The 82,227-nt window shown below is 72.4% G+C and carries 73 protein-coding genes and 2 pseudogenes (1 of these 75 only partly in view); 26 read left to right on the top strand and 49 right to left on the bottom strand.

What is annotated here, in order from left to right; genetic code table 11:
• Positions 1-250, top strand: a pseudogene (locus tag V1633_RS21740) (hypothetical protein); the annotation flags it as partial.
• Positions 251-525: 275 nt separating this feature from the next.
• Here V1633_RS21740 and V1633_RS21735 read toward each other — a convergent pair.
• On the bottom strand, positions 526-1,167 hold the full coding sequence (locus V1633_RS21735; protein ID WP_331216200.1) for a nitroreductase family protein: 642 nt from the start codon (positions 1,165-1,167) through the stop codon (positions 526-528).
• Positions 1,168-1,302: 135 nt separating this feature from the next.
• Positions 1,303-1,998, bottom strand: coding sequence for a suppressor of fused domain protein (locus tag V1633_RS21730; RefSeq protein WP_331216199.1), 696 nt, complete (start codon positions 1,996-1,998; stop codon positions 1,303-1,305).
• 242 nt (positions 1,999-2,240) lie between these two features.
• On the opposite strand from V1633_RS21730, the gene V1633_RS21725 reads away from it, so the two are divergent.
• From V1633_RS21725 to V1633_RS21710, 4 genes are all read left to right on the top strand, one after another.
• The gene (locus V1633_RS21725) at positions 2,241-2,711 is read left to right on the top strand and encodes a hypothetical protein (RefSeq protein ID WP_331216198.1); all 471 of its coding nucleotides are present in this window, start codon (positions 2,241-2,243) and stop codon (positions 2,709-2,711) included.
• A 59-nt stretch (positions 2,712-2,770) separates the two neighbouring features.
• On the top strand, positions 2,771-3,376 hold the full coding sequence (locus tag V1633_RS21720) for a PadR family transcriptional regulator (protein ID WP_331216197.1): 606 nt from the start codon (positions 2,771-2,773) through the stop codon (positions 3,374-3,376).
• A gap of 19 nt (positions 3,377-3,395) precedes the next feature.
• Positions 3,396-4,628: an FAD-dependent oxidoreductase gene (locus V1633_RS21715; RefSeq protein ID WP_331216196.1), complete on the top strand. Its 1,233-nt coding sequence runs from the start codon at positions 3,396-3,398 to the stop codon at positions 4,626-4,628.
• Positions 4,629-4,700: 72 nt separating this feature from the next.
• A complete protein-coding gene (locus V1633_RS21710) occupies positions 4,701-5,663 on the top strand; it encodes a siderophore-interacting protein (protein ID WP_331216195.1) in 963 nt (320 codons plus the stop codon).
• A gap of 51 nt (positions 5,664-5,714) precedes the next feature.
• Here the strand turns inward: V1633_RS21710 and V1633_RS21705 are convergent, their stop codons facing one another.
• Positions 5,715-6,653, bottom strand: coding sequence for an LLM class F420-dependent oxidoreductase (locus V1633_RS21705; protein ID WP_331216194.1), 939 nt, complete (start codon positions 6,651-6,653; stop codon positions 5,715-5,717).
• Between the two features lie 38 nt (positions 6,654-6,691).
• Between V1633_RS21705 and V1633_RS21700 the strand changes: the two genes are divergently transcribed.
• The 5 genes from V1633_RS21700 to V1633_RS21680 all read left to right on the top strand — a co-directional run bounded on the left by V1633_RS21700 (position 6,692) and on the right by V1633_RS21680 (position 13,351).
• Positions 6,692-7,213 carry a GNAT family N-acetyltransferase gene (locus tag V1633_RS21700; protein ID WP_331216193.1) on the top strand — a complete coding sequence of 174 codons (522 nt, stop codon included), beginning with the start codon at positions 6,692-6,694 and terminating at the stop codon, positions 7,211-7,213.
• 8 nt (positions 7,214-7,221) lie between these two features.
• Positions 7,222-7,998, top strand: a complete 777-nt coding sequence (locus V1633_RS21695; protein ID WP_331216192.1) for an SAM hydrolase/SAM-dependent halogenase family protein — start codon at positions 7,222-7,224, stop codon at positions 7,996-7,998.
• A gap of 81 nt (positions 7,999-8,079) precedes the next feature.
• Positions 8,080-8,325, top strand: a complete 246-nt coding sequence (locus V1633_RS21690) for a CPCC family cysteine-rich protein (protein ID WP_331216191.1) — start codon at positions 8,080-8,082, stop codon at positions 8,323-8,325.
• A gap of 131 nt (positions 8,326-8,456) precedes the next feature.
• Complete coding sequence (locus V1633_RS21685; RefSeq protein ID WP_331216190.1) at positions 8,457-9,389, top strand: zinc finger domain-containing protein; 933 nt, start codon at positions 8,457-8,459, stop codon at positions 9,387-9,389.
• 290 nt (positions 9,390-9,679) lie between these two features.
• A complete protein-coding gene (locus tag V1633_RS21680) occupies positions 9,680-13,351 on the top strand; it encodes a fibronectin type III domain-containing protein (RefSeq protein ID WP_331216189.1) in 3,672 nt (1,223 codons plus the stop codon).
• A 33-nt stretch (positions 13,352-13,384) separates the two neighbouring features.
• On the opposite strand, the gene pspM is transcribed toward V1633_RS21680, so the two are convergent.
• The 8 genes from pspM to V1633_RS21640 form a co-directional block, all read right to left on the bottom strand.
• Positions 13,385-14,158: a phage shock envelope stress response protein PspM gene (pspM, locus tag V1633_RS21675; protein WP_331216188.1), complete on the bottom strand. Its 774-nt coding sequence runs from the start codon at positions 14,156-14,158 to the stop codon at positions 13,385-13,387.
• A 30-nt stretch (positions 14,159-14,188) separates the two neighbouring features.
• Positions 14,189-15,052, bottom strand: coding sequence for a PspA/IM30 family protein (locus tag V1633_RS21670; protein ID WP_331216187.1), 864 nt, complete (start codon positions 15,050-15,052; stop codon positions 14,189-14,191).
• A gap of 253 nt (positions 15,053-15,305) precedes the next feature.
• Positions 15,306-15,971, bottom strand: coding sequence for a helix-turn-helix domain-containing protein (locus V1633_RS37160; protein WP_456238642.1), 666 nt, complete (start codon positions 15,969-15,971; stop codon positions 15,306-15,308).
• A gap of 263 nt (positions 15,972-16,234) precedes the next feature.
• Positions 16,235-16,756 carry a CinA family protein gene (locus V1633_RS21660; RefSeq protein WP_331216186.1) on the bottom strand — a complete coding sequence of 174 codons (522 nt, stop codon included), beginning with the start codon at positions 16,754-16,756 and terminating at the stop codon, positions 16,235-16,237.
• A gap of 57 nt (positions 16,757-16,813) precedes the next feature.
• A complete protein-coding gene (gene pgsA, locus V1633_RS21655; RefSeq protein ID WP_331216223.1) occupies positions 16,814-17,386 on the bottom strand; it encodes a CDP-diacylglycerol--glycerol-3-phosphate 3-phosphatidyltransferase in 573 nt (190 codons plus the stop codon).
• Positions 17,387-17,599: 213 nt separating this feature from the next.
• Positions 17,600-19,120, bottom strand: a complete 1,521-nt coding sequence (gene rimO / locus V1633_RS21650; protein WP_331216185.1) for a 30S ribosomal protein S12 methylthiotransferase RimO — start codon at positions 19,118-19,120, stop codon at positions 17,600-17,602.
• Positions 19,121-19,219: 99 nt separating this feature from the next.
• On the bottom strand, positions 19,220-20,125 hold the full coding sequence (locus tag V1633_RS21645; RefSeq protein ID WP_331216184.1) for an ornithine cyclodeaminase family protein: 906 nt from the start codon (positions 20,123-20,125) through the stop codon (positions 19,220-19,222).
• Positions 20,126-20,267: 142 nt separating this feature from the next.
• Positions 20,268-22,553 (bottom strand): DNA translocase FtsK 4TM domain-containing protein, encoded by a 2,286-nt coding sequence (locus V1633_RS21640; protein WP_407952076.1) that lies wholly within the window; start codon positions 22,551-22,553, stop codon positions 20,268-20,270.
• 438 nt (positions 22,554-22,991) lie between these two features.
• Here V1633_RS21640 and V1633_RS21635 point away from each other — a divergent pair, with 438 nt between their 5' ends.
• Positions 22,992-23,459, top strand: coding sequence for a YbjN domain-containing protein (locus tag V1633_RS21635; protein ID WP_331216222.1), 468 nt, complete (start codon positions 22,992-22,994; stop codon positions 23,457-23,459).
• 77 nt (positions 23,460-23,536) lie between these two features.
• Positions 23,537-25,111 (top strand): YbjN domain-containing protein, encoded by a 1,575-nt coding sequence (locus V1633_RS21630; RefSeq protein WP_331216182.1) that lies wholly within the window; start codon positions 23,537-23,539, stop codon positions 25,109-25,111.
• On the opposite strand, the gene V1633_RS21625 is transcribed toward V1633_RS21630, so the two are convergent.
• The 4 genes from V1633_RS21625 to thyX all read right to left on the bottom strand — a co-directional run bounded on the left by V1633_RS21625 (position 25,053) and on the right by thyX (position 29,105).
• Positions 25,053-25,538, bottom strand: coding sequence for a DUF2784 domain-containing protein (locus tag V1633_RS21625; RefSeq protein ID WP_331216181.1), 486 nt, complete (start codon positions 25,536-25,538; stop codon positions 25,053-25,055). The two genes, V1633_RS21630 and V1633_RS21625, sit on opposite strands and share 59 nt — an antisense overlap.
• A 76-nt stretch (positions 25,539-25,614) precedes the next feature.
• Positions 25,615-27,303 carry a ribonuclease J gene (locus V1633_RS21620; protein WP_331216180.1) on the bottom strand — a complete coding sequence of 563 codons (1,689 nt, stop codon included), beginning with the start codon at positions 27,301-27,303 and terminating at the stop codon, positions 25,615-25,617.
• A gap of 85 nt (positions 27,304-27,388) precedes the next feature.
• Positions 27,389-28,315: a 4-hydroxy-tetrahydrodipicolinate synthase gene (gene dapA, locus V1633_RS21615; protein ID WP_331216179.1), complete on the bottom strand. Its 927-nt coding sequence runs from the start codon at positions 28,313-28,315 to the stop codon at positions 27,389-27,391.
• Between the two features lie 46 nt (positions 28,316-28,361).
• Complete coding sequence (thyX, locus tag V1633_RS21610) at positions 28,362-29,105, bottom strand: FAD-dependent thymidylate synthase (RefSeq protein ID WP_331216221.1); 744 nt, start codon at positions 29,103-29,105, stop codon at positions 28,362-28,364.
• Positions 29,106-29,279: 174 nt separating this feature from the next.
• Between thyX and V1633_RS21605 the strand changes: the two genes are divergently transcribed.
• Positions 29,280-32,630 (top strand): S8 family serine peptidase, encoded by a 3,351-nt coding sequence (locus V1633_RS21605; RefSeq protein ID WP_331216178.1) that lies wholly within the window; start codon positions 29,280-29,282, stop codon positions 32,628-32,630.
• Between the two features lie 15 nt (positions 32,631-32,645).
• Here the strand turns inward: V1633_RS21605 and V1633_RS21600 are convergent, their stop codons facing one another.
• From V1633_RS21600 to V1633_RS21590, 3 genes are all read right to left on the bottom strand, one after another.
• Positions 32,646-33,332: a DUF2752 domain-containing protein gene (locus V1633_RS21600; RefSeq protein ID WP_407952072.1), complete on the bottom strand. Its 687-nt coding sequence runs from the start codon at positions 33,330-33,332 to the stop codon at positions 32,646-32,648.
• Between the two features lie 94 nt (positions 33,333-33,426).
• Positions 33,427-34,656 (bottom strand): winged helix-turn-helix domain-containing protein, encoded by a 1,230-nt coding sequence (locus V1633_RS21595; protein WP_331216177.1) that lies wholly within the window; start codon positions 34,654-34,656, stop codon positions 33,427-33,429.
• Positions 34,657-34,761: 105 nt separating this feature from the next.
• On the bottom strand, positions 34,762-36,051 hold the full coding sequence (locus V1633_RS21590) for a glycosyltransferase 87 family protein (RefSeq protein WP_331216219.1): 1,290 nt from the start codon (positions 36,049-36,051) through the stop codon (positions 34,762-34,764).
• A 35-nt stretch (positions 36,052-36,086) separates the two neighbouring features.
• Between V1633_RS21590 and V1633_RS21585 the strand changes: the two genes are divergently transcribed.
• Positions 36,087-36,650 (top strand): GNAT family N-acetyltransferase, encoded by a 564-nt coding sequence (locus tag V1633_RS21585; RefSeq protein ID WP_331216176.1) that lies wholly within the window; start codon positions 36,087-36,089, stop codon positions 36,648-36,650.
• Positions 36,651-36,858: 208 nt separating this feature from the next.
• Here the strand turns inward: V1633_RS21585 and dapB are convergent, their stop codons facing one another.
• From dapB to truB, 6 genes are all read right to left on the bottom strand, one after another.
• Complete coding sequence (dapB, locus tag V1633_RS21580; RefSeq protein WP_331216218.1) at positions 36,859-37,584, bottom strand: 4-hydroxy-tetrahydrodipicolinate reductase; 726 nt, start codon at positions 37,582-37,584, stop codon at positions 36,859-36,861.
• 307 nt (positions 37,585-37,891) lie between these two features.
• Positions 37,892-39,274, bottom strand: coding sequence for a M16 family metallopeptidase (locus tag V1633_RS21575; protein WP_407952071.1), 1,383 nt, complete (start codon positions 39,272-39,274; stop codon positions 37,892-37,894).
• A 115-nt stretch (positions 39,275-39,389) separates the two neighbouring features.
• Entirely contained in the window at positions 39,390-41,780 is a 2,391-nt protein-coding gene (locus V1633_RS21570; protein WP_331216174.1) for a polyribonucleotide nucleotidyltransferase, read from the bottom strand.
• A gap of 289 nt (positions 41,781-42,069) precedes the next feature.
• Positions 42,070-42,339, bottom strand: a complete 270-nt coding sequence (rpsO, locus tag V1633_RS21565) for a 30S ribosomal protein S15 (protein ID WP_331216173.1) — start codon at positions 42,337-42,339, stop codon at positions 42,070-42,072.
• Between the two features lie 248 nt (positions 42,340-42,587).
• Positions 42,588-43,535, bottom strand: a complete 948-nt coding sequence (locus tag V1633_RS21560; protein WP_331216172.1) for a bifunctional riboflavin kinase/FAD synthetase — start codon at positions 43,533-43,535, stop codon at positions 42,588-42,590.
• Between the two features lie 62 nt (positions 43,536-43,597).
• The gene (gene truB, locus V1633_RS21555; protein WP_407952070.1) at positions 43,598-44,509 is read right to left on the bottom strand and encodes a tRNA pseudouridine(55) synthase TruB; all 912 of its coding nucleotides are present in this window, start codon (positions 44,507-44,509) and stop codon (positions 43,598-43,600) included.
• 795 nt (positions 44,510-45,304) lie between these two features.
• Between truB and V1633_RS21550 the strand changes: the two genes are divergently transcribed.
• On the top strand, positions 45,305-45,766 hold the full coding sequence (locus tag V1633_RS21550; RefSeq protein WP_331216170.1) for a hypothetical protein: 462 nt from the start codon (positions 45,305-45,307) through the stop codon (positions 45,764-45,766).
• A gap of 81 nt (positions 45,767-45,847) precedes the next feature.
• Here V1633_RS21550 and V1633_RS21545 read toward each other — a convergent pair whose 3' ends face one another.
• The 4 genes from V1633_RS21545 to V1633_RS21530 all read right to left on the bottom strand — a co-directional run bounded on the left by V1633_RS21545 (position 45,848) and on the right by V1633_RS21530 (position 49,344).
• Positions 45,848-46,804, bottom strand: a complete 957-nt coding sequence (locus V1633_RS21545; RefSeq protein ID WP_331216169.1) for a hypothetical protein — start codon at positions 46,802-46,804, stop codon at positions 45,848-45,850.
• Positions 46,801-47,157 (bottom strand): PadR family transcriptional regulator, encoded by a 357-nt coding sequence (locus tag V1633_RS21540; protein WP_331216168.1) that lies wholly within the window; start codon positions 47,155-47,157, stop codon positions 46,801-46,803. The genes V1633_RS21545 and V1633_RS21540 overlap by 4 nt, the downstream gene beginning before the upstream one ends.
• Before the next feature lie 208 nt (positions 47,158-47,365).
• On the bottom strand, positions 47,366-48,520 hold the full coding sequence (locus tag V1633_RS21535) for a right-handed parallel beta-helix repeat-containing protein (protein ID WP_331216167.1): 1,155 nt from the start codon (positions 48,518-48,520) through the stop codon (positions 47,366-47,368).
• Positions 48,521-48,660: 140 nt separating this feature from the next.
• The gene (locus tag V1633_RS21530; RefSeq protein WP_331216166.1) at positions 48,661-49,344 is read right to left on the bottom strand and encodes a maleylpyruvate isomerase family mycothiol-dependent enzyme; all 684 of its coding nucleotides are present in this window, start codon (positions 49,342-49,344) and stop codon (positions 48,661-48,663) included.
• Between the two features lie 134 nt (positions 49,345-49,478).
• Between V1633_RS21530 and V1633_RS21525 the strand changes: the two are divergent.
• The 3 genes and pseudogenes from V1633_RS21525 to V1633_RS21515 form a co-directional block, all read left to right on the top strand.
• A pseudogene (locus V1633_RS21525) lies at positions 49,479-50,009 on the top strand (sigma-70 family RNA polymerase sigma factor); the annotation flags it as partial.
• Between the two features lie 82 nt (positions 50,010-50,091).
• On the top strand, positions 50,092-50,847 hold the full coding sequence (locus tag V1633_RS21520; RefSeq protein WP_331216165.1) for a formylglycine-generating enzyme family protein: 756 nt from the start codon (positions 50,092-50,094) through the stop codon (positions 50,845-50,847).
• Positions 50,848-51,019: 172 nt separating this feature from the next.
• Positions 51,020-52,033 carry a DUF5954 family protein gene (locus V1633_RS21515; protein WP_331216164.1) on the top strand — a complete coding sequence of 338 codons (1,014 nt, stop codon included), beginning with the start codon at positions 51,020-51,022 and terminating at the stop codon, positions 52,031-52,033.
• Between the two features lie 91 nt (positions 52,034-52,124).
• Here the strand turns inward: V1633_RS21515 and V1633_RS21510 are convergent, their stop codons facing one another.
• From V1633_RS21510 to V1633_RS21495, 4 genes are all read right to left on the bottom strand, one after another.
• Entirely contained in the window at positions 52,125-53,468 is a 1,344-nt protein-coding gene (locus V1633_RS21510; protein WP_331216163.1) for an MATE family efflux transporter, read from the bottom strand.
• Positions 53,469-53,741: 273 nt separating this feature from the next.
• Complete coding sequence (locus V1633_RS21505; protein WP_331216162.1) at positions 53,742-54,413, bottom strand: S1 family peptidase; 672 nt, start codon at positions 54,411-54,413, stop codon at positions 53,742-53,744.
• A 297-nt stretch (positions 54,414-54,710) separates the two neighbouring features.
• Entirely contained in the window at positions 54,711-56,162 is a 1,452-nt protein-coding gene (gene argG, locus V1633_RS21500; protein ID WP_331216161.1) for an argininosuccinate synthase, read from the bottom strand.
• 171 nt (positions 56,163-56,333) lie between these two features.
• Positions 56,334-56,861 (bottom strand): hypothetical protein, encoded by a 528-nt coding sequence (locus V1633_RS21495; protein WP_331216160.1) that lies wholly within the window; start codon positions 56,859-56,861, stop codon positions 56,334-56,336.
• Positions 56,862-57,832: 971 nt separating this feature from the next.
• Between V1633_RS21495 and V1633_RS21490 the strand changes: the two genes are divergently transcribed.
• The gene (locus V1633_RS21490; RefSeq protein WP_331216159.1) at positions 57,833-58,780 is read left to right on the top strand and encodes a hypothetical protein; all 948 of its coding nucleotides are present in this window, start codon (positions 57,833-57,835) and stop codon (positions 58,778-58,780) included.
• Positions 58,781-58,941: 161 nt separating this feature from the next.
• Here the strand turns inward: V1633_RS21490 and V1633_RS21485 are convergent, their stop codons facing one another.
• The 9 genes from V1633_RS21485 to rimP all read right to left on the bottom strand — a co-directional run bounded on the left by V1633_RS21485 (position 58,942) and on the right by rimP (position 66,996).
• Positions 58,942-59,151: a DUF6186 family protein gene (locus tag V1633_RS21485; protein WP_331216158.1), complete on the bottom strand. Its 210-nt coding sequence runs from the start codon at positions 59,149-59,151 to the stop codon at positions 58,942-58,944.
• Positions 59,148-59,555, bottom strand: a complete 408-nt coding sequence (locus V1633_RS21480) for a hypothetical protein (protein ID WP_331216157.1) — start codon at positions 59,553-59,555, stop codon at positions 59,148-59,150. The genes V1633_RS21485 and V1633_RS21480 overlap by 4 nt, the downstream gene beginning before the upstream one ends.
• Positions 59,556-59,610: 55 nt before the next feature.
• On the bottom strand, positions 59,611-60,696 hold the full coding sequence (locus tag V1633_RS21475) for a DHH family phosphoesterase (RefSeq protein WP_331216156.1): 1,086 nt from the start codon (positions 60,694-60,696) through the stop codon (positions 59,611-59,613).
• Positions 60,693-61,205, bottom strand: a complete 513-nt coding sequence (rbfA, locus tag V1633_RS21470; RefSeq protein ID WP_331216155.1) for a 30S ribosome-binding factor RbfA — start codon at positions 61,203-61,205, stop codon at positions 60,693-60,695. The genes V1633_RS21475 and rbfA overlap by 4 nt, the downstream gene beginning before the upstream one ends.
• A gap of 162 nt (positions 61,206-61,367) precedes the next feature.
• Positions 61,368-61,661: a DUF503 domain-containing protein gene (locus V1633_RS21465; RefSeq protein WP_331216154.1), complete on the bottom strand. Its 294-nt coding sequence runs from the start codon at positions 61,659-61,661 to the stop codon at positions 61,368-61,370.
• A 133-nt stretch (positions 61,662-61,794) separates the two neighbouring features.
• The gene (gene infB, locus V1633_RS37035) at positions 61,795-64,809 is read right to left on the bottom strand and encodes a translation initiation factor IF-2 (RefSeq protein ID WP_407952069.1); all 3,015 of its coding nucleotides are present in this window, start codon (positions 64,807-64,809) and stop codon (positions 61,795-61,797) included.
• Positions 64,810-64,891: 82 nt separating this feature from the next.
• Positions 64,892-65,215, bottom strand: coding sequence for a YlxR family protein (locus V1633_RS21450; RefSeq protein WP_407952075.1), 324 nt, complete (start codon positions 65,213-65,215; stop codon positions 64,892-64,894).
• Between the two features lie 48 nt (positions 65,216-65,263).
• Positions 65,264-66,319 carry a transcription termination factor NusA gene (gene nusA, locus V1633_RS21445; RefSeq protein ID WP_331216153.1) on the bottom strand — a complete coding sequence of 352 codons (1,056 nt, stop codon included), beginning with the start codon at positions 66,317-66,319 and terminating at the stop codon, positions 65,264-65,266.
• Complete coding sequence (gene rimP / locus V1633_RS21440; RefSeq protein WP_331216152.1) at positions 66,316-66,996, bottom strand: ribosome maturation factor RimP; 681 nt, start codon at positions 66,994-66,996, stop codon at positions 66,316-66,318. The genes nusA and rimP overlap by 4 nt, the downstream gene beginning before the upstream one ends.
• Before the next feature lie 300 nt (positions 66,997-67,296).
• Between rimP and V1633_RS21435 the strand changes: the two genes are divergently transcribed.
• From V1633_RS21435 to V1633_RS21425, 3 genes are all read left to right on the top strand, one after another.
• On the top strand, positions 67,297-67,782 hold the full coding sequence (locus V1633_RS21435) for a hypothetical protein (protein WP_331216151.1): 486 nt from the start codon (positions 67,297-67,299) through the stop codon (positions 67,780-67,782).
• A 34-nt stretch (positions 67,783-67,816) separates the two neighbouring features.
• Complete coding sequence (locus tag V1633_RS21430; protein ID WP_331216150.1) at positions 67,817-68,239, top strand: ferritin-like domain-containing protein; 423 nt, start codon at positions 67,817-67,819, stop codon at positions 68,237-68,239.
• Between the two features lie 154 nt (positions 68,240-68,393).
• Positions 68,394-68,897, top strand: coding sequence for a nitroreductase family deazaflavin-dependent oxidoreductase (locus V1633_RS21425; protein ID WP_331216149.1), 504 nt, complete (start codon positions 68,394-68,396; stop codon positions 68,895-68,897).
• A gap of 167 nt (positions 68,898-69,064) precedes the next feature.
• Here the strand turns inward: V1633_RS21425 and V1633_RS21420 are convergent, their stop codons facing one another.
• The 4 genes from V1633_RS21420 to V1633_RS21405 all read right to left on the bottom strand — a co-directional run bounded on the left by V1633_RS21420 (position 69,065) and on the right by V1633_RS21405 (position 72,756).
• Positions 69,065-69,775, bottom strand: a complete 711-nt coding sequence (locus V1633_RS21420; RefSeq protein WP_331216148.1) for a VIT1/CCC1 transporter family protein — start codon at positions 69,773-69,775, stop codon at positions 69,065-69,067.
• The gene (gene map, locus V1633_RS21415) at positions 69,772-70,629 is read right to left on the bottom strand and encodes a type I methionyl aminopeptidase (protein WP_331216147.1); all 858 of its coding nucleotides are present in this window, start codon (positions 70,627-70,629) and stop codon (positions 69,772-69,774) included. Before map ends, V1633_RS21420 begins: the two co-directional genes overlap by 4 nt.
• Positions 70,630-70,721: 92 nt before the next feature.
• Entirely contained in the window at positions 70,722-71,489 is a 768-nt protein-coding gene (locus V1633_RS21410; protein ID WP_331216216.1) for an SDR family oxidoreductase, read from the bottom strand.
• 526 nt (positions 71,490-72,015) lie between these two features.
• Complete coding sequence (locus V1633_RS21405) at positions 72,016-72,756, bottom strand: MBL fold metallo-hydrolase (RefSeq protein ID WP_331216146.1); 741 nt, start codon at positions 72,754-72,756, stop codon at positions 72,016-72,018.
• A 124-nt stretch (positions 72,757-72,880) separates the two neighbouring features.
• On the opposite strand from V1633_RS21405, the gene V1633_RS21400 reads away from it, so the two are divergent.
• Positions 72,881-74,155: a DEAD/DEAH box helicase family protein gene (locus V1633_RS21400; RefSeq protein ID WP_331216145.1), complete on the top strand. Its 1,275-nt coding sequence runs from the start codon at positions 72,881-72,883 to the stop codon at positions 74,153-74,155.
• 40 nt (positions 74,156-74,195) lie between these two features.
• Here the strand turns inward: V1633_RS21400 and V1633_RS21395 are convergent, their stop codons facing one another.
• From V1633_RS21395 to V1633_RS21385, 3 genes are read right to left on the bottom strand one after another with little or no spacing between them, the layout of a single operon-like run.
• Positions 74,196-74,693, bottom strand: a complete 498-nt coding sequence (locus V1633_RS21395; protein ID WP_331216144.1) for a DUF456 domain-containing protein — start codon at positions 74,691-74,693, stop codon at positions 74,196-74,198.
• 21 nt (positions 74,694-74,714) lie between these two features.
• Entirely contained in the window at positions 74,715-77,015 is a 2,301-nt protein-coding gene (locus V1633_RS21390; RefSeq protein WP_331216143.1) for a putative bifunctional diguanylate cyclase/phosphodiesterase, read from the bottom strand.
• 2 nt (positions 77,016-77,017) lie between these two features.
• A complete protein-coding gene (locus V1633_RS21385) occupies positions 77,018-77,836 on the bottom strand; it encodes an SAM-dependent methyltransferase (RefSeq protein WP_331216142.1) in 819 nt (272 codons plus the stop codon).
• A gap of 167 nt (positions 77,837-78,003) precedes the next feature.
• On the opposite strand from V1633_RS21385, the gene V1633_RS21380 reads away from it, so the two are divergent.
• The 3 genes from V1633_RS21380 (at position 78,004) to V1633_RS21370 (ending at position 81,676) form a co-directional block, all read left to right on the top strand.
• Positions 78,004-78,717, top strand: coding sequence for a DUF998 domain-containing protein (locus tag V1633_RS21380; protein WP_331216141.1), 714 nt, complete (start codon positions 78,004-78,006; stop codon positions 78,715-78,717).
• 484 nt (positions 78,718-79,201) lie between these two features.
• Positions 79,202-80,512, top strand: a complete 1,311-nt coding sequence (locus tag V1633_RS21375; protein ID WP_331216140.1) for a dicarboxylate/amino acid:cation symporter — start codon at positions 79,202-79,204, stop codon at positions 80,510-80,512.
• A gap of 96 nt (positions 80,513-80,608) precedes the next feature.
• Complete coding sequence (locus V1633_RS21370) at positions 80,609-81,676, top strand: NADH:flavin oxidoreductase/NADH oxidase (RefSeq protein WP_331216139.1); 1,068 nt, start codon at positions 80,609-80,611, stop codon at positions 81,674-81,676.
• 87 nt (positions 81,677-81,763) lie between these two features.
• On the opposite strand, the gene V1633_RS21365 is transcribed toward V1633_RS21370, so the two are convergent.
• Positions 81,764-82,227, bottom strand: the 3' portion of a protein-coding gene (locus tag V1633_RS21365; protein WP_331216138.1) for a GNAT family N-acetyltransferase. Its footprint extends 376 nt past the window's final position; only the last 464 of its 840 coding nucleotides appear in the window; the start codon falls outside the window, past its right edge — the gene reads right to left on this strand; it ends in the stop codon at positions 81,764-81,766.

Here is an 82,227-nt window from a genome sequence, read left to right as displayed (position 1 = left end):
CACCTTCACCGGCAGCTACAAAATCCCCGCCAACGCCTGGAAATGGAACTCCTTCCGCACCGTCACCGGCGACCACAACGGCGACGGACGCCACGACCTCGCCGCCATGTACTACCAGTCCGACGGCACCATCACCATGCACACCGCCCTAGCCAACACCAACAACGACGGCGGATTCGCCCCCTTCACCGGCAGCCTCACCATCCCCGCCAACGCCGCCTGGAAATGGGACTCCATCCGCCTCCTCTGACCAGCACCTGCCCGGATGACGGTCGCGACGGAGACCGTTGACGCCGGGATGTCCCCTCCCCGGAATCGTCAGGGGAGGGGACATCCGGGTTGTCCGGGTCCCGGGTCCGTCCGCCGCTGGAGGGTGACCGGCGTCGCCGGAGGCACTGCCAGGTCACGTCCCTGCCGGCGGCGGTCACGGCAATACGAGGGACCGGGCCGGGCGGTGCACCGTCGTGCTCGCCGGGCCCACTGTCCATCGTGGTACGACGCAGACCGGGCCGGCTCGTCCCGCCGTCAGGCCCGACCACCCCACTGTCCACGGTGGATGACAGTGTCGACGCCACGGCGGCGTCCGGCGACCGAGGGGTTCTGCGGAGGCAGGTCGTCCGCCCGGTAGCCGATGCAGATGCCGCCGATCGGCGCGTACTCGTCGGGGATCCCGAACTCGGCCTTGAACGCGGCCGTGTGTGCGGGCACCTCCACCCCCGGGTCGAAGTCCTCGCCCGCCATCGGCATGATGCCGAAGAAGCAGGCGCCCAGCCCCTCGTCAACGGCGGTCAGCAGCATCATCAGGGTGGCCATGCCGGTGTCGATGTACCAGTACGGCGCCGGCCACCGGGCCTCGGACCGGTCGGTCCAGCCCTTGTCGGCCTCGGCGTACCGGGCGAGGTACGCGGCCTTGTGCGCCAGCGGCACCACCACGAGCGGTGCGTCCTGCATGGTCGGCGTCTGTGTGACCCGGGTCGGGACGAACGGCCAGAACCTGGCCCGATCGGCCGGGTCGGTGAGCGCGAGGAAGGCCCAGCCCTGGGAGAAGCCGGCCGACGGTGCCCGCAGCGCGCTGGTCAGGATCCTCTCGACGACATCCGGACTCAGCGGCCGGTCGGAATAGTGCCGCACCATCCGACGGCGACGGATCACCTCAGCGAACTCCATGCCGCACATCCTGCCACCGCCGGACGGCCCGCAGGTCGCGACAACCGCCAAGATCGATCGCGCGCGGCCGGGCGGAAGGTGGTGCGCGCGAGCCGCGCGCCGGGCCACCCCGGGGTCGCAGGAGCCGTCCCGGGATCAGACGAGTGACGGCCGGGTCGGGTCCAGCAGTTCGCTGACGCCGCCCCGGTCGAGTGCCGCGATGAGCGCGTTCGTGCCCTGCGACACCTTGAGCCTGACCTCGGCCGGATGCAACGGGATCAGGGCTAGCAGGTTGATCTCCGTACCGTCCGGCACGGTTATCGTCCGGGCCTCCGGCGACACGGTCAGCATCGGCGTGACGACCACGCCGGCGAACGGCGTACCCTCCACGTACGGCTCCGCCGGGTCCCCGTTCGGTACCGAGTGCCACTCGCCGATCCAGGTCCCGTACTCGTGGGGCAGCCGGGCCACCTGCTTCAACACCTGCACCGGCCACCCGGTCCGGTCGTCACGCAGCGCCTCCTGGGTCAGCGGCCAGTCCGCCGGCAGGCACAGCATCAGTTCCGCGTACGGGCTGATCCCGCTCCCCTCGGGCACCGTCATCGGCCGTTCGCTCATCCCGGACGTGACGAGCGTCCGGTACGGCCGCTCCGGGGTCGGCCCGACCACGTGCACGTGCACCCCGACCAGGTGCGAGGCGAGCTCGTGCAGAACGTACTCGCTCGGTCCGAAGTGCTCGGTGAGGTGCTGGTCGATGGCGTCGGCCACCTCCGGGCGCTGCCCGGCGGCCGCCACGAAACCGTCGTACCGCGGCTGGTGCCGCACGATGCCCGTACCCGACACGTCGTCCATGACCGGGCAGCCTAGAACAGGCGACGGTCGCGGGTGGCGGTGCGGGTGCGATCGGTTGCCGCCACGTCCGCCGGTGGCGGTGCGGAACGGCCCTGGTGGTCCACGGGCGGCCCACCGTCCCCCTGGCCGGGCGGCGGGTGGGCCACCGGCGTTCGCGGCGATTAGTTGACACTGACTATTCGGCCCTGAATAGTTATCCCCAGCAGAGCGCCATACTCGCCGAGGCGGAGGAGGCAGCACCCATGACCACCCCATCGACCAGCGCCGACGGCATCGTCCGGATACCCGCGAGACAGACCGTGGTCAAGAAACTCGGCCACTGGACCACCGCCCGGGCATTCGAGATACGTGCGCACCGCGGCGTCGTCGTACTGGATCTGCGCTCGCCGCGGATCCCGGCCGGCGACGTACGGGTCGCCGTCGACGCCGACCACGCGAGGCTCACCCTGCTCGTTCCCGACGACGCCACGATCGACGACTGGGACCTGCACCGGAGCGGGCGGAGCCGGGTGGGGGACCCGGAACGACCGGAGGTCACCGCAGGCCGGCGAATCGTGCTCAGCGGTGCGCTCCGACACGCCGAGATCCGGATCCGTCGCGGCGGCCTCGCCGTACTGACCGCGATGTTCTCCCGGGAATACTGGGGCGACCTGCGGCGGGCACACCGCGAGGGCCGGCCGCCCAGCGTGGCCGACCCGGCGCACTCCGACTGACCGCCGCGCAGCCCGACGTGGGCCGGACCACCGACCCGCGTCCTGACGCGGAGACGTAGATGACCACGAAGCGGAAGGTCGGCAACCTGCTCGGGCTGGCCGTGCTCTCCTACCTGAGCCAGCGCCCCATGCATCCGTACGAGCTGAGCCGGACGCTGCGCGACAACGGCGACGACCGCAGCATCAAGTTCAACCACGGCTCGCTCTACATGGTGGTCCAGCAGTTGACCAGGGCCGGTTTCGTCGCCGAGCAGGACACCCACCGCGCGGGTCAGCGTCCGGAGCGGACCGTGTACGCGCTGACCGACGCCGGCCGGGTCGAGCTGCGCGACTGGCTCCGTGAGCTGGTCGAAGAACCGCACCACGAGTACCCGTGGTTCGTGGCCGCGCTCTCGCTGATCGCGGCGCTGCCACCCGCCGAGGCCATCTCGCTGCTGCGCCGCCGGCTGGACCGGCTCACCGACGTACGGACCGAGATCCGCACCCTGGTCGACGACGCCCTGGCCCGGGGCGTGCCGGGCCTCTTCCTGGTCGAGGAGGAGTACCGGCTCGCCCTGCTGGACGCCGAACTGTCGTTCGTCGAGCGGCTCATCGGTCAGATCACCGATCCCCAACTCGGCTGGGGTCGCCAGTGGGCCGACTTCCACGGCGAGCCAGCTCCCTGACATCCCGGAGAGCGAGACCATGACCGACACCAGAACCGCCCTGATCATCGGCGGCGGCATCGCCGGCCCCGTGGCCGCGCTGGCACTGCGCCGGGCCGGCATCGACGCCACGGTGTACGAGGCACACGCCGGCACCGCCGACGGGGTCGGCGGTGCCCTGAGCATCGCCCCGAACGGCCGGAACGCCCTCGCCGTCGTCGACGCCGACGAGGCGGTACGCCGGATCGGTGTACCGATGACCGCGATGGTCCTGCAGAGCGGAACCGGCCGGCACCTCGCCGAACTCGGCAGCCCGCCCGACCTGCCGGAGATGCTGCTCGTCTGGCGGACCGACCTGTACCGCGCGCTCTACACCGAGGCGGTCGACCGGGGCATCCGGATCGAACACGGCCGGCGGCTGGTCGGAGTCACCGACACCGACACCGGCGTGACGGCGCACTTCGCCGACGGTACGACCGCCGAGGCTGACATCCTGGTCGGCGCCGACGGTCTCCGGTCCACGGTTCGTACGCTGATCGATCCCGCGGCGCCACAGCCGCGTCACAGCGGGCTGATCAGCTTCGGCGCCCGTCTGGCCGACAGCGGACTGCCGTCGACCGGAGGACGGATGTTCATGGTCTTCGGCCGTCGCGCGTTCCTCGGATACCAGGTCCTCGACGACGGCAGCGGCGGCTGGTTCGTCAACCTGCCGCACCGGGAGCCGATGACCGCCGGGCAGGCCCGGCAGACCTCCGCCGTACGGTGGCTCGAGGTGCTGCGGGAGACGTTCGCCGACGACGACCGTACGCCGGCGTTGACGCTGCTGCGCCGGACCGACCCGGCCGAGCTGCTGGTCGTGGGGCCGATGGAGGACCTGCCGACGGTGCCGACCTGGCACCGGGGTCGGGTGGTGCTGGTCGGCGACGCGGCACACGCCCCGTCCAGCAGTTCCGGCCAGGGCGCGTCGCTGGCGATCGAGAGCGCCGTGGAACTCGCCCGCTGCCTGCGGGACCTGCCGCACCGGGAGGCGTTCGCCGGTTACGAACGGCTGCGGCGTCCCCGGGTGGAGAAGATCGTCGCGGCCGGTGCCCGGACCAACCGGAACAAGGCCGCCGGACCGGTCGGCCGGGTGCTGCGCGACCTACTGATGCCGCTGTTCATGCGGTTCGCCACGCCGGAGCGGATGAGCTGGCAGTTCGGGTACCGGATCGACTGGGAGGCCCGGGTGACGACGGCCCACGGGTTGCCAACCTCAGAGGTTAGGCTAACCTAACGACGCGCCGTGGTGCCGGAGCGCCGGCGGTGTCGGTACGAGTCGTTCCGCCCGAAAGGCAGGCTGAGCCTGATGACCGAGGTCTCCACCGTCACGCCGCCGGTCGCCGCGTGGCGGCTGTTCCCCGCCGAGGTCGCCCGGCTGCACCGGATGAGCCCGTCCTTCCTCCGGGTGACCCTGACCGGGGCGGACCTGGACAGCTTCGCCGACCCCGGCTACGACCAGCGGATCAAGCTCGTGTTCCCGATCCCGGTGCACGGCTTCCGGTACCTGCCCGACAGCCCGGACTGGTACGCGCGCTGGCGGGCGCTCCCCACCGAACTGCGTAACCCGTTCCGGACCTACACCACCCGCGCGGTCCGGCGGCACCTGCGCGAGGTGGACGTGGACATCGTGCTGCACGACGACGGCGGCGCGTACGGCCCGCACGGGCCGGCGGCCCGCTGGGCCCTCGCCGCCCGCCCCGGCGACCAGCTCGTCGTCATGGGTCCGGACCACGGCTACCCCGGTGACCACGGCGGCCGCGAGTTCCAGCCGGCCCTGGCCGGCCGCACCCTGCTGCTCGCCGGGGACGAGACGGCGGTACCGGCGATCGCCGCGATCCTGGAACGGCTACCGGCCGGCAGCCGGGGCGAGGCGGTGCTGGAGGTGCCGCACCCGGAGGACCTCCTCGACCTGCCGGCCCCGCCCGGGGTGACCGTCACCTGGCTGCCCCGCTCCGGCGCGCCGCACGGCAGTCGGCTGATCCCGGCGGTCCGCGCGGCGGCCGAGCGGCTGATCCCGACCTCGCCGGTGGCCGGGGCACCGGCCGTCGGTGCCGCCGCGCTCGACGAGAGCGGCGGCACCGATCCGGACGAGGAACTGTGGGAGGTCCCGATGGGGCTCTCCGGCGGTGGGCACTACGCCTGGCTGGCCGGCGAGTCCGGCGTGATCCGGACCCTGCGCCGGCACCTGGTGACCGAACGCGGCCTGGACCGCGAGTCGGTGGCCTTCATGGGCTACTGGCGCCTCGGCCGGGCCGACGACGGCGCCTGAGCCGCGCCACGCCACCGGCGCCGGGCGAGGCCATCGCCGGGCGCCGTCGGATCAGAGCCGGGGCGCCACCTCGGCGGCGATCAGGTCGAGGTGGTCCAGGTCGGCCAGGTCCAGCACCTGCAGGAAGACGCGTTCCGTGCCGTGCCGGGCGTACTCCCGGAGTTGCTCGACCACCTCGTCCGGCGTACCGGCCACACCCGGACCGGCGCGCAGCTCGTCCGGGTCCCGGCCGATCGTCTCGGCGCGGCGGCGTACCTCGGTGTCGGAACGACCACAGACCACGGTGAGCGCGGCGGAGAGCACCAGCGGTGCCCGGCCGGACGCCGCCCGGCCGACCTGCTCGCTCGCCCGGGCCACCGCCGCGTAGCTGCGGCCCACGCTCTCCGCCGGCTCGAACGGCACGTTGAACTCGTCGGCGAACCGGGCGGCCAGCATCGGGGTACGGCGTGGCCCCTTGCCTCCGACGATCACCGGCGGCGCCGGCGACTGCACCGGCTTCGGCAGCGCGGGCGAGTCGGCGAGCTGGTAGTACTTGCCCTGGTAGTCGAAGGTGCCGCCCAGCGGGGTACGCCACAGCCCGGTGACCACCTCGAGCTGCTCGGTCAACCGGTCGAACCGTTCCCCGAACGACGGGAACGGAATGCCGTACGCCTGGTGCTCCGGCTCGTGCCAGCCGGTGCCGAGACCGAGTTCGACCCGGCCGCCACTCATCGCGTCGACCTGGGCCACACTGATCGCCAGCAGGGCCGGGAGCCGGAACGTCGCCGAGGTGACCAGGGTGCCGAGCCGGATCCGGGAGGTCTGCACCGCCAACGCGGCCAGGGTCAGCCACGCGTCGGTCGGCCCGGGCAGCCCGTCCCCGCCCATGGTCAGGTAGTGGTCGGAGCGGAAGAACCCGTCGAAGCCGCACTCCTCGGTGTGGCGGGCGATCCGGAGCAGGTCGTCGTACGACGCCCCTTGCTGGGGTTCGGTGAAGATACAGAGCCGCATACTGCTACCTAATCAGGCGACTCGGAGGGAGCGGACGGGTGTCGGAGATCGTCGTACGGGCGATGGAGCCAGCGGACCGGGACGCGGTCGACGCGCTGCACGAGCGCGAGTGGGGTGGGCCGTACGTGATCGCCCACGACGTCCGCTACGACCTGCGCGAGCTGCCCGCCCTGGTCGCCGTCGACGCTGCCGGGGCGATCCTCGGCGCGCTCGTCTGGCGCCTCGACGAACGCGGACTGGAGGTGGTCAGCGTGGTGGCCGACAAACCCGGCGGCGGCGTCGGTACGACCCTGCTCGCCGCCGCGGCCGAGACGGCCGTTCAGCACGACGCGGACCGGCTGTGGCTGATCACCTCCAACGACAACCTGCGGGCGCTGCGCTTCTACCAGCGGCGTGGGCTGCGCATCGTGGCCGTCGACCCGGGCGCGGTGGACCGGGCCCGACTGGTCAAGCCGACCATCCCGACGGTGGGTGAGGACGGCATCCCGCTGCACGACGAACTCCTGCTCGAACAGCGCCTGGCCGGCCCGGCGGGGCCTGCGCGCCCACGGCGAGGGTGAGGCCCCCGGTGCCCGGGTACCCGTGGATCAGCCTGACCACCGACTACGGCCGCTCCGACGGTTTCGTGGCGGCCTGCCACGGGGTCATCGCCCGCTCCGCGCCGGCGGTACGGGTGATCGACGTGACCCACCTGATTCCGGCCGGGGATGTCGTCCGGGGCGCCGCCGTGCTGGCCCAGACCGTCGGGTACCTGCCGCCGGCGGTGCACGTGGCGGTGGTCGACCCCGGGGTGGGCACGGCCCGGCGCGGGATCGCCCTGCGTACTCCCGGCGGTCTGCTGGTCGGCCCGGACAACGGGCTGCTGACCTGGGCCGCGACCGCGCTCGGCGGGGTGACCGAGGCGGTGGAACTGACCAGCTCCGACTGGTTCCCGGAGGTGTCCCGCACCTTCCACGGCCGGGACGTCTTCGCTCCGGCCGCCGCCCGGTTCGCCCTCGGCGCGGCGCTGACCGAGGCCGGACCGGTGATCGATCCGGCCGGCCTGGTCCGGTTGCCGGAGCCGGTCGTCGAACGGGGCGACGGCTGGCTCGCGGCCGAGGTGCTGACCGTCGACCACTTCGGCAACGTGCAACTGGCGGCTCCGGGGAGCGCCTGGGAGCGGCTCGGCCCGGCGGTCCGGGTCGCCGGCCGGACCGCCGTCCGGGGCGGCACCTTCGGCGACGCGCCCCCCGGTCACCTCGTGGTGTACGTCGACTCCGCCGACCGGCTGGCGGTCGCGGTGAACGGTGGCCGGGCGGCCGACGTACTGGGGGTCGGTCCGGGGGACGTACTGCGCCTGGAGTGACCTCGGGAGGCGGTGCCGACTGCCGGGAAAACCGAAACCGTCTACTGTGCCCCCGGATAGGGCTGTGAAATGCTTGGCGCCGTGGGGAAACACTCGATCGATGTCGCCTTCTGCCCGTGCTGCGCACACCGGACGGGGAGCGGCACCTGTCCAGTCTGTTTCTGGACCGACGACGGATCCACCGACGAGAACGCCGAGGTCGCCCGGGGCGGCCCGAACGGTGACCTGAGTCTGGCGCACGCCCGGCTCAACTACGCCATCTACGGCGCCAGCCACCCGCGCTACCAGGACGCGGTCCGCCAGCCCCGCCCGGACGAACTGCCCTGAACCGGACGGGCGGGTCGTCCGGCGCCCTCGTCGCCCGAGACCTTCCGGGCCACCGGCACGCACACCGCCGCATCGAAGCTCGGTGACCCTCCTGCGGCCCGGCCGGTCCGCCGTTGGAGGAGGATGGACGGGTGCCCGAAGGCGACACCGTCTGGAACACCGCTCGCGCGCTGCGCCGTGCGCTGGCCGGTGGCCGGCTGACCGCCACCGACTTCCGGGTGCCGCAACTGGCCACCGCCGACCTGACCGGGGCGACCGTGCTGGAGTCCGTCGCCCGGGGCAAGCACCTGCTGCTGCGGCTGCGGATGCCGGACGGCGGGGCGGCCCCGGACAGCGTCGCGGCCGGCGCCGACGACGGGCACACCACGCACGGTGACACCGGTCGCGGGGACACCGACGGCACCGGTCACCGCGGCGACGGCAGCCCGGACGGGAGCCAGCCGGACCGGGACGGCGACCGGCTGCTGACCCTCCACTCCCACCTGCGGATGGACGGCGCCTGGCGGGCGTACGCCCCGGGTGAGCGCTGGGCGGCCCGGCCGGCGCACACCGTCCGGGCGGTGCTGCGTACCGCGGACGCCGTGGCGGTCGGCTACCACCTGCACGATCTCGCCCTGGTCCGCACCGCCGACGAGGGCACCCTGGTCGGGCACCTGGGACCGGACCTGCTCGGCCCGGACTGGGACCCGGCCGAGGCGGTACGCCGACTCGCCGCCCAGCCGACCCGGAGCATCGCCGAGGCGCTGCTCGACCAGCGCGCCCTGGCCGGCATCGGCAACCTGTACAAGTCGGAGCTGCTCTTCCTGCGCGGTGTCTCACCGTGGACGCCGGTACGGGAGGTACCGGACCTGCCCGGCCTGGTCGCGCTCGCGCACCGGTTGCTGACAGCGAACCGGGGGCGCTGGACGCAGAGCACCACCGGCTCATTGAGCCGGGGTCGGACCACCTACGTCTACGGCCGCCGCGCGGAACCGTGCCGCCGTTGCGGGACCGCCATCCACAAGCGTGACCAGGGCGAACGGGTCACCTACTGGTGCCCGGTCTGCCAGCCCGGCAAGAGTTGACCACGACCCGCCGGCCGGCCTGGCGGGTCGTCGCGCCACCGCCCCAGCCGGTGGGCCGAGCGCCCCTGCACCGCCCCGCCCATCGGGTGAGCCGGGCGAAGGAGGCATGACCGACGATTCGGCCGTATCCATTTCTGGCGCTGCGCGGTTGACTGCTTACGGATCGTCAGCAGATCCTCGGGGGTGGGACCGGCCGGGGGTTCGCCCCTCGACCCTGGGCACCCCTCGACCCCGGACCCGCGCTGACGGACGGTGCCGCAGGCGGGCCGATCTGGCGGGAGGGCGTGGCCATGTTCAAGAGATTCGCCGCACACCGGGCGGCCCGCGCCGAGCAGGCCAGGAACCAGCGTGCGGCCGGGCGGTCCACCGGGGCGGCGGTCCCGGCGGCCCGGGTGGGCACGGACCCGGCGACCGCCGCGACACCCGACCCGACCGCCCCGCCCGACTACTTCGGATCCGTACCGAACTTCGCGTACAGCCCACTGCCGGTGCGGGACGCGGGCGGTCGGGTGGTGCCGGGCACCGGGATCCGGAAGTTCGTCGCCTCGCTGCCCCTGGTCGGGCGCGAGCCGAACGAGTTGGGCGTGCTGATCCCGGTGGCGGTTCCGGACACGGCGTCATACCCGGGATGCGACTACTACGAGATCGGGGTGCAGGAGTACACCCAACGCCTGCACCCGGACCTGCCGCCGACCCGGCTGCGGGGGTACCGGCAGCTGAACAACGGCACCGACCCGGCCGGGCACAACACGGTGGCGCCGCCCGGCCGGCCGTACCATCTCGGGCCGCTGATCGTGGCGCACCGGGACCGCCCGGTCCGGGTGAAGTACGTCAACCAGCTCCCCACCGGCTCCACCGGTGACCTCTTCCTGCCGGTGGATCCGACGATCAGGGGCGCCGGTACCGGTCCCCGGGGCGGCCTGGAGCGGTACCCGCAGAACCGCTGCACGGTGCACCTGCACGGCGGCGACGCGCCGTGGATCAGTGACGGCGGTCCGCACCAGTGGTTCATTCCGGCCGGTGAGTCGACCCACTACCCGCGCGGGGCCGGCTACGCCGCGGTGCCGGACATGCCGGAGCCCGGAGCCGGTGCGGCGACCGCCTACTACCCGAACCAGCGCAGCGCCCGGCTGCTCTGGTACCACGACCAGAGCGAGGGGATCGCCCGACTGACCGTCCACTCCGGGCAGGTCGGCCTCTACCGGCTGGACGATCCGGTGGAACGGGGACTCGTCCACGACGGGGTGGTACCCGCCCAGGAGATCGTCCTGGTGCTGGAGGACAAGACCTTCGTGCCGGACCAGCCCCAGCTCGCGGCCCAGGATCCGACCTGGGACGTGGCCAACTGGGGCGGCCGGGGTGCCCTGTGGTTCCCGCACGTCTACATGCCCCGGCAGAACCCGTACAACGAGTCGGGGACGAATCCGATGGGCCGGTGGGACTACGGTCCCTGGTTCTGGCCGCCGAACGCCGGGCCCGCCCACGGGCCAGCACCCAACCCGCACCACGACCCCGGCAGCCGGCCCTGGCAGCCGCCGGTCCAGCCCGGCACCCCCACCCCGTCCGCGGTACCGGACGCCTTCCTGGACACCCCGCTGGTCAACGGGGTCGCCTACCCGTACCTGCGGGTGCGGCCGGCGGCGTACCGGTTCCGGATCCTGAACGCCTGCACCGACCGCAGCCTCAACCTGCAGCTCTACCACGCGGCGTCCAGTGCTCCGATGTGGCATCCGGACGGCAACCTCGCCGAGGGCGGTGCCGGTGAGGTACCGATGGTGCCGGCCCACCCCAACCCCGATTTCCCACCAACCTGGCCCACCGACGGCCGGGACGGCGGCGTACCCGACCCGGCCGCCGCCGGACCCGACTGGATCCAGATCGGCTCCGAGGGCGGACTGCTGCCGGCGGTCGCCGTGCTGCCCAGCCAGCCGATCAACTACCAGTACGTCCGCCGGGACGTGACGGTGCTGAACGTGACCGACCACGCCCTGCTGCTGGCCCCCGGCGAGCGCGCCGACGTGGTCGTCGACTTCTCCGCCGTACCGCCCGGTTCGCACCTGATCCTCTACAACGACTGTCCGGCGCCGATGCCCGGCTTCGACCCGCGTAACGACCACTACACCGGCAACCCGGACCAGACCGGTTCCGGCGGGGCGCCGCGCACCCTGCCCGGCTACGGCCCGAACACCCGGACGCTGCTGCAGATCCAGGTGGTCGGTACGCCGGCTCCGCCGTTCGACCTGGACCGTCTCCGGGACCGGCTCCCCGAGGCGTACGCCCGCAGCCAGCCACCGCCACTCGTGCCGCAGAAGGCGTACGCGGCCGCGTTCGGCGCCGGCACACCGAGGAACACGTACGCGCCGATCGGGGACACCTCGCTCACCTTCACCCCGTACGGCGGCACCGGGCCGGTGACCCTGCCGCTGCGTCCGAAGGCGATCGTGACCGAGTTCGACCCCGAGTACGGCCGGCTGAACTTCCTGCTCGGCACCGAGTTGCCGGAGACCGGCACGCTGGTGCGGACCACCGTCCCGCTGACCCGGGTCGACCCGCCGACCGAGGTGCTGCTGCCGTCCGATCCGACGGTGCCGGTCGGTAACCCCGGCGACCACACCCAGCTCTGGAAGATCACCCACCACGGCACGGACACCCACGCCCTGCACTTCCGCCACGTCAACGTCCAGTTGGTGAACCGGGTTGGCCGGGACGGGGTGATCAAGCCCCCGGAACCGAACGAGCTCGGCTGGAAGGAGACGGTCCGGATGAACCCGTTCGAGGACACCGTCGTGGCGGTACGGCCGACGCTGCCCGGACCGTTCCCGTTCACGGTCGGCGACAGCGTACGACCGCACGACCCGACCCGGCCGGCCGGGACCACCGACGGCCACACCCAGGTCGATCCGCGTACCGGCGAACCGGCGACGGTGACGAACCGGACGCACAACTTCGGCTGGGAGTTCGCCTGGCACTGCCAGCAGCTCGGCCCCGCCGACCAGCAGATGACCCGGCCGTTGGTGCTGCGGTTCTCGCCCGCCGCGCCCACCGGGCTCGCCGTCCGGCCGGCACCCGGTTCGGCGACCGTGCTGCCGGCCATCATGGTCGCCTGGACCAACAACGCGACCCCGACGACGGCGCGGGGACCGGCGGACACGTCCGCGGCGGCGGGACCGGCCGGGCCGGGCGCCACCCGTAACCTGCTCCAGCGGGCCGCCGACGCGGGCTTCCTCCGGGAGGTGACCAGCTTTGTCGTACCGGCCACCGTCAGCGGCTACACCGACTCGACGGTCACCCCCGGGGTGACGTACTACTACCGGGTCCGGGCCGAGAACGGCGTCGCGCACTCGGCGTACTCCAACGGCGCCGGTTGCGCGGTCCACCTGCCGCCCCCCACCGGACTGGTCGCGACCGTCGCCACGGGTGCGCCGCTACGGGTCAACCGGGGCTGGGTGAACCGCTCCTTCGCCACCACCGTGGACCTGCAGCGTGCCACCAACCCGACGTTCACCAGCGGGCTGGTCACCACCACGGTCCCGGTCACCAGCAGCTGCCCGGACGTCCCGGTCGCCGCCGACACCACCTACTACTACCGGGTCCGGACCAGCTACCTCGGTGCCTCGTCGCCCTGGTCGAACCTGGCCACCGTGGTCACCCCCGCCGTACCGGCGACGCCGACCGAACTGGTCGCGGCGCCGTACACCGGGGTGGTGACGGGGTCGGGAGCGGCGGTCCGGCTCGGCTGGTCCGTCCCGGTGACCAGCACGGTCAGCGGCTTCACCGTGCACCGGGCGACCAGCCCGGACTTCGGCGCCGGGCTGCGCACGTTCACCGTCCCCGGTGCCGCCCGCTCGTACGTCGACACGAACCTGGCCCGGGACACCGTCTACCACTACCGGATCCAGGCCACCAACCCGGCGGGCTCGTCCCCGGTCAGCGTCCCGGTCTCGGTCCGCACCCCGGTCTGATCCCGGGCACCACCCGGCGCGGGGCCGGGGTGCTCAGCCCTCGGCCTGCGGGGTACGGCGACGCAGCTCCGCCAGACCCGACGCGACACCCCGGAGCAGGTCGGTGGCCTCGGTGAGCCGGGACGCGGCACTGTGGCCGTGGTCCTCCCAGCCGTCCTCGGCCACGTAGCCGGCGGCCGCCGCGACCAGTCGCTCGTACGCCGACACACCGTGGTCGAGCTGCCCGAGCAGGTTCCGGTGTGCGTCCTCCAACCCGTCCCGGGTGTCGGCGGGGGCGAGCCGGAGTGCCCGTTCCACACTGGCCACCCGGTCGGCGAGGTCCCGAAGGGAGCGTTCCGCCACCGCCGCCTCGAGCGCGGCCGACGCGGCCGGACCGCTGAGTCGACCGGTGAGGCCGCCCATGGTGACCGCCGCCCGGTCCAGTCGGGCCCACGCCTCGGCTGCCGCGGTGCCGCGCAGCGCGATGCGGACACGCTGCCGGCGTACCTCCGCCAGGGCCTGGCGCCCGGCGGGCAGCCGCTCGACGGCGGAGACCAGCCGGGCACGGGCCTGTTCGGCGGTGACCGGCTCGGGCGGCGGCGGCACCGGTTGCGCGGCCAGCGCACGCAGGTCGGACCAGCGCCAGGTGGTCAGCATCACGGACCCACCCGCGGCGGCGGCCCAGACAGCGTCCGGCAGACCGAGCCCCTGGTACGGGGTGAGGATGGCGGCCGCCCCGGTCAGCCCGCCGGCGAGCACGCTCCATCGACGGACCGCCCTGCGCAGGCCACGCAGCCGGCGCAGGTGTCGGGTACGCGGGTCAGCCATCTCGCCCTCTCCCCCGATCGGTTTCCCGGCTCAGCCGGCTGCGGTGTTGCCGCCGGTCTGCTTGTCCCGGGCCAGGCTGGCCCGGATCTCGTCGAGGCGGGCCACGCCGGCCGGGTCCGCCGCCGGGGCGGCCGGCTCGACGGCGGGAGCGGCCGAGCCGCCGGCCAGTTTCTCCCCGGCCATGCTGGACCGGATCTGCTCCAGCCGGGACGCGCCGGCCAGGTCGAGCGTCGACTTCTGCAGCTCCAGCATCCGGCCCTCGACCGAGTTGCCGGCCAGTTCGGCCCGGCCCATCGCGGTGGCGTACCGCTGCTCGATCCGGTCCCGCACCTCGTCGAGCGACGGGGTGCCGCCCGGGGCGGTGAGCGCGGACATCGACTCCAGCGAACGGGCGACGCTCTCCTGCATCTTCGCCTGTTCGAGCTGGCTGAGCAGCTTGGTCCGCTCGGCGAGCTTCTGCTCCAGGATCATCTTGTTGTTCTCGACCGCCCGGCGGGCCTGCGCGGCGGCGTTGATCGCCTGGTCGTGCAGGGTCTTCAGGTCCTCGGTCGACTGCTCGGCCGCGACCAACTGGGTGGCGACGGTCTGGGCGGCCTGCTCGTACTTGACGGCTTCGGCCTCGTCGCCGCCGGCCCGGGCCCGGTCGGCGAGGACCAGTGCCTGTCGGGCCATCCCCTGCAGGCGCTCGACCTCGGACATCTGCCGGGAGAGCCGCATCTCCAGTTGGCGCTGGTTGCCGATGACCGCGGCAGCCTGCTGGACCAGCGCCTGGTGCTGACGCTGTGCCTCCTCGACCGCCTGCTGGATCTGCACCTTGGGATCGGCGTACTCATCGATCTTGGCGCCGAAGAGCGCCATCAGGTAACGCCAGCCCTTAGCGAACGGGTTCGCCATGTTCCCCGATATCCCCTCAGTGTTGATCGCTCCGCCTGACCGTGCCGGCCGGCCCACCGGGGAACCCGCGCGACACGATCTCCATCGTTCCAGTCCCGCGCCACCCCGGCGTACGACCTGAGAGGGATATCCACCGGATATGCCGCTAGGGGCCCACCGTAACGCGCCGCCGCCGTAGCGAGCCACACCTTCCGGCCCGGCGTCGGACCGGCGGTCGGGCAATCCGGGACGATCCGGCTCAGGGCGGACCGCCCTAGCCCACGCAGACGACGTCGCGATCCTGGTTGGTGTTCGGGTGGATCCGGCGGGTGGCACGCAGGGTCGCCTTGAGCGGAGACTCCTGCCGAACCGTCACCGACACCGTGCCGTCGGTGGTGATCTGGCGCACGCTGTCGGCCGGCAACTGCCGGACACCGCTGTCGGCACGGCCACGCCCCGGCGCCCCGGTCCCCGCCGGACGGGCGGCGAGCCCGTCCGCTCGGGCCGACTGCCGCACCGGCTCACCCCGGGCCGGCTGGGCGGCCGGGTCGCCGTCCGACCGCGGACGGGCCGGCTCGGCCCGGTACGTCGAGGAGCCGTTGGTCGGCCGGCCCGTCCCCGCGCCCCGCGCCGGGGTGGCGGAGGCCGGAACCGGCTCGCGTCCCGGACGCTCCCCCTGGACCGGTACGAGCACGTCGGGCACCCGCTCGGCGACCTCGACCGTCTCGCTGACGTCCCGGAGCAGCTCGGAGAGGCGGGCACCGAGGGCGTCACAGATGGCGGCGAGCAGCTCGCTCGACGCCTCCTTCTGGCCGCGCTCGATCTCGGAGAGGTAGCCCAGACTCACGTTCGCGGCGGAGGACACCTCGCGCAGGGTCCGGTGCTGCCCCTGCCGACGCGCCCGTAGCGCATCACCGATCACCCGGCGTAGCAGGACCATCGCACCTCCCGTGTCGCGGGACCAGACTCCCCGGACGTCGGACCGGCGCCGTCGGCCCACCGCGTCAACCTCACCGTGGGCCCACCGGCGCGCGGTGGGGGCCCACGACGCGGCGATGGTGACTTCCGACGTCGGCTTTCCGAGCCTTCCCGCAACCGTACCCGTTACCGGCGTCCGCGACATCCCGGCCCGCCACTCCAATCCGCCGCCACACCCCACCCGATCGGTCAGGATGTCGGGCGTACGCCGCACGACCCGGCAGGTCAGTCGTCGACCCGGACCGCCGGCGCCTCAGCGTGCAGCCGGTCGGCGAGCAGGGTCAGCGCCGCCTCCACCGTGCCGGCGCGGATCCGCAACCGGTTGCCGTCGATCTCCAGCCGCTGGACCTCGGTGCCGGACGGTCCCGCCGCCGCCACGAAGACCAACCCGACCGGCTTGCCGTCCTGCGGCTCCGGTCCGGCCACCCCGGTGGTCGCCAGGCACCAGTCGGCGCCGCACCGGTCCCGCCCCCCCTCGGCGAGCGCGACCGCCACGTCCGGGTCCACCGCACCCCGCTCGGCGAGCAGTCCGGCCGGCACCCCGACCAGGGACGCCTTCAGTTCGGTCGCGTACGCCACCACACCGCCCCGGAACACGCTGCTCACCCCGGCGATGTCGACGATCGCGGCGGCCAGCAGGCCACCGGTGAGTGATTCCACCACGGCGAGGGTGTCACCCCGGTCGGCCAGCGCGTGCACCACCGCCGCGGCCGCACTGCCGGCGGCCCGCCGCTCACCGTTCTCCATGTCACTCTCCCTCCCGCTCGGCCCCCGCCGGACGGTCGCCCGCCCCGGCCGTCCGGTTCACCGGACCGGACGGCGCAGTCGCAGTGCCCGTACCACGTAGTCGAGCCCGGTCGCCACGGTCACCACGAGGGCGACGCCGAGGATCCACGGGCCGACGAACTCGACGCTGTCCGGGACGGGCCACAGGTACCAGACGATCGCCAGGATCTGCACCGCCGTCTTGACCTTGCCGCCCCGGCTGGCCGCGATCACGCCGTACCGGATCACCCAGAACCTGATCAGGGTGACCCCGAACTCGCGGACCAGGATCAACACCGTTACCCACCAGGGAATCCGGTCATACCAGGAGAGCAGCACCAGCGCGGTGCCGGTCAGCGCCTTGTCCGCGATCGGGTCGGCCACCTTGCCGAACGAGGTCACCAGGGCGTAGCGGCGGGCGATCCAGCCGTCGACCAGGTCGGTCATCGACGCGAATCCGAAGGTCAGACAGGCGACCACCCGCCAGCCGGGATGGAGCATCTCGGAGGTGAGCACCAGGCCGGCGAAGACCGGTACCAGGGCGAGCCGCAGCGCGGTCAGCCCGTTGGCCGCGTTGACCACCGGGACCGGACCGACCCGGCCGGTCGACACAGGGTTGTCCGCGACGCCGGCCCGGACCGGACCGACCGGACCGGTCGCCGGCCCGCCGTTGCCCACCGGACCTCCGGTGCCGCCCGCCGGAGCGTCCGCACCGGTGGACACCGGCTCCGCCGCCTCGGTCACGACGTCATCCGACCGCACTCGACAACACCTCACCGGCGGTACACCCGGCGCCGGGGGCACCCCGGTCCACCGACGTCGACGTCACCCGACCCTCCGGGGAGCCGCCGAGATCATCCCGTCCGGTACGGCGATCAGATCCACGCCCTCGGTCCCGGTCACCGTCGCCCGCACGAGATCACCGGGGCGCAGCGCCGTCAGGTCGACCGTGCCGTCCTCCGGGGCCACCAGCGTGGTGGAGCCGTCCACCTCGGGCGCCTGGTGGGCGGCGCGCCCCTCCACCACCCCGCCGTCCACCGAGTCGACCAGCACCTCCACCGTGGCACCGATCCGTTCCTCGGCCCGCTGGGAACAGAGCTCGTCGGCCAGCGCGGCGAGCCGGTCGTAGCGGCGCTTGACCGTCGCGGCCGAGACCTTGCCGGGCAGGCCGGCGGCCTCGGTGCCGTCCTCGTCGCTGTAGTCGAAGACGCCGATGGCGTCCAGCCGGGCGGCGCTGAGGAACCGGACCAGCTCCTCGACGTCGGCCCGGGTCTCACCGGGGAACCCGACGATGAAGTTGCTCCGCGCCCCGGCGTCCGGCGCCAGCTCCCGGGCCGTGGCGAGCAGGTCGAGGAACCGGTCGGTCGACCCGAACCGTCGCATCCGGCGCAGCACCGGCTCGCTGGAGTGCTGGAAGGAGAGATCGAAGTAGGCGGCCACACCGGGGGTGGTGGCGATCGCCTCCACCAGCCCCGGCCGGGTCTCCGCCGGCTGCAGGTAGCTGGCGCGTACCCGGACGATGCCGTCGACCGCCGCGAGTTGCGGGAGCAGCTTCTCCAGCAGCCGCGGGTCGCCGAGGTCCTTGCCGTACGAGGTGGAGTTCTCGCTGACCAGCACCAGCTCCCGGACACCCGACTTGGCCAGCCACTCCGCCTCGGCGAGCAGCTCGTCCGGGGTGCGGGAGACGAAGGCGCCGCGGAACGCGGGAATGGCGCAGAACGCACACCGCCGGTCGCAGCCGCTGGCCAGCTTGAGCGAGGCGACCGGACCGGAGTCGAGCCGGCGGCGGAGCACCGGACGCAGGTGGGCCGGGGTGTGCTCGTCGGCGAGCAGAGCGCTGTCGGCGGGCCGGCCGGTCTCGGCGGCTCCGCCGTGGCCGGGCACCACCACGCCGCTGCGCTGCCGGGCCACCGGGGTCAACGGCAGCAGCTCCCGCCGGTCCCGGGGGGTGTGCGCGGGCAGCTCCGTGCCGGCGAGGACCGCGTCGAGCCGGGCCGCGATCTCGGGGTAGTCGTCGAAGCCGAGCACCGCCTGCGCCTCGGGCAGGCTGTCGGCGAGCTCGCGACCGTACCGTTCGGCCATGCAGCCGGCCGCCACCACCTTGGCCCCGGTCTCCGCGGCGGCCAGCAGGGTCTGGATCGAGTCCTGCTTGGCCTTCTCGACAAAACCACAGGTGTTGACCAGCACCACGTCGGCGCCCTCGCCGTCGGTGCTCACCTGCCAACCGTCGGCGTGCAGCCGTGCCGCCAACTCCTCCGAGTCGACCTCGTTACGGGCACAACCCAGGGTGAGCAACGCGACCCGACGGCCGGCGGCGGAAGAGGAGGAAGACGTGGCAGACACCATCCGAGGGTACCGGTCGGCCCTGACAGGCCGTTCCGGGCGTACCGCCCGGCGCCGGCCGGCCCATCCGGACGAAGCGCCCGGACCGGCCGCGCCGGGTCGTCACCGGGTCAACCGGTCGAGCAGGAACACCTCGCTACCGGCCAGACCGACCGAACAGAACACGGTCACCTGGTCCGCCGTGCTCCGGCCGGGTCGCGTCCCGGCCAGCACCGCCCCCAGGGACCGGAGCCGACCGGCGTACGGCTCGACGGCGGCGAGCATCGGCGGCTCGTACGCCCCGGCCTGGGCCGGCGAGTCGGTGGCCAGTACGTCCGCCCGGTCCAGCAGGTCCACCCCGAACTCGGCCCGCCCGACCTGCTTGTAGCCCACCAGGTTGACGTGGCAGCCGGGGCTCAGTTCGGCGGCGGAGAGGACCGGGGTGGGGCTGGTGGTGGCGAGCACCACCACGTCCCGGTCGCGTACCGCCCGCCCCGGATCCGCCACCGCCCGGGCCCGTACGCCGAGTTCCGCCTCGACCCGGGCGACCAGCTTCTCCCGACCGGCCGGGGTACGGCTGAAGACGGTGACCTCGCGCAGCGGACGTACCGCCGCGATCGCCCAGAGCTGGGTCCAGGCCTGGCGGCCGGCACCGATCACCCCGACCGTGGCCGCGTCGGGCCGGGCGAGCGCGTCCACCGCCACCCCGCCGAGCGCCCCGGTACGCCGGGAGCCGATCTCCTCGCCGACCGCGATCGCCCGGACCCGTCCGGTGGCGGCGTCGTGCAGCACCACCAACTGCTCCCCGTCGGGCCGGTCGAAGGTGTCGTACGAGCGGAAGCCGTACCAGTCGTCCCGCAGGTGCCCGGCGGTCAGCACGATCCGTCCCCCGCCGAGCGGGGCGGCGACCCGGGGTGGGGCGAGCAGCCGGCCCTGCTCGGCGGCGAGCAGGGCGTCCCGGATGGCCGCGACGGCGGTCCCGGCGTCCAGTCGCGCGGCGACCTCGGCGTCGGTGAGGAGCACGGTCATGCCGACCATCCTGATAGCTGAAGCCCGGTTGAGGTCAAGTGCCGGCATGGTTCGGTGCAACCGCCCAGCGGATCGACGCACCCGCCGAGGGGTTGGGAGGGGCCCTTCCTATACAAGAAGCGATAGGAGGGGCCCCTTCCTTTCACTCCGGGCGGAGGGCGGCGAGCGCCTCCTCCAGTTCGTCCGGCTTCACCAGGACGTCCCGGGCCTTGGAACCCTCGGACGGGCCTACGATCCCCCGGGTCTCCATCAGGTCCATCAGCCGGCCCGCCTTGGCGAACCCGACCCGGAGTTTGCGCTGCAGCATCGAGGTCGAGCCGAACTGTGAGGTGACGACGAGTTCGATCGCCTGCACCAGCAGGTCGAGGTCGTCACCGATCTCCTCGTCGACCTTCTTCTTGTTGTCCTGCACCGGGGTCAGTACGTCCGGCCGGAACTCCGGCTCCCGCTGGTCCTTGCAGAACTTGACGATGTCGTTGATCTCACCCTCGGAGACCCAGGCGCCCTGGATCCGGACCGGCTTCGAGGCGCCCATCGGCAGGAAGAGCCCGTCGCCGCGACCGATCAGCTTCTCCGCGCCCGGCTGGTCGAGGATGACCCGGGAGTCGGCCAGCGAGGAGGTGGCGAAGGCGAGCCGGGACGGCACGTTCGCCTTGATCAGACCGGTCACCACGTCGACCGACGGCCGCTGGGTGGCCAGCACCAGGTGGATGCCGGCGGCCCGGGCCAGCTGGGTGATCCGGACGACCGAGTCCTCGACGTCACGCGGGGCGACCATCATCAGGTCGGCCAGTTCGTCCACGATCACCAGCAGGTACGGGTACGGCCGGATCTCCCGCTCGCTGCCCGGCGGTGGTTTGATCTGGCCCGCCCGTACCTTGCGGTTGTAGTCGTCGATGTGGCGTACCCCGTTGGCGGCGAGGTCGTCGTAGCGCATGTCCATCTCGCGGACGACCCACTCCAGCGCGTCCGCCGCCTTCTTCGGGTTGGTCACGATCGGAGTGACCAGGTGCGGGATCCCCTCGTAGCCGCTCATCTCGACCCGCTTCGGGTCGATCAGCAGCAGTCGCACCTCGTCCGGGGTGGCCCGGGCCAGGATGGAGACGAGCAGACTGTTCAGACAGGAGCTCTTGCCCGCACCGGTGGCCCCGGCGATCAGGATGTGCGGCATCTTGGCCAGGTTGGCGACCACGAAGCCGCCCTCGATGTCCTTGCCGAGCGCCACCAGCATCGGGTGGTGGTCGCCGGTCGCCGCCCGGGACCGGAGCACGTCGCCGAGCGCCACGTCCTCCCGGTCACTGTTCGGGATCTCCACCCCGACCGCGCTCTTGCCCGGGATCGGGCTGAGGATCCGGACGTCCGGGGACTTGACCGCGTACGCGATGTTGCGGGACAGCTGGGTGATCCGTTCCACCTTGACGCCGTGGCCCAGCTCGACCTCGTACCGGGTGACGGTCGGGCCACGGGTGAAACCGGTCACCGCCGCGTCCACGTCGAACTGCTCGAAGACGCCGGTCAGCGCGCCGATCACCTCGTCGTTGGCCCGGCTGCGGGCCTTCGGGGCGCTGCCGGGGCGCAGCAGGTTCGCTGGCGGCAGCGTGTAGTCGCCGGCGAGGCCGGTGAGGGCGAGCTGCTCGGCCCGGGTCGGTGGGGCGGAGTGCTCGGGCGGTTCGGGAGTCTTCCGCGCGGCGGGGACCTTCGACGGGGGCCGGCGCGGCAGCACCACGGTGTCGTGGCTGGCCGCCTCGTCGTCGCTGTCCGGGTCGTAATCGTCCACCGGCCGCGGACGCGGCGTCGTACGGCGCCGGGCCGGACGCCGGGCGGTGGTGGTGCCCTCCTCGTCCTCCTCGGACGTCTCCGACTCGGGCTGGCCGAGCACGGCGCCGGCGAGCAGGCCGAGCCGCTCCGGGATCTTGTTGATCGGGGTCGCGGTGACCACCAGCAGCCCGAAGAGCAGGAGCAGGACCAGCACCGGCACCGCCACCCAGGCGCTGATCGCCTGTTCCAGGGGGCCGCCGACGCCGGCGCCGATCAGGCCGCCGGCGTAGTCCCGTTCGGTGTTCGTGTCCGGGTGCTGGCCGATGTGCAGCAGGGCGGCGAAACCGACGATCATCGCCGTCCAGCCGACCAGTCCCCGGCCCCGGTGCTCCGCCTCGGCGGGGGTGCGCATCAGCCGGACCGCACCGATCAGCAGCAGGATCGGCAGCACGATCGAGATCGCGCCGAAGAAGAGCCGGATGGTGTCGGCGAGTCGCCCGCCCAGCGGCCCGGCGGAGGAGAACCAGACCGCCACCGCGCTGAGGATGGCGAGCCCGAGCAGGAACAGGCCGGCGCCGTCGCGGCGGTGCTCCGGGTCGAGTTCGCGGGCCGTGGCCGCCTGCCTGCCGACCGCCCGCATCGCCCAGCCGACGCTGTGTGCCAGCCCCATCCAGGCCGCCCGGACGCCGCGGCCGAGGTAGGCGGCGGGACCGGGTCGGGGTGGGCGCCGGGCCGCGGCCCGGGCCCGGGTGGTCTGCTTCGCCCGGCCGGCACCGGTACGGGCGGCGGCGCCGGCGCGGGACGTGGACCCGCTCCGGCGCCGGTTCGCCTGAGAGGAGGTACGGCCCGCCATGCGTTCACACGTTAGTGGGGGCCGCCGAAGAATCCCCGCTTTTGCGGGTCGTGTCCGCCGGTCCACCATGGAACGTCCGCCGGTTGGCCGAGGCGCGGACACTCCGCCTACCATCACGGACGGACCACGAGCCGGCCAGGAGGGATCCGCATGCCCGGATCGGAGTTTCAGGACGCGGCGGAATCACCCGACGGGGCGTCACCGCCCGACAACGCCACGCGACCGTCCGACCACGACCCCGCACCGTCCGACAGCGTGCCGCGACCGTCGGACGCGGCGGAACCGCCCGGCACCGACCGCCGGACGCAGCGGCTGCGGCCGCTCAGCAACGAGCTCATCGCCACCGTACTGGACCGTCGGGGCCACCCCTACGAGACGGACCCGGACGGCGACCTGGTGGGCCGCTGGGACAACAGCGTGATCTACTTCATCCGCTGCGGCGCCGCCGGGGAACTGCTGCAGATCCGCACCATAGCGGCGACCAGCTTCGCGATCGACGACGTGCCCCGGTTGTACGGGTTCTGCAACACCTGGAACCGGGACCGCTTCTGGCCGAAGGCGTTCGTGCACGTCAACGACGACGGCAGTGCCCGGGTCTGCGGCGAGGTGGTCGCCGACCTGGAGCACGGGGTCACCCCGGCGCAGCTCGACCAACTGCTCGGCTGCGGCATCCTGACCGGGGTGCAGATGTCGGCGGCCGTCGCCGACCTGTCCGCTGACTAGACTCGCCGAATCGCCAGGCCGCGCCGCTCGATCCCGCTGAGGAGAGCCGTCATGACCCTGTCCCGTCCGGACGCCGCATGACCCGCGACGAACTGCTCGCCGCCCTGGCCGAGGCCCGTGACCTGCCCGACGGCGCGGAGAAGGTCGCCGAACTGGACCGGATCACCGCGCACGCCGACGCCGCGGACGACGTACGGCTCGGAATCGCCGCCCGGCTCGCGTTGATCGAGGCGCACAACTACCACGCCGAACGGTGGCGGATGCTGGAACCGTTCGAGTGGTGCCTCGCCGCCCACGACCGGGACCCCGACCTGTTCGAGCCGGCCGACGCCGAACTGCTGCGCTGGTACCACAAGTGGGCGGTGGCCGCGCTGCGGGACACCTCCCGGATGGAACTGGCCCGCGCCGAGGCGACCCTCGACGACCTGGACCGGCGGCTACGGGCCGACGGGCACAGCCTGCACGCGGTCTACAGCCTGCGCTGCCGGATCGCGGACCATGTCGGCGACCAGGCTGCGGCCCGGCACTGGTTCGCACGGTGGCGGACGGCCCCGCGTGACGAGCACAGCGACTGCGCCGGCTGCGACCCGGCCAACCAGGCGAGGCTGCTCGCCGGCTGGGGCCGGTGGGCCGAGGCGGTCGAGGTCGTCGAGCCGGTGCTCACCGGCGTGCTGGGCTGCCCCGAGCAACCGGCCCGGGCGCTGGCCGCGGTGCTGGTGCCGTACCTGCGGCTCGGCCGGTACGACGAGGCGGCCCAGGCCCACGTCCGGGCGTACCGGCGGCACCGGCACGAACGTGACGCGTTCCCGTTCCTCGCCGACCACCTGCGGTTCTGTGCCCTGACCGGACACCACGAACGCGGGCTGGAGATCCTCGCCCGGCATCTCGGCTGGCTCGACCGCCCGTACGACGAGAACTCCGCGATGGAGTTCGCCGCCGCCGGGGCGCTGGTCTGCCGGCTGGCCGGGGCGGCCGGCTTCGGCCGGTACCCGGTCGACCGTCCGGCGCACGGCGAGCGGCTCGCCGCCCGGTTGACCGTGGCCGCGCTCGAAGCCGACCTGGTGGCCACCGCCCAGGACCTCGCCGGCCGGTTCGACGCCCGGAACGGGACGAGCCACCAGTCCGGTCGGGTCGCCGGCTGGCTGGCCGAGCGGCCGTTGACCGATCCGGTGCCGCTGCCGCCGGACGGGCCGGACGACGACTGGGCGACCACCGGCCCGATTCCGCCGGAGGGCTGGACGGCAGAGGTCTCCCCGCTCAGCGTGGCGGCGGTGGTCAACGTGCTGGAGGAACGCGACGACCGCTACGCGGTCGCCCCGGACGGCACGGTCGGCGGCCGGTGGGGCGACGCGCTGATCCAGTTCCACCGGGTGGGTGAGCGGGGCGAGATCCTGCACGCCGAGGTGGTGGCCCTGCGCCGACTGTCGGCCGACCGGCTCGCCGAGGCGTACGAGTTCTGCAACGCCTGGAACCACGACCGGCTGCTGCCGAAGGCGTACGTGCGGGAGGGCGACGACGGCGCGCTGATCCTCGCCGGTGACGTCACCACCGACCTGGAGCACGGCGTCTCGGCCGGTCAGCTCCGGGTCCTGGTCACCGCTGCCCTGGTGACCGGGGCCGAGTTCGCGGCCGCGGTCGACGCGCTGCCCTGATCGACGCCGGGTCGGGTCCTCCGGCCGGTCCGGTCTCCTCGGCATGGCCCTGCGCCACCGGCGCCGGTGCCCCCGGCCGAATGCCCCGCCGCCGGTACAGCAGCCCGGCCCAGGAGACCACCACGAGCACGCCGACCAGCACCTGGGCGAGCACGGCGTACCGCTCGGGGTAGACCACGCCCTCGATGTACCGGTCGATGAAGCCCCGGCCGACCCCGGACTCGCCGGCCTGGCGTCGCGACCAGTGTTCGAGGTAGGTGAGCGGGCAGGTGATCCGGGCGGCGACCACCGTCACACCCCAGGCGGCCGCGGCCAGGTGCAGCCAGACCGTCCGTGGCCAACGCCAGGCGAGAAAGCCGCCGCAGACCAGATAGGCCAGGAAGCCGAAGTGCAGTGCCAGCACCACCGTGGTCAACAACCGGTACACCGTCGCCCCTCCCTCGTCGGGGGCAAGGCTAGCCAGCGGACCGGCCGGTTGACCGGGTACGGGTACTCAGGCCGGCTCAGACCTCCACCACGGTCGGAACGATCATCGGCCGACGCCGGTAGGCGTCGTTGACCCAGCGTCCGACCGTACGGCGGACGATCTGCTGCAACTGGTGCGGGTCGGTGATGCCGTCGGTGGCGGCCCGGCTGAGCGCCTCGGTGATCAACGGAATCACCGGGTTGAACGCGTCCGGGTCGTCGGAGAAGCCCTTGGCGGAGACGGTCGGACCGCCGACGACCTTGCCGGTCACCGAGTCGACCACCACGGTCGCCGAGATGAACCCGCCGTCGCCGAGGATCCGGCGCTCGGTGAGGAGCGACTCGCCGACGTCGCCGACGGCCAGACCGTCGACGTAGACGTACCGGCTCTTGACGTGACCGACCACCCGGGCGTGTCCCTCGACCAGGTCGACGACGTCGCCGTCCTCGCAGAGCACCACCCGGTCGGCCGCCACCCCGGACTCGATGCCGAGCCGGGCGTGGGCGCGCAGGTGGCGCCATTCGCCGTGCACCGGCATCAGGTTGCTCGGCCGGGTGACGTTGAGCAGGTAGAGCAGTTCGCCGGCCGGGGCGTGCCCGGAGACGTGCACCTTGGCCACGTCCTTGTGGATCACGGTGGCACCGGCCCGGGAGAGCTGGTTGATCACCCGGTAGACCGAGGTCTCGTTGCCGGGGACCAGCGAGCTGGCCAGCACGACGGTGTCGCCGGGGGCGACCGTGATGTGCCGGTGGTCGCCGGTCGCCATCCGACCCAGCGCGCTCATCGGCTCGCCCTGTGAACCGGTCGACATCAGCACGATCTGGTCCGGCGGCAGCGCGGTCGCCTCGTCGAGCCCGACCACCAGGCCGGGCTGGATCCGGAGCAGGTTGAGGTCGCGGGCGATGCCCATGTTGCGGACCATCGACCGGCCGATGAAGGTCACCTTCCGGCCGTGCTCGGCCGCCGAGTCGAGGACCTGCTGCACCCGGTGCACGTGCGAGGCGAACGAGGCGACGATGATCCGGCCGCGCGCCTTGGCGAAGATCGAGTCGAGCACCGGCCCGATCTCGCGTTCCGGGGTGACGAAGCCGGGGATCTCCGCGTTGGTCGAGTCGGAGAGGAGCAGGTCGACGCCTTCCGCGCCGAGCCGGGCGAACCCGGCCAGGTCGGTGATCCGGCCGTCCAGCGGAAGCTGGTCCATCTTGAAGTCGCCGGTGTGCAGGACCAGCCCGGCCGGGGTACGGATGGCCACCGCCAACGCGTCCGGGATCGAGTGGTTGACCGCGAAGAACTCACACTCGAACGGCCCCAGCCGCTCCCGGCCGCCCTCCCGGACGGTCAGCGTGTACGGCTCGATGCGCCGCTCGGCGAGCTTCGCCTCGACCAGGGCGAGGGTGAACTGCGACCCGACGAGCGGAATGTCCGGCTTGTGGGCGAGCAGGTACGGTACCGCGCCGATGTGGTCCTCGTGCCCGTGGGTGAGCACGATCGCCTGGACGTCGGCGAGCCGGTCGAGGATCGGCGCGAAGTCCGGCAGGATCAGGTCGACGCCGGGCTGCTCGACGTCCGGGAAGAGCACCCCGCAGTCGACGATCAGCAGCTTGCCGTCGAACTCGAAGACCGTCATGTTGCGCCCGATGGCGCCCAGACCGCCCAGCGGGATGATCCGCAGGCCACCCTCGGGCAGCTCCCCCGGCGCTTCCAGCTCCACACCCGGCTGACTCATGCCGTCACTCCCACCCGCTCGCGCCCGGCCACCGTCGCCCGCCACCCACTCCGCTCGTTCATGCCGCGATGAGCCGTTCGTCCGCTCATGCCGGGAGTTCCAGACCGGCGGCGGCACAGTCCAGACGCAGCTGGTCGATCTCGGCCTCGGTGGCGTCCACCAGCGGCGGCCGTACCGGTCCGGCCGGCAGGCCCTGTGCGGCGAGCGCCGCCTTGACCAGGATGGTGCCCTGGGTACGGAAGATCCCGGTGAACAGCGGCAGCAGCCGCCGGTGCAGGGCCAGCGCCTCGGCGGTCTCGCCCCGGTCGTACGCCTCGATCATCCGCTTGGTGAGCGCGCCGGTCAGGTGGGTGGAGGTGCCGACCAGCCCGACCCCGCCGATGCCCAGGGCGGCCAGCGTCAGCGCGTCCTCGCCCGAGTAGACGGCCAGGTCGGTCCGGCTGGTCACCCAGGAGGTGGCGACCAGGTCGCCCTTGGCGTCCTTGACCGCCACGATCCGCTCGTGCTCCGCCAGCCGGACCAGTGTCTCGGTGGCGATCGCGACTCCGGAGCGGTGCGGGATGTCGTAGAGCATCACCGGCAGCCCGGTGGCGTCGGCCACCGCGGTGAAGTGCCGGACCAGCCCGGCCTGCGGCGGCTTGTTGTAGTACGGCGTCACCACCAGCAGCCCGTGCGCGCCGGCCTTCTCGGCGGCACCGGCCAGCTCGATGGTGTGCCGGGTGTCGTTGGTGCCGACCCCGGCGACCACCCGCGCCCGGTCGCCGACCGCCTCGACCACGGCCCGGATCAGCCGTTCCTTCTCCGCGTCGCTCGTGGTGGGCGACTCGCCGGTGGTGCCGTTCACCACGAGCGCGTCGTTGCCCTGCTCGTCGACGAGGTGGGTGGCCAGTCGGGCCGCTCCGTCGAGGTCGAGCGAGCCGTCCGGGGTGAACGGGCTCACCATGGCGGTCAACAACCGCCCGAAGGGGCGGGGTGCCGCCCCGTCACCGGCGGCAGGGTGGTGGTGGGTCATGCGAACAACCTATCGGAATCGCGCCGCCGGGCCAGCAGGGAAGAGGTCAGGACAGCTGGGCGTACGGGCTGTCGGCGATCTCGGTGCCGTCCGGCAGGGTGCGGATGGTGAAGTCGGCGAAGACGTTCGGGGCGACCCGCTGGAGTTGACGCAGGCACTCGACGGCGAGCTCGCGGATCTCCACGTCGGCGCCCTCGGTGGCCCGCATCGCCACGAAGTGCCGCCAGGCCCGGTAGTTGCCGGTCACCACGATCCGGGTCTCGGTGGCGTTCGGCAGCACCGCGCGGGCGGCCTGCCGGGCCTGCTTGCGGCGCAGCGTCGGGTTCTCGACGTCGGCGAACCGTCGCTCCAGCCCCTCCAGCAACTCGTTGTACGCCCGCAGGCTCGCCTCGGTCGCCTCGACGAACCGCTTGTGCAGCTCGGCGTCCTCGGCGATCACCGACGGCTCGACCATCGCGGCCTCGCGCTCCGGTACGTAGCGCTGGGAGAGCTGGGAGTAGGAGAAGTGCCGGTGCCGGACCAGCTCGTGGGTGAACGAGCGGGACACGCCGGTGAAGTAGACCGTCACGGTGCCGTGCTCGAGCACCGACAGGTGCCCGCTCTCCAGGATGTGGGTCAGATAGCCCGCGTTGGTCGCGGTGGCCGGGTTGGGCTTGCGCCAGGACTGGTAGCAGGCCCGTCCGGCGAACTCGGCGAGCGCCTGACCACCCTCGGCGTCGGTCGACCAGGGTACGTCCTCCGGCGCCTCGAAGTGCGTCCACGCAATGACCTTGACCTGCGGCCCCACCATCTCCGGCATTCCTGCGACTGTAGTAGGCCGGCCGAGGGGGCTGGGAGACACCTACCCCCCTCGGCGCGCCCGACCACCATCTCAATCTATGAACGTCTATGTTGCCGACTGGTCGAGTCTGTGTTTCGGTCATACCAGAGGTACCGGTATGACCGGATCCAGGGGAGGCACACCATGAATCCATATAGGAGGCTTACGCGGGGGGTCGTCGGCGTCGTACTGCTGGTCGCGATCGGCGTACCGGGCCCGCCCGGGACCGCGTCCGCCGCACCGGCCGGCCCGACGACACCGGCGGGCCAGCCCGGGGACGGTCCGGCCGCCGCCGGGCCCCGCACCGTCACCCTGATCACCGGCGACCGGGTGACCCTCGTCGCCGGCGACAAGGCCAGCGTCGAGCCCGGACCCGGACGGGCGGAGATCCAGTTCCTGACCCGACGGGTCGACGACCGGCTGTTCGTGATCCCGGTCGACGCCCTGTCCCTGCTGCGCGGCGGACAACTCGACGAGCGGCTCTTCGACGTCACCACCCTGCTCGACTTCGGCTACGACCGGCGCACCGACCTGCCGCTGCTGCTGACGTACGCCGGAGCCGACGCCCGCGGCGCCGGGCAGCGGCAGGTGGTGGCGGCCGGCGCCCGGGTGGTCCGCGAACTCCCACCGGTCGACGGCGTCGCCGTCACGGTGGACCGGCCCGGACTCGCCGAGTTCTGGACCGACCTGGCCGGCACCCGGCCGACCCGACCGGCGCTGGCCGACGACGTCCGTACCGTCTGGCTCGACGGGCTGCGCCGACCGACGCTCGCCGAGAGCGTCCCGCAGGTCGGCGCGCCGACCGCCTGGGCCGCCGGTTTCGACGGCACCGGGGTCACCGTCGCGGTGCTGGACACCGGCATCGACGAGACCCATCCCGACCTCGCCGGACGGGTCGCCGCGCAGCGGAACTTCACCGAGGACACCGAGGACGACCGCGACCTGGTTGGGCACGGCACCCACGTCGCCTCCACCGTGGCCGGGACCGGTGCCGGCCGGTTCACCGGGGTCGCCCCCGGCGCCCGGCTCCTCGACGGCAAGGTCTGCGCCGGCGGCAGCTGCGCCGAGTCCTGGATCATCGCCGGCATGCAGTGGGCCGCCGAGCAGGGCTCCCGGGTGGTCAACATGAGCCTCAGCGGGCCGGACAGCGTCGGCGAGGACCCGATCGAGCAGGCCGTCCGGCGACTCAGCGACGAACACGACACGCTTTTTGTGATCGCCGCCGGCAACACCCCCGGTGCGGGTACGGTCGGCTCCCCCGCCACCGCCGACGCCGCGCTCGCGGTCGGCGCGGTCAGCAAGTCCGACCGGCTGGCCGGCTTCTCCAGCCAGGGCCCCCGGATCGGCGACGCCGCCATCAAGCCCGACCTGACCGCCCCCGGCCTGGACATCGTCGCCGCCCGCAGCACCGACTCCGGGCCGGACGTGCCGGCAGGCAGCGGGATCAGCATGTCCGGCACCTCGATGGCGGCCCCACACGTCGCCGGGGCCGCCGCGATCCTCGCCCAACGACGGCCGGGACTGCCGGCGGCACAGCTGAAGGCCGCGCTGATGGCCGCCGCCCGACCCGCCGAGGACCTCGACGTCTTCGCCCAGGGCGCCGGCCGTCTGGACGTGGCCCGGGCCGTCGACCAGCGGATCACGGCGGACCCGCCGAGCCTCGGGTTCGGCCGGCAGGTGTGGCCGCACGACGACGACGCCCCGGTCACCCGTACCGTGCGCTACCACAACCTCGGCGACACCCCGGTCACGCTGCGGCTCGCGGTCGACGTGACCGACCCGGCCGGCACGCCGGTGCCCGCCGGGATGTTCGAGGTGAGCCCGACCAGCGTCACCGTGCCGGCGGGCGGCACCGCCGAGGCGACGGTCACCGCCGACACGGCCGGCACCGGTGGCCCGCTGGGCCGGCTCACCGGCCGGCTCACCGCCGCCCCGGACACCGACGAGGAGAACGGCGTCACCGTGCTGACCCCCCTCGCGGTGGAGCGGGAGGTGGAGAGCTACGACCTGACGGTCTCGCATCTCGGCCAGGACGGCGCCCCGACCACCGGGTACCTGAGCATGCTCGTCGGGTTGGACGGGGCACACGCCATCTCCGTGCCCGGCAGCACGACCGGCAGCACCGCCCTGCGGGTGCCGAAGGGCCGGTACGCGGTGCTCAGCGCGATCACCAGCCCGGCCGACGGCATCTACCTGACCAGCATGCTGGCCCAACCCGAACTCGACGTGAACGGCGACCGGACCGTCACCCTCGACGCCCGGCTCGGTGCGCCGCTGTCCGTCACCGTGCCCCGCGACGACGCGAAACAGGTCTTCGCCGAACTCGCCAGCTCGGTGCTGGCCGGTGGACGCAGCGTCGAGGTCGGCACGCTCGGCGCCACCTTCGACCGGATGCGGGTCGGTCGGGTCGGGCCGGACGTCGCGGTCGACGGTTTCGTCTCCCGGGTCACCGCCACCCTCGCCCCCGCCGACCCGGCCGACACGTCGTACGCGTACCAGCTCTGCTGGCTCACCGAGCGGCGGATGGCCAACGGGTTCACCCGGCAGGTGACCGACGCCGAACTGGCCACCGTCCGGGCCGACCACGGGCACGAGTCGTCCGGCAGTACCGGGCGGAAACTCGCCTGGGCGGTGCTGCCGGAGTCGACGATGGGCGGCTTCGCACACGCGATGACCTTCCCGCTGCCCTCCACCCGGATCGAGTACTACACCACCGAGGGGCGCGCCCGGTGGTTCCGGTCGGTGGACGAGACCACCGGCTCCGGCGCCGAGCAGGCGTACCTGACCAGCCTGGTGGCGCCGCCGCTGGCGTACCGGGCCGGGCAGTCGTACCAGGAGCAGTGGAGCCGGGGAGTCTTCGGGCCGACGGTGGCCGCGCCGCCGTACGAGTACCAGTGGGTGACCCGGGCCGGCGACACCCTGCAGATCCAGACGCCGCTCTACGGTGACGGCTTCGGGCGGGCCGGTTTCTCGTCGATCGCCACCGGCCGGATAACGCTGGAGTCCGACGGCCGCCCGTTGACCGAGATCGACGGGCTGAACGCGACCGTCGATGTGCCGCCGGAGGAGTCGGACTACCGGCTGACCATGAGCGCGGAACGGGGCGGGCCGGCGACCCTCTCCACCCGGGTCGAGGTGACCTGGACGTTCCGCTCCGGCCACGTGGCCGGGGAGACCCCGGTCCGGTTGCCGGTCTCCACGGTGCGTTTCGCGCCCCGGGTCGACAACGACAACACCGCACCGGCCGGGCAGACCGGGACGGTCCCGGTGACCGTCACCGCCCAGCCGGACTCACCGGCCGGGGCGAACCAGAGCCTGACCGTCGAGGTGTCGTACGACGACGGCAAGACCTGGGCTCCGGTGGAGGTGACCGCCGGTCAGGCCGTACTGCGGCATCCGGAGAACGCCGGCTACGTGTCGCTGCGGGCGAACGCCACCGACACCGCCGGCAACACGGTCAGCCAGACGGTGATCAGGGCGTACCGGATCGGCTGATCGCGGACCGGCGGCTCAGACGTAGAACGCGTCGAACGGTGCCCAGGGCAGGTTGCGGACCACCGAGAAGACCATCCAGACGGCGAGGAAGATGCCGATCGCCTTGGGCGTGATCTGCAGTTGCGGCAGCCGCCAACCGAACGCCAGCCGGCCGGCCCAGGCGACGTAGAGGTAGAGCAGGATCGGCACCACAAAAACGAAGAGCAGGTGGTGGCGGGCCGCGGCCGGCAGGTCCCCGTGCAGCAGGTACCAGGCGGCCCGGGTGCCACCGCAGCCGGGACAGTCCAGTCCGGTGGTGAGTTTGAGGATGCAGGAGGGGATCGCGTCGGGGGCGCTGCGGGCCGGGTCGGCCCAGAGGGTGTAGCCGACGGCTCCGGCGATGCAGCCGAACGCGGCCAGCGGCGCGGCCCAGCGCGGCAACCGGGCCTGGAGCCGGTTGACGAAGCGGGTGATCCGGTCCGGCTCCGGCATCGGATACGGCGGCATCGGGTAGGGGTAGGCGCCCATCGGGTGACCGTGACCGGCGTGCGGCCACGGCTGCCCGGCCTCCGGCGACGGCTCGCCGGCGTGCGGCCACGGCTGCCCGGCCTCCGGCGGCTGGCCGGTCGGCGGCGACGGTGGGTGCGCATGGTCCGCCGGTGACGTCGGATCGGCCACGACCTGACCGGACTCACCGGAGCGGCTCTCGTCGCTGCTCGTCATCACATCCCACCCGTCCGCCGAGGCGCCGCCGGCCGCCGTGCCCGTCGGGTCGCCGGTCGGCCCAGTGCACCGGCGTGCCGCCCGCCGGCTGGTCTCACCGTACCGCGACCATGCCGGTGAGTGCGGCGGCGAGCGGCCCGGCGAGGTCACCGCCGGCCGGCGGCGCCACCGCGGCCAGACCGAGCCAGCCGGCGAGCCGGTACAGCTCGGCGGCGAGCGCACCGGCCGTCTCCACCGGGTCGACGCCGGGCTCGACCCAGGCGGCCGGGACCAGAAGTACGCCGGCCCGGCGGTCCGCCTTCAGGTCGACCCGGGCGACGAACCGGTCGCCGAGCAGGAACGGCAGCACGTAGTAGCCGTGGACCCGCTGCGGCGCGGGCACGTAGATCTCGATCCGGTAGGTGAAGCCGAAGAGCCGCTCCGTACGGCCCCGTTCCCAGATCAGCGGATCGAAGGGGCTGACCAGGGTGCCGGCCCGGATCCAGCGGGGCAGCCGCGCGTCACGGTGCAGATAGGCCGGCGGGCGCCACCCCTGCACGGCGACCGGCAGCAGCTCACCCGCCTCCACCAGCTCGGCGATCGCCGCGCGGGCGGCCGCGACCGGCAACCGGAAGTAGTCGCGCAATTCCGGCTCGGCCGCCACCCCCAGCGCCCGGGCCGCGACGCCGACCAGTCGCCGGTACGCCTCCGGCGCGCTCGGTGTCGGCGTCGCCAGCACCTCCGCCGGCAGCACCCGCTCCGGCACGTCGTAAACCCGGGCGAACGAACTGTTCCGGGAGGCGGCGGTCAGCTCGCCGGCCCAGAAGAGGTACTCGCAGGCCTGTTTCACCATCGACCAGTTCCAGCCCCAGTTGCCGGTCTGCCGGGGCGCGTCGTGCTCGATCTCGGCGGCGGTCATCGGACCGTTGGCGCGTACCTCGGCGAGGACCCGGGCGACCAGCTCCGGCTGCTCGACGGCGATCCGGCGCATCCCGCCCCAGGCGTCACTGTGCGCGGCGGCCATCCGCCAGCGCAGCGCCGGCTGCAGCTCGACCGGGATCAGCGACGCCTCGTGCCCCCAGTACTCGAAGAGGTCCCGGGGTCGCCGGTAGGCGGCCCGGTCGAGCAGCTCGGTCGGATATGCCCCGAGCCGGCTGTAGAGCGGCAGGTAGTGCGCCCGCTGCAGGACGTTGACCGAGTCCATCTGGAGCAGCCCGACCCGGTCGAGCACCCGACGCAGGTGACGGCGGTTCGGCACGCCGGTCGGCGCGGGGTCGGCGAAACCCTGGGCGGCCAGCGCGATGCGCCGGGCCTGGGCCAGGGACAACGAGTCGGAGACAGCCATCGGCGACGACCCTAACCCAGCCCCCCGACAGCCCCGCGGTAAGGAAGGGCCCCCTGTTATCGCTTCCGGTGGTAGAAGGGCCCCCTGTCAACCACCACCGGGCGCTCAGCCCTCGGCGGCGAACTCGAGCGGCCGGGGCGACGGTCGACGGCGGGGTGGTGCCGGTTCCGTCACCGGCTTGGCCCCGGCGAGCCGGGTCGGTTCCCGCAGCGGCAGCGCCAGCAGCAGCGCCAGGCTGATCCAGACATAGAAGTTGCTGCCCAGGAAACCGAGCACGCCGTCGAATCGGCGTTCCCAGATCCAGACCAGTCGACTGATCAGGACCAGGTACGCGAAGATCGCGAAGCCGAGCAGGCTCCGCCGGCGCCGGCTCCCGGCCGGTGCGCGGTACGCGTTGTCGACCAGCAGGATCAGCGCCGGGATCAGCCAGACCAGGTGGTGCACCCAGGTCACCGGGCTGATCAGGCCCTGCACCACACCGGTCAGGGCCAGGCCGGTCGCCTGGTCGCCGGCCGCCGCGGCCGGGCGTACCCGCCAGACCCAGACCGTCAGGGTCGCCGCCACCAGCAGCAGCCAGGCCAGGGTGCTCGGGTGATCCGGATCGAGCCGGGCCACCACCCCCCGCCAGGACTGGTTGGAGATGAACGACAGACTGCCGACCCGGTCGGTGTCCCAGAGCGCGGTGGTCCAGAACTCCCGCGACGCGTCCGGGGCCACCCCGGCGGCGATCAGGGTGACGGCCGCCGCCGTACCACTGGCCACCAGGGCCGCCCGCCACTTTCCGGTGACCAGCAGATAGACGATGAAGATGCCCGGGGTCAGCTTGATCGCGGTGGCCAACCCGATGCCGACCCCAGCGAAGCGGCGGTAGCGGGCCGGCAGCCGTCGGCCGAACGGAGTCACCGGGGCGACCAGCCAGAGCAGATCGGCGCCGACCAGGAAGAGCAGCAGCATGTTGACCTGGCCGAAGTTCACCGTCTCGCGCATCGGCTCGAAGGCCGCCGCCAGGCAGAGCGCCACGGCCAGGGTGAACCAGCGGGTCCAGCCGGTACGGCGGGCGATCGGGTCGACCAGCCACCAGATCAGCAGCGTGCTCGCCAGTACGGTGAGGGTCACGTTGATCACGATCGCCACGTGCCAGCTCAGGTACGCCATCGGGTACATCAGCAGGGCGGCGAAGGGTGGGTAGGTGAAGCCGTACTTGCTGTCCGGCATCAGCCAGTCGTAAATCTCCCCGTCGGCCCGGACCCAGTGGTGCACGGCCCCCCAGTACACGGCGAGGTCGAAGAAGCCGTGCCGGACGGCGGCCACCGAGAGGAAGCCGGTGACCAGTACGGCCAGCGCGACGACGAAGGGCACCTGGAACCGGGCCCGGGAGAAGGCACCCTGCGCCACTACCGCCCCTCTCCCCTTGCGTAGGCTCACCACTCATGGCTCTCGGGTACGTCCGCCCGGCGCGTCCGGAGGACGTCGCCGAGATCGCCCGCATCCAGCTCGCGACCTGGCGGGTCGCGTACCGGCGGATGCTTCCCAAGCACGTGCTCGACAACCTGGACGAGGCCTGGTTGGCCCGCAACTGGAGCGCGGCGGTCGAGGCTCCGCCCTCTGAACGGCACCGCGTCCTGGTCGCCGTCGAGCAGGCCGAACAATCGTATCTGGTGGGATTTGCCGCTTCCGGTCCCCCCGACGAGCAGGCGCTGGCGCCGAACGAACCAGCCGACGCGCTCGGCCCGAACGTGGTCGCGATCACCGATCTGCTGATCGAGCCCCGGTGGGGACGGCGCGGCCACGGCAGCCGCCTGCTCGCCGCCGCCGTCGACCTGTGGCGGTCCGACGGCTTCGACACGGCGGTGGCGTGGACCTTCGACGGCGACACGGCGACCCGGAAGTTCCTCGCCGGGGCCGGTTGGGAGCCGGACGGCGCGGCCCGGGCGCTGGACGTCGACGACATGCTGGTCCCCCAGCTCCGCCTGCACGTCTCACTGGAGGCGTGAGGACGTCCCGGCGTCGCCAGGTCCGGAAACCCGTGCTGTCGAAGATCCGTAGGAAGCTGCTGGCGCCCGGCACATCCGACACCGGGGAGGCCGGGACGCCGGCCACCCGGTCGAACCCACCGGCAGCCACGGCACCCTGAACTGCGAGGAAGGGCCCCTTCTTATCGTTTTCTGGTGTACAAGGGGCCCTTCCTCACACCCCGGAGGGTCAGTCGAGCAGGGCGTCGATGCCGACCGTCAGACCGGGGCGCTGCGGCACTTCCCGTACGGCCAGCAGCACGCCGGGCATGAAGGAGCCCCGGTCGAACGAGTCGTGCCGGATGGTGAGCGTCTCCCCGGTCGTACCGAAAAGCACCTCCTGGTGCGCGACCAGGCCGGCGGCCCGCACGGAGTGCACGCGTACCCCGTCGATGTCGGCTCCCCGCGCACCCGGCACCTCGTCCTTGGTGGCGTCCGGTGCCGGCGCCAGGCCGGCCTCAGCGCGCGCCTGGGCGATCAGCCGGGCGGTGTGCGTGGCGGTGCCACTGGGCGCGTCGAGCTTCCTCGGGTGGTGCTGTTCGATGACCTCGACCGACTCGAAGAACCGGGCCGCCCGCGCCGCGAACTGCATCATCAGTACCGCACCGATGCCGAAGTTGGGGGCGATCACCACACCGACACCGGGCTTGTGGGACAGCCAGGTACGTACCCGCTCCAGCCGCTGCTCGGTGAAGCCGCTGGTGCCGACGACCACGTTGATGCCCTGGTCGATGCACCAGTGCAGGTTGTCCATCACCACGTCCGGGGTGGTGAAGTCGACAACCACCTCGGCGCCCGCGTCGGAGGCGTTGAAGAGCCAGTCCCCCTGGTCGACCATGGCCACCAGTTCGAGGTCGTCGGCCGCGTCCACCGCCTTGCACACCTCGATGCCCATTCGGCCCCGGGCACCCAGCACACCGACCCGGAGCGGGTCACCAGACCGGTCCCGTGCCGGCGGGGCCGCGGCGGCTTCCGGCGCTCCACCAGGGGCGGCGCCCAGCGGGTCGCTCGACGTGTTGTTCACCGGTTCACGCTCGTCGCTCACGCGCCACAACCTATCCCAGTGCCGGCCAACCGCTGCACGCGGAGCCGCCCTGGGTCAACCGGACAACCGCGCACGAATGTGCCAAGCCCCGCCAACTCCGTGGACGGCGGCGGCTACACCGACAAGGACAACCACGCACGCCGGCCCCACGTCCCGCCAGCTTGGGCGGACGCGGCGGCTACGCCGGGAAGTCGTCGGCCTCGAACGGCCCGACCACGGCCAGCGACATCGGCCGGGCCAGCAGGTCGGCGGCGAGGCTGTTGACCTCGTCGGCGCCGACCGCGTCGATCCGGGCCAGCAATGCGTCGACCGGGAGCAGGTCGCCGTAGAGGAGTTCGCCCTTGGCCAGTCGGCTCATCCGGGAACCGGTGTCCTCCAGGTTGAGCACGTACGAGCCCTTCGCCATCCCCTTGCCCCGGGCCAGTTCCGCGTCGGTGATGCCGTGCGCGGCGACCTGGGCCAGTTCGGCACGGATCAGGTCCAGTACCTCCTCCACCTTGCCCGGGGCACAGCCGGCGTAGACACCGAACATGCCGGTGTCGGCGTACTGGCTGGAGTAGGAGTAGACCGAGTAGGCGAGGCCGCGCTGCTCGCGGATCTCCTGGAAGAGCCGGCTCGACATGCCACCGCCGAGCACGTTGTTGAGTACGCCGAGCGCGAAGCGCCGGTCGTCGAGCCGGCCGATGCCCGGGCAGCCGAGCACCACGTGCGCCTGCTCGGTCTCCTTGTGCTCGACGACACTGCCCGGCTTGCGGGTCCGTACCGTCGGCTCGGCCGCGCGCAGCGGAGCCGGCGGCGCGGCGTCGGTGTCGAGCGGGGTGCCCTGCAACGCCTGCCGGACCAGCTTGACCACGTCACCGTGGTCGAGGTTGCCGGCGGCCGAGATCACGATCGACGGTGCGGTGTACCGCCGCCGGTAGAAGCTCTGGATCTGCCGACGCGTCATCGGCGTGATGGTCTCCTCGGTGCCGGATATCAGCCGGCCCAGCGGATGGTCGCCGTAGATCGCCCGGGAGAGCAGGTCGTGCACCTCGTCGCCAGGCTCGTCGTCGTGCATGGCGATCTCTTCGAGGATGACTCCGCGTTCGGTCTCCACGTCGGCGGGGTCCAGCACCGAGTCGGCGACCAGGTCGCACATCACGTCGATGGCCAGCGGCAGGTCCTGGTCGAGCACCCGCGCGTAGTAGCAGGTGTACTCCTTGGTGGTGAAGGCGTTCGTCTCGCCGCCCACCGCCTCGATCGTCGCCGAGATGTCCAGCGCACCGCGCTTGTGGGTGCCCTTGAAGAGCAGATGCTCCAGGAAGTGCGACACCCCCGACTGGGGGCGGGTCTCGTCCCGGGAGCCGACGGCGACCCAGATGCCGAACGAGACGCTGCGCATCGTGGGAATCGCCTCGGTCAGCACCCGCAGGCCGCTGGGCAGCACGGTACGTCGGACGGTGCCGCCGAGCGGGTCGCTGTCGACCACCCGGGTGACCGCCCGCGCCGGCCCGCCGGCAGCGGCTCGCGCCGGCCGACCCGGAACGGCTGCGGGGAACGACCTCTGATTCGCCCGGCTCACGGGACCATGGCTCCTAGGTGACGGGAACGGCGGGAGCCGCACGCGGACCGCGCCGCGCCGAGCTGTCCGGCGCGGCGCGGTCCGTACGGCAACCCTGTCGGGGATACCCGGTGGATCAGCTGTGCCGGTTCCGACGACGGCGCGGCTCGCCGCCGCCACCCTCGCCGCCGCCCTCGCCGGCCTCCCGCTCGCCACGGCTCGGGCCACGGTCGCCACGGTCCCGGTCGCCACGGTCGCGGGGACCACGGTCGCCACGGTCCCGGCCGGCCGGCCGCTCACCCGAGGCGGCGTCCGGCCCCGCCGGAGCCTCCTCGCCCTCCGGGCGCACCTTGTCCAGGTAGATCTTGCCCCGGGCGTCGATGTCGGCGATCTGCACCTCGACCTTGTCGCCGACGTTCAGGAAGTCCTCGACCCGCTCGACCCGCTTGCCGTCGCCGACCTTCGAGATGTGCAGCAGGCCGTCGCGGCCGGGCAGCAGCGAGACGAAGGCACCGAACGCGGCGGTCTTGACCACCGTGCCGAGGAACTTGTCACCGACCTTCGGCAGCGTCGGGTTGGCGATCGCGTTGATCCGCTCGACGGCGGCCTCGGCCGACGGGCCGTTGGTCGCGCCGACGTAGATCGTGCCGTCGTCCTCGATCGAGATCTCGGCGCCGGTCTCGTCCTGGATGGCGTTGATGGTCTGGCCCTTCGGCCCGATCACCATGCCGATCTTGTCGACCGGGATCTTCACCGTGGTCACCCGCGGCGCGTAGTCCGACATCGTCGCCGGGCCCTCGATCGCCTCCTGCATCACGCCGAGGATGACCTGCCGGGCCTCGTACGCCTGCTGCAGCGCCGCGGCCAGCACGTCCGACGGGATGCCGTCGAGCTTGGTGTCGAGCTGGAGCGCGGTGACGAAGTCCTTCGTGCCGGCGACCTTGAAGTCCATGTCACCGAAGGCGTCCTCGGCACCGAGGATGTCGGTCAGCGTCACGTACTGGGTCTTGCCGTCGACCTCGTCCGAGATCAGCCCCATCGCGATGCCGGCCACCGGCGCCTTCAGCGGAACACCGGCGCTGAGCAGCGCCAGCGTCGAGGCGCAGACCGAACCCATCGAGGTCGAGCCGTTCGAGCCGAGCGCCTCGGAGACCTGACGGATCGCGTACGGGAACTCCTCGCGGGTCGGCAGCACCGGGATCAGTGCCCGCTCGGCGAGCGCGCCGTGCCCGATCTCACGCCGCTTCGGCGCACCGACCCGGCCGGTCTCACCGGTCGAGTACGGCGGGAAGTTGTAGTTGTGCATGTAGCGCTTGGACTTCTCCGGCGACAGGGTGTCCAGCGCCTGCTCCATCCGGAGCATGTTGAGCGTGGTGACGCCGAGGATCTGCGTCTCGCCGCGCTCGAAGATCGCCGAACCGTGCACCCGGGGAAGTACCGCGATCTCGGCGGTCAGCGGCCGGATGTCGCGGACGCCACGTCCGTCGATCCGGACCTGCTCACGCAGCACCCGGGCCCGGACCTCGGCCTTGTTCAGCGAGCGGAACGCCGCGCCGATCTCCTTCTCCCGGCCCTCGAAGCTCGGCGCGAGCTGCTCGACGACCCGCTCCTTGATCCGGTCCAGGGCCTCCTCGCGGTCGGCCTTGCCGGCGATCTTGAGCGCCTCGGCGACCTCGGCGCGCCCCGCCTCGGCGACCGCCTGGTAGACGTCGTCGCCGTAGTCGAGGAAGACCGGGAACTCGGTGACCGGCTTGGCGGCCACCTCGGCCAGCTCGCTCTGCGCCCGGCACAGCTCCCGGATGGCCGGCTTGGCCGCCTCCAGGCCGCTCGCCACGACCTCCTCGGTCGGTGCCGGTGCGCCGCCGGCGACCAGTGTCACGGTGTGCTCGGTGGCCTCCGCCTCGACCATCATGATCGCGACGTCGCCGTCCGGCAGGGCCCGGCCGGCGACCACCATGTCGAAGGTGGCCCGGGTCAGCTCCTCGACGGTCGGGAAGGCGACCCACTGGCCGTCCACGTGCGCCATCCGGGTCGCCCCGATCGGGCCGGAGAACGGCAGCCCGGAGAGCTTGGTGGAGAGCGACGCGGCGTTGATCGCGACCACGTCGTACGGGTGCTGCGGGTCGAGCGCCAGCACGGTCTCGACGACCTGGACCTCGTTGCGCAGGCCCTTGACGAACGACGGGCGCAGCGGCCGGTCGATCAGCCGGCAGGTGAGGATGGCGTCCTCGCTGGGCCGGCCCTCGCGGCGGAAGAACGAGCCGGGGATCCGACCCGCGGCGTACATCCGCTCCTCGACGTCGACGGTCAGCGGGAAGAAGTCGAACTGTTCCTTGGGCTGCTTGCTCGCGGTGGTCGTGGAGAGGACCACGGTCTCGGCGAGCTGGGCGATCACGGAGCCGGCGGCCTGCCGGGCGAGGCGCCCGGTCGAGAAGGTGATCTCACGGGTGCCGAAGGACCCGTTGTCGATCACCGCGGTGCGCTGCTCGCTGCCCAGGGTGGTCTTGGGGTTGGAGGTTTCGGTCATGGTGCGGTTGCACTCCTTCGATCGGGGGCCCGCGACTGCCCTTCGCGCCGGACCTGCCGGTCGCGAGACCGTGGCCGGAGAGCTGCTCAGACGGCCGGTCTTCGATCGAAGCGCCCGGGGTGCCGTAGGTCGGCCGGCCCGGGGGCCACTACCGAGGACCGGTGCGTCGACCGGCTCCCGCAGGGTGGTCGCGCTGGCCCCTGGTTTGGGTGGTGGTGACGAGGCGGGTGGAGCGGCGGTCCGGGACAGCGCCGGTCAGCGCCGTGGACGGCCGCTCCGCCCGCTCACCTCACCTCCGCAGACCGAGTCGCTCGATGAGCGACCGGTAGCGGCTGATGTCCTTCTTCTGCAGGTAGTTGAGCAGCCGGCGGCGGCGGCCGACCAGCAGCAGCAGACCACGACGGCTGTGGTGGTCGTGCTTGTGCACCTTCAGGTGCTCGGTGAGGTCGGCGATCCGCTTGGTCAGGACCGCGACCTGCACCTCGGGCGAACCGGTGTCGCCCTCGACGGTCGCGTACTCCTGCCGGATCTTGCTCTTGGATTCCTGGTCGAGCGCCATATCTCCCTGTTTCCTGGATTGTCAGTTCCGCCCGCGGCACCGGTCCTGAATCCCGGCCGGTCGCGGACGGCCTCGCACCCGCGGCGTCGTGCAGGCAGGCGAGGCCACGCCGATAACTCGACGTTCCCGTCAGATTACCAGCCTGCCACCGTTCGTCCGAGTCAAGGGCGTGCCACGGCGGTTCGCCGGCCCGCCCGGGGACGACGCGACCCGGGCCGAGCCGCCGGGCAGGCACCACCGGGACGCGCTCAGCCGAGCAGCGTACGGCGGGTCCGCGCCACGTCCTCGGTGATCTGCGCGACCAGTGGTGCGACGCCGTCGAACCGGAGCGTCTCCCGCAGGTACGCCACGAAGTCCAGGCTGAGCCGCTCGCCGTAGAGATCCTCGGAGAAGTCCAGGACGTACGCCTCGACCCGCCGCTCCTTGCCGGAGAATGTCGGGTTCGTCCCGATGGAGACGGCGGCTGGCAACCGCTCCCCCCGCTCCCCGGCCCGGCCACCCCGGCGGATCAGCCAGGCCGCGTAGACCCCGTCGGCCGGCACCGCCGCGTAGCGGTGGCAGAGCAGGTTGGCGGTGGGGAAGCCGATCTCCCGACCGCGCTGGTCCCCCCGGACCACGACCCCCTCCAGCCGGTGCGGACGTCCCAGCGCCGCCGCCGCCGCGCTCACGTCACCGGCCGCGACACAGGCCCGGATGTACGTCGAGGAGAAGACGGTGTCGTCGGAGGAGACCAGCGGCGCGTCCTCGACGGCGAAGCCGAACGTCCGGCCGAGCCGCTCCAGCAACGCCACGTCACCGGCGGCCCGGTGCCCGAACCGGAAGTTCTCCCCCACCACCACCAGCGCCGCGTGCAACTGCTCGACCAGTACGTCGTGCACGAACGCCTCCGGTGACAACCGGGAGAACTCCGGGGTGAACGGCACCACGCAGAGCACGTCGACGCCGAGCGCCTCGATCAACTCCGCCTTGCGGGCCGGCTCGGTGAGCACGGCCGGATGCGAGCCGGGGCGGACCACCTCGGCCGGGTGCGGGTCGAAGGTCACCAGCACCGACTGCACCCCGAGGTCCCGGGCCCGCTTGACGGCGTGCCCGATTGTCGCCTGGTGTCCGGCGTGCAGACCGTCGAAGACGCCGATGGTGACCACCGCGCGGCCCCAGCCGACCGGCACCCCGTGGTACCCCCGCCACCGTTGCATTCCGACTACTCCCTCTCCAGTTCGCCCTACCGGCTCCGCTGTCCCCGTCGCCGCCGCCCGGTTCAGGCCGGGGCGAGCACGATCTCCGCCCGGGCCCGGCCGCCCCGCTCGCTGACGACGGCGATCAGCCCGCCCTCCGGCCCGAAGACCGCGTACGGCCCGACGATGCCGGCCGGGTCCAGCGGGCCCCCGTGCGAGAGGACCTTCGCCTCGTCGGCACTCGCCTGCCGCTGTGGGAAGAACCGGCGGGCGGCCACGTCGAGTGGCAGGTTGACCACCTCCGGGGCGACCTCCTCCAGTGTCGACAGGGTCAGCGCCTCGGCGAGGGTGAACTCGCCCACAGCCGTACGCCGCAGCGCGGTGAGGTGGCCACCGACCCCGAGCGCGGCGCCGAGGTCCCGGGCCAGTGCCCGGATGTACGTCCCGGACGAGCAGTCCACCGCCACGTCCACGTCCAGGACGGCCGCCCCGTCGACGGTCTCCCGACGAATATCGAGCACGTCGAAGCGGGAGACGGTGACCCGACGCGCGGCCAACTCGACCGCCTCGCCGTCGCGTACCCGCTTGTAGGCCCGCTGGCCGTCGACCTTGATCGCGCTGACCGCGCTCGGCACCTGGTCGATCTCGCCGGTCAGCGGCACCACGGCGGACCGTACCGCCTCCTCGGTCACCCCGGCGGCGTCGGCGGTGGCGGTGACATCACCCTCGGCGTCGTCGGTCACCGTCGACTGACCGAGCCGGATCGTCGCGGCGTAGCTCTTGCCAGCCCCGATCACGTACGTCAACAGCCGGGTGGCCCGGCCCACCCCGATGATCAGCACTCCGGTGGCCATCGGGTCCAGGGTCCCGCCATGGCCGACCCGGCGGGTCCGGGCCAGCCGGCGGATCCGGGCGACGACGTCGTGCGACGTCATGCCGCCGGGCTTGTCAACCACGATCAGACCGTCGGCGCCTGCGGGAGGGTTCACGGGCAACCAGCCTGCCAGATACCGCCACGGCCGGGTGCGGCGCCCACGCCGGTGCGCGTTCGGCGTCGCGGAGCCCGCCGCCGTCGGACCCGCGACCGCGCCACGGGGCATCGGTGCACGTTCCGGTGCCGGAATCACCCCTCCAATATCAACTTCCGGTGCAGGTCAGCCAGCCCTACGTAGGAGCCGCGCCAAGATCACTTCGTGGCAGACTGTGGCGCCGCAGGTCGGAGGTCCGGCCGGGGCGTGGCAGCCAGGTACGAGGAGAAACAGCGCGATGGCGGAGAGCGGTACGACAAAAAACGGGGCCGCCAAGCTGGCGCTCCTCCTCGCCGGTCTCGCCGTGGCGCTGCTGCTCCTGCCCGTCGTGGGCGTCGGGTGGGGTCTCTGGACCATCGGCACCGGCATCGCCCGCCGTGGCACGGACCGCGCGCCGAGTTCCGGCCGGGTAGCTCTCGGGGCGGTCTCCATCGTGGCGTCGATCTGCGTGGGCGCGGCGCTCTACCCGGCGGTCTTCGACGACCAGCCGGCAACCACGACCGTGCCGACCCTCGGTTTGGCCACCACACCGCCGGCCGCCGTGCAGTCGGCCCAGCCGGCAATGGTGATCGTCGTGCCCGACGTGGTGGGCCGGAACCTGCCAGCGCCGACAGCGCCCTCCGCACCGCGGACCTACGGTCGGAGCCGGCGGACGCGTCGCCGCTGGCCAGGAACATCTTCGCCCGAGGCAACTGGACCGTCGTCGCGACGAACCCGCCCGCCGGCACCACCGTCCCGTCGAAACGGAGCATCTCTCTCCTTGTGCTGAAGAACGGCGAGGCCGCCTGGTTCGCCGCCCATCCCACGATGCCCAAACTGCGGAAGGGCAGCCCGGCCGATGACCTGACCGACGACGGTGGCCCCCTCGCCGGCCTGCGGGAACTCGTCCTGCTCCGCTATGCCAAGGGCAAGGCGCCGAAGGACGCGCCCGTCGCCGACGAGCACCCGGGCCTCCGCGACGGCTTCGAGCCGCCGGAGGAACTGGTGGCGAGGGCCGGGCTGAAGGAGGCCTACTCCTTCGACTCGAAGGTCGTGGGCAGCATTCCGGGAGCAGGGCAGGAGGTACGACCCGGACGCTTTGTCGTCGTGACGGTGGAGCGCGAGAAGCAGCAGGACCCCCCGACCGGATCCGACGGCGGCTCGGTCCCGATTCCGCCGCTGCCCGACGACGATGACGACGACGTCAACACCCCCGGCTGGCTCTGCCCCACCCGGTTCTGCTGACCGACCGACGGCCCGCACGCCTCCCCTGATCGACAGGTCCAGCGAACCCCGCGAGGGCGTGCTGTGCCGTGGCCGGGCTACCTACAGGGCGACCTGCCGGCGCACGGCCGTCCTGCTGACCGTCAGTGTGACCACGAGCATTCCGACCATCGCCGCGAGGACCACGCTCTGGTTGCCGAGCCACCAGGCGTCCCGCTGCCAGCGCACCAGTTCGAAGGCCAGAGTGGTGAGGATCGGCACCAGCAGAAGCACACTGGCCACGATCGACACCCGTACGTCAAGGGCCGCACCCACGACGGCCGCCGTGAGCCAGGTGGCCACGATGACCGTCTGCCCGAACCCGCCGGCCCATCCGTTGAGCGGGTTGGGGGTCATGATCGCGACAACCGCCGCCGCGCCGACCAGCCAGGTCCATGGTCGGGTGACCCGTGGCTGACGCGTGGCGAGCAACGGAATCATCGCCAGTACGGCCAACACGCCCGCCCAGGTCGAGAAGGCCATGGCCCGGTGGACAACGACGTTGAGCATGGTCCCGCTGACCTCGGCCCCGGTCCACTGCTCCACGTACAACCGGTTGTGCACCACGGTAGGCCAGAGGTCGGCGACGAGAGCGCCGATGGTCGCGGCGAACGCGAGGCGGTAACGGGCCCACGCCGCTGCGGCCAGCCCGAGCAACCACATCACCGGCGTGACCAGGCTTCCGGCGACAACGGCGGTGGCGGAGGTGCCGGGCAGCAGCAGCCACAGCCGCCACATGACGGGCGTGGCCGTGAGGGCGACACCGCAGACGAGGAGGGACAGTACGGTCAACCGCAGCGTCGAGTGTCGTAACGCGGCCGGGGACCGGAGCCGGTCCACGCCGGCGCGGGCCCGCAGACCTCCCACCAGGAGCGCCAGGGACTCCCGCAGGCTCGGGTGCCGCCGGTCCGTCTCACCTGCGGCCAGCAGCGTTTCCAGCATCTCGTCGGCCCGATACTGCCGGTAGGCCCGAGGGTACGCGCGCAGCAGCCACCGGTAGCGGCGCTCCCGGCCCGTCATGCCAGCACCGTCCGCACCGTGGCCACCTTCGACGCGACGGACCGGGTCTGGACGACCCGAGCCGCGGCGGCCAACCGCGCCGCCTCCGTCCGCAGCGCGGTCAACCCGTCCCCGGTCAACTCGTACGTGCGACGGGCACGGCCGTTGACCACCGTCTCCTCGGCCACCAGCACCATCTCCTCGCCGGTGAGCCGGTCCAACGCGGCGTACAGGGTGCCGGTCGTCAACCGCACCCGCCCGCCGGACAGCTCCTGCGCCCGCTTGACGATCGCGTAGCCGTGCAACGCCCCGTCCTGCAGGGCGGCCAGGATGAAGTACGTGGGTTCGCGCATCGCCGGCACCGATTTAGTCATGTCACCTACATAAGCAGATGATCGACCTATCCGCAACGACCGGGCTTCGGCGGGTACCAGCGGCAGCGCGGCTCGTGGCTATGCGGCGGTCAGCGCCGGGCCTGATGCCCACCCCGGACCGACCCGACCACCCGCGGGCGTACGGCATCACGACGCCGTACGCCCGCGACACGGTGACCTGGCGTTTCGCGACCGCCGGGCGGAACGGTCAGTAGGTGTTGTTCGCCGTGATCAGGCGCACCTCACCGGCCGGCAGGGCCGGGCACACCGGAGCACCCTTGTACGTCGGGCCGGACGGGGTGATCAACCATGCGGACAGCCTGTCGGTACTGCCGACGAGATAGGTGCCGAGGTCGTTGTTGGCGAACCGGACGTGGTACGACGAGCACTCGTCGGTGGCCTCGTTCACCTCCTCGCGGTAGTGGGCCATCAACGGTGAGGACCGCAGGAACCCGTTGGCGCCGAACACGTTCTGCTCGAACGTGTTGAAGTTGCTACCGTCGCGCACCTTGATCGGCTCACTGCTCACCCCGGTCACCTGGTTGCTCACGAACCGGTTCCGGGAGCTCTTGTGGGTCACGTAGATGGCGTGGATGTAGCTGTTCTCCGAGTTCCGCAGCTCCACGAAGTGGTTGTTCTCGATCCGGTTGTCGGATGACTCCGTGAGCACGATCCCGCCGTAGCCGCAGCGCGGGAAGTCGGGGTTGTCGCAGGAGCCGCCGGTGTAGGCGTTGCCGATCTTCGTGAAGAGCATTCCGAAGACGGTGTTGCCGTCGAGTCCCCGGGCCGAGGGCAGTCCCGGCGCCGACGACCGCTGGTAGCCCCCACCGCACGAGCCCGCCGAGCCGTCCAGCGAGAGGGCTGACTCGGCGTAGTACTCGACCTGGAGGTAGTAGAACCGCAACCCGGACGTGCCGCCCTCGGCGAGCGGCTGGCCGGGGTTGCCGGGACAGGCGTAGAACCAGGGCCCGGCGATGTACCGGCCCGACCCGCTGGCCCGCCTGTTCTGGAACACCGGCCGCGCCGCGATCCCCCCGATGCCCTCGCCGTACTCGTAGTCGACCGGCATGAACGAGATCGTGTGGCCCGGGCGGTAGGTCTGCCAGACGATGCCCTGTGCGACATACGTGCCGGCGTGGACGCGTACCTCGACATCCAGGTCGAGCGGGCCGGCGGCGACGAGCTCCTGCACCCGCACGAGGCTGCGGACCGCGGTGGCGGGCGTCGCGCCGTCCCGGGTGTCGTCGCCGGCCGCGTTCAGGTAGATGGTCTGCACAACCTCGGCAGCGGCGGGTGGCGTGAACACCACGACCGCCGACAACCCGACCACCATCGCCACGAACAGATGCCTGAAACGTCTCACCGGCATTCCTCCCCCGTACGCGTACCCGTCGACCACCTGGAGGGACCAACGGACATCGATTTTGCCGGTCATGATGTCATGTCCCCCTCAACGGCCACGGTCGCGACGCCGACGACCGGACAGGCGACCCGGCCAGCCGTTCATCCGGATGCGCCCGGACCGGCCGGAGCGCAGCGTTCGCGGAGGGTTGTGACACCGTCGCCGTCAAGCTCGTCGCAGTACGTCGTACGCCCGGTCATCGCCATGGTCAGTGCCAGGGTGGTGCCGGACACGAGTGGTCCGGAGCCGCCGGAGAAGGGCCCGTCGTTCGCGACGAGTCGCAGGCCGCGTACCCGGCCTTTGGCCAGGACCACCTGGTCGGAACCCTGGTAGTACCGGGCGACCTGGGTGATGGTCTCGATCGGGTAGGCCCGGCGGATGTCCAGCGGACGCCGGATGTCCTCCCCGTGCACGATCGTCTCGCCGAGCATCGCCATGGTCGGCAGTGGCGGCTTGGTCCTGCTCGTGACGATGCCGCCGAATCGTTCCAGTGTCTCGGCCGCCGTCGCGCCCAACTGCTCGTTCAGCCGCATGACCACCTGCTTGTCGAAGTCGAACCGGCAGCGGATCACGCCCGCCAACCACTGCCAGGAGTTCAGGCTGGCCGCTGCGGTGAGGTGCGCGAGCACCTCGCGTACCGTCAGGCCGGCGCACAACGACGGCGTCGCGAACTGCCGGTCGGTCAGCCCCGCGAGGTCGGCTGCCAGTGCCGCGCGTTCCGCGTGGATCCGGGACCAGGTGTCGTTCTCACGTTCGATGCGGGTCCTTGCATGCTTCTCGGTCACGTCGAGGTCTCCGGTGGTGGTCGGGGCGCGTCGGCGCCCGGCAGGACCTAATCACGCCTGTCGGGCGGCCGCTGGCTGCGGCGTTGAGGATCTGTCGAAGTGGAGACCGCCACTGCGGGGCAGAATCGTCGCTCATGGGCAAGATTTCTCCCGGGTTGGCGGGAGAGCCGGCAGCCGTGCACGCCGAGGATCCCGATCTCGGCCGGGCGCGCCACGGTGACGACCGCGCCTTCACCCGCCTGGTCCAGCCGCTGCGCCGGGAGTTGCACGCCCACTGCTACCGCATGCTCGGCTCGACCCACGATGCCGACGATGCTGTGCAGGACACCCTGTTGCGGGCCTGGCGAGGGCTCTCGGGCTTCGAGGGACGCGGTTCGCTGCGTTCGTGGCTCTACATGGTGGCCACCCGGGTCTGTCTGGACATCGTGAGGTCCCGTGGCCGACGGGCGATGCCTGTCGACCTTGGGCCCTCCAGCGACCGTGCGGTGCTCGAGGATCGGCCACTGACGGAGCTCGGCTGGCTGGGTCCCTACCCTGACGCCGGCCTCGACGACGGTCCAGCCGGTCCGAGCGCGCGGTACGAGCAGCGTGAGGCTGTCGAACTGGCCTTCACCGCCGCGTTGCAACACCTGCCGGGCAACCAGCGGGCGGTGCTGCTGCTGTTCGACGTCCTCGGTTTTTCCGCAGAGGCTGCGCCGCATCCCCCTGCTGAAGGCCACCCGTACGGCGGCGGTAGCGTTCGGCGGCATGTGGACGGAGGAGATCGTGGCCGGGCGCCCGGCATGGCGGCACACGGCGTCGGGCGTGGTGTTCCGGAAGGTTCCGGGCGGCACGTTCCGGATGGGCCTGTCCGACGCGGAACTGGACGCGGTACGTGCCATCGAGCGCGCCGGCGAGGTCGAGGACACCGTCGAGCCGTTCCTCGCCAACGCCGGTGACGCCCAGCCGGTACGCGAGGTGCGGGTCGAGCCCTTCCTGATCGCCCGGCACCCACTCACGGTGGCGCAGATCCGACACTGGCTCCCCGACTACGAGGACAATTACGCCGAGACGGACACCGGCACGGCCCGACTCGGTGACGACCTGGACGACCTGCTCAAGCTGTTGCCGTTCGCACTGCCCAGCGAGGCGCAGTGGGAGTACGCGGCCCGGGCCGGCACCACCACGCTGACCTTCCGTGGCGACGGGAAACCCGACGAGGACGAACTGCTCGACGACTTCGGCGACGAGACGCGGACGGCCGCGACGGAGAACGCGTTCGGGCTGGCCGCGATGGGATCGGCGGGCGAGCTCTGCGCCGACGTGTGGATTCCCGGCTTCACGGACGCGCCGACCGACGCCCGGCCGCGGACCGGCGACGGGCCCCGGACCGTACGCGGCGGAGCCGCCGACCTCTCCCCGTGGCAGGGCTGCGACGAGTGGCTGCTGCTGCTCTCCGCCGTCCGATACGAGCACCGACAGTTCACCGCGGTACGCCCGGTCGCGCCCCTGCCACCCGCCTGAGCACCGGAGGTCGGGGCCGGGCACCGGTCGCCGCGCCCGCCAGCGCGCCCGCTGTCCCGATCCAGCCCTCGTCCCGACGCGTGGACCGTTGTGTCGGGGGCACCGACAGCTGTGGACGAAATGTGGCGGCGGCGGGGCTGCGTTTCGGCGCCCGAGGAAACACAATGCGTAGGTGACCAATCACGACCAGTCGGTGCCTGATCATCTGCTCATCAAGATCGAGCAGCGGGACGACCCGCTGTCGTTGATCTCGGAGGACGACGCCCGCCGCCGCTCGCTCGCCTACCCCAGGATCATGTGGGGCGCCCCGATCTTCGGCCTCGCCGAGGAGGTGGACGACGGCCGCTGGCGGATCATCCGACTCGACGCCGAAGAGCCGCAGTACGCCCGGGACAGCCTCGCCCACCACCTCCGCAAGCGGCACAGCGAGACACCGGACACCGCCGAGCACGCCACCGAGCGGGCCGAGTGCGAGACGGCGTACGAACTGCTCGACTGGGAGCCCGTCAACGACCTCACCGTCCACGGCCGCCGCTACCGGATCATCCGGGCCCAACCGTTCATTCGGATGGGGCCGGACGGACCGGAGCCGCCCCGACCCACCGACCCCGACCCGTACCCGCCCGGTGAGGCGGAGAAGGCCCCGTCGCAGATGGACGGGTATCTCATCGACCCGGCCGCCGGCACCGGGCTCACCGACGGAATCGTCCGGATGGAGATGACCTCCGCCTCCCACCGGACAAGAACCGTTCCCGAGAACGTCCACGCCGACTCCCGCCGGGCACTGGACACCCACCCCAACGTGGTACTGCTCCCGGTCGGCTACACCATCGGCGGGTACGTCGACGGCAGTTGGCGGCCCAGGTCGTTCGACACCTACCCGACGCCACAGGCCGCCCGGGACGCGGGCTCCTTCTCCATCGGGCACATTCCGCTGGACGACAACACCCCGATCGAGGAGTTCATGGCGGCGTACGAGCGCGCCAAGGCGGCACACCGGCCACCGCGTACCGACGACTTCGAGATGAACGGCGTGCCGTGCCGGGTCACCCGGGTCGAGACCTTCGTCCGGGTCGGCCCCGACGGGCCGGAAGGGCCACGCCCGTCCGACCACGACTCCCAACCACCGCCGGCCCGACACGTCGCCGACCTCCGCGCCCAGGGCCTGATGCCCGACCCCGACTGACCGCCGTTCGGGGGGCGTACGATCCGGTGGCCGTTCGCCGTCCCACCGTCACTCCCAAGGTTCTCGCTCGGTGGGGCAGTCCCGGCCGTGCTCACCGGGTGGCGCCGAGCACCAGCCAGCGCCCGGAACGCATCCGCAGCAGCAGACCGACCAGCCGGATCACGATGAACAGGGTCAGCCCGGCCCAGATCCCACCGAGCCCGAGGTCGAGCAGGTAACTGAGCCAGATCGCTGGCAGGAAACCGCCGAGGGCGCCGACGATGGTGAGATCCCGCATGTAACGGACGTCACCGGCGCCGATCAGCACCCCGTCGAGCGCGAAGACCACCCCGGCGAGCGGCTGCATGAGGACAAACCAGGGCCAGGCCAACATCGCCTGGTCGCGTACCTGGGGGTCGGCACTGAACCAGGACGGGATGATCCCGGTACCGGCGCCGATCAGGACGGCGAAGCCGACCCCGCAGACCCCGCCGACCACCGCGACCCGCCGGGCCAGCAGCCGGGCGCTCTCGGCGTCGCCGGCGCCGAGCGCCGCACCGACCAGCGACTGCGCGGCGATGGCCAGCGCGTCCAGCAGCAGCGCGGTGAAGAACCAGAGCTGCAGGGCGATCTGGTGGGCGCCGACCGCCGCCACCCCGATCCGGGCCGCCACCGTGGTCGCCGACAGGAAGCTGACCTGGAACGCGACGCCCCGGATCAGCAGGTCCCGGCTGAGCACGAGCTGCTGCCCGATCACCCGGGGGCGCGGGGTCAGGGCCACCCGCTCGGCGACCAGCGCACCCGCGAAGAGCATTCCGCAGAGCAGCTGCGCGGTCGCGTTCGCGATCGCCGAGCCGACCAGACCCAGCCCGGCCGGATAGACCAGCAGCGGGCAGAGTATCGCGGAGAGCAGGTTGGGGCCGAGCACGAACCAGAGCGGGCGGCGGGTGTCCTGCACCCCGCGCATCCAGCCGTTGCCGGCGGCGGCCAGCAGCAGACCGGGGGCGCCGATCGCCGCGATCCGCAGCCAGAGTGCCGCGCCGTCGACCACCTCGGGGGATTCGCCTCCGGCGAGGGTACGCGCCAACGGCCCGGCCGCGAACTGCATGACGACCGCCATCAGCAGGCCGGTGCCGAGAGCGAGCCAGGACGACTGCACGCCCTCGGCGACGGCGGCGGCCCGGTCGCCGTACCCGAAGCGGCGGGCGGCCCGCCCCGTCGTGCCGTACGCCGTCACGGTGCCGATCCAGGCGACCAGCGTCATCACCGGCCCACCGACCGCGAGCGCGGCCAGCGGCACCGCGCCGAGGTGCCCGAGCACGGCGGTGTCGACCAGCACGTAGAGCGGTTCGGCGGCGAGCACCACCAGGGCCGGCAGGGCCAGCCCGGCGATCCGCCGCGCGGACGCCTCGACGGGCTTTCCGGGCACGGTGACGGAATCGGCTGTCTCACTCATCGCCGGTGATCCTGCCACGCGTCCCGTAAGGACCACAACTTCCTGCCGGACTTACACCCGGCAAGGAAGGGCCCCTTGTTATCGCTTTTTGTACAGGAAGGGCCCCTTGTTAACAGTCCAGCCGGGGAGCAGCCGGCCGCGACGCCGAGGCTGGCCGCAGCCGTGGGCAGTCGTGCTCGTCGCGACCCGGAGCCAGACCTGACAAAACCGGGGCGGCGCCGCCGACGCGTTGTCGATGGCACCGCCCCGGTCAGGGCGCGATCGGTCCGCCGGTCAGACTCCGGCGACCGAGGTGATCCAACTGCGGTTGGCCGCGACCGATCCGTAGTTCTGGTACGACGAGCCGTTGCCCGTCGAGCAGACGCCGACCTGCTGGCCGTTGTAGAACTGCGGCCCGCCGGAGTCGCCTCGCCAGGCCACGCCGTTGCCGGGGCCGCTGCGGATCGCCGGGCCGCCGTACGCGTCCGTGGCGTTGAGGCTGGTCACCGAGACCGTGGCGGACTTCAACTGACTCGACGCGGGGCAGTTGGTGCAGGTACGGCCCCAGCCGTAGATGGTGTTCGTCGAGCCCACCGGCGGATTGCTGCTGGCCAGTGTCACGTACGTGGTGCTCACCGCACTGTTCAGGTAGAGCAGCGCCAGGTCGTTGCGGGTCTGCCGGGACTGGACGTTGCGGGTGACGCCGCCGGAGGCGTAGTAGACGCTGCCGACCCGGACGGTCATGGTGCCACCGACACAGTGCGCCGCGGTCAGCACCCAGCGCGAGGCGATGATCGAGCCGGAGCAGGCGAACGAGCCGTTCTGGAAGACGGCTGCCGCCCAGGGCGCGGACGAGACGGTCCCGCCACCGATGATCGGCGCTGGGGCGGCCACCGCCACCGAGGGTACGGCGAGAGCGCCGGTGAGTGCGGTGGCGATCGCCGCCAGCGCGAGACGGATACGCAAGATGGGCTCCTTCCGAGGGGTTACCCGGGGTTCCGGGCCGGTCGGGCCGGTGTGGTCGAGCTGGTCGCCCGACCACACCATGTTGCGACTATCCACGATGGACAGTAGGCCGATCGGATGACGTCGGCCTACCTGTTTGACGAATCAGGCTAGGACCTTCGTGTGCCGCACACAAGCCCTCCCCGCAGCGGCCGGAGCACGCCGACGGTCACGAGGAGCGGAGACCACCGGAGCACGCAAACGGTCACGAGGAGCGGAGACCTCGATATCGATGAAGTCCCTCGGTCGGAAGCCGGGTCAGTCGGTACCGGCCTCCATCGCCGCGTGGTCGAGCAGCGCGTCCGCGTCGGAGACCTCGCCACGGGAGGCGATCGCCTCGGCGCCACCCTCGGACATCGTGCCGATCAACCCGGTCGAGGCCGGCTGGGCGTCACCGAGCAGCGCCGGGTGCGGGGTGCCACCGACCATGCCGAGCCGGGCGTACTGCTCGAGTTTGGCCCGCGAGTCGGCGATGTCGAGGTTGCGCATGGTCAACTGGCCGATCCGGTCGACCGGGCCGAACGCGGAGTCCTCGGTCCGCTCCATCGACAGTTTGTCCGGGTGGTAGCTGAACGCCGGGCCGGACGTGTCGAGGATCGAGTAGTCCTCGCCACGCCGCAGCCGCAGGGTCACCTCGCCGGTGACCGCCGACCCGACCCAGCGCTGCAGCGACTCGCGCAGCATCAGCGCCTGCGGGTCCAGCCAGCGGCCCTCGTACATCAGCCGGCCCAGCTTCCGCCCCTCGACGTGGTAGCTGGCCAGGGTGTCCTCGTTGTGGATCGCGTTGACGAGCCGCTCGTACGCCGCGTGCAGCAGCGCCATCCCGGGAGCCTCGTAGATGCCCCGGCTCTTGGCCTCGATGATCCGGTTCTCGATCTGGTCGGACATGCCCAGCCCGTGCCGGCCGCCGATGGCGTTCGCCTCCAGCACCAGGTCGACGGCGGAGGCGAACTCCTTGCCGTTGATCGTCACCGGTCGTCCCTGCTCGAACCTGATCGAGACGTCCTCGGTGTCGATCTCGACCGCCGGGTCCCAGAACCGTACGCCCATGATCGGCTCGACGATCTCGATGCCGGTGTCGAGGTGTTCCAGCGACTTGGCCTCGTGCGTCGCGCCCCAGATGTTCGCGTCGGTCGAGTACGCCTTCTCCACGCTGTCCCGGTAGGGCAGGCCGTGGGTGAGCAGCCACTCCGACATCTCCTTGCGGCCGCCGAGTTCGGTGACGAAGTCGGCGTCCAGCCACGGCTTGTAGATCCGCAGCGACGGGTTGGCGAGCAGGCCGTACCGGTAGAACCGCTCGATGTCGTTGCCCTTGAAGGTGGAGCCGTCGCCCCAGATCTGCACCCCGTCGTCGAGCATCGCGCGGACCAGCAGGGTGCCGGTGACGGCTCGGCCGAGCGGGGTGGTGTTGAAGTAGGTGCGGCCACCGGACCGGATGTGGAAGGCGCCGCAGGCCAGGGCCGCGAGCCCCTCCTCGACCAGCGCCGCCCGACAGTCGACCAGCCGGGCGACCTCGGCGCCGTACGCCATCGCACGCCCCGGCACCGAGGCGATGTCGGGCTCGTCGTACTGACCGATCTCAGCCGTGTACGTGCACGGCACGGCGCCCTTGTCGCGCATCCACGCGACCGCTACCGAGGTGTCGAGGCCGCCGGAGAAGGCGATTCCGACACGTTCACCGACAGGCAGGGAGGTAAGGACCTTGGACACGGGTCATAGTATATGCATACGCCTGCATGATCATTCAAGCTGGGTCGCCGGCAACCTTCCCGTGGCACGTTCCAACGGCCAGCCGGGCCGTTCCGGGGCGAGGGCCAGGGCAAGGTCAGGGTCAAGGCGGACGGGTCGACATCAACGGCCAGCGGACGAACAACGCCTCGGTCACTGCGGGTCGGGGGTGCCCTGCGGCCAGACGCACGGCGAGCTGCCGATCAGGTAGACGTCCAGCGACCCCGGCGCCCGGTGGTAGACATTGACGCTGACCCGGAACCCGTCCTCCGGATGCTCCACGGCCAGCCGAGGGTCGCTGCGGTCCCGCTGATCGTCGATCACCCGGTAGCCCTGCCGCTGCCAGTGCTCCGCCAGCCCGGGCAGTGCCTGGTCGGCCGGCCAGTCCAGCGGGGACGTCACCTCGTACTGCTGCTCGACGAAGACCCGGCCGGCCGGACCGCCGTCGGTCGGGTCGTCGCACGGCAGGGTGCCCAGGTCGCCGTGCGGCCGGAGCTCGGCGCCCGGCGGAAGTTGCCCGTACGTCTCCCGCAGAAGCTGTTCCACCCGCTGGGCCGCCTGGTCGGTGGTGATGGTGGGCCGCGCGTCCGCGCCCTCTCCACACGACGAGCCGGTCAGGCCGACGGTGGCGACAACCGCCAGCAGGAGTACCGCCCTGCCGGGCTGCCTGGTCGCGCCCATCAGCTCACCTTGTCCGTCTGTCCGGCGGCGAGGTAGGCGTTGCCCCGACAGGCCCGGTTGCCTTCGTGCCGGTCTCCCGGGGACGGAACATACCAACGTCGACGCACAAGCGGTCGCCCTCCGTGTGGGCGCTGGGACGCCGCTGGAGGGCAGGACGGGTCGCACATGGCGGTGCGGGCGGACGGACGTCGGCCTGACGCGTCGACGCGTCAGGACGCGGAGACCCACGCGTGGTCACAGAGGGCGGCAGGTGCCGCCGACGTCGCCCGTCAGCCCGCTCCGACACCGATCACTGGCGAGTGTCCATCGAGATCTGGAGGGCGCGACGGGCCTGCTCGCGGGCCTCGTCGGTGTTGTCGGGCTTGGGCTTGCTGGGCTTTGCCGCCATGGGAGAGCTCCTTCCAGGGCAGGTGGCGCGGGCGCTGCCGCGATCCACTGCGGCGGGGTCTGCTGGTTCGCCTCGGCGGCGGGTCCGGGATCGCCGGACGGTCGCGTGGCCGGGCAGCGTGAGCCCGGGTCGGTTGACCCTGGAGGGCGGACGATGGGCACGGTTGTCGGGCGACCGGCTCGGGTGAAGCGGACGACCCGACCCTAGGTATCGTTCAGTTCCACTACCCAAGTTATCGTTCAGGTCCACATCCTGTACGCCATTCCCGCGATCCGGGACGCTGGTTGACCGCAACCGCAGTTCAACGGCGCCCTGGCCACCGCAGCGGGCGCCGAACGGGTGGGCCGGGTGCCCACGAAGGATCATGGCCGCCCGACCGGAGCGGCTCGGCCGGCCCTCAGCCCCGCACCCGATTGCCGCTCCGGCCGACCGAAATGTCGCCGGGGCGGATTCCGTCAGGCGCCCGGCGACCGGTCGACCAGAATGTCCCGCCCCCCGCACCCGGATACCGCTGCGGCCGACCAGAATGTCGCCGGGGCGGCATCCGTCAGGCGCCCGGCGACCCGGTCGAGGGAGGTAGCGCGTGTCAGAGGCGTGGAATCGGCTCGGCAGGTTGGCCGACACGGTCCGGGGTGGCGCGCGGGCCGCCCGGGACAGGGCCCGCGAGCTGCGTGACGAGTTCCGCACCAGCGACGAGCCCGAACGCGCGCTCGTCGCACCGCTGCTGCCCGGACAGCAGCTCCGCTACGCCGGGCTGGCCTCCGTCCGGACGCCCGAGACGCACCGCCTCGGTCGACAGTTCACCGACCAGATGGCCGGCGAGCTGGCCGAGGCGTTCGACCCCCGGGCGCTTTTCGGACTGCTCAACATCGTCAACCCGGTGGTCTGGGTGGACGCGGTGCTGACGCCGGTACGGCTTGCCGCCGGTGCCCTGCTGCTGCCCGGCCAGGCCGCTGCGGTCACCGCCGGCCTGCCCGGCGAGCCGGCGCCGGAGCCCGGACCACCACACCAGACGCCCGGGGCCGGGCCACCACACCAGACGCTCGGGGCCGGGTCGCCACACCGGGAGCCGCTGCCGCTCACCGACGAACAGGAGGCGTTCCGGGCGCTGTTCCGGCTCAGCCGGTACCGCCCCTTGGCCGACCAGCTCGCCGAGATCGCCTACCGGAACCGGTACGTCTTCAGCGGCGACCTCGCCACCCTCGCCGGCAGCCTGCTGCTCTTCCTCAACCGCTACACCGGCACCCCGCTCGCGGTGACCGACACCCACCTGCACCTGCTGCGGATGGGTCTCCGCCCGGCAGAGGGCCGGCCGGACCGGCGCCAGCCGAAACTGCTGTGGAGCGTCGAGCGCGCCCGGGTGACCCGGATCGACGCCGAGCACGGCGCGGCCCGCCTGGTGCAGTTCCCGTCCACCATCGTCTTCGACGACGGGTCGTGGATCCGGATCGTCAACCCGGCCCCTCGCGACGACCAGTCCCGGTTCCTGGCCGCTGTCCGCGAGATCCCCGGACGGCGTCCGACACCCTGACCCGGGTCCGGGCCCCGCGGCCTGCCAGGTCCGGGCCCCGCGGCCGGCCGGGGCCCGGTCGGCCGGGTTCGTGGCCTGGTGCTCCCCCGGGTCGGGTCACGGCGCCAGGTGCCGTGGAGCGCACGACGGCGGCGGCAGCCCCTCGCCGCGGGACCCTCACCTCAGCGGGCGAAGAAGTGCCACCCCATCCACCACCAGAAGCCGATCACGGCGATCCGGCCGACCGGCACCGGGCCGACCTCGTAGCGCATGACGTAACCACAGACGTCACCGAGGGTGGGGATCCGGGATCCTTCACGCCGGGCAGCCCATTCCACCGCGACAAAAAGCACCAGGGCGCCGACGAAGCCGGCGATCGCGAGGAGCCTCATCGACGCACCAGCCCCCAGAACGCCGAGAGCCACGCGAAGTACGCGGCGGACCGGGCGAGCGAGTCCTCCAACATCGGGTCGGCGAGCTTGGAGAAGGTCGGGAAGTCGTCCCGGGAACCGAGCATGAAGGTCGCCGCCTCGAAGACCCCGAAGATGAGGATCGGCAGCAGCCACCAGCGGGCACCCGAACCCAACCGCGCGGGTACCGCCCGGCGCGGGATCCGGTTGGACAGGCCGACCCAGGCCAGGCCGCCACCTATCCCGATCGTGTAGAGGTTCGCCGCGGTCGAGAAGGAGGCGAACTGGCCCCCTATCAGCGAGAGGAAGGCGAGGATCGGAACCGAGAAGACCGGTCGGTCCCAGGCCCGGGGCACATCGGCGGAGAGCTCCGGTTGCTGTTCCATGAGCCGATTGTCCCCGGGGCGGCGCCGAGCGGGAAGCTCGACGCCATCCCGGACACTACTGATCTTGCAGGTTGGGCCCGGTCTGCCCAGGATCGACCGCGCCGCGACCCAACTCGGCCCGGATCGCGTCGACCACGTCCGGCACCGAGCCGTACGCGGTGAATCCGGCCGCCAGCCGGTGACCGCCACCGCCGAGCGCGACCGCGACCCGGCTCACGTCCGTGGCACCCTTGCTGCGCATCGAGACCGCCCACTCGGCCTCGGCGACCTGCTTCAGTACGAAGCTCACGTCAGCCTCGGCGGTGCAGCGTACCGAGTCGATCAACGGTTCGAGCGTGTACGGGCGCTGCCCGTGCCGGTCCAGGTCCTCCAGCGTGGCGTACGTCCAGACCAGCCCCAGCCCATCGACCGCCAGCGGTTCGAGCTGGGTACGCGCCAACACGTCGCCGTAGAGCCGCACGGCGCCGTACGGCCGGGTGTCGAAGATCCGCCGGGAGATCTCCCCGGGCCGCAGACCGGTGGCGAGCAGCCGGGCGGCCATCTCGTGCACGGCCGGAGTGGTCATGTCGAACCGGAACGAGCCGGTGTCGGTGGCGAGCGCGATGTAGAGGCACTCGGCGATCTCCCGGTCCAGCGGCGCACCGAGCCGGTCGAGCAACTGCTCCACCACCACCGAGGTGGCCGCCGCGTCCGGGTCGACCAGGTTGATCCTGCCGAACCGGGTGTTCGACGCGTGATGGTCGAGGACCAGGGACGCACCGGCCCGGTCCAGCCGGTCCACGAGGTCACCGAGCCGGGAGACCGCCGCGATGTCGAAGCAGATGACCAGGTCCGGATCCGGGTACGCCTCGCTCGCCGGGACCAGCAGGTCGAGGCCGGGCATGGTCCGGAACGGTTCCGGCACCTCCGGCCGGCCCGGAAAGGTGGCCTGGAGCGGTCGTACGCCGAGCCGGCGCAACCCGAGCCCGAAGCCGAGCATGCTGCCCAGCGCGTCCCCGTCCGGGTTGACGTGGCAGATCAGCAGTACCCGGCCGTCGGTCGGCAGCTCGGTGACGGCTGCCAGCGCCGCCGCCCACTCCGTCTCGGTCGGCTGTGCCGCCGCCGCTGTGGCCACGTCGGCGAGCAGGGCTCCGCCGGTCACCGCCGGTCACCGGCACCATCGGCGGGCGGCGGGCCGCCGGCGGGGCCCCGGTCGCCGTCCACGGGCTCGTCGCCCTCTTCGGTCTCGTCGTCCTCGTCGACGCGGTACGGCTGTGCCTCACCCGCGTACTCCGCCTGGGCGGCCAGCCGCTGCACCTCCGCGTCCGCGTTGCGGGCCGCCGCCAGCAGGTCGTCGATGTGCTTGACCTGGTCCTGGACGTTGTCGAGGACAAACGCCAGGGTCGGCGAGTGACGCAGCCCCAGGGCCTTGCCCACGGTGCTGCGCAGCAGCCCCTTGGCGCTCTCCAGGGCGGCGGCGGTGGACGCCTGCTCGGCGGCGCCACCGAGCACGGTGTAGTAGACCGTCGCCTCCCGCAGGTCGGGGGTGATCCGCGCGTCGGTGATGGTGATCATGCCGAGTCGGGGATCCTTGATCTGGGTACGCACCACCGAAGCCACCAGCTCCCGCACACGCTCCGCGTGTCGGCGCACCTTGGCCGGGTCCGTCATCTCCACACCTCCACGGCGTCCTGCTCCCGGGCCGGACCGGCGGCGCGCCACGCGCCGCGGCCGGACCGGCCGACCTGGTGAACACTACCCGCGTAGCGGACGGCCGCGTCGCCGCCATCGGCATCCGCCGCCCCCGCCGGCGGACGTCCCGGGTACGACGGTTCAGTCATCTTCGCCGTGCAACCGCCGCCGTACGGAGAGCAACTCGATCTCCGGTCGCCCGGCGACCAGACGCTCGCAGGCGTCGAGCACCTCGCCGACGTGCTGCGCCTCGGAGGCGACCAGGGCGACCGCGATCTGCGCCCGGCCGTGCAGGTCGACATCGCCCACCTCCGCCGCGGAGACCTCGAACCGGCGCAGCGCGGCGACGATGGGACGGACGTAGGACCTCTTCGCCTTCAACGAGCGTGAGTCGCCGGGCAGGAGGACGTCGAAAACGGCGGTTCCGGTGTACACGGCGGGAAGAGTACGCCATCACCGCCCCTTGATCGTCACCTTTCCGTACGCCTCCGGTCGCGGCACCCGGTCCGGCCCGCAGACGCCGGTGGCCGGGACCCGAACGGGTCCCGGCCACCGATCTCGACCTCGATCAGGCGCGCGGCTTCTCGCGCATCTCGAACGTCTCGATGATGTCACCGACCTGGACGTTGTTGAAGTTGCTCAACGTCAGACCGCACTCGAAGCCCTCCCGGACCTCGGTGGCGTCATCCTTGAACCGCTTGAGCGAGCTGATCGTGAGGTTGTCGGCCACGACCGCCCCGTCGCGCAGCAGCCGCGCCTTGGCGTTGCGGCGGATGACACCCGACCGGACGATACAACCGGAGATGTTGCCGATCTTGGACGAGCGGAACACGTCGCGGATCTCCGCGCTGCCCAGCTCGACCTCCTCGAACTCCGGCTTGAGCAGGCCCTTGAGCGCCGCGTCGATCTCCTCGATGGCCTGGTAGATGACCGTGTAGTACCGGATCTCCACGCCCTCGCGGTCGGCGATCTCCCGGACCTTGTTGGAGGCCCGGACGTTGAACCCGATGATGGTCACCGCCTCGGACGAGGCACTGGCCAGCATCACGTCGCTCTCGGTGATCGCACCGACGCCCCGGTGGATGATCCGCAGTTGGACCTCCTCCGGAATGTCGAGCTTGAACAGCGCGTCCTCCAGGGCCTCCACCGAACCGGAGCCGTCGCCCTTGAGCACCAGGTTGAGCGAGGTCCGCTCGCCCTCCTTGAGCTGCTCCATGATCGTCTCGAGGCTGGGCCGCCGGTGGGAGTTGGCGAAGCTCGCCGCCCGCCGCCGTGCCTGCCGCTGCTCGGCGATCTGCCGCACCGTGCGGTCGTCCTCGGCGGCCAGGAAGGTGTCACCCGCTCCCGGCACCGCGGTCAGACCGAGCACCATGACCGGACGTGCCGGACCGGCCTCGGAGACCGGCTTGCCGTTCTCGTCCAGCATGGCCCGGACCCGGCCGTGGGCCCCACCGGCGACGATCGAGTCGCCGGCCCGCAGGGTGCCCTTCTGCACCAGCACCGTGGCCACCGCACCGCGACCCTTGTCCAGGTGCGCCTCGATCGCCACACCCTGTGCCGGCCCGTCGATCGGAGCGGTCAGCTCCAGCGACGCGTCGGCGGTGAGCAGGACCGCCTCGAGCAGGTCCTCGATGCCGATACCGGGCTTGGCCGCCACGTTGACGAACATGGTGTCGCCGCCGTACTCCTCGGCGACCAGACCGTATTCGGTCAGCTGCTGGCGAACCTTGTCCGGGTTGGCCTCGGGCTTGTCGATCTTGTTGACCGCCACCACGATCGGTACGTCGGCCGCCTTGGCGTGGTTGAGCGCCTCGATCGTCTGCGGCATGACGCCGTCGTCGGCCGCGACCACCAGCACCACGATGTCCGTGACCTGGGCACCACGGGCACGCATGGCGGTGAACGCCTCGTGACCCGGGGTGTCGATGACGGTCAGCGCCCGCTCGATCCCGTCGTGCTGGACGTGCACCTGGTAGGCACCGATGTGCTGGGTGATGCCACCGGCCTCGCCCTCGACCACGTTCGCCTTACGGATCGCGTCGAGCAGCTTGGTCTTACCGTGGTCGACGTGACCCATCACGGTCACCACCGGCGGACGGCTCACCAGCCGGTCCGAGGCGACCTCGGCGTCCAGATCGATGTTGAACTGGGCCAGCAGCTCACGGTCCTCGTCCTCGGGGCTGACGATCTGGATGTCGAAGCCGAGGTGCTCACCGAGAATCTGCAGGGTGTCGTCGGAGCACGACTGGGTCGCCGTGACCATTTCGCCCAGGTTGAACATCTCCTGGACCAGCGAACCGGGGTTCGCGTTGATCTTGTCCGCGAAGTCCGACAGCGACGCACCACGCGGCAGCCGGATGACCTGGCCCTGACCGCGCGGAGCGCCCGAGCTCATGGTCGGCGCGGACAGGTTGTCGAACTCCTGTCTGCGCTGCTTCTTGGACTTGCGTCCCCGGGTCGGGCGACCACCCGGACGCCCGAAGGCACCCGCGGCACCGCCACCACGACCGCGGCCGCCACCACCGGGACGCCCCGCGCCACCGGCCGGTGCGCCACCGCCACCGGGACCACCCCGGAAGCCGCCGCCGGCTCCACCGCCGCCGCCCCCACCGGGACCGCCACGGAAGCCACCGCCACCGCCGCCGCCCCCACCGGGACCGCCACGGAAGCCACCGCCACCGCCGCCGCCCCCACCGGGACCGCCACGGAAGCCACCGCCACCGCCGCCGGGACGGCCTGCGCCGCCGCCGGGACCACCGGGACGACCGGGGCCGCCACCGGGACGACCGGGCCGCTGCGTCGGCATGGACGCCGGGCTGGGCCGCGGCGGCATCGAGGCCGGGCTGGGCCGCGGCGGCATGTTCGCCGGGTTGGGCCGAGGCCCACCGGACGCGGCCGGACGCTGCCCACCCGGCGTGATGCCGAACGGGTTGTTGCCGCCGCTGCGCGCCGGCGGACGGGCACCGGGCCGGCCGGGGCCGGGGGTCGGTGCACCGGGCGGCGTCGGCCGCGCCCCAGCCGGGGAAGAACCCGGCCGCGGCGGAACGGCGCCCGGTCCCGGCTTCGGCCGGGACGTGCCGGTACCACCGTCGGCCGGACGCTCCGGCCGGGCGGTGTCACCACGCTGCTGTTGCTGCTGCCGAGCCGCCTGGGCGGCTTTGACGGTCGCCTCCTGCTCGGCCTTGAGGGCCGCCGCGCGCGCCTCGGCGGCGGCGACCTCGATGTCGTGCGCGCTCGCCGGCTTGGCGACCGGGGCTGCCGGCTGCGGGGGACCCGGAACGGGACCCTTGGGTTTCGCCGGCGGCACCATCCGGCGCGGCGGCGCCGGCTTGGCGGAGATCCTGGGTTCGCCGGCGCCCGGGGTCGGGGGCGCCTTCGGCGTCGGCGGGGCCGGCGTGGCCGTAGGGGCCGCCGACTCCTGGGACGCGACGAAGGCGCCGCGCAGCCGACGGGCCACCGGGGCCTCGACGGTGCTCGACGCGGACTTGACGAACTCGCCCATCTCCTTCAACTTGGCGAGAACGGTCTTGCTTTCGACCCCGAGCTCCTTAGCCAGCTCGTGTACGCGGGCCTTGCCTGCCACTGCACTCCTCACTCCGAGGTCGTGCGGGCAGCACCCGCAGCGACCTCACTCGTGCACTTGAAGCCTGGTCATTTCTGGGACTTCATCGTGTGCTCATGTCGGTCGTCCTACCTTGCTTGCGGTCCGTTGCGTCGATCCCGCCCGGTCGGGTGACCGGTCGGGGTGTGTCAACGCCGTGGAGATGCTCGGCCAACTCACTTGCGTCTGGTACGCCAGCGATACGCAGTGCCCGCCCGAAGGCGCGACGCCGCAGTGCCAGCGTCAGGCAAGCCGGGTCAGGATGCAGATGTGCTCCCCGCCCCGGTAGCCTACGGGCCGGATCGGGTCGGAGACTGTGATCAGTCTCATCGCCGACCGCGACGATCCGCAGCAGCTGGCCGGCAGGCGCCCGTTTCCGGCAACCCACACAGGTGCGTTCCGGCCACGCGCGTCGTACCACTGAGAAAGTCTACCCCTACCCGGCCGAGATCGCTCCGTCCGCCTCCGCCCGGTGATCAGCACCGCCCTGTCGACCGGCCGGCGCCGGGCTCGGCACCTGCTCGTTGTCGGGACGGATGTCGATGCGCCAACCGGTGAGACGGGCAGCAAGTCGGGCATTCTGCCCTTCCCGCCCGATAGCCAGCGAAAGCTGGAAATCGGGTACGGTCACCCGCGCGGTCCGGGTCGCCGCGTCCACGACCTCGACCCTGAGCGCCTTGGCCGGAGAGAGTGCGTTGCCGACAAACGCCGCCGGGTCGTCCGACCAGTCGATGATGTCGATCTTCTCACCGTGCAGTTCGCTCATCACCGCACGCACCCGCTGCCCCATCGGGCCGATGCAGGCGCCCTTGGCGTTCACCCCGGGCACCGTGGACCGGACCGCGATCTTGGTACGGTGGCCGGCCTCCCGGGCGATCGCCGCGATCTCCACCGTGCCGTCGGCGATCTCCGGCACCTCCAGCGCGAAGAGCTTCTTCACCAGGTTCGGGTGGGAACGGGAGAGGGTGATCTGCGGGCCCCGGAACGTCTTGACCACGTGCACCACCACGCACCGCAGGCGCTGGCCGTGCTCGTACAGCTCACCGGGGACCTGCTCGGCCTGCGGCAGCACCGCCTCGACCTTGCCCAGGTCGACCGAGACGATGCCCTTCTCGGCCCGCGCCTCGTGCGCCTGCACGATGCCGGTGACCAGGTCACCGTCCCGGCCCGCGTACTCGCCGAAGTGCACCTCGTCGGTGGCCTCGCGGAGTCGCTGCAAAATCACCTGCTTGGCGGTCATCGCGGCGATCCGCCCGAAGTCGTGCGGAGTGTCGTCGACCTCCCGGACCACGATGCCCTCGTCGTCCAGTTCCTGGGCGTAGACGGAGGCCGCGCCGGTCTTTCGGTCGATCTCGACCCGGGCGTGTGCCTGGGCCCCCTCGGTGTGCCGGTACGCGGTCAGCAACGCGGTCTCGATCGCCGCGAGGATCGTGTCGAACGGGATCTCCCGCTCGCGTTCCAGGGCGCGCAACGCCGCGAGGTCGATGTTCACCGTTCCTCGCCCTCCACATCTTCGTCGTCGTCGCCGTAATCGACGTCTTCGTCATCGTCGCCGTCGTCGATCAGATCGTCGTCCGCGATCTCGTCGAGTCGGTTGAATTCCACCTGGACCCGGCCCGGGCCGAGATCCGGGTACGTCCACTCGGCCTGGCCGTCGTCGGTCCGCAGCACCACCCGGTGCTCGTCCGCCTCGACCACCCGCCCGGTCAGCTGTCGGGCCCGCCGCTCGGTCCCCCCGGTCCCGCCGTCGTCGGCCGCGCCGGACGGGTTCACCGTCACCTTGACCAGACGTCCGACGTTGCGCCGCCAGTGCCGGGGCAGGGTCAGCGGCCGGTCGACGCCGGGCGAGCTCACCTCGAGTTGGTACTCGCCGGCGACCAGGTCACCGCCGCTCTCCTCCGCCTGGTCGAGCGCCTTGGACAGTGCCCGGGAGACATCCGCCACCGCGTCCAGGTCGACTCCGCCGTCCTGGCCGACAACCACCCGGACCACGTACCGGCGCCCGGCACGGGACACCGACAGGTCCTCCAGGTCGTAGCCGGCGGCGGAGACCACCGGTTCGATCACGGCGCGGAGCCGGAGCCGGCGGGCGGACGCGTCGTCACGGGGGCGCCCTGGAGCGCGCTGGCCCGTCCTCGGCCGGCCTGAGACACGGCCACGCTGCGTCATCTCCGCCCCCCTCTCACGATCACCGGCCACGTTCCGGTAGCCATACCAGCGTGCCACCGGACGGAAGCGTCCGGCGGCTGCGCAGAGCGTAACGCGCTGGCCCGCCCGGGGCCCGGTCGGCGCACCGACGACCGACTTCGGCCACCGGCGGACCGCCGGTACCCCGGCCGGGCCGGCCCCGGACGACATGGGCAGTACCGGACGGGCCGGGACGGACCATGGCGGTGCCGACCCCGTGGTCCGCACGGATGGTGTTGACTGGGCCGCGTGCGGAGCCGAGACACGAACCACGGAAACGGCGTGCCGGGGCGGTCCCGACGCGAGGTACTGCGGACGAGCGCCCTGGTGGCACTGGTCGGCGCCACCGGCGGGCTGACCGGCTGCGGGCTCTTCGAGGGTGAGCCCGACCGACCACCCGCCGCCGACCCGCTCGCGCCGCTGATGGCCGGTGCACTGGATCTCGCCGCCCGCTACGAGGCCGCGATCGCCGCCTTCCCCGCACTGACCGATCGACTGCGCCCGATCGCCGAGGCACACCGGGCACACGCCGCCGAACTGGCCCGGGTGACCGGTGCCACCCTGCCGACCGCCACCGCCGCCGCCTCGCCGGCGGCCGTCGGCGGCACCGGGAACAACGACGACGAAGTGCGGCGCGACCTGCGCAAGGCCGAGCAGGAGGGTCGGGACGCGGCGAAGAAGGCCTGCGCCGAGGCACCGGCGAACCGCGCCGCGCTGGTCGGTTCGATCGCCGCCGCCCGGGCCACCCACCTGGAGGTGGTCCGGTGACCGCAGACACCAGCCAGCCGGGAGGGACGGCCTGATGGCGGAGGAGTTGGCGGCGGCACTCGCCGCCGAACACGCGGCGGTCTACGCGTACGGACCCATCGGGGTACGCCTCAAGGGCGATGCGGTCGACCAGGCCCGGGACGCCGAGGCGGCGCACCGGAGTCGACGCGACAGCCTGGTTCTGCTGCTCAGCGCGAAGGGCGGCGAGGTGCCGCAGGCCGCGGCCGCGTACGCGCTGCCGTTCCCGGTCACCGACGAGGCGAGTGCGCTCCGGCTGGCGGTGGAGATCGAGGAGCGGACCGCGGCGGTCTGGCGGGCCGCGCTGTCGGCCACCGAGGGGGCGGAACGGAACCGCGCGCTGGACGGGCTGACCGATGCGGCGGTCCGCGCCACCCGCTGGCGTCGGCGGGCCGGGGTCACCCCGGTCACCGTGCCGTTCCCGGGACGCGCCACCTGACCGGAACGTCCCACCCGCCGTGTTCACCGGACGGCCGGGCGGGGCGCTCGGCCGGGGGCGGCGGCGCGGCCGGTTCACCGAGGCCGGGGCGGGCCACCGAATGGTCGGATCGACCCGCTACCGGGGGCCGGAAGTGAGCCGGCACACTGTGACGATGCCCGCCCTGGAAAGACCGGTCCCCGCGCTCGGCCGCCTCGTCCGCCGGATCGGACACAGCCGCTGGTTCGCGGCCTGCACCCCGCTCGTGGTTCCGGCCGACCGGCTCGTCGCCCGGCTGACCCGGGGGCGGGTGATCGCCCTCGGCATGGTTCCGTCGTTGCTGCTCACCACCACCGGACGGCGGTCCGGGCAGCCGCGCAGCACCCCGCTGCTCGCGGTACCGGACGGTGACGGGTACGTCGTCGTCGGCTCGAACTGGGGCCGGTCGGAGCACCCGGCGTGGACGCTGAACCTGCTCGCCCACCCGGCCGCCACGGTGACCGTCGGCGGTCGGGAGATCCCCGTCCAGGGGCGTCTGGCCGAGGGCGCGGAACGGGACCGGCTGTGGCGACTGTTGGTCGCCGAGTGGCCGGCGTACCAGACGTACGTGAACCGGGCCGGTGGTCGCGAGCTGCGGGTCTTCCGGCTCGAACCGCGACAGCGGGTGGAGCCGGGATGACACCGCCCGGGTCCCACCTCACCCGCTCCTGACGCCGCCGACCGCTCGCGCCCGACCGAGACGTCGTGCCGGCCGGGCACCTGTCCCGGCCTAGCACTACTGGTGCCAGCCGAGCACTCGCTCCCGGACGAGCGGTCGCGCGGGTCGGGGCCGCTCGGCGGGCGGGCTCACACGACGCCGACGCCGATCAGCCGTCCGACCAGGTACGTCACCGCGGTCGCCGCGGCGCCGAGCAACAGCTGCCGTGCGCCACTGACCCACCACCTGCGGTTGGTGAACCGGGCGACGGCAGCACCGGCGACGAAGAGGCCGAGACCGCCCACCCCGAGCGCCAACCACAGGCTGTCGAAGCCGAGCAGGTAGGTGATCAGCGGGATCGCCGCCCCGACCGAGAAGCAGACGAAGGACGAGAAGGCGGCGGTCCACGGGCTGGGCCGGTCGTCGGCGTCGACGCCGAGTTCCTCCCGGACGTGCACCCGCAACGCCTCCTCCGGGTTGCGTCGCAGCGCGTCCGCCACCTGCTCGGCGAGATCGCGGGGAAGTCCGCGCTCCACCCACACGTCGGCCAGTTCGCGGGCCTCCCCGGCCGGGTTGCGCTCCAGTTCCCGACGTTCCTTGTCGACCTCGGCCGCGACCTGCTCGTTCTGCGACTGCACGCTGGTGTACTCGCCGAGGCCCATCGAGATCGCCCCGGCGACCAGGCCGGCGAAGCCGGTCAGCACGATGTTGCGGGGTGCCACGCCGCCGCCGCCCACCCCGGCGATCAGCGCGATGTTGGTGACCAGTCCGTCCATGGCGCCGAAGACGGCGGGACGCAGCCAGCCGCCGGAGACGTCGGCGTGGTGGTGTTCGCTGATCGGGGTCGTGGCGTCGGTCACGGCAGTGTGAGGATCTCGTGCCCGTCCTCGGTCACCACGATGGTGTGTTCGAACTGGGCCGTCCAGCGCCGGTCCCTGGTCACCACGGTCCAGCCGTCGGCCCAGACGTCGTACTCGTGGGTGCCGAGTGTGATCATCGGCTCGATGGTGAAGGTCATTCCCGGCTCCATCACGTCGGTCGGCCGGGGGCTGTCGTAGTGCGGGATGTAGAGGCCGCTGTGGAAGGCCTCGCCGATGCCGTGCCCGGTGAAGTCGCGGACCACGCCGTAGCCGAACCGCTTGGCGTACGACTCGATCACCCGGCCGATCACGTTGATCTGGCGACCGGGGGCGACCGCGCGGATGCCGCGCATCATCGCCTCGTGGGTCCGCTCCACCAGCAACCGGGCCTCCTCGTCGACCTCCCCGACGCAGAAGGTGGCGTCGGTGTCCCCGTGCACCCCGTCGAGGTACGCGGTCACGTCGACGTTGATGATGTCGCCGTCCATCAGCACCGTGGAGTCCGGGATGCCGTGGCAGATCACCTCGTTCAGGCTGGTGCAGCAGGACTTGGGGAAGCCCTTGTAGCCGAGCGTGGACGGGTAGGCGCCGTGGTCGACGAGGAACTCGTGCACCACCTTGTCGATCTCGTCGGTGGTGACGCCCGGCTTGCAGTACTCCCCGGCGAGCTGGGTTGCCTGGGCGGCGAGCCGGCCGGCGACCCGCATCTTCTCGATCGTCTCGGCGGACTGCACGTGTGAGCCTCGGTACTCCTTCGGCCGCTTCTTGCCGACGTACTCGGGGCGGACGATGTGCGGCGGCACCTGGCGCCACGGAGACTGGGTGCCGGGAGTCAACGGCGCGCGGACGGTCATGGCCTCAAGCCTATCGCCGCTGGCGGGGACGGCACGCGGTGGTGACCCGGGGCGGGTGACGGGCCGAGGCCGCCGTGCCGGCCGCCGCGGGATCACCGCGGGGTGACGTGGGCGCCGGTGATCCCCCCGTCGACCACGAGCTGGGCAGCGGTCATGAAGGAGGCGTCGTCGCTGGCCAGGAAGGCGATCGCGGCGGCGATCTCGGTCGGTTCGCCGAACCGCCCCATCGGCACGTGGGCCAAGCGCCGGGCCGCCCGTTCCGGGTCGGCGGCGGACGGTTCCGCCAGCGGTCCGGTGGCGACCGGCCCCGGGCGGACCGCGGTGACCCGGATGCCCTGCCGGGCGAACTCGACACCGAGTTCCCGGGTCAGCGCCAGCACCGCGTCCTCGCGGGCGGCGGAGGCGATCTGCGGGGTGGCCGCGTCCGCCGGCGCCAGGAACGGCGCGGTGTTGACGATCGAGCCGCCGCCCTGGCGCAGCATGTGCGGAATGACGTACCTGCAGCAGAGGTGGAGGCTGCCGGCGATGGCCTTGATCACCCGCTCCCGGGCGTCCGGGCCGGCGGTCCGGACCGGGTCGTCGCCCGGGGGCGAGATGCCGGCGTTGTTGACCGCGATGTCGATCCGCCCGTGCCGGGCCGCGACCCCGTCGAAGAGCTCGCGTACGGCGGCTTCGTCGGCCACGTCGCACTCGACGAAGTCCCCGTCCACCTCCCAGGCAGCGGCCCGCCCCGGCCCGGCATCGATGTCGACGCAGACCACCCTGGCCCCCTCGGCGGCGAGTCGACGTACCGTCGCCAGGCCGATGCCGCTGCCGGCGCCGGTCACCACCGACACCCGCCCGGCCAGTCGATCACCCATCGCCACCGCAGCCACCCCTTTCGATCTCCGCCTGCTGCCGGCATCCTCTCTGACGTACCGGGTGGCGGTCGAGGGGTTCCGTCGATCCAGGCTGCTGGCACCGCCGCTCCCGGCAGGTCAGCCGGATCTGGTGGGTCAGCCGGATCGGCCGACGGTGGCGGGCCAGCCGGAGTCGACCGTCGGTTCCGGAGCACTGGCGGGAGCAGGGCTAATTGCCTTGCCGCCCAGGCCGGCACACCGCATGCTCGTAGGCGTGACAGGGCGGGATTTCCACACCGCGCGCCGTGACCGACGACGGCGTGCGGGGTCCGGCACCTGACCGGATCCTCCCGCGTCGACGGGCGCGTACGGACCGGTGAGGCGCCGGCTCCGGGCCCGGTAACGGGCCCTGGCCGGGTCCTCGGACGACCCGGCCGTTGCGGCGGCGCGGAGCGCGGTCACCTCTCTCTCCCCGGTACGGGACCAACCGTGCCAACGCCCGCCCCGCGCCGCCGCACACCCCCGCCGGTGACCCGGAGGCACCCGGTCAGACGTCGACGACCAGGCCCGACTCGGCGACCTCGACCGGTCCGGTGAACCCCGCCCCCGCCGCGGTGACGAAGGCGGCCGGTTCGACCCGTGGCCACAGGTGGGTCAACAGGACCCGGGCCGCGCCGGCCTCGGCGGCGTACCGGCCGACCTCGGCGGCGGTGGAGAGGTTGCCGGCGTACCGGGCCGGCAGTTCGTCGGCGAAGGTGGCCTCGGCGAGCAGCAGGTCGGCCTCGCGGGCCAACTCCACCAGGTGCGGGCTCGGGCCGGTGTCCCCGGTGTACGCGAACATCCGCCCACCGGCCGTGAGCCGTACGCCGGCGTTCGGCAACCAGTGCGGCAGTCCCCAGGTGGCGGCCCGGAACGGACCGATCTCGAACTCCGCCCCGGGCTCGAACTCCCGCAGGTCGTAACTCGCGTCGATCAGCCCCGGCTCGTCGATCGCCAGCAGCCGGTCCAGGCTGCCCCGGGGCGTGAAGACCGGGAGGGCCGGGGCGTCTGGGTCGGTCAACGCGCGGATGCGCAGCAGCGGTTGCAGGTCGGCGCAGTGGTCCGGGTGGCCGTGGCTGACGTACACGGCGTCGACGTCGTGCGCCGACGTTCCGGCGAGCAGTCGGGGCAGCACGGCGTAGCCGGGGTCGACCAGCAGGTGGAACCCGTCCCGCTCGACCAGGTAGCCGCTGCACGCGGCGTCGACCGTCGGATAGGCGGCGTGGCCACCGAGGATGGTGATCCGCACCGGACAACTCTATGTCACCACGGCCTGCCTGGCCGGTGCATGCCAACTCGGCGAAGTCGACCCGACGGGGGTGGAAGCTTCTGCCCGTAGTGTGGACGGTCCGGGGCGGGCGGAGGAGGAACGGGTGGGGATTTCGAAGGTCGCGGTCGATCCGGCGATCGCCGGGAGACTCGGTCCTGACGAACTCGCGGCGCTGAAGGTCAACCTCTGGCCGCTGGACTGCCAGACCTGCGGAGGACGGCTCCGCCGGTGGGACACACCCGCACTCGTGGTCAGGGCGGACGGTGACCTGGCGGACGCCTCACTGCACCACCGGCGCTGCCACGCCTCCGGCTGGTTCGACCGGGAGACGGTGCCGGCGACCCAGCGACCGCACCTCACCTGGCGGGCGGGCACCTGCGTCCTGCCGAGCAGCGGGCTGCCGATGTTCCTGGTCAACCCGTCGTACGAGGCGGCGCTGCTGCGTCACGTGGATGGCAGGTGGCGGGTGTGGACGGTGGAGCACTTCGTCGACCTGGGGTTCTCCCTGGAGATGGCATCCGAGCGGGCCGAGCCGATCCCGATCCTCGCCGCCGAACTCGACCGGGACCGGATCTCCGTCGAGGTACGGATCGGCGGGGTCGTTCGGCATGCCTGGCGCGACCTGCCCATCTCCCCCGCGACGTTCAACAGGGTCTCGGCGTCCTACCAGATCATGGTCGGGGTGACCACCCTCGCCGACGTCCACCGCCCACTCACCGAGGAGCAGATCTCGGGACTGATGCGATACCAGCGGATGGCTCTCGGTTCGGCCCGGATCACCTCCTTCGCCGGTCCGGCGCAACCGCTACGGGCCAGCGACTTCGACCCGGACATCCGCGCCGAGACCACCGCCCTGACCTTCGAACTGGTCCGACGTCTCCTGGGGGTCCCGGTCACCGACACGCACCTCGACGTGTCGATCCGGCTCTTCAACGGTGACGACAGAGCGGTGCTGGCGCTGGACGCTCCCGACCGGATCCTGGCGGTGCTCCCGGTCGTTCTGCTCTACGCGTGCCGTTCGCACGGCGGCTCGGGGCAACCGGGCGTGCAGCGCGGGGTGCATGTCATGACACCGGATGCCTTCAGCGCCGACGAGTACCTGGGCATGATCACGCCGATCGCCGAACAGTTCGACCGCACGGTCGGGCGACTCGGCGCCGCGCCGTCGTCACCGCAGGGCGCCGAGGCGTACCTGGCCGACGTCGTCGTCGGCACCAGTCGGGAGTTCCTCACCGCCCACCGGTACCACCTGGACGCCGGCCCGGAGTGGGGCCTGCACGCCGGCCGGGGTGAGGTGGCCGTCATCACCGGCGACGACCCGCTACAGGTGATGTCCGCCGACTTCGTCCGGCACTATCCGAGGCTGACCGCCGGCTGATCCCCGCCCGTCCGTCGGTGGGGACGGCCGGCCGACCGGTTCAGGTGACGACCAGGCCGACCAGCCAGATGCCGGTGACGATCAGCGCCGCCGCCAGCTCGACGAGCAGGGCGAGCCCGACCGCCTGCAGGGCGTGCTTGGTCGACGGCCAGGCCAGTCGCGGCTCCCGGAGTCGGGCCAGCTCGGCGAGCCAGAGCCCGAGCACGAACCCGAGGATCAGGCCGATCACCGGTACGACGAAGAAGCCGACGATGCCGAGCACGCCGCCGGCGAGCAGCGACAGGTTCGACACCCCGCCCCGCTTCAGGTTGCGTCCCGGCCAGAGGTACTTGACCAGGCTGCCCAGCAGGGTGACCAGTGTCGCCAGCGCCAGTACGATCCACGGCCCGACGCCCTCGCCGTCGCCGAAGATCGACCACACCAGTACGCCGAGCCAGCACAGGATCAACCCGGGCACGATCGGCACGATCACCCCGATGACGCCGACCAGGATGGTCACGCCGCAGAGGATGGTCACGATTCCTTCGGTGTCCGTCATGTCCACACCGTCCAGCGTGCCCTATCGGGTCACGTCCCCGCGCCGTCGGGCGGCCCGTTCGGCGAGTCGGGCGGTGATGCCGTCCTCCGCGCCGGGCGCGCCGAAGTAGCGGCCCTGGGCGGCGTCGCAGCCCAGGGCGGTGAGCTGGTCGGCCTGCCCGGGCGTCTCCACCGCCTCGGCGGTCACCGACAGGCCGAGCGCGTGCGCGAGCCGGACCAGCGCGTCGACGATCCGGCCGTCGACCAGACCCTGCCGGTCGCTGGACCGGATCCCCTCGACGAACGGACCGGCGAGTTTGAGTCCGTGGATCGGCAGCCGACGCAGGTAGGCCAGATTGGAGTAGCCGGTTCCGAAGTCGTCGATCGCCAGTCGTACGCCGAGCGCGGCCAGCCGGCGCAGCGCGGGCAGCGGCTCGCCGGCGGTGGCCATCAGCGCGCTCTCGGTCAGTTCGAGTTGCAGCAGTTCGGCCGGCAGACCGGTCTGTCGCAGCACCTCGGACACGGTGCCGACGATGCCGGGGTCCCGGGCCTGCCGGGCGGCCAGGTTGACGCTGATCACCAGCCGGGCGTCGGGGAAGTCCCGGAGCCAGCGGGCGGCGGCCTCGCAGGCCCGGAGCAGTACCCAGTGGCCGAGCGGAACGATCAGTCCGGTCTCCTCGGCGAGGCCGATGAACTCGTCCGGGCCGACCAGACCCCGTTCCGGGTGCTGCCACCGGACGAGTGCCTCGGCCGCGCAGATCGACCCGTCGGCGAGGTTCACGATCGGCTGGTAGTCCACAGTGAACTCGCCGCGTTCCAGACCCACCGACATCCCGGCGACCAGGTCCTCGTTGGCCTGTTCCCGGGCCCGACGGTCCGGGTCGTAGCAGGCCACCCGGCCGCGCCCCTCGGCCTTGGCCCAGTAGAGGGTGACGTCGGCGGCCTTCATCAGGTCCGCGACGCCGGTCTCGCCGACCGGACCCGAGACGACGCCGACGCTCGCCGAGACCGACACGTGGCGGTCACCGATCCGCACCGGTTCGGCGACCGCCGCCAGCGCCGTCTCCGCCACCAGTGTGACGTCCCGGCACGCGGCGTCCTGGTCGAGCAGGATCACGAACTCGTCGCCCCCCATCCGGGCGACCAGGTGCCCCTGCCCGGCGACACGGTCGGCGAGCCGGCCGGCGACCGCCACCAGCAGTTGGTCGCCGAGATCGTGCCCGAGGTTGTCGTTGATCGCCTTGAAGCCGTCGAGGTCCAGGAAGCAGACGCCGACCTGGTCGGTCGGCCGGGCGGTGGCGAAGACCTCGCCTAGCCGGTCGAAGAACAGCGCCCGGTTCGGCAGCCCGGTCAACGGGTCGTGGGAGGCCTGGTGGCCGAGCCGTTGCTGCAGTTCGCGGCGTTCGGTGATGTCCTGCACCATGGCGACGGTGAACCGGGGGCGACCGTCGTCGTGGCGGATCAGCGAGACCGCGAGATCGGTCCAGACCACGCTGCCGTCCTTGCGGTGGTAGCGCTTCTCCAGCCGTATGCTGTCCCGCCGGCCTCCGATCAGTTCCTGGTACAGCTCCCACATCCCGGCCGCGTCGTCCGGATGGAACAGCGTGGCGACGTTGATCTGCCGAAGTTCGGTCACCGAGTAGCCGAGCAGGTCGGCGAAGGCCCGGTTGACGTCGATGATCTGCCCGTCGAGGTCGGCGATGCCGATCCCGGTCGCCGCACCGGCGAAGACGGCCCGGAACCGGGCCTCGCTGTCCCGTAGCGCCTGCTCGACCCGGTCCCGGGCGACCCAGGCGGCCCCGGCGATCCGCTCCTGCTGGCTGAAGGTCCGCTCCCGCAGGGCCCGGGCGAAACCCGCCGCCAGCGCGCCCTGCAGCGCCGGGATCCGGCGCGCCGCGACCGGCTCGGGGCAGGTCGGCAGTACCAGGTCCCGGAATCCGTCGCCGAGCGCGCGCAGTGACCAGTCGAGGATGCCCGGATCGGTGAGATGCGCGTCGACCAGGGCGCGCCCCACGTCGTACCCGGGCTGGGCGGCGAACGGTTCGGCGAGCACCGCCTGGGCGAGTCGGACGGTGTGCACGAGGAGCAGCCGCTCGCTCTCGGCCGCACTGGTCGGCACGAAGCCGAGCCGGGCCGCCTCCTGGGCCCACTGTCGCGCGTACCGCCGGGCGCCGGTGCGGCAGAACGCCTCGGTGCAGACCTCGACCGGGCTGTCCGCGTCCGGGCCGTCCTCCGGCTCCCCGGACACCTCGACACCGGCCGACGGCGGGCCGGTCACCTCGACACCGGCCGACGGCGGGCGGTCCGCGTCCGTGCCGGCGCGCGGCGGGCTGGAGGTGGACATGCTCAGCCCGCGCGGCCGTCGTTCCGGCCCACCCCACCGAACGCGCCGAGGCGCTCCGGATCGGCCGGCACCTCGGACGGGCTGTCGGGCCGCCACAGCGGCATGTGCACCAGCCCCGGCTCGACGAGGGTGAAGTCGCCGAAGAAGGCGGTGATCTCGGCCCGGGAGCGGAGCGTGATCTCGGTCGACGTCCGTGCCGAGAGCCGTTGCGCGTCGAGCATCTCCGGCGGCTGGTCCTCGTGGGTGGAGTGCGAGATGAGCAGGTAGCTGCCGGGCACCGTGGCGGCCCGCAGGGTGGCCAGGATCTCCGCCGGACGGTCGGCGTCCGGGATGAAGTGGACCACCCCGGCGAGCAGGACCGCGACCGGCCGACCAAGATCGATCACGCCGGACGCGACCGCCTCGGCGAGGATCCGTTCCGGCTCCCGCAGGTCGGCGTGGATGACCGTGGTGTACGGGTTGCCGGCCAGGATCGACCGGCTGTGCGCCACCGCGACGGGGTCGATGTCGACGTACCCGATCCGGGCCTCGGGATTTGCCGCCTGGGCGACCTCGTGCACGTTGCCGACGGTCGGGATGCCGGAGCCGATGTCGAGGAACTGGTCGATCCCCTCGGCCACCAGCATCCGCACCGCACGCCGTAGGAACGCCCGGCCGGCCCGCATGGTCTCGGCCAGGTTCGGCGTCATGCCGGCGATCTGCTCGGCGAGGCGCCGGTCGATCTCGAAGTTGTGCGCTCCGCCGAGGAAGTAGTCGTAGACCCGGGCGGCGCTGGGCCGGCTCAGGTCGATCTCCGCGGGTAGCCCGTCCGGCAGTCGCATATCCGCCTCAGCTCGTCACTCCGGCCCGTGGCCACTGGTCGGCACCACCACCTACGCGCGGGTGGCGCCGCCGACTCCACGCGCGGGTCGTGGTGATCGATGCACACTTTAGGGCCTGACCATCCGATCTTCTACCGGCCGTTTCGGCGCAGGATAGGTTTGGCCGCATGGGGTGGGTACAGGTCCGCCGGAAGGCCGGCGGAGCGGGGCCCGCCGTACCGCACCGGGAACGCGTCGTCCGGGCGACCGCCGCGTTCGCCGCGGCCGCCTGCACGATCGCCGGTACGGTCGCCGTGGTGCTCGCCGTCCGGGCCGGCCCCGGTCCGGGATTCGGCGGGTACGTCAGCGAGGCCGGCACCGGGACCGCCGGCGAGGCGCTGGTCTACCGGTCCGGGGTCTTCGGGGTCGCCGCCGGCCTGGTGCTGCTCGCCGGGGCGCTGCCGTCGACGGCGCGGATCGCGGCGGCACTGCTCGGCACCAGCGCCGCCGGTACCGTCGTCTCCGGGGCGGTGCCCTGCACCGACGGGTGTCCGCTGCCGCCGTACGAGTCGGTCGGGTTGGCCGACCTGGTGCACGGCGGCGCGAGCATCGGGGCGGTCGCCGCCGCCGTCTTCGCCATGCTGGCCCTCTGCTGGTCGCCCGGCGTCTCCCGGGCGGTACGCCGGTTCGCCGCGGTCGCCGCCGTGGTGTCGCTGCCGCTGTCGGCGACGATCGGGCTGGGCATGCTCGTCGTCGGTCGCGGCCTGCTGGTCGGGGTGGTGGAGCGGCTGCTGCTCGGCGTCGGTGTGCTCTGGCTCGGCGTGACGGCGCTGCGGGTCGGCGTCGAGCACCGGGGGGGGGCGGACCGGTCGGCCCGCCACGACCACCCCCGTGTCCGGTAGGGCGTGCTGGGCGGACAGCCCGGGTCAGGAGGTCGGACATTCAGTTCCGGTCGTCCGCGGGCGGCCGACCTGCCCGGATCGTCCGCCCACGGAGGCGCCGTCACCGGCATCCGCGGGCAGCGGCGGAGGGGGCGGAGGTGACGACGGCGGGATCGAACAGCCACTGTAAGGAGCGTCACGAAAACCCTCCCTTTCACTTCGGAGTTCGGGACCGTATAGTCATCCGGCGATGGGTAATCTCTGGTGTCTGACCGCTCGCCTGTATGTCGATCTGCGACTACAGGCCAGCGCCGGCTGTCGCGGCTGACCGCGCCCCCTGCACCACGCACCACGCCAGACCGTCACACCGCCACTGCGGAACCCACCTCCCGGCCACCCCCTCGGACCACCGGTCTCCGGCCACCCGCGACCCGTACCCACCACGTCGCGCGGACGCCTACCGACCCGGTCCGACCGGCCGGACCGAATCCCTTGGGACCTCTCCATGCTTACTGCGCTACGTAAGATTCCCTTCTCCGTACAGATCCTGCTCGGCCTGGTGCTCGGCATCGCCCTGGGCTACCTGGCCCGCGCCGGCGACGTCTCCTGGCTCGGCACCACCCTCAACACCATCGGCAGCCTCTTCGTGCAGCTGCTCCGGGTCGCCGTACCGCCGCTGGTCTTCACCGCGATCGTGGTCAGCGTGGTCAGCCTGCGCGGGGTGGCCAACGCCGCCCGGTTGGCGCTGAAGACGCTGCTCTGGTTCGCCATCACCGCGCTGATCTCGGTCGGCGTCGGAATCGGGCTCGGCCTGCTGACCAACCCGGGTCGGGGCGTCACCCTCGACCTCGGCGCCGCCAAGGAGCCGCAGCGGACCGGCTCGTGGACCGACTTCCTCACCGGACTCGTACCGACGAACGTCTTCGGCGCGTTCACCGAGAACAACGTCCTGCAGATCGTCTTCCTCGCCGTGGTCGCCGGCATCGCCGCGCTGCTGGTCGGCGCCGCCGCCGAGCCGTTCGTCGAGCTGAACCGCTCCATCCTGGCGATCGTGCAGAAGGCACTGTGGTGGCTGATCCGGCTCGCCCCGCTCGGCACCCTCGGCCTGATCGGCCACGCCGTCGAGGCGTACGGCTGGGACCTGCTGGCGCCGCTGGCCAAGTTCACCACCGCGGTCTACGTCGGCTGCGCGATCGTGCTCCTGGTGGTCTACCCGCTGGTGCTGGTCCTCGCCGGCAAACTCAACCCGCTGCGGTTCTACGCCGGCACCTGGCCGGCGATCGAACTCGCCTTCGTCTCGCGTTCGTCGATCGGCACCATGCCGGTGACCCAGCGGGCCGTGGAGCGGATCGGCGTCCCCCGCGAGTACGCCTCGTTCGCCGTCCCGTTCGGCGCCACCACCAAGATGGACGGTTGCGCCGCCATCTACCCGGCGCTGGCCGCGATCTTCGTCGCCCAGGTCTTCGGGGTGAGCCTCAGCCCCCTCGACTACCTGCTGATCGCGTTCGTCTCGGTGGTCGGCTCCGCCGCGACCGCCGGGCTGACCGGGGCCCTGGTGATGCTCACCCTGACCCTGAGCACCCTGGGGCTGCCGCTGGCCGGCGCCGGTCTGCTGCTCGCGATCGACCCGATCCTGGACATGATCCGCACCGCGACCAACGTGGCCGGTCAGGCCCTGGTCCCGACGGTGGTCGCCGCCCGGGAGGGCGTCCTGGACCGGGCCGCGTACGACGCGGCGGGCCGACGCGACCTGACCGAGGAGCCGCCGGCCGAGACCCCGGCCCGGCGGGACGACCCCGCGCCAGTCCCCGCCTGAGTGGTGAGGAGGGGGCCCTTCCTATCGTTTTCGGTATAGGAAGGGCCCCCTCCTCACACATCCGGGCGGTCCTCCCCCAGCCGAAGGAGATCCGAGATGACCGTGCTGTTCAGTCCGCTGACGCTGCGCGGCACGACCCTGCGGAACCGGATCGCGATGGCACCGATGTGCCAGTACTCGGCCGGCCCGGACGGACTGCCGACCGAGTGGCACCGGGTACACCTCGGTTCCCGTGCGGTCGGCGGGGTCGGCCTGGTGATCAGCGAGGCGACCGCGGTCGTACCGGAGGGTCGGATCAGCCCTCGGGACACCGGCCTCTGGTCGGACGCCCACGTCGACGCGTGGCGGCCGGTCACCGCGTTCGTCGCCGAGGCCGGCGCGCTGCCGGCGGTACAGCTCGCGCACGCCGGTTTCAAGGCGTCGACGTACTGGCCGTGGTCACCGGTGGCCGGCGGGGTGCCGGACGACGACGGAGGCTGGACGCCGGTCGGGCCGGGCGAGGTGCCGTTCCTGCCGACGTACCGGACACCGGCGGCGCTGGACGTCGCCGGCATCAACCGGGTGGTCGAGGCGTTCGCGCTCGCGGCGTCGCGGGCGCTGGCGGCGGGCTTCGGCGCGATCGAGGTGCACGCCGCGCACGGGTACCTGCTGCACGAGTTCCTCTCCCCGATCACCAACCACCGCACCGACGGGTACGGCGGGGACCGGGCCGGCCGGAGCCGGCTCGTCCTGGAGGTCACCCGGGCGGTCCGGGCTGCGGTCGGCGACGACGTACCGGTGCTGGTCCGGATCTCGGCCACCGACTGGGTGCCCGGCGGTTGGACGGTGCCGGACAGCGTGGCACTGGCCGGGGAGCTGGCCGCCGCCGGCGCCGACCTGATCGACTGCTCCTCCGGCGGCGCGGCCCCGAACGCCGAGGTCCCGGTCAAGCCCGGTTACCAGGTGCCGGCAGCCGCCGAGATCCGCCGCACGACCGGGGTGCCGACCGGCGCGGTGGGGCTGATCACCGAGCCGGACCATGCGGCGGCGATCGTCGCCGACGGCGAGGCCGACCTGGTGCTGCTCGGCCGGGAGCTGCTCCGCGACCCGTACTGGCCGCGCCGGGCGGCGGCGACGCTCGGCGTCCGCCTCGACCCGCCGGCCCAGTACCGGCGTGCCTGGTGAGGTTCGGCGTCCACGCGCTGAGCTGTCAGGAGGGGCCCTTCCTATACAAGATCGTTAACAGGGGGCCCTTCCTTACAGCCGTGCGTGTCAGAACAGGACGGTGGCGAAGGTGCCGACGGTGCGGAATCCGCACCGCTGGTAGACCCGGCGGGCCGGGACGTTGTAGTCGTTGACGTAGAGGCTGACGGTCGGGGCGACCCGGGCCAGCGCGTCCCGGACCACCGCCGCCATCGCCGCCGCCGCGATGCCCTGCCCGCGCCAGGCCGGATCCACCCAGACCCCCTGGACCTGGGCGGTGCGCCGGGTGACGACCGCCAGTTCGGCCTTGAAGACCACCTGGCCGTCGACGAACTTCCCGTACGCCCGGCGGGTCCGGACCAGTTCGGCGACCCGCTGCCGGTACGCCCGACCGCCGTCCTCGGCCAGCGGCGAGACCCCGACCTCCTCGGTGTACATCGCCACCGCCGCCGGGAAGAGCAGGTCGACCTCGCCCGACCGGACCGGGCGTACGTCGGGGTCCGGGTCGACCGGCGGCACCGTCTCGGTCGCCA

Source organism: Plantactinospora sonchi, assembly GCF_036422035.1.
Lineage (GTDB): Bacteria > Actinomycetota > Actinomycetes > Mycobacteriales > Micromonosporaceae > Plantactinospora > Plantactinospora sonchi.
This window is presented reverse-complemented; position numbering and strand designations above follow the sequence as displayed.

What these genes read in the sequence shown, in the direction of transcription:
- V1633_RS21735 (WP_331216200.1), bottom strand. Translation starts at nt 1,167, where the DNA reads ATGGAGTTCGCTGAGGTGATCCGTCGCCGTCGGATGGTGCGGCACTAT.
- V1633_RS21730 (WP_331216199.1), bottom strand. Translation starts at nt 1,998, where the DNA reads ATGGACGACGTGTCGGGTACGGGCATCGTGCGGCACCAGCCGCGGTAC.
- V1633_RS21725 (WP_331216198.1), top strand. Translation starts at nt 2,241, where the DNA reads ATGACCACCCCATCGACCAGCGCCGACGGCATCGTCCGGATACCCGCG.
- V1633_RS21720 (WP_331216197.1), top strand. Translation starts at nt 2,771, where the DNA reads ATGACCACGAAGCGGAAGGTCGGCAACCTGCTCGGGCTGGCCGTGCTC.
- V1633_RS21715 (WP_331216196.1), top strand. Translation starts at nt 3,396, where the DNA reads ATGACCGACACCAGAACCGCCCTGATCATCGGCGGCGGCATCGCCGGC.
- V1633_RS21710 (WP_331216195.1), top strand. Translation starts at nt 4,701, where the DNA reads ATGACCGAGGTCTCCACCGTCACGCCGCCGGTCGCCGCGTGGCGGCTG.
- V1633_RS21705 (WP_331216194.1), bottom strand. Translation starts at nt 6,653, where the DNA reads ATGCGGCTCTGTATCTTCACCGAACCCCAGCAAGGGGCGTCGTACGAC.
- V1633_RS21680 (WP_331216189.1), top strand. Translation starts at nt 9,680, where the DNA reads ATGTTCAAGAGATTCGCCGCACACCGGGCGGCCCGCGCCGAGCAGGCC.
- pspM (WP_331216188.1), bottom strand. Translation starts at nt 14,158, where the DNA reads ATGGCTGACCCGCGTACCCGACACCTGCGCCGGCTGCGTGGCCTGCGC.
- V1633_RS21670 (WP_331216187.1), bottom strand. Translation starts at nt 15,052, where the DNA reads ATGGCGAACCCGTTCGCTAAGGGCTGGCGTTACCTGATGGCGCTCTTC.
- V1633_RS37160 (WP_456238642.1), bottom strand. Translation starts at nt 15,971, where the DNA reads ATGGTCCTGCTACGCCGGGTGATCGGTGATGCGCTACGGGCGCGTCGG.
- V1633_RS21660 (WP_331216186.1), bottom strand. Translation starts at nt 16,756, where the DNA reads ATGGAGAACGGTGAGCGGCGGGCCGCCGGCAGTGCGGCCGCGGCGGTG.
- rimO (WP_331216185.1), bottom strand. Translation starts at nt 19,120, where the DNA reads ATGGTGTCTGCCACGTCTTCCTCCTCTTCCGCCGCCGGCCGTCGGGTC.
- V1633_RS21645 (WP_331216184.1), bottom strand. Translation starts at nt 20,125, where the DNA reads ATGACCGTGCTCCTCACCGACGCCGAGGTCGCCGCGCGACTGGACGCC.
- V1633_RS21640 (WP_407952076.1), bottom strand. Translation starts at nt 22,553, where the DNA reads ATGGGGCTGGCACACAGCGTCGGCTGGGCGATGCGGGCGGTCGGCAGG.
- V1633_RS21630 (WP_331216182.1), top strand. Translation starts at nt 23,537, where the DNA reads ATGACCCGCGACGAACTGCTCGCCGCCCTGGCCGAGGCCCGTGACCTG.
- V1633_RS21620 (WP_331216180.1), bottom strand. Translation starts at nt 27,303, where the DNA reads ATGAGTCAGCCGGGTGTGGAGCTGGAAGCGCCGGGGGAGCTGCCCGAG.
- dapA (WP_331216179.1), bottom strand. Translation starts at nt 28,315, where the DNA reads ATGACCCACCACCACCCTGCCGCCGGTGACGGGGCGGCACCCCGCCCC.
- thyX (WP_331216221.1), bottom strand. Translation starts at nt 29,105, where the DNA reads ATGGTGGGGCCGCAGGTCAAGGTCATTGCGTGGACGCACTTCGAGGCG.
- V1633_RS21605 (WP_331216178.1), top strand. Translation starts at nt 29,280, where the DNA reads ATGAATCCATATAGGAGGCTTACGCGGGGGGTCGTCGGCGTCGTACTG.
- V1633_RS21600 (WP_407952072.1), bottom strand. Translation starts at nt 33,332, where the DNA reads ATGACGAGCAGCGACGAGAGCCGCTCCGGTGAGTCCGGTCAGGTCGTG.
- V1633_RS21595 (WP_331216177.1), bottom strand. Translation starts at nt 34,656, where the DNA reads ATGGCTGTCTCCGACTCGTTGTCCCTGGCCCAGGCCCGGCGCATCGCG.
- V1633_RS21585 (WP_331216176.1), top strand. Translation starts at nt 36,087, where the DNA reads ATGGCTCTCGGGTACGTCCGCCCGGCGCGTCCGGAGGACGTCGCCGAG.
- V1633_RS21570 (WP_331216174.1), bottom strand. Translation starts at nt 41,780, where the DNA reads ATGACCGAAACCTCCAACCCCAAGACCACCCTGGGCAGCGAGCAGCGC.
- rpsO (WP_331216173.1), bottom strand. Translation starts at nt 42,339, where the DNA reads ATGGCGCTCGACCAGGAATCCAAGAGCAAGATCCGGCAGGAGTACGCG.
- V1633_RS21560 (WP_331216172.1), bottom strand. Translation starts at nt 43,535, where the DNA reads ATGCAACGGTGGCGGGGGTACCACGGGGTGCCGGTCGGCTGGGGCCGC.
- V1633_RS21545 (WP_331216169.1), bottom strand. Translation starts at nt 46,804, where the DNA reads ATGACGGGCCGGGAGCGCCGCTACCGGTGGCTGCTGCGCGCGTACCCT.
- V1633_RS21540 (WP_331216168.1), bottom strand. Translation starts at nt 47,157, where the DNA reads ATGACTAAATCGGTGCCGGCGATGCGCGAACCCACGTACTTCATCCTG.
- V1633_RS21520 (WP_331216165.1), top strand. Translation starts at nt 50,092, where the DNA reads ATGTGGACGGAGGAGATCGTGGCCGGGCGCCCGGCATGGCGGCACACG.
- V1633_RS21510 (WP_331216163.1), bottom strand. Translation starts at nt 53,468, where the DNA reads ATGAGTGAGACAGCCGATTCCGTCACCGTGCCCGGAAAGCCCGTCGAG.
- V1633_RS21495 (WP_331216160.1), bottom strand. Translation starts at nt 56,861, where the DNA reads ATGGGCGCGACCAGGCAGCCCGGCAGGGCGGTACTCCTGCTGGCGGTT.
- V1633_RS21485 (WP_331216158.1), bottom strand. Translation starts at nt 59,151, where the DNA reads ATGAGGCTCCTCGCGATCGCCGGCTTCGTCGGCGCCCTGGTGCTTTTT.
- V1633_RS21480 (WP_331216157.1), bottom strand. Translation starts at nt 59,555, where the DNA reads ATGGAACAGCAACCGGAGCTCTCCGCCGATGTGCCCCGGGCCTGGGAC.
- rbfA (WP_331216155.1), bottom strand. Translation starts at nt 61,205, where the DNA reads ATGACGGACCCGGCCAAGGTGCGCCGACACGCGGAGCGTGTGCGGGAG.
- rimP (WP_331216152.1), bottom strand. Translation starts at nt 66,996, where the DNA reads ATGACGCAGCGTGGCCGTGTCTCAGGCCGGCCGAGGACGGGCCAGCGC.
- V1633_RS21430 (WP_331216150.1), top strand. Translation starts at nt 67,817, where the DNA reads ATGGCGGAGGAGTTGGCGGCGGCACTCGCCGCCGAACACGCGGCGGTC.
- V1633_RS21425 (WP_331216149.1), top strand. Translation starts at nt 68,394, where the DNA reads ATGCCCGCCCTGGAAAGACCGGTCCCCGCGCTCGGCCGCCTCGTCCGC.
- map (WP_331216147.1), bottom strand. Translation starts at nt 70,629, where the DNA reads ATGACCGTCCGCGCGCCGTTGACTCCCGGCACCCAGTCTCCGTGGCGC.
- V1633_RS21410 (WP_331216216.1), bottom strand. Translation starts at nt 71,489, where the DNA reads ATGGGTGATCGACTGGCCGGGCGGGTGTCGGTGGTGACCGGCGCCGGC.
- V1633_RS21395 (WP_331216144.1), bottom strand. Translation starts at nt 74,693, where the DNA reads ATGACGGACACCGAAGGAATCGTGACCATCCTCTGCGGCGTGACCATC.
- V1633_RS21390 (WP_331216143.1), bottom strand. Translation starts at nt 77,015, where the DNA reads ATGTCCACCTCCAGCCCGCCGCGCGCCGGCACGGACGCGGACCGCCCG.
- V1633_RS21385 (WP_331216142.1), bottom strand. Translation starts at nt 77,836, where the DNA reads ATGCGACTGCCGGACGGGCTACCCGCGGAGATCGACCTGAGCCGGCCC.
- V1633_RS21380 (WP_331216141.1), top strand. Translation starts at nt 78,004, where the DNA reads ATGGGGTGGGTACAGGTCCGCCGGAAGGCCGGCGGAGCGGGGCCCGCC.
- V1633_RS21375 (WP_331216140.1), top strand. Translation starts at nt 79,202, where the DNA reads ATGCTTACTGCGCTACGTAAGATTCCCTTCTCCGTACAGATCCTGCTC.
- V1633_RS21370 (WP_331216139.1), top strand. Translation starts at nt 80,609, where the DNA reads ATGACCGTGCTGTTCAGTCCGCTGACGCTGCGCGGCACGACCCTGCGG.